This is a genomic window from Nocardioides gilvus, assembly GCF_003194605.1.
GTDB lineage: Bacteria > Actinomycetota > Actinomycetes > Propionibacteriales > Nocardioidaceae > Nocardioides > Nocardioides gilvus.
On record NZ_QHKY01000002.1, the window covers coordinates 458235 to 573577 of the forward strand.

The 115343-nt window shown below is 68.8% G+C and carries 106 protein-coding genes and 3 tRNA genes (1 of these 109 only partly in view); 48 read left to right on the plus strand and 61 right to left on the minus strand.

All coding sequences use genetic code 11. The annotated features are described in order from the left end of the window. Positions 1-3 precede the first annotated feature (3 nt). Positions 4-984 carry a hydroxymethylglutaryl-CoA lyase gene (locus tag DNK52_RS07505; RefSeq protein ID WP_239455442.1) on the minus strand — a complete coding sequence of 327 codons (981 nt, stop codon included), beginning with the start codon at positions 982-984 and terminating at the stop codon, positions 4-6. Between the two features lie 76 nt (positions 985-1060). Between DNK52_RS07505 and DNK52_RS07510 the strand changes: the two genes are divergently transcribed. Continuing rightward, entirely contained in the window at positions 1061-1636 is a 576-nt protein-coding gene (locus DNK52_RS07510; protein ID WP_162598673.1) for a hypothetical protein, read from the plus strand. On the opposite strand, the gene DNK52_RS07515 is transcribed toward DNK52_RS07510, so the two are convergent. Further along, a complete protein-coding gene (locus DNK52_RS07515) occupies positions 1605-3611 on the minus strand; it encodes an acetyl/propionyl/methylcrotonyl-CoA carboxylase subunit alpha (protein WP_239455443.1) in 2007 nt (668 codons plus the stop codon). The two genes, DNK52_RS07510 and DNK52_RS07515, sit on opposite strands and share 32 nt — an antisense overlap. Positions 3612-3615: 4 nt before the next feature. Further along, a complete protein-coding gene (locus DNK52_RS07520; protein WP_110240361.1) occupies positions 3616-5202 on the minus strand; it encodes a carboxyl transferase domain-containing protein in 1587 nt (528 codons plus the stop codon). Between the two features lie 198 nt (positions 5203-5400). Here DNK52_RS07520 and DNK52_RS07525 point away from each other — a divergent pair, with 198 nt between their 5' ends. Next, positions 5401-6000, plus strand: coding sequence for a TetR/AcrR family transcriptional regulator (locus DNK52_RS07525; protein WP_110240362.1), 600 nt, complete (start codon positions 5401-5403; stop codon positions 5998-6000). A 32-nt stretch (positions 6001-6032) separates the two neighbouring features. Here the strand turns inward: DNK52_RS07525 and DNK52_RS07530 are convergent, their stop codons facing one another. The 3 genes from DNK52_RS07530 to DNK52_RS07540 form a co-directional block, all read right to left on the minus strand. Next, positions 6033-7133: a PDR/VanB family oxidoreductase gene (locus DNK52_RS07530; protein WP_162598674.1), complete on the minus strand. Its 1101-nt coding sequence runs from the start codon at positions 7131-7133 to the stop codon at positions 6033-6035. 69 nt (positions 7134-7202) lie between these two features. Beyond that, complete coding sequence (locus tag DNK52_RS07535) at positions 7203-7901, minus strand: SWIM zinc finger family protein (RefSeq protein WP_110240363.1); 699 nt, start codon at positions 7899-7901, stop codon at positions 7203-7205. After that, positions 7898-10678: a DEAD/DEAH box helicase gene (locus tag DNK52_RS07540; protein ID WP_110240631.1), complete on the minus strand. Its 2781-nt coding sequence runs from the start codon at positions 10676-10678 to the stop codon at positions 7898-7900. The genes DNK52_RS07535 and DNK52_RS07540 overlap by 4 nt, the downstream gene beginning before the upstream one ends. 80 nt (positions 10679-10758) lie before the next feature. Here DNK52_RS07540 and DNK52_RS07545 point away from each other — a divergent pair, with 80 nt between their 5' ends. Further along, positions 10759-11247, plus strand: a complete 489-nt coding sequence (locus DNK52_RS07545; protein ID WP_110240364.1) for a glutathione peroxidase — start codon at positions 10759-10761, stop codon at positions 11245-11247. A gap of 107 nt (positions 11248-11354) precedes the next feature. Further along, positions 11355-12935: a DHA2 family efflux MFS transporter permease subunit gene (locus tag DNK52_RS07550; protein WP_338036723.1), complete on the plus strand. Its 1581-nt coding sequence runs from the start codon at positions 11355-11357 to the stop codon at positions 12933-12935. A 200-nt stretch (positions 12936-13135) separates the two neighbouring features. Here the strand turns inward: DNK52_RS07550 and DNK52_RS07555 are convergent, their stop codons facing one another. From DNK52_RS07555 to DNK52_RS07565, 3 genes are all read right to left on the minus strand, one after another. Next, positions 13136-13588, minus strand: coding sequence for an SRPBCC family protein (locus tag DNK52_RS07555; protein ID WP_110240365.1), 453 nt, complete (start codon positions 13586-13588; stop codon positions 13136-13138). A 35-nt stretch (positions 13589-13623) separates the two neighbouring features. Next, positions 13624-15738 (minus strand): RecQ family ATP-dependent DNA helicase, encoded by a 2115-nt coding sequence (locus DNK52_RS07560; RefSeq protein ID WP_110240366.1) that lies wholly within the window; start codon positions 15736-15738, stop codon positions 13624-13626. 146 nt (positions 15739-15884) lie between these two features. Continuing rightward, entirely contained in the window at positions 15885-16193 is a 309-nt protein-coding gene (locus DNK52_RS07565) for a DUF2470 domain-containing protein (protein WP_110240633.1), read from the minus strand. A 307-nt stretch (positions 16194-16500) separates the two neighbouring features. Between DNK52_RS07565 and DNK52_RS07575 the strand changes: the two genes are divergently transcribed. The 4 genes from DNK52_RS07575 (at position 16501) to DNK52_RS07590 (ending at position 20891) form a co-directional block, all read left to right on the plus strand. After that, on the plus strand, positions 16501-17526 hold the full coding sequence (locus DNK52_RS07575) for a serine/threonine-protein kinase (RefSeq protein ID WP_110240368.1): 1026 nt from the start codon (positions 16501-16503) through the stop codon (positions 17524-17526). Between the two features lie 165 nt (positions 17527-17691). Next, complete coding sequence (locus DNK52_RS07580; RefSeq protein ID WP_162598675.1) at positions 17692-19050, plus strand: hypothetical protein; 1359 nt, start codon at positions 17692-17694, stop codon at positions 19048-19050. Positions 19051-19138: 88 nt separating this feature from the next. After that, entirely contained in the window at positions 19139-19786 is a 648-nt protein-coding gene (locus tag DNK52_RS07585) for a hypothetical protein (RefSeq protein WP_110240370.1), read from the plus strand. A 10-nt stretch (positions 19787-19796) separates the two neighbouring features. After that, positions 19797-20891 (plus strand): SGNH/GDSL hydrolase family protein, encoded by a 1095-nt coding sequence (locus DNK52_RS07590; RefSeq protein WP_110240371.1) that lies wholly within the window; start codon positions 19797-19799, stop codon positions 20889-20891. A gap of 2 nt (positions 20892-20893) precedes the next feature. Here the strand turns inward: DNK52_RS07590 and DNK52_RS07595 are convergent, their stop codons facing one another. Beyond that, positions 20894-21292, minus strand: a complete 399-nt coding sequence (locus DNK52_RS07595) for a DUF192 domain-containing protein (RefSeq protein WP_162598676.1) — start codon at positions 21290-21292, stop codon at positions 20894-20896. Positions 21293-21370: 78 nt separating this feature from the next. Between DNK52_RS07595 and DNK52_RS07600 the strand changes: the two genes are divergently transcribed. From DNK52_RS07600 to DNK52_RS07610, 3 genes are all read left to right on the plus strand, one after another. Then, on the plus strand, positions 21371-21781 hold the full coding sequence (locus DNK52_RS07600; protein WP_110240373.1) for a hypothetical protein: 411 nt from the start codon (positions 21371-21373) through the stop codon (positions 21779-21781). Positions 21782-21904: 123 nt separating this feature from the next. Beyond that, positions 21905-23275 carry a hypothetical protein gene (locus DNK52_RS07605; RefSeq protein WP_110240374.1) on the plus strand — a complete coding sequence of 457 codons (1371 nt, stop codon included), beginning with the start codon at positions 21905-21907 and terminating at the stop codon, positions 23273-23275. Then, a complete protein-coding gene (locus DNK52_RS07610) occupies positions 23272-23913 on the plus strand; it encodes a hypothetical protein (RefSeq protein WP_110240375.1) in 642 nt (213 codons plus the stop codon). The genes DNK52_RS07605 and DNK52_RS07610 overlap by 4 nt, the downstream gene beginning before the upstream one ends. Positions 23914-24002: 89 nt before the next feature. Here DNK52_RS07610 and DNK52_RS07615 read toward each other — a convergent pair whose 3' ends face one another. The 11 genes from DNK52_RS07615 to DNK52_RS07665 all read right to left on the minus strand — a co-directional run bounded on the left by DNK52_RS07615 (position 24003) and on the right by DNK52_RS07665 (position 33671). Further along, positions 24003-24668 (minus strand): pilus assembly protein TadG-related protein, encoded by a 666-nt coding sequence (locus DNK52_RS07615; RefSeq protein ID WP_162598677.1) that lies wholly within the window; start codon positions 24666-24668, stop codon positions 24003-24005. Between the two features lie 80 nt (positions 24669-24748). After that, positions 24749-24961, minus strand: coding sequence for a hypothetical protein (locus tag DNK52_RS07620; RefSeq protein ID WP_110240634.1), 213 nt, complete (start codon positions 24959-24961; stop codon positions 24749-24751). Between the two features lie 196 nt (positions 24962-25157). Beyond that, a complete protein-coding gene (locus DNK52_RS07625) occupies positions 25158-25847 on the minus strand; it encodes a response regulator transcription factor (RefSeq protein WP_239455444.1) in 690 nt (229 codons plus the stop codon). Next, complete coding sequence (locus DNK52_RS07630) at positions 25837-27015, minus strand: sensor histidine kinase (RefSeq protein ID WP_110240377.1); 1179 nt, start codon at positions 27013-27015, stop codon at positions 25837-25839. Before DNK52_RS07630 ends, DNK52_RS07625 begins: the two co-directional genes overlap by 11 nt. Continuing rightward, entirely contained in the window at positions 27012-27932 is a 921-nt protein-coding gene (locus tag DNK52_RS07635; protein WP_110240378.1) for a type II secretion system F family protein, read from the minus strand. The genes DNK52_RS07630 and DNK52_RS07635 overlap by 4 nt, the downstream gene beginning before the upstream one ends. Next, complete coding sequence (locus tag DNK52_RS07640; RefSeq protein ID WP_110240379.1) at positions 27929-28849, minus strand: type II secretion system F family protein; 921 nt, start codon at positions 28847-28849, stop codon at positions 27929-27931. The genes DNK52_RS07635 and DNK52_RS07640 overlap by 4 nt, the downstream gene beginning before the upstream one ends. Continuing rightward, a complete protein-coding gene (locus DNK52_RS07645) occupies positions 28840-30216 on the minus strand; it encodes a TadA family conjugal transfer-associated ATPase (RefSeq protein WP_110240380.1) in 1377 nt (458 codons plus the stop codon). The genes DNK52_RS07640 and DNK52_RS07645 overlap by 10 nt, the downstream gene beginning before the upstream one ends. Next, on the minus strand, positions 30213-30551 hold the full coding sequence (locus DNK52_RS07650; protein ID WP_110240381.1) for a TadE/TadG family type IV pilus assembly protein: 339 nt from the start codon (positions 30549-30551) through the stop codon (positions 30213-30215). The genes DNK52_RS07645 and DNK52_RS07650 overlap by 4 nt, the downstream gene beginning before the upstream one ends. Continuing rightward, positions 30548-32101: a CpaE/TadZ family protein gene (locus DNK52_RS07655; RefSeq protein WP_110240382.1), complete on the minus strand. Its 1554-nt coding sequence runs from the start codon at positions 32099-32101 to the stop codon at positions 30548-30550. Before DNK52_RS07655 ends, DNK52_RS07650 begins: the two co-directional genes overlap by 4 nt. Next, the gene (gene cpaB, locus DNK52_RS07660) at positions 32098-32817 is read right to left on the minus strand and encodes a Flp pilus assembly protein CpaB (RefSeq protein WP_110240383.1); all 720 of its coding nucleotides are present in this window, start codon (positions 32815-32817) and stop codon (positions 32098-32100) included. Before cpaB ends, DNK52_RS07655 begins: the two co-directional genes overlap by 4 nt. Beyond that, positions 32814-33671 carry a hypothetical protein gene (locus tag DNK52_RS07665; RefSeq protein ID WP_162598678.1) on the minus strand — a complete coding sequence of 286 codons (858 nt, stop codon included), beginning with the start codon at positions 33669-33671 and terminating at the stop codon, positions 32814-32816. Before DNK52_RS07665 ends, cpaB begins: the two co-directional genes overlap by 4 nt. 355 nt (positions 33672-34026) lie before the next feature. On the opposite strand from DNK52_RS07665, the gene DNK52_RS07670 reads away from it, so the two are divergent. After that, positions 34027-34470: a hypothetical protein gene (locus DNK52_RS07670; protein WP_162598679.1), complete on the plus strand. Its 444-nt coding sequence runs from the start codon at positions 34027-34029 to the stop codon at positions 34468-34470. A gap of 33 nt (positions 34471-34503) precedes the next feature. Here the strand turns inward: DNK52_RS07670 and DNK52_RS07675 are convergent, their stop codons facing one another. Continuing rightward, positions 34504-36405: a vWA domain-containing protein gene (locus DNK52_RS07675; RefSeq protein WP_110240386.1), complete on the minus strand. Its 1902-nt coding sequence runs from the start codon at positions 36403-36405 to the stop codon at positions 34504-34506. Between the two features lie 117 nt (positions 36406-36522). Between DNK52_RS07675 and DNK52_RS07680 the strand changes: the two genes are divergently transcribed. After that, positions 36523-37035: a helix-turn-helix domain-containing protein gene (locus tag DNK52_RS07680; RefSeq protein ID WP_162598680.1), complete on the plus strand. Its 513-nt coding sequence runs from the start codon at positions 36523-36525 to the stop codon at positions 37033-37035. Between the two features lie 16 nt (positions 37036-37051). Here DNK52_RS07680 and DNK52_RS07685 read toward each other — a convergent pair whose 3' ends face one another. After that, positions 37052-38971 carry a M13 family metallopeptidase gene (locus DNK52_RS07685; RefSeq protein WP_204163466.1) on the minus strand — a complete coding sequence of 640 codons (1920 nt, stop codon included), beginning with the start codon at positions 38969-38971 and terminating at the stop codon, positions 37052-37054. 147 nt (positions 38972-39118) lie between these two features. Here DNK52_RS07685 and DNK52_RS07690 point away from each other — a divergent pair, with 147 nt between their 5' ends. After that, positions 39119-39703: a hypothetical protein gene (locus DNK52_RS07690; protein ID WP_110240389.1), complete on the plus strand. Its 585-nt coding sequence runs from the start codon at positions 39119-39121 to the stop codon at positions 39701-39703. Positions 39704-39733: 30 nt separating this feature from the next. Here the strand turns inward: DNK52_RS07690 and DNK52_RS07695 are convergent, their stop codons facing one another. The 3 genes from DNK52_RS07695 to DNK52_RS07705 form a co-directional block, all read right to left on the minus strand. Then, positions 39734-40708, minus strand: coding sequence for an NADPH:quinone oxidoreductase family protein (locus DNK52_RS07695; protein ID WP_110240390.1), 975 nt, complete (start codon positions 40706-40708; stop codon positions 39734-39736). Positions 40709-40827: 119 nt separating this feature from the next. Beyond that, positions 40828-42186, minus strand: a complete 1359-nt coding sequence (locus DNK52_RS07700; RefSeq protein WP_239455445.1) for a cytochrome P450 — start codon at positions 42184-42186, stop codon at positions 40828-40830. A 58-nt stretch (positions 42187-42244) separates the two neighbouring features. Further along, complete coding sequence (locus tag DNK52_RS07705; protein ID WP_110240391.1) at positions 42245-42886, minus strand: TetR/AcrR family transcriptional regulator; 642 nt, start codon at positions 42884-42886, stop codon at positions 42245-42247. Between the two features lie 120 nt (positions 42887-43006). On the opposite strand from DNK52_RS07705, the gene DNK52_RS07710 reads away from it, so the two are divergent. From DNK52_RS07710 to ppgK, 8 genes are all read left to right on the plus strand, one after another. Further along, on the plus strand, positions 43007-44383 hold the full coding sequence (locus DNK52_RS07710; protein WP_110240392.1) for a flavin-containing monooxygenase: 1377 nt from the start codon (positions 43007-43009) through the stop codon (positions 44381-44383). Next, positions 44380-45225: an SDR family NAD(P)-dependent oxidoreductase gene (locus DNK52_RS07715; protein ID WP_110240393.1), complete on the plus strand. Its 846-nt coding sequence runs from the start codon at positions 44380-44382 to the stop codon at positions 45223-45225. The genes DNK52_RS07710 and DNK52_RS07715 overlap by 4 nt, the downstream gene beginning before the upstream one ends. After that, the gene (locus DNK52_RS07720; protein ID WP_110240394.1) at positions 45222-46607 is read left to right on the plus strand and encodes an MFS transporter; all 1386 of its coding nucleotides are present in this window, start codon (positions 45222-45224) and stop codon (positions 46605-46607) included. The genes DNK52_RS07715 and DNK52_RS07720 overlap by 4 nt, the downstream gene beginning before the upstream one ends. Next, positions 46607-47326: a TSUP family transporter gene (locus tag DNK52_RS07725; RefSeq protein WP_110240395.1), complete on the plus strand. Its 720-nt coding sequence runs from the start codon at positions 46607-46609 to the stop codon at positions 47324-47326. Before DNK52_RS07720 ends, DNK52_RS07725 begins: the two co-directional genes overlap by 1 nt. A 74-nt stretch (positions 47327-47400) precedes the next feature. After that, entirely contained in the window at positions 47401-48714 is a 1314-nt protein-coding gene (locus DNK52_RS07730) for an MFS transporter (RefSeq protein WP_110240396.1), read from the plus strand. An 80-nt stretch (positions 48715-48794) separates the two neighbouring features. After that, positions 48795-50420 carry a sodium-dependent transporter gene (locus DNK52_RS07735; RefSeq protein WP_110240397.1) on the plus strand — a complete coding sequence of 542 codons (1626 nt, stop codon included), beginning with the start codon at positions 48795-48797 and terminating at the stop codon, positions 50418-50420. Next, positions 50417-50572, plus strand: coding sequence for a methionine/alanine import family NSS transporter small subunit (locus tag DNK52_RS07740; protein ID WP_110240398.1), 156 nt, complete (start codon positions 50417-50419; stop codon positions 50570-50572). The genes DNK52_RS07735 and DNK52_RS07740 overlap by 4 nt, the downstream gene beginning before the upstream one ends. A gap of 51 nt (positions 50573-50623) precedes the next feature. Continuing rightward, positions 50624-51391, plus strand: a complete 768-nt coding sequence (gene ppgK / locus DNK52_RS07745) for a polyphosphate--glucose phosphotransferase (protein WP_275426140.1) — start codon at positions 50624-50626, stop codon at positions 51389-51391. A gap of 1 nt (position 51392) precedes the next feature. On the opposite strand, the gene DNK52_RS07750 is transcribed toward ppgK, so the two are convergent. Then, entirely contained in the window at positions 51393-51887 is a 495-nt protein-coding gene (locus tag DNK52_RS07750) for a MarR family transcriptional regulator (protein ID WP_204163433.1), read from the minus strand. 131 nt (positions 51888-52018) lie between these two features. On the opposite strand from DNK52_RS07750, the gene DNK52_RS07755 reads away from it, so the two are divergent. Then, positions 52019-54106, plus strand: coding sequence for an MMPL family transporter (locus DNK52_RS07755; protein WP_110240399.1), 2088 nt, complete (start codon positions 52019-52021; stop codon positions 54104-54106). Further along, complete coding sequence (locus DNK52_RS07760) at positions 54103-54435, plus strand: GNAT family N-acetyltransferase (protein ID WP_110240400.1); 333 nt, start codon at positions 54103-54105, stop codon at positions 54433-54435. The genes DNK52_RS07755 and DNK52_RS07760 overlap by 4 nt, the downstream gene beginning before the upstream one ends. Before the next feature lie 26 nt (positions 54436-54461). On the opposite strand, the gene DNK52_RS07765 is transcribed toward DNK52_RS07760, so the two are convergent. Both DNK52_RS07765 and DNK52_RS07770 read right to left on the minus strand, forming a co-directional pair. Beyond that, positions 54462-54944 carry a glutathione peroxidase gene (locus tag DNK52_RS07765; protein ID WP_110240401.1) on the minus strand — a complete coding sequence of 161 codons (483 nt, stop codon included), beginning with the start codon at positions 54942-54944 and terminating at the stop codon, positions 54462-54464. A 153-nt stretch (positions 54945-55097) separates the two neighbouring features. After that, positions 55098-56258, minus strand: a complete 1161-nt coding sequence (locus DNK52_RS07770) for a hypothetical protein (RefSeq protein WP_110240402.1) — start codon at positions 56256-56258, stop codon at positions 55098-55100. A 106-nt stretch (positions 56259-56364) separates the two neighbouring features. On the opposite strand from DNK52_RS07770, the gene DNK52_RS07775 reads away from it, so the two are divergent. From DNK52_RS07775 to DNK52_RS16025, 4 genes are all read left to right on the plus strand, one after another. Further along, positions 56365-57984: an ABC-F family ATP-binding cassette domain-containing protein gene (locus tag DNK52_RS07775; protein ID WP_110240403.1), complete on the plus strand. Its 1620-nt coding sequence runs from the start codon at positions 56365-56367 to the stop codon at positions 57982-57984. A gap of 126 nt (positions 57985-58110) precedes the next feature. After that, positions 58111-59157: a nitroreductase family protein gene (locus DNK52_RS07780; RefSeq protein WP_162598681.1), complete on the plus strand. Its 1047-nt coding sequence runs from the start codon at positions 58111-58113 to the stop codon at positions 59155-59157. A gap of 65 nt (positions 59158-59222) precedes the next feature. Then, on the plus strand, positions 59223-59402 hold the full coding sequence (locus DNK52_RS07785; RefSeq protein ID WP_110240405.1) for a hypothetical protein: 180 nt from the start codon (positions 59223-59225) through the stop codon (positions 59400-59402). Between the two features lie 159 nt (positions 59403-59561). Further along, positions 59562-59861 carry a hypothetical protein gene (locus DNK52_RS16025; RefSeq protein WP_162598682.1) on the plus strand — a complete coding sequence of 100 codons (300 nt, stop codon included), beginning with the start codon at positions 59562-59564 and terminating at the stop codon, positions 59859-59861. Between the two features lie 71 nt (positions 59862-59932). Here the strand turns inward: DNK52_RS16025 and DNK52_RS07790 are convergent. Next, positions 59933-60016: transfer RNA gene (locus DNK52_RS07790), tRNA-Leu, on the minus strand. 200 nt (positions 60017-60216) lie between these two features. On the opposite strand from DNK52_RS07790, the gene DNK52_RS07795 reads away from it, so the two are divergent. Genes DNK52_RS07795 through pknB form a run of 7 tightly spaced genes read left to right on the plus strand, consistent with a single transcriptional unit; the run spans position 60217 to position 69007 of the window. Beyond that, on the plus strand, positions 60217-60930 hold the full coding sequence (locus DNK52_RS07795) for an FhaA domain-containing protein (protein ID WP_110240406.1): 714 nt from the start codon (positions 60217-60219) through the stop codon (positions 60928-60930). Between the two features lie 3 nt (positions 60931-60933). Next, a complete protein-coding gene (locus DNK52_RS07800; RefSeq protein ID WP_110240407.1) occupies positions 60934-61404 on the plus strand; it encodes an FHA domain-containing protein FhaB/FipA in 471 nt (156 codons plus the stop codon). A 7-nt stretch (positions 61405-61411) separates the two neighbouring features. Further along, the gene (locus tag DNK52_RS07805; RefSeq protein ID WP_239455446.1) at positions 61412-62743 is read left to right on the plus strand and encodes a PP2C family protein-serine/threonine phosphatase; all 1332 of its coding nucleotides are present in this window, start codon (positions 61412-61414) and stop codon (positions 62741-62743) included. A 10-nt stretch (positions 62744-62753) separates the two neighbouring features. Then, entirely contained in the window at positions 62754-64157 is a 1404-nt protein-coding gene (locus DNK52_RS07810; protein ID WP_110240408.1) for an FtsW/RodA/SpoVE family cell cycle protein, read from the plus strand. Then, positions 64154-65620: a peptidoglycan D,D-transpeptidase FtsI family protein gene (locus DNK52_RS07815; protein ID WP_110240409.1), complete on the plus strand. Its 1467-nt coding sequence runs from the start codon at positions 64154-64156 to the stop codon at positions 65618-65620. The genes DNK52_RS07810 and DNK52_RS07815 overlap by 4 nt, the downstream gene beginning before the upstream one ends. Beyond that, positions 65617-67194 carry a protein kinase domain-containing protein gene (locus tag DNK52_RS07820; protein WP_110240410.1) on the plus strand — a complete coding sequence of 526 codons (1578 nt, stop codon included), beginning with the start codon at positions 65617-65619 and terminating at the stop codon, positions 67192-67194. Before DNK52_RS07815 ends, DNK52_RS07820 begins: the two co-directional genes overlap by 4 nt. Positions 67195-67210: 16 nt before the next feature. Beyond that, positions 67211-69007 (plus strand): Stk1 family PASTA domain-containing Ser/Thr kinase, encoded by a 1797-nt coding sequence (gene pknB / locus DNK52_RS07825; protein WP_204163434.1) that lies wholly within the window; start codon positions 67211-67213, stop codon positions 69005-69007. A gap of 18 nt (positions 69008-69025) precedes the next feature. On the opposite strand, the gene DNK52_RS07830 is transcribed toward pknB, so the two are convergent. After that, a complete protein-coding gene (locus DNK52_RS07830; protein WP_239455447.1) occupies positions 69026-69781 on the minus strand; it encodes a DUF881 domain-containing protein in 756 nt (251 codons plus the stop codon). Between the two features lie 64 nt (positions 69782-69845). Here DNK52_RS07830 and DNK52_RS07835 point away from each other — a divergent pair, with 64 nt between their 5' ends. After that, positions 69846-70304, plus strand: a complete 459-nt coding sequence (locus DNK52_RS07835; RefSeq protein WP_204163470.1) for a cell division protein CrgA — start codon at positions 69846-69848, stop codon at positions 70302-70304. A gap of 231 nt (positions 70305-70535) precedes the next feature. Here the strand turns inward: DNK52_RS07835 and DNK52_RS07840 are convergent, their stop codons facing one another. Both DNK52_RS07840 and DNK52_RS07845 read right to left on the minus strand, forming a co-directional pair. After that, positions 70536-71366, minus strand: a complete 831-nt coding sequence (locus DNK52_RS07840; protein ID WP_110240642.1) for a rhomboid family intramembrane serine protease — start codon at positions 71364-71366, stop codon at positions 70536-70538. A 184-nt stretch (positions 71367-71550) separates the two neighbouring features. Beyond that, entirely contained in the window at positions 71551-72063 is a 513-nt protein-coding gene (locus DNK52_RS07845; protein WP_110240412.1) for a peptidylprolyl isomerase, read from the minus strand. Positions 72064-72300: 237 nt separating this feature from the next. Between DNK52_RS07845 and DNK52_RS07850 the strand changes: the two genes are divergently transcribed. Then, positions 72301-73008 (plus strand): hypothetical protein, encoded by a 708-nt coding sequence (locus tag DNK52_RS07850; protein ID WP_162598683.1) that lies wholly within the window; start codon positions 72301-72303, stop codon positions 73006-73008. A gap of 67 nt (positions 73009-73075) precedes the next feature. On the opposite strand, the gene DNK52_RS07855 is transcribed toward DNK52_RS07850, so the two are convergent. The 17 genes from DNK52_RS07855 to dnaA form a co-directional block, all read right to left on the minus strand. Further along, complete coding sequence (locus tag DNK52_RS07855) at positions 73076-73918, minus strand: patatin-like phospholipase family protein (RefSeq protein WP_239455448.1); 843 nt, start codon at positions 73916-73918, stop codon at positions 73076-73078. Further along, positions 73918-74328: a DUF3817 domain-containing protein gene (locus tag DNK52_RS07860; protein ID WP_204163435.1), complete on the minus strand. Its 411-nt coding sequence runs from the start codon at positions 74326-74328 to the stop codon at positions 73918-73920. The genes DNK52_RS07855 and DNK52_RS07860 overlap by 1 nt, the downstream gene beginning before the upstream one ends. Before the next feature lie 9 nt (positions 74329-74337). Beyond that, complete coding sequence (locus DNK52_RS07865) at positions 74338-75120, minus strand: SURF1 family protein (protein WP_162598684.1); 783 nt, start codon at positions 75118-75120, stop codon at positions 74338-74340. 33 nt (positions 75121-75153) lie between these two features. After that, positions 75154-75759 (minus strand): hypothetical protein, encoded by a 606-nt coding sequence (locus tag DNK52_RS07870; protein WP_162598685.1) that lies wholly within the window; start codon positions 75757-75759, stop codon positions 75154-75156. Positions 75760-75932: 173 nt separating this feature from the next. Then, positions 75933-77645, minus strand: a complete 1713-nt coding sequence (locus DNK52_RS07875; RefSeq protein ID WP_110240416.1) for a choice-of-anchor I family protein — start codon at positions 77643-77645, stop codon at positions 75933-75935. A gap of 136 nt (positions 77646-77781) precedes the next feature. Beyond that, a complete protein-coding gene (locus DNK52_RS07880) occupies positions 77782-79014 on the minus strand; it encodes an RCC1 domain-containing protein (RefSeq protein WP_162598686.1) in 1233 nt (410 codons plus the stop codon). Between the two features lie 358 nt (positions 79015-79372). Further along, a tRNA-Ala gene (locus DNK52_RS07885) sits at positions 79373-79445 on the minus strand. A 19-nt stretch (positions 79446-79464) separates the two neighbouring features. Then, positions 79465-79590, minus strand: a complete 126-nt coding sequence (locus tag DNK52_RS16280) for a DLW-39 family protein (RefSeq protein WP_239455449.1) — start codon at positions 79588-79590, stop codon at positions 79465-79467. A 38-nt stretch (positions 79591-79628) separates the two neighbouring features. Then, positions 79629-79702 (minus strand) — tRNA-Ile (locus DNK52_RS07890). A gap of 101 nt (positions 79703-79803) precedes the next feature. Beyond that, entirely contained in the window at positions 79804-80322 is a 519-nt protein-coding gene (locus DNK52_RS07895) for a DUF3566 domain-containing protein (RefSeq protein WP_110240418.1), read from the minus strand. Beyond that, positions 80322-82904, minus strand: coding sequence for a DNA gyrase subunit A (gene gyrA, locus DNK52_RS07900; RefSeq protein WP_110240645.1), 2583 nt, complete (start codon positions 82902-82904; stop codon positions 80322-80324). The genes DNK52_RS07895 and gyrA overlap by 1 nt, the downstream gene beginning before the upstream one ends. Positions 82905-83045: 141 nt before the next feature. Continuing rightward, positions 83046-85142 carry a DNA topoisomerase (ATP-hydrolyzing) subunit B gene (gene gyrB / locus DNK52_RS07905; RefSeq protein ID WP_110240646.1) on the minus strand — a complete coding sequence of 699 codons (2097 nt, stop codon included), beginning with the start codon at positions 85140-85142 and terminating at the stop codon, positions 83046-83048. 337 nt (positions 85143-85479) lie between these two features. Next, positions 85480-86067, minus strand: a complete 588-nt coding sequence (locus DNK52_RS16285; RefSeq protein WP_239455450.1) for a DciA family protein — start codon at positions 86065-86067, stop codon at positions 85480-85482. Next, entirely contained in the window at positions 86057-87217 is a 1161-nt protein-coding gene (recF, locus tag DNK52_RS07915) for a DNA replication/repair protein RecF (RefSeq protein ID WP_110240419.1), read from the minus strand. Before recF ends, DNK52_RS16285 begins: the two co-directional genes overlap by 11 nt. A 9-nt stretch (positions 87218-87226) precedes the next feature. Then, positions 87227-88222, minus strand: a complete 996-nt coding sequence (gene gnd / locus DNK52_RS07920) for a phosphogluconate dehydrogenase (NAD(+)-dependent, decarboxylating) (protein ID WP_110240420.1) — start codon at positions 88220-88222, stop codon at positions 87227-87229. 37 nt (positions 88223-88259) lie between these two features. Next, on the minus strand, positions 88260-89384 hold the full coding sequence (gene dnaN / locus DNK52_RS07925) for a DNA polymerase III subunit beta (RefSeq protein WP_110240421.1): 1125 nt from the start codon (positions 89382-89384) through the stop codon (positions 88260-88262). Between the two features lie 396 nt (positions 89385-89780). Next, complete coding sequence (gene dnaA / locus DNK52_RS07930) at positions 89781-91271, minus strand: chromosomal replication initiator protein DnaA (RefSeq protein ID WP_110240422.1); 1491 nt, start codon at positions 91269-91271, stop codon at positions 89781-89783. Positions 91272-91786: 515 nt separating this feature from the next. Here dnaA and rpmH point away from each other — a divergent pair. The 8 genes from rpmH to DNK52_RS07970 all read left to right on the plus strand — a co-directional run bounded on the left by rpmH (position 91787) and on the right by DNK52_RS07970 (position 97578). Continuing rightward, the gene (rpmH, locus tag DNK52_RS07935) at positions 91787-91924 is read left to right on the plus strand and encodes a 50S ribosomal protein L34 (RefSeq protein WP_110240423.1); all 138 of its coding nucleotides are present in this window, start codon (positions 91787-91789) and stop codon (positions 91922-91924) included. A 35-nt stretch (positions 91925-91959) separates the two neighbouring features. Beyond that, positions 91960-92304, plus strand: coding sequence for a ribonuclease P protein component (gene rnpA / locus DNK52_RS07940; protein WP_110240424.1), 345 nt, complete (start codon positions 91960-91962; stop codon positions 92302-92304). A gap of 3 nt (positions 92305-92307) precedes the next feature. Next, the gene (gene yidD / locus DNK52_RS07945) at positions 92308-92556 is read left to right on the plus strand and encodes a membrane protein insertion efficiency factor YidD (protein ID WP_110240425.1); all 249 of its coding nucleotides are present in this window, start codon (positions 92308-92310) and stop codon (positions 92554-92556) included. 36 nt (positions 92557-92592) lie between these two features. Then, positions 92593-93522: a membrane protein insertase YidC gene (gene yidC, locus DNK52_RS07950; RefSeq protein WP_239455468.1), complete on the plus strand. Its 930-nt coding sequence runs from the start codon at positions 92593-92595 to the stop codon at positions 93520-93522. Then, entirely contained in the window at positions 93522-94106 is a 585-nt protein-coding gene (locus tag DNK52_RS07955; protein WP_476703536.1) for a Jag family protein, read from the plus strand. Before yidC ends, DNK52_RS07955 begins: the two co-directional genes overlap by 1 nt. Positions 94107-94143: 37 nt before the next feature. After that, entirely contained in the window at positions 94144-94932 is a 789-nt protein-coding gene (rsmG, locus tag DNK52_RS07960) for a 16S rRNA (guanine(527)-N(7))-methyltransferase RsmG (protein ID WP_110240427.1), read from the plus strand. Between the two features lie 61 nt (positions 94933-94993). Then, a complete protein-coding gene (locus DNK52_RS07965; protein WP_338036724.1) occupies positions 94994-96466 on the plus strand; it encodes a ParA family protein in 1473 nt (490 codons plus the stop codon). A 287-nt stretch (positions 96467-96753) separates the two neighbouring features. After that, the gene (locus DNK52_RS07970; RefSeq protein ID WP_420812345.1) at positions 96754-97578 is read left to right on the plus strand and encodes a ParB/RepB/Spo0J family partition protein; all 825 of its coding nucleotides are present in this window, start codon (positions 96754-96756) and stop codon (positions 97576-97578) included. Positions 97579-98184: 606 nt separating this feature from the next. Here DNK52_RS07970 and DNK52_RS07975 read toward each other — a convergent pair. After that, positions 98185-98973, minus strand: coding sequence for a lysophospholipid acyltransferase family protein (locus DNK52_RS07975; protein ID WP_110240429.1), 789 nt, complete (start codon positions 98971-98973; stop codon positions 98185-98187). Positions 98974-99033: 60 nt separating this feature from the next. Further along, on the minus strand, positions 99034-100248 hold the full coding sequence (locus DNK52_RS07980; RefSeq protein WP_110240430.1) for a pyridoxal phosphate-dependent aminotransferase: 1215 nt from the start codon (positions 100246-100248) through the stop codon (positions 99034-99036). 107 nt (positions 100249-100355) lie between these two features. Here DNK52_RS07980 and DNK52_RS07985 point away from each other — a divergent pair, with 107 nt between their 5' ends. Further along, the gene (locus tag DNK52_RS07985) at positions 100356-101051 is read left to right on the plus strand and encodes a GNAT family N-acetyltransferase (RefSeq protein WP_162598687.1); all 696 of its coding nucleotides are present in this window, start codon (positions 100356-100358) and stop codon (positions 101049-101051) included. Here DNK52_RS07985 and trxA read toward each other — a convergent pair. From trxA to DNK52_RS08020, 7 genes are all read right to left on the minus strand, one after another. Further along, positions 101026-101349 (minus strand): thioredoxin, encoded by a 324-nt coding sequence (gene trxA, locus DNK52_RS07990; RefSeq protein WP_110240432.1) that lies wholly within the window; start codon positions 101347-101349, stop codon positions 101026-101028. The genes DNK52_RS07985 and trxA overlap by 26 nt on opposite strands. A 102-nt stretch (positions 101350-101451) precedes the next feature. Further along, positions 101452-102453 (minus strand): thioredoxin-disulfide reductase, encoded by a 1002-nt coding sequence (gene trxB / locus DNK52_RS07995; protein WP_110240433.1) that lies wholly within the window; start codon positions 102451-102453, stop codon positions 101452-101454. A 141-nt stretch (positions 102454-102594) separates the two neighbouring features. Further along, complete coding sequence (locus tag DNK52_RS08000; protein ID WP_110240434.1) at positions 102595-103458, minus strand: hypothetical protein; 864 nt, start codon at positions 103456-103458, stop codon at positions 102595-102597. Then, positions 103442-104167, minus strand: coding sequence for an RNA polymerase sigma factor SigM (gene sigM / locus DNK52_RS08005; RefSeq protein WP_110240435.1), 726 nt, complete (start codon positions 104165-104167; stop codon positions 103442-103444). The genes DNK52_RS08000 and sigM overlap by 17 nt, the downstream gene beginning before the upstream one ends. After that, on the minus strand, positions 104164-106161 hold the full coding sequence (locus tag DNK52_RS08010; protein ID WP_110240436.1) for a protein kinase family protein: 1998 nt from the start codon (positions 106159-106161) through the stop codon (positions 104164-104166). Before DNK52_RS08010 ends, sigM begins: the two co-directional genes overlap by 4 nt. A gap of 90 nt (positions 106162-106251) precedes the next feature. Next, a complete protein-coding gene (gene murJ, locus DNK52_RS08015; RefSeq protein ID WP_239455451.1) occupies positions 106252-107937 on the minus strand; it encodes a murein biosynthesis integral membrane protein MurJ in 1686 nt (561 codons plus the stop codon). Beyond that, positions 107934-110138 carry a DUF6049 family protein gene (locus DNK52_RS08020; RefSeq protein ID WP_162598688.1) on the minus strand — a complete coding sequence of 735 codons (2205 nt, stop codon included), beginning with the start codon at positions 110136-110138 and terminating at the stop codon, positions 107934-107936. The genes murJ and DNK52_RS08020 overlap by 4 nt, the downstream gene beginning before the upstream one ends. 96 nt (positions 110139-110234) lie before the next feature. Here DNK52_RS08020 and DNK52_RS08025 point away from each other — a divergent pair, with 96 nt between their 5' ends. Continuing rightward, positions 110235-111659, plus strand: a complete 1425-nt coding sequence (locus DNK52_RS08025; RefSeq protein ID WP_110240651.1) for a CCA tRNA nucleotidyltransferase — start codon at positions 110235-110237, stop codon at positions 111657-111659. Here the strand turns inward: DNK52_RS08025 and DNK52_RS08030 are convergent. Beyond that, on the minus strand, positions 111643-114306 hold the full coding sequence (locus DNK52_RS08030) for an immunoglobulin-like domain-containing protein (RefSeq protein ID WP_162598689.1): 2664 nt from the start codon (positions 114304-114306) through the stop codon (positions 111643-111645). The two genes, DNK52_RS08025 and DNK52_RS08030, sit on opposite strands and share 17 nt — an antisense overlap. A gap of 141 nt (positions 114307-114447) precedes the next feature. Between DNK52_RS08030 and DNK52_RS08035 the strand changes: the two genes are divergently transcribed. Then, positions 114448-114927: an SRPBCC family protein gene (locus tag DNK52_RS08035; protein WP_110240439.1), complete on the plus strand. Its 480-nt coding sequence runs from the start codon at positions 114448-114450 to the stop codon at positions 114925-114927. Positions 114928-114963: 36 nt separating this feature from the next. Here DNK52_RS08035 and DNK52_RS08040 read toward each other — a convergent pair whose 3' ends face one another. Next, positions 114964-115343: the 3' portion of a PIG-L deacetylase family protein gene (locus tag DNK52_RS08040; RefSeq protein WP_110240440.1), read on the minus strand. It continues 367 nt past the right edge of the window; only the last 380 of its 747 coding nucleotides appear in the window; its start codon lies off the right edge, out of view; the stop codon is at positions 114964-114966.

Sequence of the window (115343 nt, forward strand, 5' to 3'; positions counted from 1 at the left end):
GTCTCACGCCCCACTCAGGGCGCGGACCACCGCGGACGTGCTCGGGCGACCCAGCTGCCCGGCCATGAAGGTGCTGGTCGCCACCACTGCGTCGAGGTCGACGCCGGTCTCGATGCCGAGTCCTTGCAGCATCCACAGCAGGTCCTCGGTGGCGAGGTTGCCGGTGGCCGACTTCGCGTACGGGCAGCCGCCGAGGCCTCCGGCGCTGGCGTCGAAGGTGGTGATCCCCACCTGCAACGCGGCGTGGGTGTTGGCCAGCGCCTGACCGTACGTGTCGTGGAAGTGCATCGCGATCCGTTCGGGGCCGACGCCGGCCGCGCCGAACGCCGCGACCATCGCCTGCACGTGGCCTGCGGTGGCGACGCCGATCGTGTCGCCGAGGCTGAGCTGGCCCGCCCCCATCTCGAGGAGGCGTACGCCGGCGCGGACCACCGCGTCGATCTCCACGGCGCCCTCCCACGGGTCGCCGAAGCACATCGAGAGATAGCCGCGTACGTCCATCCCGGCGTCACGGGCCCGGCGCACGGTCGGGGAGAACATCGCGAACTGCTCGTCGTAGGAGCGGTTCAGGTTCTTCTGCGCGAAGGTCTCGGTCGAGGAACCGAAGACCGCGACGTGCTCCAGGCCGAGCTCGAGGGCGCGGTCCAGACCCTTCTCGTTGGGCACCAGGACTGGCATCCGGCGGGCCGCGTCGCCGAGTCGGTCGACCAGCAGACCCATCAGCTCGGCGGCATCGGCCAGCTGGGGCACCCACCTGGGGTGGACGAAGCTGGTCGCCTCGATGATCGGGAGCCCGGCGTCGAGGAGCCGGGTGATCATCTCGGCCTTGACCTCGACCGGGACGACCGCCTTCTCGTTCTGCAGGCCGTCGCGGGGACCGACCTCGTAGATCGTGACGGCCTCGGGCATCGGGACCGCGGTGATCGCCTGGGCCGGGACCGTCATCGGCAGGGCGACGCGCTGTTCGGTGTTCGCTGTGCTCACGGGTTGGACGCTACCTCTCCTCGGGTGGACCGGAATTCGGTGGAACCGGACACACCGGTCTGACTACGTTGTGGGGATGCCCCGCCCTGCCCTTCCCGCGCAGTTGACGCGGTTGCGGCGGATGTTCGCGACGCTCGACGCGGGCGACCCGTCCGTGCCTGACGGGATGGAGACGTACGTATGGATCACCAACCCGGACGGCACGCCCGGCGCCCCGGACGACGACCTGGTCGCGCCGCTGGTCGAGGCGCTCCTGGGTGACGACGAGGGGATCGCCCTCTTCGCGCGCTCCCGCGGGGGCGCCTCCTCGGTGCGCGACCCGCGCGTGCCGACCCTGGTCACCGGCGCCGGCCCTGATCGACTCATGTGTGAGGTCGTGGTGGTGGACGCCGACGAGCTCGTCGACGCCGCTGCACGGGAGCGGGGCCCTCGCAGCGCAACCCCCGTCTGGCTCTGGGCGGCCGACCTCTCGTGGGTGCTGCACTGGTGGCCACACGAGTCGTACGGCGCGCTGGCTGGTCCGGGCGAGGTGGTCGCCCGGGTCACGTCTGCCCTGCGCGCGGTGCCCGTACCGGACGGGCACGACGAACCGTTGCTGGAGCCGATGGAAGCACAGCAGATCAGGCGTCCGCCGACTCCTGGATCGGGGTGACGGTGAAGAGCAGGGCCCCCAGCGGGACCAGGTCTCCGACGCTCGCGCCGACCTCGGTGACGGTGCCGGCGAAGGGTGCCTTGAGCGAGAGCTCCATCTTCATGGCCTCCATCATGCCCAGCGTCTCCTCAGCAGCAACCGTGTCACCGACCGCGACCTTGACCGCGAGAACTGTCCCGGGCATCGGTGCGGTCAGCGTCCCGTCGCCGACCGCGGCTGCGGTGTCGGCGAACGGGTCGGCGAAGTTGAAGACGTGACGCTGGCCTCGGTGCACGATCTCCACCTCGTGGCGGCGAGCGAAGCCGATGGCGTGCTCGTCGCGGTGGTGGACCTTTGTCAGGCCCCGGAAACTCTGGCGCGCGGCGAGCTGGGTGGTCACGTCGCGCGGCACCTCGACCCACTCATCGAGGTGGACCCGGACCGGGGCGCGTTCGCCGCCGATCCGCCAGCCGTCACCGTGGAAGGGGCTGTCGCCAGCGTCGCGCAGCGTGAGAGCCGCGGCCAGGGTGCGCGCCGTCGCCCGGTCGGGCTCCGGCACCTGGTTGCGGTCGAGCCAGGCGGTGTCGATGCGGGCGTCGCGGAACTCGTCGGTCGCGGCGAGTGTGCGCAGGAAGCCCGTGTTGGTGGTGAGGCCGAGGATCGCGGTTCCGTCCAACGCGTCGAGGAGGGCGGCGCGCGCCGACTCCCGGTCGGGACCCCAGGTGATCACCTTGCCAAGCATCGGGTCGAAGTAGGTGGAGACCTCCTGGCCCGAGTGCAGGGCGTGGTCAATGCGGACGTGGGCCGCCGACGCGTCGATCCAGTGGCCCCACGCCACGTGGGTCGCGCGCCCGGCCTGCGGAAGGAAGCCACCGAACGAGTCCTCGGCGTAGACACGGGCCTCGATGGCGTGGCCCTCCAGCGTGACGTCGGTCTGGGCGAAGTCGAGCGGCTGGCCCGCCGCGACCGCGAGTTGCAGGGCGACGAGGTCCGTCCGCTCGCCACGAATCCGGACGACCTCCTCGGTGACCGGGTGCTCGACCTGGAGTCGGGTGTTCATCTCGAGGAAGTAGAACTCGCCGGTGGCGTTGTCGAGCAGGAACTCGACCGTGCCGGCGTTCGTGTAGCCGACGTTGGCGGCGAGCGCGACGGCCGAGGCGGTGATCGCCGCACGCTGATCAGCGCTGATGGTCGGCGCGGGGGCCTCCTCCAGCACCTTCTGGTGGCGTCGCTGAGTGGAGCAGTCGCGCTCGAAGAGGTGCCGCACGTTGCCGTGGCTGTCCCCCATTACCTGGACCTCGATGTGGCGACCGGACTCGACGTACTTCTCCACCAGCAAGGTGTCGTCGCCGAACGAGTTGAGCCCTTCTCGCGCCGCAGCCGCACGGCCCTCGGCGAAGCCGTCGGCGCTGCGTACGACCCGCATGCCCTTGCCGCCGCCGCCGGCCGCGGCCTTGACCAGCACCGGGTAGGCGAAGGTCGTCGGGTCGGCGTCGATGTCGTATGCCGGGATCACCGGCACGCCCGCGGCCACGGCGATCTCGCGAGCGGCGTCCTTGCGTCCCATCGCGTCCATCACGTCGGCCGACGGGCCGACCAGCGTGATGCCGGCAGCCTCGAGGGCGCGGGCGAAGACCGAACGCTCCGAGAGGAAGCCGTAGCCGGGGTGGACCGCATCTGCGCCGGCCTCGACGGCTGCGGCCACCACGGCGTCGACGTCCAGGTAGCCGGGCACCTCGACGGCGACGTCGGCCTCCCGTACGTGCGGGGCGTCGGCGTCGATCGCGGTGTGGATGGCGACCGTACGGATGCCGAGCGCCTCAGCGGTACGGAAGACGCGCAGGGCGATCTCGCCGCGGTTGGCGACGAGGAGGGTCTTGATCTCTCTCCCCCGCCCGGACGTCATCACCTCCGGTGGCTGGGGCGCGCGCTCGTGATGACGTCCCGCGGGGGTCGGGGTCACGGGGCCTTCAGGGGTCTGGCTCAGGTCACTCATCAGGTCACATCCGGAAGACGCCGTAGGCCGGCGCCGGGGTCGGGGCGTTGGCGGCGACCGCCAGGCCCATGCCGAGCACGCGACGGGTGTCGAGGGGATCGATGATCCCGTCGTCCCACAGGCGTGCGGTGGAGTAGTAGGGCGAGCCCTGGGTCTCGTACGTCTCGCGGATCGGAGCCTTGAAGGCCTCCTCCTCCTCGGCCGACCATTCCCCGCCGCGGCCCTCGATGCCGTCGCGCTTGACCGTCGACAGCACGGACGCCGCCTGCTCGCCACCCATCACCGAGATGCGCGCGTTGGGCCACATCCACAGGAAGCGGGGGTCGTACGCGCGTCCGGCCATGCCGTAGTTGCCGGCGCCGAAGGAGCCACCGATGACGACGGTGAACTTCGGTACGACGCTGGTCGCCACCGCGGTGACGAGCTTGGCGCCGTCACGGGCGATGCCGCGGTTCTCGTACTCGCGCCCGACCATGAAGCCGGTGATGTTCTGCAGGAAGACGATCGGGATGCCGCGGGAGTTGCAGAGCTCGATGAAGTGGGCGCCCTTGAGCGACGACTCGCTGAAGAGGATGCCGTTGTTGGCGACGATGCCGACCGGGTGGCCCCAGATGTGCGCGAAGCCCGTGACCAAGGTCTGGCCGTAGAGCTTCTTGAACTCGTGGAAGCGGCTGCCGTCGACGATGCGGCGGATCACCTCGCGCACGTCGTAGGGCTGGCGGGTGTCGCTGGGCACGACGTCGTACAGGCCGAGCGGGTCCTCGAGCGGCTCCTCGGGCTCGCGCAGGTCGTAGGAGGGACGGCCGGCGCCTGCCTCGAAGCCGGAGATCGGCGGGAGGGTGTCGACGATGCTGCGCACGATCTGCAAGGCGTGGTCGTCGTCCTCGGCGAGGTGGTCGACGACCCCGGACGTGCGAGCGTGCACGTCGCCGCCGCCGAGGTCCTCGGCCGTGACGACCTCACCCGTCGCGGCCTTCACCAGCGGCGGACCGCCGAGGAAGATCGTGCCCTGGTTGCGCACGATGACGGTCTCGTCGCTCATCGCGGGAACGTACGCCCCACCCGCGGTGCACGAGCCCATCACCGCGGAGATCTGGGCGAGGCCGCGGGCACTCAGGTTGGCCTGGTTGTAGAAGATCCGGCCGAAGTGCTCGCGGTCGGGGAAGACCTCGTCCTGCATCGGCAGGAAGGCGCCGCCGGAGTCGACGAGGTAGACGCACGGCAAGTTGTTCTCCGCGGCGATGGTCTGCGCGCGCAGGTGCTTCTTGACCGTGATCGGGTAGTAGGTGCCGCCCTTCACGGTCGCGTCGTTGGCGACCACCATGACGTCGCGGCCGCTGACCCGCCCGATGCCGGCGACCACGGAGGCGCTCGGCACGGCGTTGTCGTCGCCGTCCTTGCCGTACATCCCCCAGGCGGCCATCGGCGCCACCTCGAGGAAGGGGCTGCCGGGGTCGAGCAGGCGGTCGACGCGGTCGCGGACCAGCAACTTGCCGCGGCCGGTGTGCTTGGCGCGGGCGCTCTCGGAGCCACCCTGACGGACGAGGGCGAGCCGCTCGCGCAGTTCGGCGGTGAGGTCGTGGAGACTCATGCGTTTAGGTTAACGCTCATTAACCTGATCCGTCCAGCGGTCTCCCACACTCGTGGGACGTCATCATCTCCGATCATCGGGGCGACCGCTCGTGATGACGTCCCGGGGGCTCCGCGCCAGGACGTCATCACCTCCGGGCGTCCTGACCACCCCTCGTGATGACGTCCGGCGCAGGTGAACAACCGCTAACGTGGACGGGTGCCCGAGTCCACCGCCGAGTCCACCACCGCCACGCCGCAGGCCAGGCCCGTGACGAGTCGACGCCAACAACTGCTCGACATCGCCGCCGACCTCTTCGCCCGGCGCGGCTTCCACGGCGTCTCCGTCACCGACCTCGGCGCAGCGGCCGGCATCTCCGGTCCGGCGCTCTACAAGCACTTCACCTCCAAGGACGCGATCCTCGCCGAGATGCTGATCTCGATCTCCGAGGAGCTGCTCTCGGTCGGACGGGCACGCGCGGCCTCGGCCACCGACGTACGCGGGTCGCTCGCCGCCCTGGTCGACTGGCACGTCGACTTCGCGCTCTCCCACAAGCCGCTGATCATCGTGCAGGACCGTGACTGGAGCTCGTTGCCGGACGAGGCCCGCGAACGGGTCCGCGGACTCCAACGCGACTACGTCGACCTCTGGGCGACGACACTCCAGGGACTGCACCCCGAGGTCAGCCTCGACACCGCGCGCGCCTGCGTGCACGCCACCTTCGGGCTGATCAACTCCACCCCACGCAGCAGTCGGGTGCCGGTCGAGGAGATGCGAGCGCTGCTCACCGAGATGGCGTTGCGGGCGCTCGACGCCTGAGGCCAGACGCCCGAGGCCCTGGCGCCCGAGTCTCAGACGTCCAGGACCAGCTTGTCCGACTTCGCGCGCGAGACGCAGACGTACATCTCCGTGTTGGTCGCTCGCTCGGCCTCGGTGAGCAGCCCGTCGTCGCGGTGGTCGACCTCGCCCGCGAGGACCTTGGTCCAGCAGGAGCCGCAGTGACCCTCCTCGCAGGAGTAGTCGAAGCCGGGGACGTGCTTGATCACGGCGTCGAGGGTGCGCTCGTCGGCGCCGACCGTCATGGTGACGCCCGTACGCCGCAGCTCCAACTCGAAGGGCTGGTCGCCCTTGGCGGCCTCGGCGCGGGCCGCGGCGTTCTCCTCGGAGGCGGTGAAGCGCTCGAAGTAGAGCTTGGAGTCGGGGGCGTACTTCTCGACGCACTGCTCGACCGCGGCGATCAGTGGCGAAGGGCCACAGCAGTAGACGGCCGTGTCGGCGTCGATCGCCTCGAGCGCGGTCCTGAGGTCGAGCAGGCCGTCGGTGTCCTGCGGGGCGATCTTGATCCGGTCGCCGCCGATCTCGACGAGTTCGTCGACGAAGGCCATCGAGGCGCGGGTGCGGCCGCCGTAGAGCAGGGTCCACTCGGCGCCCTCGGGCACGCCCGCGACCATCGCGCGGATCGGCGTGACGCCGATGCCGCCGGCGATGAAGAGGTACTTCGCGCTGGGGTGCAGCTCGAAGTGGTTGCGCGGTTGGGTGGCCGTGATCAGTTTGCCGACCAGTCGGGCGTCGTCGTGGAGCTCCTTGGAACCGCCGCGGCCGGCCTCTTCGCGGAGCACCGAGACGCGGTACTCCATGCGGTTGGCCGGGTCCCCGCAGAGCGAGTACTGCCGGATCAGCCCGGCGGGCGTGTGGATCTCGAGGTGTGCCCCCGGCGCCCACTCGGGCAGCTCCTCACCGTGGGGGTCGACGAAGGTGATCGCGATGACGCCCTCCGCGACCGGGGTGACGGCCTTGACCTCGAGGTCGAGCTTGGGCTCGACAGGTGCCGCTGCGGTGGCGGCCTTCTCGGCGGCGAACTTGCGAGCGGCGTCAGCCGTGGGGTCGTACGCCTTGGCGGCGGGGACGTCGAGCCAGGAGGACTTCGCGCGCTTCTTGAACGGGAACACCATGAGAAAAGGATATATCCTATCGAGCAGTACCGAGGGAGTCCTGCCACTGTAGCCAGCCGACCAGCGCGCTCAGGCTCTCCCCGGCGGCCCGTCACCGGTGGTGAAATCCCCCAACATCGCCGTCGCCTCCTCCGCGGCCTCGATCCCGGGGACCAGGTCGGCGTCCTCCTCGGCCATCTCCTCCTCGGCCATCTCCTCTGGGTCCCCGCTGACGAGGGGTTGCAGCTGCTCCAGCAACTCAGGTCGCGCCAGACCGCGCACGTGCACCAGCACCAGCGGCTCCGCCTCCATCAACCACGACACCTGGGTCAGCACCGCGATGGCGTGCCGGCACGGTTGGGCCCACGCCTCGCACGCGCAGACCGCGTCGAACTCCCCGCCGTACGGAAGCAGCTCGACGCCCGCCTCCTCGGTCGCCTCGACGAACGCCTCCGGCAACGTCCCCGCCAGCAGCGCGCCGATCCACCCGGCCCCGGAGCCGACCACCTCGACCAGCGTCTGCGACGCGACCGGGTCCAGCAGCGGCAGCTCGACCCGCAACCCGTAGGTCTCCTCGCCGTCGGTCACCGCGGCCACGACCAGGCCGGCCGTGACCGTGAGCTGACCGACCGCCCCGGCGCGCGCCAGGGCCATGCCCCTCTTCAGGTCGCGATCCTCGTACGCCGACTCCTCGACCGCGGAGCGCCAACCGCGGGCCCACTCCGTACGCACCGTCCCCGAGCGCCGGGGCGCGATGCGCGGATACGTGCGAGCGTGGTCGGCGCTCACCGCAGTGCCACGAGGTCACGCAGCTCGTCGTTGTCCAGCTCGGTCAGAGCAGCCTCGCCACCTGCGAGCACCGAGTCGGCGAGATCGCGCTTGCGCTCCAGCATCTCGGCGATCCGTTCCTCGACCGTGCCCTCGGTGATCATCTTGTGCACCTGGACCGGCTTGGTCTGGCCGATCCGGTAGGCCCGGTCGGTGGCCTGGGTCTCGACGGCAGGGTTCCACCACCGGTCGACGTGGATGACATGGTCGGCCCGGGTCAGGTTGAGGCCCGTGCCACCGGCCTTGAGGGAGAGCAGGAAGACCGGGACCTGGTCCTCTCCCTCCGCCAGCTGGAAGCGACGGACCATCGCCTCACGCTCGGCCACGGGCACACCACCGTGCAGGAACTGGTGGCGTACGCCGGCCCGCGTCAGATGGGTCTCGATCAGCCGCGCCATCGCGACGTACTGGGTGAAGACGAGGACCGCGCCGTCCTCGGCCAGCACCGTGCCGATCAACTCGTCGAGCAGGTCGAGCTTCTCCGAGCGTCCGGTCAACTTGGGGTTGGCCTGCTTGAGGAACTGCGCCGGGTGGTTGCAGATCTGCTTCAGACCGGTGAGCATCGCCAGCACCAGGCCGCGGCGCTCCTCGGGTTGTGAGCGTTCGATGCGCTCCATCCGGTCCTTGACGAACGACTCGTAGAGCACGGCCTGCTCGCGGGTCAGCCCGACCAGGTGGTCGGTCTCGGTCTTCGGCGGCAGCTCGGGGACGATGCCGGGGTCGGACTTGCGGCGGCGCAGCAGGAAAGGGCTGATCAGGTCCGCGAAGGCCTTCGTGATCTTGGTGTCGACCCCCGCCTCGATCGGCGCCGCCCAGACCCGTCGGAACGCAAGGCGGCTGCCGAGCAGTCCGGGGATCGCCCAGTCGAGGATCGCCCAGAGCTCGGTCAGGTTGTTCTCGACCGGGGTGCCGGTGAGCGCGACCCGGGCGGTCGAGTTGATGGTCCGCAGCTCGCGGGCGGTGCTGGAGCCGGCGTTCTTCACGTGCTGCGCCTCGTCGGCCACGACCAGGTCCCACGCCACCTCGCCGAGCGTCGCGGCGTCGTTGCGCATCGTCCCGTAGGTGGTCAGCACGAAGCCGTCGGTGACGCCGGTCAACGTACGTCCGCCGCCGTGGAAGCGGCTGACCCGCACGCCGGGAGCGAAGCGGTGGATCTCGGCCTCCCAGTTGCCGAGCAGCGAGGCCGGACAGACCACCAGCGTCGGCCCGGCGAAACCGGCGTCGCGGCGGTGCAGGTGCAGCGCGATGACCGTGATCGTCTTGCCCAGCCCCATGTCGTCGGCCAGACAGGCGCCCAACCCCATCGAGGTGAGCTCGGCCAGCCAGGTGAGGCCGTGGCGTTGGTAGCCGCGCAGCTGGGCCTGCAACCCGGCGGGCACCTCGATCGGCTCCGTCGAGGCAGCGTTGAGCAACCGCTCGCGGACCTTGAGCAGGGTGGCCCCGGCATGGACCTCGACCGGCGCCTTGTCGATCTCGGCGACCCCCGACAGAGCGGCCGCGACCGCCTCGGCCGGCTTGACGTTGCGGATCAGGCGCTTGCGGGCGCGGCGCGCGGTCTCGGGGTCGACGACGACCCAGTTGTCGCGCAGCTTGATCATCGGAGAGGCTGCCTGGGCCAGCTGTGTCATCTCGTCGTCGGTCAGCTCCTCGCCACGCAGCGAGATCTGCCACTTGAACGCGAAGAGGTCGTCAGCGCCGAGCGTGGACGACTGCAACGGCCCCTCGCTGGAGCCGCCCTTCTTCCTGGCATCGAGCACCGTGCGACTGGACAGGTCGCGGCCGATGGAGCGCGGCCAGAGCACGTCGACGCCGGCTGCCGCGAGCGCGTCGAGCCCGCGGTCGAGCAGGTCGACGATCTCGTCGGAGTCGAGCACCAGCTCGTCGGGCACCCGCAGGTCGAGGAGCCGGTCGAGCACGTTCCAGGCGTCGGCGGCCCGCCGCAGCGCGCTGCTGGTGTGCATCCGGGCCCGGTCCCCGAAACCGTGGGAGGCATCAACCCCCGACTCCAACCAGAGCGCGGAGGCGTCGGCGATGTGCAGGGGGTTGGCCTCGGCCGCCACCTGCGGCACGAGCCGGAGCTCGCCGGCGAACAACTGCTCGTCGGCGGCCTCGATCCGCAGCGCGAGGGTGACGGTCTGAGGTCGGTCGTCGGTGCCGTGCGTACGCCGCAGTCGGGTGAGGCGATCCTGCAGGCGCTCGGAGTACTCGGCGGCAGTGGCGGCGCGGGTGGCCGCCTGGCGCTCGGCCCACGTACGGCCGGGGGCGCCTCCGCTCATCGCGGCCCGGGCGGCTGCGGCACCGCGGGTCGGCGCGGCCGTACGTGTGGGCGCCTTGCGCGGGGAGGCATCGATGACGGCGTCGACCATCCGTCGTACGACCCCTTCCGCCGCCGCGGCGTCCATCCCGTCGGCGGCCCGGGCCAGTGCCAGCTGCTCGATCCGGTCGGCGTCCGCGTCGTTGAAGACCGGCACCCACCAGGGCTCCTCGTCGTGCGGACCGAACCGGCCGTCGGCGACGAGACGCAGAGCGAGGTGGGCCGCTCCCGCCAGAAGACGGACGCTGGGGTGCAGGGTCGGCGCCCCCTCCCGCTGGGCACGGGCCAGGACCGGCATCGCCGCCGTGATCGGGAGCGTGACCGCCCGCGCACCGGGCTGGTCACCGGTGAATTCGATCGTCCCCTCGCGTGGCGGCTCGGCGGAGCGCAGCGTCGCCGGGCCGGTGGTGGGAACAAGACTCACGGCGTCGACGGTAGCCGCAGTCACCCACACCTTCGCCGCGAGCGCCTCCAGTGTCGGTGGGGGGTACTAATCTCTGCCCCATGAGCATCCTTGACGCCCCCCTCGCCCGCCTCGACGGCACTGCCGGCACCCTGCGCGACCTCACCGGCGGCCAGCCGGCACTCCTGGTCAACGTCGCCTCCAAGTGTGGCCTGACGCCGCAGTACGCCAAGCTCGAAGAGCTCCAGGCGACGTACGGTCCCCGCGGCTTCACCGTGGTCGGCCTGCCGTGCAACCAGTTCATGGGCCAGGAGCCCGGGAGCGCCGAGGAGATCGCCGAGTTCTGCTCCGCGACGTACGGCGTCTCGTTCCCGCTGAGCGAGAAGATCGAGGTCAACGGCGAGGAGCGCCACGAGGTCTACGCCGCGCTCACCGAGCTCAGTGACGAGGAGGGCAAGAGCGGCGACATCCAGTGGAACTTCGAGAAGTTCCTGATCAACGCCGACGGCACCCCGGTGGCCCGGTTCGCTCCCATGACGGAGCCCGACGCGCCGCACGTGGTCGAGGGCATCGAGGACCTGCTCGCCTGAGCACGCCGACCACCGATGTCGTCGTCGTGCGCGCCCGAGGACGCGTGTGTCCGACGGCACGCTTTATTCGGATGCAGATTGTTGCCCCTGGCAACTAGTCTCTCCCGGTGACCAGTACTGAAACTTCCGCCGGGGAGACTCCCGACCTGAACGACAAACTCGACCGCAAGCTCATGCTCACCGCGGGGGTCGTCGTCCTGGGCGGCATCATGTCGATCCTCGACGTCACCGTCGTCTCGGTGGCGCTGGAGACGTTCGCTCGTGAGTTCAACGCCACGACCGCGGACGTCGCCTGGACCATGACGGCCTACACCCTGGCGTTGGCCATGGTGATCCCGTTGACCGGCTGGGCGGCGGATCGCTTCGGCACCAAGCGCCTCTACCTGATCGCGATCACGCTCTTCACGATCGGTTCGGTGCTCTGCGCCCTGGCACCCGACCTGAGCTGGCTGATCATCTTCCGCGTGGTGCAGGGTCTCGGCGGCGGCATGCTGATGCCGCTCGGCATGACGATCCTGACTCGGGCCGCCGGCCCGACGCGTCTGGGCCGGGTGATGGCCGTGATGGGCATCCCGATGCTGCTGGGCCCGATCTTCGGCCCCATCCTCGGTGGCTGGCTGATCGACATCGCGTCGTGGCACTGGATCTTCCTGATCAACCTGCCGATCGGTATCGGCGCTCTGATCTATGCCGCCAGGACGCTCGAGCCCGACACCGTCGAACCCTCCGAGACCTTTGACTTCGTCGGCATGCTGCTGCTCGCCCCGGGTCTCGCATCGTTCCTCTACGGCGTCTCGACCATCCCGAGCGCCCAGGAGCAGGACGGCACCGCCTGGACGACCGAGGTCGTCGCGACCATGGTCATAGGCGCCCTCTTGATCGCTGCCTTCGTGCCGTGGGCGCTGCGCAAGCAGAACATCCACCCCCTGATGGACCTGCGCCTGCTGAAGAACAAGAACCTCACGGTCGCCCTGATCACGATGTCCTTCTTCGCCATCGCCTTCTTCGGCGCCTCCCTGCTCTTCCCGCTCTACTTCCAGCGGGTCCGCGGCGAGGACGCCCTGCACGCCGGCCTCCTGCTGGCGCCCCAGGGCATCGGCGCCATGCTGACCATGCCGCTCGCCGGTCTGCTGGCCGACAAGATCGGGCCCGGCAAGATCGTGATGGCCAGCCTCGGCGTGATCACCGTCGCGATGGGGCTCTTCACCCAGATCGACGACACGACGCCGTACTGGTACCTGCTGATGGCGCTCTTCATCATGGGTCTGGGCATGGGCGGCTCGATGATGCCGATCATGACCGCCGCCCTCGCGACGCTCACCGATCACACCATCGCGCGTGGCTCGACGCTGTTGAACATCCAGCAGCAGGTGGCGGCGTCGATCGGCACGGCCATCTTCGCCACCGTGCTCACCAGCCAGATTCAGTCGAAGCGGTCGATCGAGGTCGCAGCTGCTGCGAACGAGGCGGGGAACGACCCGGCGGCCCAGGCCGACGTGCTGGCTCGCTTCGGTCTGGACCCGGCCGGGTTCGAGGCTTTGCTCGCCAAGGCCAACCCTGACCAGGCGGCCTCGTTCGCCTTCGTCTTCATCGTGGCGACCGCGCTGGTCGCGCTCTGCCTCGTCCCGGCGTACTTCCTGCCGCGCGAGAAGGTGCACGCTCCCAAGGACGTGATGATCGGTCACTGAGCCGACCCTCCTGGGCCGACCCTTCTGGGCCGACCCTGCTGGACCGTCACCACCGACGTACGACGAAGGGCTCCCGCCGGATTCACTCCCGGCGAGAGCCCTTCGTCGATTTCGAATGCTGCACAACCAGTCACAAACCCCGCAACGTCATCATGATCGGGTCCCCAAGCGACCAGTTGTGATGACGTCCCAGAGGCTGGTCAGGCGCGCAGGGTGGCGTCGGACTCGGCGACCGCCTTCAGCGTGCGCAGCGTCTCCTCGATGGAACGCTGGGTGCCCTTGAGCCCCATGAGCTTGAAGAAGAGTCGCGGGGCGCCGGAGTAGCGGCTGCCGTCCCAGGTCTCGGTGACGCGCGTCTTCCCGGCCTCCGGCGTGAGCTCGTAGCGCCAGCGGTGCAGTCCGCGGTGACGCCAGGCGATGAGGGCGTCCTCCTCGAACTCGACGACGGTGTTGGTGACCTTGTAGCCGAGGCCGCGCTTCATCTCCATCCCGAACTGCGCCCCCTCCGAGAGACGGTCGGGGCCAGTGGTGACGGCCTGGACCGTGCCCGAACCGTCGATCCGGTGGTGCTGGCGGGGGTCGGCCAGGATGTCGAAGATGACGGAGGCCGGGGCCTCGATGAGGATGCTGGCGGAGGCAGTCAGGTCGTCCATGTCTCGAACGTTAGTAGGAGGCCCCTGAGCCCAGATCAGGCCTGGACAGCCAGGACGAGGGGCAGCACCGCTTCGGCGCCCGCGTCGCGCAACTGCTGGGCCGCGAGCGTCAGCGTCCACCCGGTGTTGACGACGTCGTCCACCAGGAGCACGCGGCGTCCCTCAAGAGAGTCGTCGTCGAGGAGGAGTCTGGAGCGACGGCGTACGGCGGAGACCCGCTGGGCCGAGTTGGTCGACCCGGCCCCCGGGGGGACGTCGACATCGACCAGAGCGAAGCTGCCCACGATCGGGACCTTCAGGTAGCGCGAGAGGCCGTCGGCCAGGTCCTGGGTCAGCGCTCCACGGCGCATCGACTCGACCAGCACGATCGCGTCGACCGAGGGCCGCCAGTCGCCGAGCACCTGGACCACCGCCTGCACCAGCGGGACCGGCACCGGACCATCGGGGGTGCCGTCGCGCAGCAACTCGCGCAACTGCTGTCCGTGGCCGAGGTCGGTGAGACGGGCGACTGCGCGACCGGTCTCGGCCTGCCCGGAGATCTTGCCCTTCAGCTCGATACCCATGTTGGCCAACGCGGTGGGCCACATCTTGCGGGGCTCGACCGGGACGCCCGGACGACTCAACTGCTCGTGGGCGGCGTCGATCGCGTCCTGGGAGACCTCGCTCTTGACCGTGTGGCCGCCACAGTTGTCGCAGCGACCGCAGTCGACGGCCTCGGTGTCGTCGAGTTGTTCGCGCAGGAACCGCATCCGGCAGATGTCGGTGTCGAGGTAGGCCAACATCGCGTCCTGCTCGTCCTGTCTGGCCTTGGCGACGCGGGCATAGCGCTCGGCCTCGTACGCCCACGGCTGACCGGTCGACTCCCAGCCGCCGCGCACCCGCTTGACCGCACCGTCGACGTCGAGCACCTTGAGCATCGTCTCGAGCCGGTTGCGGGAGAGGTCGACGTACGTCTCCAGCCCTGCCGTCGACATGGTGCCGTGCTCGGCGAGCGTCTCCAGCGTGCGTCGCACCTGGCTCTCGTGCGGAAAGGCGAGGGAGGCGAAGTAGGCCCAGATGTCGCGGTCCTCCTGCTGCGGGAGCAGGGTGACGCTGGCCTCGGCCGTGCCACGACCCGCACGACCGACCTGTTGGTAGTAGGCGACCGGCGAGCTCGGGGCGCCGAGGTTGACCACGAACCCGAGGGTGGCGTCGAAGCCCATCCCGAGCGCACTGGTGGCGATCAGGGCCTTCACTCGTCCGCCGACGAGGTCGCCCTCGAGTCGTTGGCGCTCCTCCGCCTCGGTCTGGCCGGAGTAGGGAGCGACGTCGAGCCCGCGTTGACGCAGGTAGGTCGCGACCTCCTGGGTCGCGGCGACGGTGAGGCAGTAGACGATGCCGGAGCCCGGAGTGGAGGCCAGGTGGTCGGCCAGCCAGGCGAGCCGTTGCTCGGCGGTCTTGAGTCGCAGCACTCCCAGTTTCAGGGACTCCCGGTCCAAGGTGCCACGCAACACGAGCACCCCCTCGCCGAGCTGTTCGGCCACGTCGCCGGTGACCCGCGCGTTGGCGGTGGCGGTGGTCGCGAGCACCGGGATGCCGGTGGGGAGGTCGTCCAGGAGCGTCCGGATCCGGCGGTAGTCGGGCCGGAAGTCGTGGCCCCAGTCGGAGATGCAGTGCGCCTCGTCGACCACGAGCAGTCCACAGGTGGCTGCCAGCCGGGGCAGCACCTCGTCGCGAAAGCCGGGATTGTTGAGCCGCTCGGGGCTGACCAGCAGGACGTCGACCTCACCGGCGTTGATGGCAGCGTTGATCGGCTCCCACTGCTCGTTGTTGGTGGAGTTGATGGTGACCGCGCGAATGCCGGCGCGCTCGGCGGCGGCGATCTGGTTGCGCATCAGGGCGAGCAGCGGCGAGACGATCACGGTCGGGCCGGCTCCGGCCTCCCGCAGCAGCAGGGTGGCGACGAAGTAGACGGCCGACTTGCCCCACCCGGTGCGCTGCACCACGAGGGCCCGGCGGCGATCGACGGCCAGCGCCTCGATCGCGCTCCACTGGTCCTCACGCAGCACGGCGTCGTCGCGGCCGACGAGGGCACGCAGGTGGCGCTCGGCTGAGTCGCGAGCGGCCGCTCGCTCGGCCGTACGATCGGGGGCGGCGGCCTCAGTGGTCATGGGGCCATGTCTACCAACCCGGACCGACAACCCTCGGATCAACGCAGAACGGGGTGACTTTCAGTCACCTGGTGACTGGAAGTCACCCCGTTGACTGCCGCGTCGGGCAGTGGCAGCGTCGGGCAGTGGCAGTGGCAGTGGCAGCGTCAGTGCGGGGCGACCGGCTCGAGCCCCAACTTCTCCCGCGCCGCGGTGTGCAGCTCGACGACCGCGACCCGCAGCTGCGGACGTTCGCTCAGCGGGGCACCCGGCCACGGCACCCGCACCTCCCGGTCCTTGCCGTCCACGAGTGCGGTCCAGACGCCCACCTCGGTGTCGAGGTCGATCATCTGCACCTCGGTCGCGTCGGGCTGGCCGTACGCCCGCACGATGTCGAGGGAGTCGTCGAGGTGGTCGCCGTTCATGTGGGCAAGGACCCCGGTGACGACGGCGGCGTCGAAACGTTCTGCACTCATGGCCAGATCCTCACACGCCCGGCCACCGTCGCCCACCTCACGTCATCGCGCGACGTCGCCGGAGCACCAGAGCCGTCAACAGCAGCGCAACAGGAATCGCTGCACCACACCGGACCTGCCCAGTGCCGAATGTCGGCATGCATCCCCCTCAGGATCGAAAACCGGCCCCATCCTGCCGTGGCCTGGGTCCTCGAGTGAGGCCCGAGATGCTGTCCCACCTGATGGCGGCACCCCGCCGGAGAACACCCCCCGAGCCAGTAGCATCCCCGCCATGGCCTCCTCGATCCACCCGTGCCGGTGACCTCTCGTGGGTGAGGTCTTCGCGCGTCGGTACGAGTTGCTCGACCCGATCGCCGAGGGTGGCATGGGGTCGGTGTGGCTGGTCCACGACCGCGAGACCGACACCGTGCTGGCCGCGAAGTTGCTGCGCCACAGTGACGCCGGCACTCTGCTGCGCTTCATGCGCGAGCAGTCCACCCGGATCCACCACCGCCACGTGGTCACGCCCCTGTCCTGGGCCGGCGAGGACGACACGGTGTTGTTCACGATGCCGCTGGTGCGCGGGGGATCGGTCGACACCCTGATCGGCGACTGGGGGCCGCTGCCGCTCGCCTGGGTGGCCAAGATCTTGGACCAGACCCTCGACGCCCTCGAGGCAGTTCATGCCGCCGGTGTCGTGCACCGTGACGTGAAGCCGGCCAACCTCCTCCTGGAGCCCACGCGCCAGGAGGTGCCGCACGTACGTCTGACCGACTTCGGCATCGCCGCACCGCTCGACCAACCGCGACTCACGGCAACCGCGACGGCCGTGGGCACGCCGGGCTACATGGCCCCCGAGCAACAGACGGGCGAGGGCCCGGACCCACGCCAGGACCTGTACGCCGTCGCCACGGTCGGCCTGGAGATGCTGGTCGGTCACGCCCCACCGTTCACCGCCGACGAGGTGCCCGACTCGCCCTTGACCCAGGTCCTGGTCCGCGCTCGGAGCCAGGACGTGGGCGACCGACCCGAGTCGGCGAGTCGGATGCGCAGCGAACTCGCAGCGGTCGCTCCCGTGGGGTGGGAGCCCGGTGAGATCGAGGTCATGGACCACTTCACCGACCATCACCCCCACAACTCCCACGCGAAGCCGACCACCATGCTCGAGCGCGAAGCCGTTCCCGCGGCTCCGAGGGGCACCGGCCAGCCCGACAACACGGCCGAGCCGACCCCACGCTCGCTACTGGCCGAGTCCCCGGTCACACCAGCCACTCCCTCCGCTCTGACCGTCCTGGGGCTCACGGCCCTCGGTGTCGCTCTGCTCGTCCTTGCGATCTGGCTGCTCCTGGGCTGAGGGGCCACCCAGGTCGGTTCGAAGAACAGGCCCGACGATTGGGCCCTCAGAGGGGTCCCCGGACCCAAGCTGCTGGGCCAGCGCGGCGCTTGACTCGACCCAGAAAGTTCCCGTGGCGCACCCGCGCGGCAGGACAGGTCCAGGAGGTCGGCGATGGCAATCGCGATGAGACGTCGATCAGAGCGTGGCGCGGCCACCGTGGAGACCACCGGCGTCGTCATCATCGCAGCACTCCTGGTGGGGTCGCTGCTCCTCGCGGTCACCCCGCAGGCACGCATCATGGGCGAGACGGTGTCGTACTGGATCTGCCAGGTGGTGACGGTCGGGCAGGGTGGCTGCACCCCTCCCTCGAGCTCACCGGACGCCCACAAACCGACCGAACCCTGCGTGATCAGCCAGAACGGGACCGAGCGCAACCAGAAGGTCTCCGTCCTCGTGGTCACGACCCAGGACGGTCGGCGCATCGAGGTCGCCAAGATGAGCAACGGCGAGTACCGGTTGACGGTCACCGACACGGAGGGCGCCGGCCTCTCGGTCGGTGCCGGTGGTGGGCTGACGGTCACCGTCAACGACAAGAAGTTCGGCGGGGAGGCCTCGGCCGGCCTCGGCGCCTCGCTCAACCTGAAGTCAGGGGACGTCTACTACACCGACGAAGCCGGTCTCCCCGGCCTCATGAGTGCCCTGACGCAGGACCAGATCAAAGACATGGTGGCAGGGGATGACGGGCTGATCCGGTGGGTCGTCGACAAGGGCACAGACCTGGTCGGGGTCAGCAAGGACATGCCGGAGCCCGACGCTTCGTTCGCCGAGGGCGGCATCTCGCTCAACGCGGGCGCGGCCGCCACCGGCGGGTTCGACCGCGCGGCCGTCGGCATCGACGCCTCCAAGATGCTCGGCACCAGCAAGAACCGTGACGGCACCCAGACCGTCTACCTCAAGTCGACCGTCAAGGGAGAGCTCGGCCTGCAGTCGCTCGGCTTCGACACGGAGGGCGATCCGCAATTCCAGGGCCTGGACCTGTCGGGCAAGGTGGACGTCGTCAACGCGGTCACCTTCGACTCCGAGGGCAACATGCTCAACGTGCAGGCTTCGGTCGCGATGTCCGGCAGCGCCTCCGGTGTGGCTGCGGCACTCTTCAAGGACGGCCTCGACCCCGGCCTCGACAACAAGGCCAGCGGCGCCACCGTCTACCAGGCGACCTTGCCGATCGAATCGCAGGCTGACCGGGACGTCGCCAACAACTACCTTCTGTCCGTCGGCGTCGCGAACCTCGGTCCGTACGCGAACCCTGCGGTGGTGCTCAATGGCCAGCTCAACTTCTTCGAGGCCGCTGCTTCCCGAGGTCAGATGACCAAGCTCGACTACGACACGGACTCCAACACGGCGTTCGCCGTCGACGCCAGCGGGAAGTTGGTGCTCCAGTTGGGGATCGCCGCCAGCGTCACGTCTGACTCCATGGAGCTCAACGACGCCCAGTACTTCGACGGCGCCGAATGGGTCGTCTGGGAGGAGTGCGCCGCGTGAGGCTCCTCGCCCCGCCCGGCAACCTTGGGTCGCGAGCTGGGACCGGAGACCTACGGGCGGGGCGTTGCACCGTCCTACGTTGACGCACATGCGCATCTCATCGAGCTCGAACCGCCCTCGTCGGCACCCGTCCCGGACGCTTCTGCTCACTCTGTCCTTCGGCCTCGCCGCGACCCTGTCGGCCTGTGGCGACGAGACGAAGGACGACGCCGGGCAGGACCCGGAGGTGCAGGTCGCCGATCTCCTCCTGAGCGCGCGCGACCTCCCCGAGGGGTGGGGCGACAGCAACTCCCAAGGAGTCGACTACCGGGTCACGGTGTGCGGCGTCGACCTCGAACCCAGCGCTCCGGCCAAGGCGGTCAGCGCGCGCTTCTCCCAAGGCCCGCTCGGCCCCTTCCTGGAGCAGCACGTCCGCGTCTACGAGGACGACGTCGCCCGCGAGGTCGTCGCGGAGCTTCAGCAGGCACTCCCCGACTGCACGGGGTACGAGGCCAAGGGCAGCGCACCCCACAGCCCCACAGCCCGGTTCGACGTCGAGCCGTTGACCGTGGAGGGGGCACCGGCCGACAGCGTCGCCTGGCGCCAGACCAGCCGGGGGGACCTGCCGATCACCAGTGACCTGCTGCTCGTCCCCCACGGGAACACCGCCGTGATGTTGATGTCGTACGCCCTGCGGGACAACCCTGACCCCGGCGTGCTGGAACAGGCCGTGGCCTCCCTCCCCGCAGCGCCCTGAGCAGGCTCTGATGTCAGAGACGTCGCTCCATCCGAAGACGCCCGACGCAGGCCGTCGCGGGGAGCGCGGTGCAGGCACCCTCGAGTACGTCGGCGTGACCATCATCGCCGCTCTGCTGGTGACCGGCCTCCTGCTCTCCCCGGCCAAGGACGACATCGCCGACGCCTTCCAGCGCGCAGTCTGCTCGGTGGTCCAGCAGGACAACTGCGGGATCGGCACCGCCGACCCCGGCCTGACGCCGTACGAGCAGGCGGTCAGCGGGCGCTACGCCGGGCTGGGCGACAGCTACTCCTCGGGGGAGGGCGCCTGGGACTACGACGAGGGCACCGACTTCGACGACCGAGATGACTTCTGGCCGTTCAACGACCATGAGGAGGCCCACAACCGCTGCCATCGCTCCGGGAACGCCTACGCCCGGATCCTCGAGCGGGACAACGACTTCGCCAAGGGCACCTCATTCGTTGCCTGCTCCGGGGCCGTCACCGCCGACCTCGGGAAGCCCAACGGCCAGAACGACGACGAGGACCCCCAGTTGGACGCGCTCGACGACGACGTCTCCCTGGTCACGCTGTCCATGAGCGGCAACGACCTCGGCTTCGGCGACGTCGTCAAGGACTGCATCGTCAACGGCGCCCGCGGCTCCGGCCTCATGGCCACCTGCCAGGAGAAGCACGACCAGCGGATCGAGGACCTGCTGCCGGAGCTGCAGGAGAAGTTGGTCGAGCACTACGAGAAGATCAAGGAGAAGGCGCCCAACGCCAGGGTGATCATCGTCGGCTACCCACAACTGTTCGTCGACAACCCGAAGGACAGCTACGGCGACCTCCTCTTCGCCGAGGACCAGGTCTGGATGAACGAGAAGGGCGCCGACCTCAACGCAATGCTGCGAGCAGCAGCCCGCGAGGCGGGCGTCGAGTTCGTCGATCCCACGGAGGCCTTCCGCGACCACGGCATCGGCAGCAAGGACCCGTGGATCAACGACCTCGACCTGGGTGGCCCCGGGATGATGATCGCCGACCCGAGCAGCTTCCATCCCAACGCGGCAGGTCACGCCGCCCTCGCCCACCTCGTCCAGGACCAGATGAAGAACCCGGTGCGGCCCTGATCTCAGACCGGTTGGGTCCCGGCGGTCCCGATCGTCAGCACGGATCCGGGGCGTACGTCCCAAGCGGTCATCGCACCTTCAGGCGCCTCGATGGTGGCGCTCGCCCGGAACCGGAAGCGGGTCATCCCCCACCAGGGACGCAGCGTGGCGGTCAGGAGCACGGTGCCCGCCCGGTCGACCACTGCCACGTCGATCGGATAGCGCATCCCCATCATGTGCACCGACGGGCACCGGGTGATCCACAGCGCGCCGACCAGGCCGGTGGTGCCGAGCAGACCGCGACGCCGGCTCGCCGTGGTGTCGGCCACGGCCAGAGGCGCGACGACCTGGCCGTTGCGGAGGAGAGTGCGGTCCCCCGGTCCGAACGTGGAGGGGCGCAGGCGTCGGCGGAGGAGTCTCATGGATCTCTTTCGGGCGATCGGCAGGTCAGGGCTCGTGGCACCATCCTTGCGGATCGTGTTCACCACGAGGGGGAACGTATGGACATCGGCCTGTTGGTCAAGTTGAGCCTGGGACTGGTCGTCACCGCGCTGGGGGCGTGGCTGATCGCTGTGCTCCTCGGTCTGTCCGCGAACAGCGTCGAGGCAGTCATCGTGCTGCGCACGCTGCTGACCCTGCCGGTCGTGCTGCTGATGACGCGGGTGCTCGTACGCCGTGCGTACGACAGCCCTCGACTTCTGCGGACCATCGTGGCTGCGGCGCTGGTCTCGTACGCCCTGTGGTTGCCGGCGTGGGGCGGTCACGGCCTCATCGGGCAGTTGCTCGTGGATCACTCGGGGGCGGCGTACGTGGTCGACCTGATCATCTGGGTGGGTGCTGTGCTGGTGGCGGCGCGGAGCGTCGAGGCCCGTCCGAGCCGACGACACCTGCAGCCGTACCAAGCCGCGTGACCGGTTGATGGGCCCGAGAGGAGGCCCTGGGGCCTACGTCTCGACCGTCCCTGTGAGGTGTGCTGACTCGACACAACTCTCCGTGGCGCACCCGCGCGGCAGGACAGGTCCAGGAGGTCGGCGATGGCAATCGCGATGAGGCGTCGATCAGAGCGTGGCGCGGCCACCGTGGAGACCACCGGCGTCGTCATCATCGCGGCACTCCTGGTGGGGTCCCTGCTCCTCGCGGTCACCCCGCAGGCACGCATCATGGGCGAGACGGTGTCGTACTGGATCTGCCAGGTGGTGACGGTCGGGCAGGGTGGCTGCACCCCTCCCTCGAAGGCACCTGACACTCACAAACCGACCGAACCCTGCGTGACCGGCCAGAGGGCCGTTGAACGCAATGAGAAGGTCTCCGTGATCGTCGTCACCATGGAGGACGGTCAGCGCATCGAGTTGTCCCGGATGAGCAACGGCGAATACCGCGTGACCGTCACGGACACCGAAGGGGTCGGGCTCGAGACCGGGGCCGGCGCTGGCGTCACGGTGACCGTGGCCGACAAGAAGATCGGCGCAGAGGCCACGATGGGCGCGGGAGCCTCCCTCAACCTGGAGGCGGGCGACGTCTACTACACCGACTCGGCCGGGCTCTCCGACCTGATGAGTGCCCTGACCCACGACCAGGTCAAGGACATGGTCGTCGGCGAGAGTGGACCGATCCGGTGGGTCGTGGACGAAGCCAGCAAACGGACCGGGATCGGCAAGCAGATGCCGGAGCCCGACGAGACCTACGGCAAGGGTGGGATCTCCCTCAACGCGGGAGCAGTGGCCTCCGCAGGGCCGGTCAACGCCTCGGCCGGCATCGACGGCGCCGTCTCACTCGGCAGCAGCAAGAACCGTGACGGCAGCCGGACCGCCTACGTCCAGTCGACCGTCAAGGGGGAGGCCGGACTGCAGTCGCTCGGCTTCGACACCGAGGGTGATCCAGAGTTCCAGGGCCTTGATCTCTCCGGTGAGGTGGACGTCGTCAACGCCGTCACCTTCGACTCGTCGGGAAACATGGTCAACATGGAGGCCTCCGTCGCGATGTCCGGGACCGCTTCCGGGGTCGCCGCAGCGCTCTTCAAGGAAGGTCTCGACCCCAGCCTGGGCAACAGCGCCAGCGGCGCCACCGTCTACAAGGCCAACTTGGCGATCAACTCGCAGGCAGACAAGGACGTGGTCAACAACTATCTGCTGTCCATGGGGCTCGCGACCGTGGATTCATACGTGAACCCTGAGCGGACGGTCAATGCCCAGCTCAACTTCTTCAATGCCGTCAGTGACCGTGGACAGATGACCAAGGTGCACTACGACATCGAGTCGAGCACGCCGCTCGCCGTCGATGCCAGCTTGGAACTGGGGATCGAATTGGGGGTCTCCAGTAGCGTCACCACCGATTCGATGAGCGTCGACGACGCCCAGTACTGGGACGGCGCCGAATGGGTCGTCTGGGAGGAGTGCGCCGCATGAAACGCAACTTCAAACTGAATGTCGCCGCCGCCGTGATGGCGCTTGCCGTGCCGTTGTCCGGCTGCAGCGGTGACGCAGGCCCGAACGCTGATTCGAAGGACGACATGAGTGATTCGTTCCAGCCCACGGGCGAACCCACGCTCCAGGTGAAGATGATGGACCCGCCCGCGGACTACAACGAGGTCAGGGGCGAAGGTTTCACCATCAGCGCCCCGGGTGAGTTCCAGCAGAAGCGCGAGACCAACGCAGGCGAGCCCATGCTGATCCTGGAGAAGCCTTCAGGAGTCGAGGCATACCCCCAACGAGTCGTCGTCATCCGGGACGTGGAGCCGGTCTCCCCCGCAGCGGAGCAGTCCTTCGCCCTGGAGACTGCCAAGGCGGCGCCGGGCGGTGACGACGCCGAGGTCGAGCGCATCACGATGCCGGTCCCCGAGGGCCAGTCCGCCTACCTCGTCACGTGGACCGAGAAGCGGGCCGGCGACTCCGGCAGCACGGTCTCGCTCACCTTCTGGCAGTTGATGCACCAGGTCAGTGACGACCTGATCCTCAACGTGGTGGCGCTCACCCCCACCGATGAGTTCGAGACCGCCGAGGTCAGCAAGATTCTGCGGACATTCACGCCCGACGCCTCCGAGTGACCGGGACGAGACGCACCAGCCGAAATGACTACTCCCGGACCTACCGATCGTAGGTCCGGGAGCTCACGTCACAGGCAGGCCCGAGGCACTCAGCCCACCAGGGTGGGCTCGAGCGCGGTCACGTCAAAGGACTCCAACGCAAGGTCCCCGGTCTCTCCATCCACGGTGAAGACGGCCTTGAGCCCCCCACATGTCAGGGTGGTCGTCCAGTTCGGCGGCGGAGGCGGAGGCGGGGGTGTCTCGCCCTCGGCGGGCGGGGCCGGCTCAGGCTCATCGGTCTCCTCGGGCTCCTCGTCGACCCAGGAGCAGGAGGAACGCGCGAATCCGTTCTCGGCCTTCGCGTCCGCCTCGGCCGGCCCGTTGTCAGCGCTCACCGGATCGTTCATCCGAACGGCGACCTCGGCCCGACCCGTCGAGGCGTTGAAGCAGTACGACGTCACGACGGCGTCGTTCTGACTCGCGTAGCTCTGGGCCTGGGCAAGTCCCAGGTTGCAGCCGAGGACGAGCGTGCCGAGGTCGTCCTTGGAATCGACACCGTCGAAGAGGACGGTCAGAAGAGCTGGAACCGCATCGACCCCGGCGAGGGCTGCTGCGTCTGCCGCGGTCTGGGCCCGGGTGCGTTCGTCGGCGCCACGACTGATCGCCACGACGCCGAAGAGCGCCACTGCGACCAGGGCGACGACCGTGATCATCACCAGGGTCATGGCCACCTGGCCGTGCTCACCGCGATGAGCGCGGCTTCGTCCTCTTCCCACGTTCACTCCCCTGTCCTCACTCAACGGGTGAAGCGGGCCCCGGCCGAAGCCGAGACCCGCTCACCAATGCTCCGGATGGATCAGCCGCCGGCGCCACGCTCGGTGACGGAGTCGACGTTGTTCTGGAAGATCGAGCCCAGGTCGATGGTCTCGCTCACGTCGAGCACCGCGATGACGATGAGCGCCGCGACGATGATCATGCCGATGTACTCCAGGGTGCCCTGTCCACGCTCGTTGCGCGCCGCGAGCACACGAACCTGGAAAGCGACCAGAGTTTCGAAAACCTTCTCCATGACGATCATCCTCTTCCTGTGGGTTGTCGGCGCCTCCCCGTCGGAGACGGAGCCGAGAGCCTGTTCCTTCAGCTGTGGTGCCGCCCGTTGGCGACAACCCAGAACTTACGCAGGAACGGCTTCCCTGCCCCGGGCCCAGAGGCCCAACTGGAGACCCAGCCCAGGCCCACCTTCGGGCCCAGTCGGGCCCACCCCGTCAGGCACGGTCCCGGGTCCCGAGCCAGAGGGCGATCGCCTCGCCCCGGTTGGTCACGACCAGCTTTCCGAAGATGGCGTTGATGTGGTTCTTGACGGTCTTCTCCGCGAGGAAGAGCTTGGCGGCGATCTCCGCGTTGCTCTTGCCCTGCGCGATCAGGTCCATCAGCTCACCCTGCCGCTCGCTCAGCCCGAACTCCTGGAGCCGGCGAGCGCGTTCGGCCAGGGGGTCCCGCTGCGTGGGCACGATCCGCAGCGCAGCCAGCGCCTGCTGGGAGAAGGCGCCCGCACCCAGCACGGCCCCCCGTACGGTGTGGGCCAGCGTCGTCGCATCGAAGGACCCGTGCACCAGGTAGCCGCTGGCACCGGCCGCGATGGCAGCTCGAATGTGCTCCGGCTCATCGGTGAAGGTCAACATGATGACGATGGTCTGGTCGGCGATGATCCTGGCGGTCCGTACGCCGTCCCGCCGCGGCATCCGTACGTCGAGCAGCACGACGTCCGGCTTCAACTGGCGCACCATCGTCTCGGCCAGGATGCCGTCGCTGGCCTCACCGATCACCTGGACGTCGGGTGACGTCTCCAGCAGGCTCCGCAGTCCGGTGCGCACCACCGGGTTGTCGTCCACGATCAGTACCGTGGTCGGAGTGGCCGACACCTCCGGCACCACGATTGTCAGGTCATCCAGCACGTTCTTCCTCCCGTAGTCCCATCTGGGGCGCCACCAGGTGGACCTGGGTACCCCGTCCCTGCGCGGTGACCAGATCGGCCCGCCCGCCGATCAGCGCCAGGCGCTCCTGATAGCCGCGGACACCGAAGTGGCCCTCGAGCTCCCGTGCAGGAAGCACGTCGAGGGAGAACCCACAGCCGTCGTCGCGCACCTCGATCCTGACCTCGTCATGGACGACACGCATGCTGACGCGGATCCGGCTCGCCCCCGAGTGGACGGCGGCGTTCGTCATCGCCTCCCGAACCGCTGCGAGCAGCTCGTAGCGCACACCGGGCGCCGAGACCGGCACCGGCTCGAGTTCGAGAACCACCCGGATCCCGTGCGTTCTCTCGACGGCACTGGCCAGCGTCTCCAACGACTCGTGGAAGGGTTGGTCGTGGTCGTCCTGACGCATCGCGGCGAGCAGGCGTCGCAGCCGGGTGATCGCGTCCTTGGCCGTCGTCGAGATTTCGTCCGCCTGCGCACACGCGCGGGACGGGTCGTGCTCGATCCAGTGCGGCAGGGATTGCGCAGAGAGCGCGAGCCCCTGCAGCGTCTTGGCAGTGGAGTCGTGCAGTTCACGGGCCAGACGTGATCTCTCGGCTGCGGCGGCGGCGCCGGTGATGAGGTCTGCGTAGGCGAGCTCAGACCTCCGTTTCCGCTCCGTCAGGAGGCGGAACAAGTGCCCCAGGACCACCACGGAGACGAAGGTGGCGGGGAACCCGAAGGTGTTGAGGAAGTCAACCTCTTCACGACCGTCGGTCAAGGTCGCCACCAGGTATCCGCCGACGAGAACAACGGCGGCAAGTGCCGCCGGCCACACGGGCAACAGCACTCCGAGGACCATGCAACTGCTCAGGGTGACCAGCACCAGGGGGTTGTCCGTCCCCAGGACCACCATCAGTCCGGTCATCACCAGACCGTCCACGACCGCCAGGATCGGATGCCGCTGGAGCAGCTCCGGCGCACTCCGGAGTGCGAGACCCCCCATGCTCGTCAGAGCCAGGAAGATGACCGCCGCTGCCGTGGTCGGGGTGAGAGCCTGGTTGATGAAGCCGAGCATGCTCGCCAGCAGGAGCAGCAGTCGCAGCAGGAACGCGACCCTGACCAGGGTCAGGGCCTCGGATCGGTCCGCGCGTCCGGCTGTCATCCGGCGAGCCCTCCGAAGAGGCTCCCGAAGTCGACCCCGGAGCCGAGGACGAGACCGGTGAGGAGGACGATCAGGGTGCCGGGGACGAGCACGATGGAGGTCACCAGGGTGACCCTCGGGGCCACTTGGGCAGCCTTGCGCCGCATCCTCTGGGCGCTCTCGCGCCGCATGTCGAGGGCGATCTGGTTGAGCGCGTCGACCAAGGGGGCGCCCAGCTCGTCGGACTGCAGAAAGGCCGTCACGAACTGCGCAAGGGCCTCGGAGTCGCTGCGGTCACGCAACTGCTCGAAAGCGCCGCGCAGCGAGGCGCCGTGCTGGACCTGGTGCAGGGCCAACTGCATCTCTTCGGCGATGGGCCCACCGAATCGCGCAGAGACCCGCAGCAGGGCTGGCCGGAAACCCACGCCGGCGGTGACGGTGACCGCGAGGATGTCCAGGAAGTCCGGAAGGTCGCGGTCCAGGGCCTCACGTCGCTGACGCTTGAGCCGCGCCAACCTGGCCAACGGGAGGATGGGCGGTGCGACCAGACTGAGCACCAGCCCCTTCAGGTTGCCGGAGATGCCGAAGAGCAGCATGGCCGGGGACAGCAGCAGGGTCCAGAAGAGGATCCCTCGGAGCAGTCCGTCGACACTCATCCCGTCCGGTCGCCCCGCCAGGTCCACCTGGGACTGCATCCAGTCGACGGCCCGAGCGGGCAGGCGCCGTCGTACGCGAGGGGCGAGCGCGGTGGCCGCGCGTCCGATCGGCCCCTCACCCTTGGCCTGTCGTCGCTGTTCGGGGCGGAGCACCACGAGCTCTTCGAGGCCGAGGCCCTCGGCCGCGTCGGCCCGCAGCAGCCGGTAGCCGTGGACGGCGAGCAGGACCGCGACGGCGACGGCCAGACCGGGCAGGACCACGGTCAGAGTGGAGAGAGTCATATGTCGAACCGCGCCATCTTGCGGATCATCAGGTAGCCACTCAGGAAGAGGGTGCCGGAGACCACCAGGGCGATCTGGCCGACGATGTGCTCGGTCATCTTCTCGACCGAGCCAGGCTGGACGGCGTTGAGCAGGAAGAGCATCGCGAAGCCGAGGCTGATGATCATGTAGCCGGTGGCCAGTGACTGGGCCAGCGTCGTACGGATCTCCCGCCGCGTCTCCTTGCGACCTTCCAAGGTGTCGGCGATGTCGCGCAGCGAGCTGACCAACGAGCCACCACTCTTGGCACACACCACCAGCGTCGAGAGCAGGACGGCAACCTCGCGGGACGGCAACCGGTTCCCCATGTCGTCGAGGGCCGTCTCCAGGTCTGTTCCGAACCGGAGCGCGTCAGAGACCTGCTGCAGCTCCGTGCCAGCCGGGTGGACGAGCTCCTCCGAGGCGATGGCGATCGCGGTGCCGATCGAGAGTCCGGCGTTCGTGGCGTTCGCCAGCACCCGGGCAAGCTCGGGCATCTGGAGGATGAAGGCCTCGAGTCGACGCTCCTTGGCTCGCCGCAGGTAGAACCGGACACCCAGGACGCCGGTCCCCAGCCCGAGCAGTCCGAAGATGGGGGCGAGCGCGGTCCAGAGCACGAAGGCAACCCCCAGCCCGACCACGGTGGCCACGGCCACGACCGTCAGCGGGCGGTGCCCGATGCCGGCCAGGCGCAGCTCACGCTCGACGTACGAGCCGGGTCGGGTCCGCCGGAACCAACGCTGCAGCCGTTCGATGAGCGGCAGGTCCCCCTCCCGGGTGTAGCCCACCGCCGCCGCGACCACCCTGCGGCGCTCTGCAGCGAGGCCCGAGAGGTTCGCGAAGCCGACCAGGGTCAGCAGCGCCACCGCGACCGAACCGGCCAGGATGGTCAGGACCACGGGACTCCACCTCCGGCGTCCTCGCGCCGCTCGTCGTCAGCGACCACGAATCCCTCGGGCAGGCTCTCCCCGGCGTCCTTGAGGCGCTGGGCGAGGCGGCGATCGACCGGGTGGCGAACGAAGGCGCCCCGACTTCCACCTGCCCCGATGGCGTGGACGTCCCAGTGGCTGATCCGGCTGAGGGCGAAGTCGGCTCGCCCGCGTGAGGAGAGATAGCCGATGTCGACGACTCGACGCGTGCCGTCGGGGCTGCGGACCAGTTGGATCACCATGTCGATGCCGGAGTTGACTTGCTCGCGCAGCGCGTGGAACGGGATCTCCACCTCCGACATCGATGCCATCGTCTCCATCCGGGAGAGCGCGTCGTCGGTCGTGTTGGCGTGCACCGTGGTCAGCGAACCCTCGTGACCGGTGTTCATCGCCTGCAGCATGTCCAGCGCCTCGCCGCCGCGGCACTCACCCACGATGATGCGGTCGGGTCGCATGCGCAGTGAGTTGCGGACCAGGTCGCGGATGGTGACGGCGCCACGCCCCTCGACGTTGGGCGGCCGGGTCTCCAACTGGACGACGTGGTCCTGGACCAGCGCGAGTTCGGCCGCGTCCTCGATGGTGACGATGCGTTCGTGTCCAGGGATGAACGCCGACAACGCGTTCAGCATGGTGGTCTTTCCGGAGGCGGTTCCCCCCGAGACCACGATGTTGAGCCGGGCGCGCACGGCGGCAGCGAGAAGCCGAGCCGTCGACTCGTCCACCGCCCCACGTGCCTGGAGCTCCTCCATCCCGTACGCCTTGGGGAAGAGCCGGATCGTCATCGTCGGGCCCCGCAGCGCCAGAGGTGGGAGCACCACGTTGACCCGGGCACCCCGCGGCAGACGCGCGTCCGGTGGGAGGCGGGCGTCGACCATGGGACTGGACTCGTCGACGCGACGGTTGACCGTGGAGACGATGCGGTCGATGGTCTGCAACAACTGCTCGTTGTTGGTGAAGCCGGAGGGGATGCGCTCGAGGCGCCCTGCCCTCTCGACGTAGATGGTGTCGTGGCCGTTGATCATGATCTCGCTGACCGTCGGATCCGCGAGGATGGGCTCGAGCACACCGAGGCCCACTGCCTCGTCGACGACTCGCCGCACGAGGCTGTTGCGCTCACGGGTGCTGAGGATGATCCCCTCACGGGACACCAGGTGGTTGAGCACCCGCTCCAGGCGGACACGACGCTGCGCCTCGTCCAGCCGTCCGAGTTCCTGGAGGTCGACGTCCTCCAGCAGCAGACGCTTGAGCCTGCGCACCAGAAGTTCGTCGGAGCTCTCCGTCTCGGTGTTCTCCGGGCCGAGCGACTCGACACCGATGAACCCGCGGTAGCCGCTCATGAGGTCCTCGGCATGACGGCTCGCCGCACCACGGTGAACTGCGGAAGCGGAGAGACCCGCGGGACATCGACCCGCAGAGTCACTGCGCCACCCCCGCCGGAGATGTGGTCCACCCGTAGGGCACCCGGCAGCGCGCGTTCGGCGGCGGTGTGCGCGTTGAGGCCCATCCCTTGAGCTCGGGCAGCCTGACGTGCTGCCTCCTGGGTCTGTGAGGCGGTCCACCCGGCGACGCCCAGTTGCAGGGTGAACAGAGCGACCAGGACCATGATCGGAACGAGCATCACGACCTCGAGGGCGACGCTCCCGCTCTGGGACTTCCATCGTGGGGTGGTCATGGCTCCTTCACCACCTCGGCCACCTGGGTGATCCGTCTCGGCAGGCTCGCGCAGCCGGGGCACAGCACCGGGACACTGCTGCTGACCCGGACCGAGGAACTGTCGATGACGGTCACCTGCACCGAGGAGCGCATGGATTCCGGCATGGCGTCCTTGGCCGCATCGCGTGGATTCTCGCCGATGGAGTGCGCACGCGCCGCTGCGTTGGCGGCGTGGCCGTTCCACGTGAAGGCCAGCGCCGTGAGTCCCACCTGCCAGACGAGGAGGCAGAAACCGACCACCACAGGCACCAGCGCCACGGTCTCGAGCGCGATCTGACCCGCCTCGCTGACCTTCCGCTTCTGCTTCCGACGCTTTGAGGGTGCGGCGGCGAGTTGGGGGGTCTGGGGCGCAGAGTGCACCCCCACCTCAGCCCCGATGTGCTGCAACGCCGACCACCAGACCGTTTCCCGCACTTCGTCGGGGTTGCGGGCATTGACGGCGCGTTCGAGGTGCCGGTGCATCGAAGGCAACCCCGTCGCCAGGATTCGCCCCGAGGTGAGGCGGCCCAGGGCCACGGCGTTGAGCACGTCGTCGCGCGACACCCGGTTGACCAGGATGTGCAACTCCTGCTCCGATCGCACCCCCAGGCCTTCCCACGCCTGGACGCTGCGCCGGAAGGAACGCATGGCGAGCACGTCCGGCGTCACCACGCAGACCACCTCGTCCGCGACCTCGACCGCGGCGGCCTGGGCCGGAGTCACGTGCGCGCCCCCGTCGACCAGCACCACGTCGAACTCCTGACGAAGGAGTCCAAGGATCGCGCGTACGGCGTTGGGGGTGACGAAGTCGGTCTCGTGCACCTGGAGGGGAGTCAACAACAACGAGACCCCCGACTCGTGACGCACCAAGGCGTCGGTGATGGTGGTGGTGGACAGGTCCTGGGAGACCTTGGCGACGTCCGCCACCGAGACCCGCTGCCGGGCCTCGAGGATCCCGGAGACGTCTCCGGCCTGCAGGTCCAGATCGACCAGGCAGACCTTGATGCCGGGCACCTGCCGCTGGAGATCGATCGCCATGTGGGTGGCCACCGTCGTGGTTCCCACACCACCCTTCGCACCCGTGAACGTGGTCACGCGGCCGTTGCGCCCCAGCTCGCGGGCCACGTCCGCCGTCGCGCCGGCCAGAAGGCCGCCCATCCGCTCGGCCCAACCGCGGGCGACTTCCATCCGTGAAATCACGTCATCGAGATCCAGCGGTGTCGACAACACGCCCTTGGCGCCTGCCTCGAGCACTGCCATCGCAGTGTCGGTGCTTCCCGAGCTGTTCACCACCAGGACCGCGGTCGCCGGTGTGCGGAAGGAGATCTCCCGGACAACCTCGGCCGGACTCCCAGGGCCGAGCAGGTCGTGCACGATGGCCACGTCCGGTTTGAGACGGGCGACGAGCGCGACCAGCTCGTGGGTCGACTCGCTGAAGCCGACGATCTCAGCGTCATCGAGTTTCGAGACGTGGACGCGCAGCTCCGACATGAGGACCTGTTCGGCGACGCCGACGACGATCTTGGTCACTCTTCCTCCTCAGGAATGGCCTTGCCGCCGAGGTCGCCGGCGTCGAAGTCCTTGACCTCGTCGGCGCGGTTGGTGCCGACGTCACCCGGGAGGGCGACCAGGCGCACCTCGTAGGCGAATGCAGCCGCGTAGGTGACCGCAAGACTCTGCTTGGGCTCGAGTGCCAAGGTCACCGGAATGACCGATTCGGTGAGTCCGGCGTCATCGGGGACGATCTGCTGCCCGCCTACGGAGACGATGCGTACGTCGCGGGTCAGCACCCTGGCCTGCTTGGACAGACCGGGGACGTCGGCGAAGACGGCGACGATGTCGACACGGTCACCCGGTCGCACTCGACCCGCGACGCCGGTCACGGCGTTGACGTTGATCGCGATCTCGCGCTCGGTCGGGCTCAGGTCCGTCGAGGGGATCAGCATGTCCGAGGTGACGATCGTGCCGGCGGCCAGCTGGAACCCGACCCTGCGGCCCTGGAGCTCACGCAGCGTGGTCACCGCCGTCGGGGCGGCCCAGCGACGAGGCACCTCGACCGCCTCCAGGTTGGAGGGACCCAGCGGACTGTAGGCGTTGACCGGCTCGGCGACCTGGTAGACGGTGGTCTTCGGTCCGACCTGGCTCTCCACCTGGGAGACGTAGCTGCTCACTGCAGTGAACACGGCGATGGCCAGCGCTCCTGCTGCGACCAGGAACAGGATGCCTCGTCGCTGACGGGGGTTCACTTCATGACTCCTTGAGCTCGCGCCATGTGCGGCGCAGACTGGACGGTTGCTCTGCAGAAGGGACAGGCGTGGCCCCAGACAGGTTGGTTGCACACGCCGCAGATACCAGTGGGAACTCCGGGTGACGGCGCGGTTGCCGGCGTGATGACGAACTCGACAGCGCGTTCGTGGCCCCACTGGGTCAGGGCGTCGCCCACTGGTGCCCGTCGCGTGGGGCGTGTACCCAGACCCATGGCGAAGAGGGCGGCGATCGCGTCCTCCGGCAACTCGCCGAAGGAGACACACTCATGGACGAGCGACGCTCCGCCCGCCGAGACGTCCTGCATCCGCGGCAGGACCTGGCCGGGCCCCAGGTGGCGGACGGGAAGTCTTGCCACCCAGCCGGGCGCTCCGTGCACCGCGATGAACCCGTGACCGCCCGAAAACCACGACTGGACGTGCTGGTACATCGAGGGGGTGGGACGCGCGAGCTTGGTCACCGAAGGTAGGGCCGCACCCCACGTGGTGGCGGCCAACGTCGCGGAAAAGCTGGCGTGCAGCGCGTTGGACGTGGCGGGGCCAGTGGTGACCCGTTCCATGGCACGCACCAGCACACCCAAGGAGACCCGGTGTGCCTCGACCCGGACGCTCACGTCCGGCCTGACGGCCGCGATCGTCGCGCCGGCGATTCGTGCGGCAGAGAGGTCTGACTGACGGGCCAGGACCAGGACTTCGCGCACGTCCGGGGACGCAAGGGCCCCGTCACTGGCGAGCTCGGCGGCGTCGTCGACGCCGCGCACACCCCAGGACCCCCAGGTGGCGTGCTGGTCAGGCTCGTCGGCGTTGCCACCCATGACTGCAACGTGCAGTGTCATCGCTTCCCCCCGAAGCTTCACTGTTCTGTGCACTCCCCACAAGCGCACGGCGACAATGTAGCGTTGGGATTTCGGGGGGAATCTGTCTCATCCCACGTGCTGGCCCGGGTGGATCCCGATCTGTCCCATGCACTGAGCAGGTAGAAAAATGGCGAGGGGAATACGGTTGGATGCGCAGCCGCGCGGAGGGTCACGACCGCAGATGAGCCTGTTCGGGGCGAGCAGACGTCCCCGACGCCTCCGTGATTCACAGAGAATTCGTCAACGTCGCAGTGTGGCAGGTCTCACCCTCGCGGTCCTCGGAACAGTCCTCCTCATCACCGGGGCCATGACCGCCCGAGCCGATGCTCCTCCCATGGTTGAGGTGGCCGCGCAGGGTGTCACCGAGGTGCCGCGGACCTATTTCTTCCAACACCCGTGGGTGCTCATGGCGGACGTCGACGACCCTCGGCGAGTCCCGCCGCTGACCGCCGTCGGATGCCGGCCGCTCGGTTCGCTCTCGCTCCCCGCCCAGCCGGAGGACCTGACGGCCTACGGTTCGCGCGTCGTGGGCGACGACGAACCGATCCACGCACTCGCTCTGCTGAGCAGGTCCGGAAAGGACGCCGCCATCGAGTGTGACGGGGCGCAGCCCCATGCCCCTCTGTGGCTGATGCCCGCTTCTGACGCCCCGACGCTCACCCCGACCGCGATCACGATCCTGGCCTTCGCTCTCCTGATCGCAGGTGCGCTGGCACACCCGAGGACAGCCGAGCTGCGTTTCCGCAGGTGGTCCCCCACTCGTCCCGGCCAGCCCTGACCCGAGCCAGTCGGGTCAAGGGCCGAGCACGGGTCAGGCGGCGTTGCGGCGACGGCGCAGCAGGAGAGCCGACAGGCCCAGGGCCCCGATCCCGAGCACGGCGGCCGCCCCACCCAACCCCTTGCGGAGGTTGCTGGAGTCGTCCTCCCCGGCGGCTGTCTTCCTGGTGTCGTCCGACTCGTCGGGCGCGGGGGCGGTCAATTCTTCGCCGGCGCTCTCCCCGAGACCGTCGGTGATCGACCAGCTCACCCCGTCGGCGTACGTCGGCCCCTCGGCCGGCTCGCCCTCGATCCGGAGGTCGATCTGGAAGGGGATCTCAAGCGTCTCGTCGTTCCGCTCCAAGGCGATCATCAGGTAGTAGTCACCCGCAGCGGTGTAGTCACCTCCACCGTCGAACTTGCCGCCGCCCTGACCGGTCACCTTGCTGACCTGCGGAGTCGCGGTGCTGAAGGTCGCGGCTTCCCTTCCGGCCACCCTCCCGGAGTAGACGGCGTCCCGGGGGAATCCCACGTTGGCCAACAATGGGTTGCGCAGGGTGAATCGGGCCAATGGAGCATTCGTGCCGAAGGCCTCATCCTGGGCAGCGGTCGCCACCGGGAAACGGAGTCCCACGGTCGCGGACTGGCCGTACTCCAACCGGAACCGGTAGACGAGGGCTTCGCCCGGCACGACGTCACTGGACCACAGGCCGGTGGTGAGCTCGGGCGCGGCCTCGAAGGAAGCAGACCCGGCCACCGGCTTCGCCGTGCCCTCGAAGGAGAGCTCGCGGACCGTGATCTCGTCGGCGTCGACGTCGGCGCCCACGAAGCCCGGATCGCTGCTCGGCGGCTCCTCGGTGACCTGCAGTCCGACCGGGGCGGGCTCGGTGTCGCGCACACCGCGCGACACCTTGAAGGTGTACCTGCCGGGACGGTCGCACTCCTCGGCCTCCCCAGCGGTGGCCTGGGCCCCGCTGAGCGACCGGGTGTTGAGGATCCGGCTGATGTATCCCAGATCGCAACGACGACCCTCGGGGTCGAGGATCTCGACCGAAATCGGGTCGTTGCTCCGGTTGGCGCCCTGGGTGACTGCCGAGACCCGCAGCGTGCTGCCGGCCTCCTTCCGCTCGAAGGCGTAGTACTCGTCCACCCCCGCACTGATCGTGTCGACCCAGCTACCCACCGTGATCGGGGTCGGGGCGCTCTCCGTGCCACCAGTGATCGGCTCCCCACCCAGGGTGAACGGCTGCGCGGCCCGCTTCGCGACCCGAGTCAACGTCGCCTCGATGTCACCCGCGTCATCAGCGTCGAAGTAGTCCCCGTTGCCCGACTCCGCGATGCACTTCAACTGGTCCCTGGCCTTGCCGGAGACCGAGAGACCGACCACGTCGATACGCAGGTCGATCCCGTCCTCGGCCAGGTCCTCAGCGACCTTGCACGGGTCGGGGTCACACGTCGACTCACCGTCAGAAACCAACACGATCGACCGGACACCCTCGCTACCGAGATCCTTCGCGGCCTCACGCAGGGCGTGCGGGATCGGGGTCTCGCCGTACGGCTTGTACTTGTCGATCTGACCCAACAGGTCGTCCCGGTTGTCGGCACCCGGCTCGACGACGACCTGGCTGTCCTCACAACTACCGGCATCGGTGCGAGAGAAGACCTTCGCCCCGAAGACCCGCAGACCCACCTCGGCGTCGGCCGGCAACCCCTTGACGACCGTACGCAGCGCAGACTTGGCCGCTTCGATCTTCGTCTTGCCGCCGCCCGCACCTTCTGCCATCGACCCCGACGAGTCCAGCAGCAACATCGTCCGACCCTGCCCCCCAGCAGCAGCCCCCTCTGCAGGCTCCGCGAAGGCCGACCCGTACAGGCCCGTGCCCGTCAGTGCGGTCAAGAGCAGGACGAGGAACGCCGCCGCGGAGCCGCGGAGCCTTCCGGTGCCGAACGTCTTCATGTGTCTCCCCTTGGATCGAAGTCGCCCTACCGTAGAAGTTTGCAATAGTGAATGTCAACGTCGCTCAGGTGAACTATGCTCGAGTTTCGACCTGTACATGGCGGAAGGGAACGGGACGTGGCCACTGATCCCATCAAGATCGAAGAGCAACGGGGACTCTACGGAGAACCGGTCGGTGACCTGGTCCGCCGCGTGATGGAGCAGGTAGGGCTCACCCAGTCTGCCGTCGCCTCGGTCCTCGGGTTGAGCCCCGCGATGCTGTCCCAACTGATGAGCGGGCACCGGGTCAAGATCGGCAACCCCCAGGCCCTGGCGCGGCTCCAGTCGCTGCTCGCCCTGGCTGACGAGGCCTCGTCCCTGACCCGGGACGAAACCACCCGACGGCTCGACGAGATCAGACAGAGTCGAGCGCAACTGACCACGACCCAGATGAGCACGACGCCAACCGCTGACCCCGCCGCGGTGCTGCGCACCGTGCTGCGCGCGGTCGCCTCAGGACGCGACCTCGAGCGCGCAGCCGACGCCCTCGACGAGGTCGTACCGGAGTTGGCCGACCTGATCCGTGCCTACGGCACCGGGTCAGCCCAAGACGGCGATCGGCACATGGCGTCGATCGCCCACCTGCTCTGACCCGGGCGGCACTGATTCACCAGATCCGGACGCGGTCCTCCTGCTCGAGCCACAGACCGTCGCCGGGCTGCGTGCCGAAGACCTCGTGGAACTCGTCCAGGTTGCGCACGATGTTGGCCCGAAACTCCGGCGGCGAGTGCGGGTCGACAGTCAGGTACTGCAGGTCGAGCTCCTTGCGGCGCTTCGTACGCCAGCAGTAGGCCCAGTTCATGAAGACCTTGCGCTTCTGCTCCTCGGTCGCGGTGTCACCCGCGGCGATCAGGAACGCTTTGTAGCCGATGGTCAGGCCGCCCAGGTCGCCGATGTTCTCGCCGACGGTGAGCTGGCCGTTGACCTTCTCACCGGGCAGCGCCCGCGGCTCGAAGGCGTCGTACTGCTCGACCAGGGCCTTCGACTTCTTCTCGAACGCGGTCTTGTCCTCAGCCGTCCACCAGTCGTTGAGGTTGCCCTCGCCGTCGTACTGGGCGCCCTGGTCGTCGAAGCCGTGGCCGATCTCGTGGCCGATCACCGCGCCGATGCCGCCGTAGTTCTCGGCCGGGTCGGCGTCGGGGTCGAAGAACGGCTTCTGCAGGATGCCGGCGGGGAAGCAGATCTCGTTGGTGCCGGGGTTGTAGTAGGCGTTGACCGTCTGCGGGAGCATGAACCACTCGTCGCGGTCGACGGGGCTGCCGATCTTGCCGAGCTCACGGTCGGTCTCGAAGGCCGCCACCGCGCGTACGCAGGCCACCAGGTCACCCTCGACGACCTCGAGCTTGGAGTAGTCGCGGAACTTGGTTGGGTAGCCGATCTTCGGGCGGAAGGTCGCGAGCTTCTCGTAGGCCCGCTCCTTGGTCTCCTCGCTCATCCAACTCAGCACCTCGATGGAGTCACGGTAGGCCTTGAGCAGGTTGTCGACGAGGGCGTCCATCAGCTCCTTGGAGCGCGGCGGGAAGTGGCGGGCGACGTATTCGCGACCCACGGCCTCGCCGACGGCACCCTCGACGAAGGCGACGCCGCGCTTCCACCGCTCGCGCAGCTCGGGCGTGCCGGAGAGGGTGCGGCCGTAGAAGTCGAAGTTGGTCTCGACGAAGTCGTCGGTCAGGTAGGCCGCGAGGTTGCGCAGCACCTTGGCGCGCAGGTACGGCTTCCACGTCTCGACCGGCTCGTCGGCCAGGAGCGCCGAGAGGTGCTCGAAGTAGGAGGGCTGGCGCACGCAGACCTCGGCGATCGTCGCGTCGCTGCCGCCGAGGGCGGTGACGTAGCCGGTCCAGTCGATCTCCCGGGCAAGAGCCTCCAGCTCGACACGCGGCATCAAGTTGTACGTGCGCTGCACGTCGCGGGTCTCCGCGCGCTCCCAGTGGCCCTCGGCCAGACGGGTCTCCAGGTCGAGAACGGCCTGGGCCTGTGCGGCACCGTCGGTCAGTCCGGCGAGGTCGAAGAGCGTGGTCAGGTAGGCGACGTACGCCTCGCGGATCTCCGCGAACTTCTCGTCCTTGTAGTAGGACTCGTCCGGCAGCCCGAGCCCGCCCTGGGTCAGGTTGACGATGTAACGGTCCGACTGCTTGGCGTCGGTGTCGACGTAGGAGCCGAAGAAGCCACCGCCGCCCGTACGTTCGTACCCCCCGAGGAAGGCCCAGAGCTGCTCGCGGGTGGCGAGCGCATCGACGTCGGCCAGCAACCCACGGATCGGGGCAGCGCCGGCGGCGTTGATGGCGTCGGTGTCCATGAAGGTGGAGAAGAGCACGGCGATCTTGCGGGCGTCTTCAGCGTTGGCGACGTCTGACGCCTCACCCGACGAGAGCTCGGTGATGATCTCGCGTACGTGCGCCTCGGCGGCGTCGGCCAGGGTCACGAACGGACCCCAGCTGCTGCGGTCGGACGGGATCTCAGCGGTGTCGAGCCACGTGCCGTTGACGTGACCGAAGAGGTCGTCCTGCGGGCGGATGTCGAGGTTCATGCCCTCGCGGGCGTCATCAAGGATCGTCACGCCGCAACCCTAGCCGCCACCCCAGAAGCCACGTGCGAGTTCGCCTCGTGGTCCTGCTCAGCGCACGAGGTGACACTCACCTACCGTCATCCTCGCGGCGAGAGAGGAACGCAAGTCATGTGGAAGCTCAGCGATTTCCAGCGCAAGATCCTGCGGGCGGGGTCTCTGTTCATCCTGTTGGGGGTGCCGATCCTTGGGGTCGCAGCCCTGTCGACGCTGCCCGCCCTGCTCTCGGACGAGAAGGTCATCCGGGTGGCTGAGGGGCAGTCGGAGTTCGAGTTGCCTGACCGCGGACTGTTCGGGGGCTCCACCACGGTCTACGGATCCGTCACCACACCCGAACGACCCAGCCCTGCAGAGCTCGGCTGTCGCCTCCTGAGCGAGGACGGGGACGAGTACAACAGTGCCAAGCTCCAGGGACTCTGGACGCTCACGATGCCCGAGATCACGGTCGACGGCACCGAGTTGAGCCCACTCTTCGAGGTGGCGTACGAGAGCGGTGACCGCGTGCAGTGCGACCACCTCGACCAGGTGGCACCAGTCGGCTTCACGGCGCCGAACGCCTTCGGGTCCAGCTCGGGGATCGTCTTCATGATGGCGGTCTCGGGCGCCCTCACCTGCCTCGTCGTGGGCGGCGTCGGGTTCTTCGTCCTCTCGCCACGAGGAGAAGCCGCGAACCCAGGGGGAGGGTGGCGGTTCTGACGTCCGCGACGTCAGAACCGCAAACGCACGTCAGGCCAGGCGTACGACCAACTTGCCCAACGCTGAGCGCGACTCGAGGCCGCGGAGTGCGTCGGGGAGTTCGTCGAGGGAGTACGTCGCGCCGATCGGCGGCTTGAGCGTGCCGGTCTCGAGCATCGGGAGCAGCGCCTGCCACTGCTGGTGCATGTAGCCGGGGCGCGACATCGCGAAGCCGCCCCAGCCGACCCCCCGGACGTCGATGTTGTTGAGCAGCAGCCGGTTGACCTTGACCTCAGGGATGCCCTGGCCGGAGGCGAAGCCGATCACCAACAGCCGCCCGAGCGGTGCCAGCGAGCGCAAGGAGTCGGTGAAGAGGTCGCCACCGACCACGTCGACCAGCACGTCGACGCCACGCCCACCGGTCAGCTCGCCCACGGCGGCCCGGAAGCCTTCGGCCAGGACGGCGTGGTCGGCCCCGGCCTCCAGCGCGACCTTTGCCTTCTCCTCGGTGGAGACCACACCGATCACCTGCGCGCCCATCCCCTTGGCGACCTGGATCGTGGCGGTGCCGACACCGCCGGCGGCGCCGTGCACGAGAACGGTCTCGCCCGCCTGCAGGCCAGCGCGCTGGCTGAGCGCGAACTGCGCGGTGAGGTAGTTCATCGGGAGCGCTGCGCCCTCGTCGAACGAGACGTTGTCGGGCAGCGGGAAGACGGCGTCGACGGGGGCGGCGAGCAGCTCCGCGGCGCCGCCGTACGGCATCGCGGCGGCGACACGCTGACCGACGCGGAAGCCGGTCACTCCCTCACCGAGGGCCTCGACCGTGCCGGCGGCGTCGATGCCGATGGTGAAGGGCACCTCGGGCTTCAGCTGGTACTCGCCCTTGGAGAGGAGCAGGTCAGGAAACGCGATGCCGACGCTGTGCACGCGTACGAGCACCTCGCCCGGGCCGGCGACGACGTCGGGCACCTCACGGATCTCGACGCCGGAGGGACCTTCGAGGCTGACGACCTGGGCTGCACGCATGGGCGCCACCCTAACGAAACGAGCGCTTGCTCACCACGATGCGACCGTGTCCCGCCCGCCAGACTTCGATGGGCGGAGAGCACAAGGCCGCAAACCTCCGGTCCGACCGCTCGGCTGCCTCAGCCGAGGGTGACCGGGAGTTCCTTCCAGCCCTGCAGGATCCGGGTGCGGCGCCGCGAGGCCCCCGGGGCCAGCTGCAGGTCGGGGTAGCGGTCGAAGAGGGCACGCAGGCCGACCTCCCCCTCCATCCGGGCCAGGGTCGCGCCCAGGCAGTGGTGGCGGCCTGCGGAGAACGCGATGTGCTCGCGCGCGTTAACGCGGGTGATGTCGAAGGTGTGCGGATCGGCGAAGACCTCCGGGTCGCGGTTCGCGCCCCACAGGACCGTCGCCACGAGCGCCCCCTCCCCGATCCGCTGGCCGGCGACCTCCGTGGGCCTGGTCGCCACCCGAGCGGTGAGCAGCACGGGCGGGTCGAAGCGGAGCACCTCCTCGACCGCGTTGGTCCACGTCGCCCCCGGCTCGCCGTTGCGCAGTGCGGCCAACTGGTCGGGGTGGTCGGCGAGCAGGGCGATGCCGTTGCTGAGCAGGTTGACGGTGGTCTCGAACCCGGCAGCGAGCACCAGTCCTGCGGTCGACTTCAGCTCGAGGTCGGTGAGACCGACGCCCTCGTCGCGGGCGGCGACCAGCTGGCTCAGCAGGTCGTCACCGGGGTTGCGGCGCAGTGACTCCAGGTGGTCTCCCAACCAGGCGTCGAAGGAGCCCAGGGCCGCCTGGACGTCGCGATAGCTGCGCCAGTCCAACCCCAGGTCGAGGCTCGGGGCGGCCGCCTCGCCGAAGGCCAGCACCCGGCCGCGCTCGGAGGCGGGCACGCCGAGGATCTCGGCGATCACGGTCACCGGCAGCTGGGCGCAGTAGGCCTCGACGATGTCGACGCGGGTGCCTCCCTGGGCCGCGATCCGGTCGAGCAGCTCTGTCGCGATCTCCTCCGTACGCGCCCGCAGCCGCTCCACGGCGCGCTTGGTGAAGACGCCGGTCACCAGCTTGCGGTAGCGGGTGTGCTCGGGCGGATTGGTCGCCAGCAGCGAGGGCTTCTCGACCGGATGGATCGTCTGGGGCGCGGTGGCACTGGCCAGCTTCCCCAGCAGACCCTGCTGACCGGGGAGCCCGGTGATGAACCCGTCGTCGCTGAGCACCTCGCGTACAGCAGCGTGACTGGTCGCCACGTAGCCGAACTTCGCCCGGTGCACGGGCCCGGCGGCCCGCAGGTCCTCGATGGGGCCGCGTACGTCCCCACCGTGCGCGAGGGTGACGATCATCCGGGCCTGGAGGTCGCCACCGCGGGCTGTCCTGCGCAGCGCCGCACCGGGGATCCCGTGCATGGCGGCCCAGTGCAGGCGCGACCGGATCCCGGCGCGCGCCCGCTCGAGGGGCCCTTCCGTACGACCATCGGTGATGGGTGCAACAACCTGCGTGACCATGGGTCCTCCCGAACTTCCTCGGGTCACCTTGGCCCTCCCACCGCCAGCCGTCAAGGCCTCATGCCCGAAGGCTGATCGCCCCGTCGACCAAGCCGTGCAGATGGCGGCGGAATCGGTCCATCATCTGCGGGCTCGACGGATCCTGCCGGGTCCCGGAGGCGTCGACCAGACCGGCCTGGCTGAAGGAGTGCGAGGTCCACACGATCGAGTAGACGAGCATCTCGACGTCCAGGTCACGGGTGATCCGGGCCCGTTCCAGCACCCGTCGCACCTCTTCGCTCACCCGGGCCACGAGCGGGCCGGCGAACTCCTCCTCGACGGCACTGACGTCCTCACCCTCGTCCAACCAACGGCGCATCCACAGGGCCGGGACCTCGGGGTGACGCAGGCAGAAGTCGAGGTAGGCGTCGACGAAGGCGTGCAGCCCTCGACGCGTCGCCTCGACCGTCGGCTCGCACTCGGCCAACCGCACCAGCGCCTCGGTGACGGCGTCACGCTGCGTGGCGTGAGCGGCCCGCATGACCTCCAGGTAGAGCGCGGACTTGTTGCCCACGTGGTAGGCGACGGTCGCGATGTTGAGGCCGACGGCATCGGCTATCGAGCGAGTGCTGGTCGCCTCGTACCCGCGCTGGGCGAAGAGGTCGGTGGCCGTGGCGAGGATGCGTCCACGGCTGCTGGTCTCGTCGTCGCGGGTGGGCACGCAGACATCCTACGACACGCGCCCCATCAAACGATGGAGACGTCTGTGCAGGTCACACCAGGTGTTGTACTCTCCATCAGTCGATTGAATGACGACTTCCCCACATTCCTCGGAGGACCCATGGAGCACACCGCGAAGGTGGCCGTCATCGGCGCCGGCGCCGCCGGCCTGAGCGCCGCGAAGGCGCTGCTCGACGAAGGCTGCGACGTCACCGTCCTGGAGAAGGGCGACCAGCCGGGAGGCCTGTGGGTGCAGGGGAACTCCAGCGGGCTCTCCCCGGCCTACGACTCCTTGCACCTCAACACCAGCAAGGGCCGCACCGAGTTCGCCGACTTCCCGATGCCGGCCGAGTGGCCCGACTACCCCTCGGCCCAGATGATCGCCGGCTACCTGCGCGACTACTCCGACCACTTCGGGGTCACCGAACGCACTGCCTTCCACACCGAGGCCACCCGGGTCGAGCGCACCGACGCCGGCTGGCGCGTCGAGGCGACCGGGCCCGACGGTCCGTACGTCCTCGAGGTCGACGCCGTCGTCGTCGGCAACGGTCACAACTGGGACCCGCGCTGGCCCGACCCGGCCTATCCGGGCGAGTTCACCGGCGAGCAGATGCACGCCCATGACCACCGCAGCGCGGAGCGGTTCGTCGGTCGACGGGTGCTGGTGGTCGGGATGGGCAACTCGGCGATGGACATCGCCGTCGACGCGTCGTACGTCGCTGCCTCCCCGGTCCTGCTCTCCGCGCGGCACGGCGTCCACATCGTCCCCAAGTACCTCTTCGGCAAGCCCTCGGACGCCACCGGCGCCAAGCTCGCCCAGCTGCCGTGGCGAGCGCGCCAGAAGGTGGCCGAGACGATGCTGAAGCTCGCCGTCGGGACCCCGCAGTCGTACGGCCTGCCCGCTCCGGCCGGTGGCCTCTTCCAGAACCACCCGACGATCAGCGACACGATCCTGCACCGGATCACCCACGGCGAGGTCGTGCCGCGTCCCGGCGTCGAGCGCTTCGACGGTCGTCGCGTGCACTTCACCGACGGCCGGGTCGACGAGGTCGACGTGATCGTCTGGGCCACCGGCTACCGGGTCACGATCCCCTTCCTGTCGAGCCGGTGGCTCGGCGCCGACCCCGAGGAAATGCCGCTCTACGAGCGGGTCTTCCACCTCGACGACCCCACCCTCTCCTTCGTCGGCCTGATGCAGTCCACGGGTGCGGCCCTGCCCGTCGTCGAGGCGCAGGGCAAGTTGGTCGCAGCCCACCTGTCCGGTCGCTACGCACTGCCGACCCCCGCGGAAATGACCGCAGCCGTCCACCGGGCCCGCACCGCCGCGGTCGCCCGGTGGGGGGCGCGCAAACGACCGATGATGCGGATCGACTTCGACGCCTACGTCGCTGCCGTGCCCGCCGAGGTCGCGGCCGGGATCGAACGTGCCTGCGCCGGAGCACCCGTCTTCTCACCCCGCACCCTCCCCGCTTCCACCCGTCAGGAGATCCAGACATGATCGGCCAGCCCTCCCTCCGCAGCCCGCAGGGCCTGCGAGTCGTCATCACCGGCGCCTCCGGCACCATCGGCCTGGCCCTCGGCCAGCAGCTCACCGCAGCAGGTGCGTCCGTCGTCGGCCTGGACCTGGCCCCCCGCGGCGACGAATCCTTCCCGGTCCTGGCCTGCGACATCACCGATGACGCGTCCGTGGACTCCGCGGTCGCCGAGGCCATCACCCGGCTCGGCGGCATCGACGTGCTCGTCAACAACGCCGGCACCGGAGGCCCGGCTCCGGCCGAGTTGGCTCCCGGGGCCGAAGTGCGCCGTCAGCTGGAGATCAACCTGCTCGGCACCTGGCGGGTGAGCGCCGCCTGCGTCGACGCCCTGGTCGCCTCCCGAGGGCGCGTCGTCATGGTCACCTCCCGGATGGCCGTGATGCAGCTGCCGCTCGCGGCGGCGTACGGCGCCTCGAAGCGGGCGATGGTCGCGTACGCCGACGCGCTGCGCCTCGAGCTCGGCACCCACGTCTCGGTCACGTGCGTCTACCCGTCCGCGGTCCGCAGCCCCATCCACGACTCCACCCGCGACGCCGGACTCTCCCTGGAGGGGATGAGCAGCTACGAGCCGCTGGAAGGTGTGGTCGACGCGATCGCGGGTGCCTGCCTGCGCAGCCGGCCACGGCGCGACGTCTCCACCACCACGCGGGGTGCGGTCGAGTTCTGGCTGGCGCGCCACCTGCCCTCGGTGACCGACCGGATCGTGCTCCGCACCCTGGCCCGCCGCACCCGCGCCGGCTCCTTCGACAGCGCCCACCTCGCAGCCGGGGTCGTCGAGCGGCACGCCGCGGAGGTGGCCCGATGAGCGCCGTCGACGACACCCTCGGCTCGCCCGACACCGGGTCGTCGACCGAGACGGTCGAGAGCGGTCCGCGCGCACCCATCGGCCCGCTGTCGGCCTACGCCTCGGGCTCCTTCGGCATGGGCGTGTGGGTGACCGTGCCGGGCCTGCTCCTCCTCTTCTTCCTCACCGACGTCGTCGGGGTCGCGGCCTGGCTCGCGGGTCTGACCCTCCTGCTCCCCAAGATCGTGGACGTGGTGGTCCACCCGCTGATCGGCTCCCGTTCGGACCGACAGGCCCGCAGCCTGGGTCACCGGCGCCGGATGATGCTCGGGGGCGTGGCCCTGGGTGCCGCGATGCTGGCGATGTTCACCGTGCCTCCCTCCTTGGAGGGATGGCCGGCCGCCGCATGGGTCGGCGCCTGGTACGTCGTCGGCAACCTGCTCTTCGCCATGTTCCAGGTGCCCTACCTGACCACCCCCTCCGACCTGGTGATCGGCTACCACGAACGCACCCGGGTCTTCATGTTCCGGATGCTCTTCCTGACCGTGGGCCTCCTCGGCGCGGGAGTCGCCGCCCCGGCGCTGGTCGCCAGTGAGGAGCGTTCCGACTACACCGTGATGGCAGCGATCCTGGCCTGCGTCATGGTCGTCTCCGCGCTGGTCGCGATCAGGGGCGTACGCCGACTCACCGACGCGTGCGGCTTCCGCGCGCCCGCCGAGACCGCCGGCCACTCGACGATCGCCGACGTGAAGGTCGCGTGGGCGGACCGCAACTTCCGGATGTTGGTGCTGTCCTACCTGTTCACCGGGACCACCACCCACCTCTTCATGGCGGCGCTCCCCTACTTCACCCGGTACGTCTTCGACGACTCCGCGCTCACCGCCGTCTTCATGGGGAGTTTCCTGGTGCCCGCGGTGGTCGCCGGGCCGCTCTGGATGGTGGGATCTCGCCGCTTCGGCAAGCAGCGTGGGCTCCTGGCCTCCCAGTTGATCTTCGTGGTCGGCTCGGCCGGGCTCCTCTTCGCCGCCCAGGTCGGGGTCGTGGTGTCGGTCGCGATCGTCGTCGCGATGGGTGTCGCCTTCGCGGGGCTCCAGCTCTTCGCCTTCTCCATGGTTCCCGACGCGGTGGCCGCGGCCGGGACCGATGACTCCGAGGCCTCCGCCGGGTCGTACACAGGAGTGTGGACGGCCACCGAGGCGCTCGGCACCGCCGTTGGCCCCTACCTCTACGCCGCAGCCCTGGCCGTGGGCGGCTTCATCTCGAGCACGGCCGGGGAGCAGGTCACCCAGCCGGACTCGGCGATCACTGCCCTGCTGCTCGGCTTCACCGTGCTGCCGGCGGCGCTGATGCTGGTGGCGGTGGGCTTCCAGCGTCTCTACCGTCTCGATCCGGTGATCACCTGATGGGAGACCTGCTCCACGAGCCCGCCCTGGGGGTGGTCGTCCTCGTGGCCATCGCCCTGGGCGCCTTCGCGCAGGGCGCGACCGGCATGGGCTTCTCCCTGGTCGCTGCCCCGGTGCTGATCGCTGCCGAGGGCCACACGGTCGGGGTGGCGACGGTGCTGATCCTGGCTGCCTGCTCGTCGGTGGTCCCGCTGGCCCGCGAGTGGCGTCACACCCAGCCGGGCGCGGTCGTACGCCTGCTCGTCCCGACCCTGCTGGCCACCCCGCTCATCGCCTGGCTGGTGCACGATCTCGACCACCGCGTGCTCTCGGTGGCCGGAGGCGTCGGTGTGGTCATCGGTGTCGCCCTGCTCGCCTCGGGGTTGCGGTCCCACTGGTTCCGCAGGCCTGAGGGTGCCATCGTCACCGGTGTCTCCAGCGCCACCCTCAACGTGGTCGGCGGGGTCGGTGGACCGCCGATCGGTCTCTACGTCGCCAACACCGACTGGACCCCAGCCCAGACCCGCGCCACGCTGCACGGCTTCCTCATCGTCCAGAACGTGGTGACCGCCGTGGTGATCGGCCTCGTCTGGCCCGACTGGCGTCACCTGGCCGCTCTCGTGGTCGGATCGGTGATCGGGATCGTGGTGGCGCCACGCCTCTCCGTGGTCACTGCGCGCTCCGGGATCCTGGCGCTCTCGGCGATCGGCGGCGTCGCTCTGGTGGCCGGCTCGATCTGACGGGTCCGGCAACCCGGTCGTCGGGACGCGAAAACGATGCGGCCGATCGGGGCACCGGCGTGCATCATTGAGCGGTGACTGACCCGCTCATCGACAACGTCCTCGACACCGTCGGTGACCAGGAGGTCGGCAGGAGACTTCCCCGGGCCCTCACCCCGTTCCGGATCCCGGCCTACCGCAAGCTCGCCGTCTCGGTCGCCTTCGGCGCCTTCGCCAGTGGGGTGTGGATCATCGCGCTGGTCTGGGAGGTCTTCCGTCTGGACGGCTCGGCGCGCGATCTCTCCCTCGTCTCTGCCGCCAGCGCGGTCGGGGTGATGGTCCCGGCGCTGCTGGCCGGCGTCGTCGCCGACCGGGTGGTGCAGAAGTACGTCCTGATCACCGTCGCCTCCGTCGAGCTGACCGGTTTCGCGCTGGTCGGGCTGCTGGCGTGGGCCGACCTGACCACGGTCCCGATCCTGGCGGTCATCGCGTTCTTCATGGGCATGGCGGTGGCCTTCTACTACCCCGCCTACTCCGCGATGCTGCCCTCGATCGTGCCGGCCGAGGACCTGATGGCGGTCAACGGTTTTGAAGGCATGGTGCGGCCGACGATCGGACAGGCGCTCGGGCCCGCGGTCGCCGGTGCGGTGGTGGCCGCGGCGGCACCCTCGGCTGCGTTCGCCATCGCCTCCGGCGCGATGTTCGTCGCCATGCTCGCCCTCGTCACGGTGCCGCGCACGCCCCTGCGCCGTACGTTGGACGCCTCGCACGCCGCCCACCCGATCCGCTCGGCGTTCACCGACATGCGTGAGGGTTTCGCCTACATGGTGCGGACGCCCTGGCTGCTCGCCACGCTGCTCTTCGCCTGCCTGATGCTGCTGGTGATGATGGGGCCGCTGGAAGTGCTGATCCCGTTCATGATCAAGTCAGAGTTGGGCGGCGACGCGAGTGACCACTCCAAGATCCTGGCCGCCTTCGGGATCGGCGGAGCGCTGGGTTCGTTCGCGATGTCGTCGGTCCGGATGCCACGGCGGTACCTGACGCTGCTGCTCGCCGGTTGGGGGCTCTCGGGGCTGCCCTTCATCGTGATCGCCAACGCCGAGTCGATCTGGACGATGGTCCTCGCCGCTGGCCTGATGGGGGCCCTCTTCTCGGCGCCGATGGTCATCTGGGGCACCTTGCTGCAGCGCCGGGTGCCGGCAGACCTGCTGGGGCGGGTCTCCTCCCTCGACTTCTTCGTCTCGATCGCCCTGTTGCCGGTCTCGATGGCGCTCGCGGCGCCCCTCGCCGACCTCATCGGCATGGACAACACGTTCTACATCGCGGCCCTGGCGCCGGTGGTCTTTGCCGTCGTCGCACTCCTCTGGGCGAAGCTGCCTGCCGACGAGCTCGCTCACCCGCTCGACTGAGCCGGCTGAAAACTGACCCTCGCGGCAGCGTCCCGGTCGTGGCATAGTCGAACCACCTCGAACGCGGACAGGAGGGCCCGATGGCCGATCAGGACGTGGTGGCAACCGAGAAGGCCAGGCGCGGCGCCTTCTCCTCACGCAAGGTGTTCATCTTCGCTGCGATCGGCTCGGCCGTCGGCCTGGGCAACATCTGGCGCTTCCCGTACGTCGCGTACGAGAACGGCGGCGGGGCGTTCCTGATCCCCTATCTGGTCGCCCTGCTCTGCGCGGGCATCCCCTTCCTCTACCTCGACTACGCGCTGGGGCACCGGATGCGCGGCTCGGCGCCACTCTCCTTCGCCCGCCTGAGTCGACCGGCCGAGGCACTGGGCTGGTGGCAGGTCGGCATCTGCTTCATGATCGCCGTCTACTACGCCGCCGTCGTCGCCTGGGCGTTGAGCTACACGTACTTCTCGTTCGACAAGTCGTGGGGCTCCGCGCCGGGCGACTTCTTCGCGGGCGAGTACCTCAAGGCCGGCGAGGTGGGCGTGGACCTCACGGTCGTCATGGGCGTCCTGGTGCCGATGGTCATCGTCTGGCTCGCCGTCATCGTGATCATGGTGGCCGGTGTCGAGAAGGGGATCGGGCTGGTCTCGGTCATCGGCATCCCGGTGCTGGTCATCGCGTTCCTCGCGCTGGTGATCCGTTCCCTCTTCCTGCCCGGCGCGATCGACGGGCTCGAAGCCTTCTTCGCCCCCGACTGGAGCACGCTGACCCACGCCGGCGTCTGGGCTGCTGCCTTCGGACAGATCTTCTTCTCACTCTCCATCGGCTTCGGCATCATGATCACCTACTCCTCCTACGTCGACCGCGAGACCGACATGACCGGCTCCGGCGCTGTGGTGGGCCTGGCCAACTCGAGCTTCGAGCTGCTCGCGGGCATCGGGGTCTTCGCCGCGCTGGGCTTCATGGCCCAGGCCCAGAACGTGGCGGTCGACGAGGTGGTGGAGAGCGGTGTGGGGCTGGCTTTCGTCAGCTTCCCGGCGATCATCAACGAGGCGCCGTGGGGCGCCTTCATCGGTGTCCTCTTCTTCGCCACCCTGGTGATCGCCGGTCTCACCTCACTGGTCTCCGTGCTGGAGGTCGTCGTCTCGGCGGTGCGCGACAAGTTCGATCTCTCCCGCAAGGTCGCGGCAGCCGCGGTCAGCGTGCCGTGTGCCCTGATCAGCCTGGTCTTCTTCTCGACCGCGAGCGGGCTCTACGTGCTCGACATCCTCGACTACTTCATCAACCAGTTCGGCATCCTGCTCGTCGCCGTGGTCTCGATGGTCGTGGTCGCCTGGTCGCTGCGGGCCCTGCCCCTGCTGGCCGACCACATGAACCGCCGCGGCTCCATCAAGCTGCTGCTCTGGTGGCGGCTGCTGCTCGGCCTGGTGGTGCCGATCGCCCTGGCGTACATGGTCTTCAACTCGTTCAGGGATGCCGTGGAGACTCCCTACGGGGGCTACCCGGGCTGGATGATCGCCCTCTTCGGCTGGGGCGCAGCGGCTCTCGTCATGGTGCTGGGTTATGTGCTCGCCCCGATGCCGTGGCGCAAGGACACCTCACTGGAGGACCCGGGGCTGGCTCCACCGCCCGGCGCTCTCCCCGACTCCCCGCCCCCGGCAACGGCCCGCCACGCCGTGGGTGCGGACCAGCACACGACGACGGAAGGAGCGCGGCGATGAGTGCAGCGGCGATCGTGATGATGGTGGTGTCGATGCTGGTCGTGTGGGGTGGACTCGCCCTGGCGATCGTCCTGCTGATCCGCAATGACGGCCGCCAGGACCATGGGCCCGGCATCGGTACGGACAGGGAACACCTGACCCGCGACCTGTGAGGCCGGGCGGCGACGACGAAGGAGTTGTCCGTACGTGCTGGGATGGGCGTCATGGACGATGAGCGCATGAGCGACGTACGTTTCGGCATCGACTTCGGCGGCACCGGCATCAAGGGCGCCCCCGTCGACCTCTCCACCGGGGAGTTCGTCGCGAAGCGCACCAGGATCCCCACGCCGAAGGAGTCGACGCCGCAGGTCGTGGCGGAGATCTTCGCCAGAATGCTCGACGAGCATCCGCAGGTGGAGGGGCCGGTCGGGGTGACGATCCCCGGCATCATCCGCCGTGGCGTGGTGGGGCTCGCGCCCAACATCCACCCCTCCTGGCAGGGAGTCGACGCCGGCACCCTGCTCACCGAGGCGCTCGGCCGCGAGGTGCACGTGGTCAACGACGCGGACGCCGCCGGTCTGGCCGAAGTCACCCTGGGCGCCGCGAGGGGACGTACGGGGCTGGTCCTGGTGACCACGCTCGGCACCGGCATCGGCTCTGCGGCCCTCTTCGACGGGCGGCTGGTGCCCAACTTCGAGCTCGGCCACCTGGAGATCGGCAACCGGGTCGCCGAGCGCTGGGCCGCCACCAGTGTCCGGGAGCGCGAGGAGCTGTCGTGGGAGGAGTGGGCGGCGCGCCTCACCACCTACTACCGCCACCTCGAACGGCTCTTCTCCCCCGACCTCTTCGTGGTCGGTGGCGGAGTCAGCAAGTCGAGCGAGGAGTTCCTGCCGTTGATCGACATCGCCACCGAGATCGTGCCCGCGCACCTGAAGAACAAGGCTGGCATCGTGGGCGCTGCGTTGCTGAGCGCGAAGACGGCCCGCGGCTGAATCACTGCCCGGGTGGCTGCGGCTCGCTGACCGAGTTCTCGCTCTCCGTGACGATCCGCATCGCGGCGATGGCGCCGTGGAGGTAGCGCTCCACCACCGCGCGCTCCTCGTCGGTGAAGGCCGCGTCGTTGGCCAGCAGTGCCCCGAACATCGGGATCAGGTGGAGCATCGAGTCACGGCGTCCGCTGTCGGTGATGTGGACGCCCACGCGGCGACGATCCCCCGGGATCGGTTGGCGGGCGACGTGGCCGCGGGCAACCAGGCGGTCGACGATCCCCGTGGCCGCTGCGGTGGAAACGTCGAGGTGTCGGGCCAACTCGGCCGGCCCCATGGGACCGTGGGACAGCAGGTCCAGAGCGCTCAGGTCGGCGTTGCTCAGGCCCGTACGACGGGAGAGGACGTGGTGCATTCGTGTGCTGAGACGCGTCAGCTCACGGAACGCCGTGAGGGTCGGGCTCGACAGACCCTGGCCGCGATCGTCAGGTCCTTCGGCCATCTTTCACCTCGCCTCAATATTTTTCGCCCGATCGGGAATGAACCACCCGGACTGCGGCTTCTTCACCCATGTTGCTAACTTGCTTAGCAGTTAACTGACTTCAACAATACAGACCGACCAGGAGTCCTCCCATGGCCGCCAACGCTGCTCCAGGCACCAACCGTGTCACCCGGTTCATCACCGGCAAGCGCACTGCGTGGATCGTCGCCCTGCTCCCGCTGCTGCTGGGGGGCTTCCTGATCAGCATGGGTGAGGCAGAGCGTCCGATCTCGGCGGCCAACGCCCTGCCCGACGGGTTCGGTGTCACCGAGGCGACCGTGCTGCAGGAGCAGTTGACCGAGGGAGACGCCAGCACCGCGATCCTGCTCTGGACCGCCGACGAGGGCTCGCTGAGCGAGTCGCAGCTCGCCGAGTTGCGCGAGTGGACCGGCGAGGGGCCCTTCGTCGTCGCCGAGGACCAGTCGGCTGCCTACACGGTGCGCCCGGTCGAGGAGTCCGTCGACTCCACCGTGCGTGAACAGGTCGCGGACCTGCGCGACCAGCTCGACGCCGAGTCCCCGGCCGGTGTCAGCGGCGAGGTGACGGGGCCTGCAGGGATCAGCGCCGACTTCAGCGAGGTCTTCGCGGGCGCCGACGTACGTCTCCTGGTCATCACCGCAAGCATCGTCGCGGTCCTGTTGATCGTGACCTACCGCAGCCCATTCCTGTGGTTGATCCCACTCACCGTGGTCGCGGTCGCCGACCGGCTCGCCGCCATCGGCTCCACCCAGATCATGCAGCACGTCGACTTCGTCAGTTGGGACCAGTCGACCGTCGGCATCCTCTCCGTGCTGGTCTTCGGCGCGGGCACCAACTACGCCCTGCTCCTGATCTCCCGCTACCGCGACGAGCTCAAGAGCGAGGAGTCGCGCCGTACGGCCATGGCCCGCGCCCTGGGGCGCACCACCGAGTCCGTCGGCTTCAGCGCCGCGACCGTGGTCCTGGGAGTCCTGACACTGCTGCTCTCGGCCTTCCCGAACACCCGCGGTCTGGGCCTGGCCTGTGCCATCGGCATCGTGATCGCTGCCTCCTTCGCCCTCGTCGTCCTGCCGGCGGCCCTGGTGACCTTCGGCCGCTGGATCTTCTGGCCCCGCGCGCCCAAGGTCGGGGACAGCCAGCTCGTGGACAGCAAGGGCGTCTGGCACAAGGTCGGCACGAAGGTCGACCGCCGCCCGCGTACGTTCGTGGTCGTCACCCTGCTCGGCCTGGCGATGCTGATGGTCGGCATCACGCAGGTGGAGTCGGGCCTCGAGCAGAGCGACCAGTTCCTCGAGACCCCGCCTGCCCTGGTCGCGGCCGAACGCCTGGGTGAGTCCTTCCCCGCCGGCACCACCGACCCCGCCCGGGTGCTGACCCAGGACGACCCCCGCGCGGTGCTCGCTGCCGTGGAGGAGGTCGACGGCATCGCCTCGGCGGTCCCGTCCAACGAGAAGGACGGCATCGCCTCGATCGATGCGGTGATGGAGGCCAGCCCGGGCAGCGACGAGGCCGAGCAGACCGTCCGTGACCTGCGGGCCGCGTTGGCCGACTTCGACCGGACGTACGTCGGTGGCGGTGACGCCGAGATCCTCGACGTCGCGGAAGCCACGATGGACGACCGCCTGATGATCCTGCCTGCGATCGTCCTCCTGGTGCTGGGCGCGCTGCTGATCCTGCTGCGTTCGGTGGTGGCGCCGCTGCTGCTGGTCGCCACCGTCGTCACGACGTACGTCTCCGCGATGGGTCTGTCGTGGTGGCTCTTCAAGTTCGTCTTCGACTTCCCCGCGCTCGACCAGTCGGTGCCACTCTTCGCGTTCCTCTTCCTGGTGGCGCTGGGGGTCGACTACAACATCTTCCTCGTCACCCGGGCCCGCGAAGAGGCCGCGACCCACGGCTACCGCGTCGGGATGCTGCGGGCGTTGCGGGCGACAGGCGGTGTCATCACCAGTGCCGGCATCCTGCTGGCGGCAGTCTTCGCGGTGCTCGGTGTGCTCCCGCTGGTGCTGCTCGCACAGCTGGGCATCATCATCTTCGTGGGTGTCCTGCTCGACACCCTGGTGGTGCGCACCGTGCTGGTCCCGGCTCTGGCGATCACCCTCGGGGACAAGTTCTGGTGGCCTCGCAAGCCGGGTGCCAGCGCGTCCTCCGCGCCGGGCGCCGGCTCGACTCCTGGGGCCGAGCGTCCTACGGTCAACGTATGAGTACCGAAGCGAACGAAGCGACCACCGTCTCCGACAACCCCCAGGAGAGCCGTTACGAGCTCTTCGTGGCCGGCGAGTTGGCCGGCTTCGCGGAGTACACCCTGGACGGGTCGACGATCGACTTCACGCACACCGAGGTGTTCGAGAAGTTCGGCGGCCGCGGACTGGCCAAGGTGATCGCCACGGAGTCGCTCGACGAGGCGCGTGAGCGGGACCTGGCCGTGCTGCCGCACTGTGCGCTCTACCAGCGCTTCATCGCCAAGAACGAGGAGTACGTCGACCTCGTGCCGCAGGACCAGCGCCACAAGTTCGACCTCGGCGGCGCCTGAGTCGAGGCCCCCGCAGCGGCAGGCCCTCAGTTGCCGAGGGCGGCTTCGATGTCGCCGGCGATCTGCTCGGGCTTGGTGGTCGGGGCGTAGCGCTTGATCACCTGACCGTCGCGCCCGATCAGGAACTTCGTGAAGTTCCACTTGATCTTGTTGCCGAGCACGCCGCCCTTCTGCTCCCGCAACCAGGAGTAGACGGGGTGCGCGCCGGGGCCGTTGACCTCGATCTTGGAGAACATCGGGAAGGTGACGCCAAAGGCGCCGGTGCAGAAGTCGGCGATGGTGGCGTCGTCTCCCGGCTCCTGGTGACGGAACTGGTCACAGGGGAAGCCGAGCACGGTGAAGCCGCGATCCCCGTAGTTCTCCTGGAGTTGCTGCAGACCCGTGAACTGCGGGGTGAAACCGCAGTGCGACGCGGTGTTGACCACGAGCAGGACCTGACCGTCGTACGTGGACAGCTCGGTGGGCTGGCCATTGATGGCCGTGGCGGAGAATTCGAAGATCGACGTCATGACTCGATTCAACCAGTTGCGTGGATGGGATCCGACGAATTCAACGCGCCCGCACGACCAGGCGGCGCCCACCCCCCGGGTCGGGAGTGGGCGCCGCGTGAGTGCGTACGTCGGGCGCACGGCGGTGCGTACCTCTGGGTCGACGTCAGGTGGTCACTCCGTGAAGGTGACGGTGCCCTTCCTGGTGACGGTCCAGCGACCGCTCCGGTCGTGGGCGGTGACCTCGATGTCGAACGTGCCCTGAAGCGTGCCGCAGGGGATCGTGGTCGTGCCGCGCCACGTGCCCTTCTTCTTGGTCAGGTAGGTCTCGTAGTCCGAGTACGGGGCATGATCCATGTTCAGCGGCAACTCCACGCTCACCGAGTCCACGCCCGACTGCGAGTCGGCGACCTTCACGGCGAACTCCACCTCCCGTTGACGCTCACCCACCTTGACGGTGCTCGGGGTGCTCCAGGCACTCTTCACGACCGGATCCGCGGTGTCGGTCTTCGACCTGACCTTCAGCCTGGGCTTGAGTGGGCGCGTGAGCTCCTTGGTGTTGACGTACTTGCCGTAGGAGGTGTAGTTCCCCGCCTTGTCCCTGACGCTCGCGTGGCGCACGGTGGCCGTCTTCCTGCCCGCCCACGTCGGGATGATGGCGGTGCCGGTGAGCACGCCCTTCTTCTTCCTGGTCAGGTCCACGTAAGTGGAAAGGTGCTTGCTCCCGATCAGGACGCGCGCCCCTTCCAGCCCAGAACCGCCCCGGTCGAACCCCTTCGCGGTGACGGTGACCTTCGCGGTCTTCCTGGTCGTGTTGACACTCTTCTCGCTCAACCTGATGCGCGTGAGCTTCGGAGCCTTGAGGTCCGGCTCGGACACCGCGTAGAAACGGTGCGGGAGCCCGCGCTCAATGAGCTGCTTCCTGCCGAAGTAGTCGCTGCGGTCGTCCTTGGAGGTCAGCGTGACACCGAGGTTGTGCCTTCCGTTCGATGCGCCCTTCGGCACGGAGATCGTGACCTTGAACTTGTTGCCCTTGGTCTTCGCGGTCTCGCCGTAGCGGTCGTGTCCCTCGCGGACCGGGTTGGCGGTGACGGAGACCAACCCCAGGGCCGGGCCCGAGGTGGTGCCGGAGACGACAACGGTGCGCTCACCGGACTTGACGTTGACCCGGGTGGGGCTGACCTTCAGCGTCTTCAGGACTGGCCTGGGGGGATCGCAGGACGGGTCGAAGCCCTGGGCAGGTGCGGCGTTGAGGCCGACGAGCCCGCTGAGCGCGAGGGCGCCGACTGCTGCGGCTGCCGCACTGCGCCGGGCGTGCCTGGAGACGGGTGACATTGTTCCCCCCTGGGAATGTCTGAGTCTGACCGCGCAGTCAGACGAGGATCCTGATCGTCGCACACGCTCCGACGTACGGCACGGTTACGCGTGACAGGCTTCTCGCATGGGTCACGTCGACGTCGCACACCTCGAGTACGTCCTGCCCGACGGGCGACTCCTGCTCGGAGACGTCTCCTTCCGGGTCGGCGAGGGCTCGGTCGTCGCCCTGGTCGGTCCCAACGGCGCCGGCAAGTCGACGCTGCTCCGCCTCATCGACGGCACGCTGACCCCCGACTCCGGCACCGTCTCCGTCTCCGGAGGCCTGGCGGTGATGCCCCAGTTCGTCGGCACTGTGCGGGACGGCTCCAGCGTGCGGGACCTGCTGGTGTCGGTGGCCCCACCAAGGATCCAGCAGACGGCCCGGGCCGTCGACGCCGCCGAGCTGGCGCTGATGGAGAACGACGACGAGCCCACCCAGATGCAGTACGCGCAAGCGCTCTCCGACTGGGCCGAAGCCGACGGGTACGACTACGAGAACACCTGGGACATGTGCACGACCGCGGCGCTGGGCATGGCGTTCCACACTGCCCAGCACCGTGACGCCGTCACCCTGTCGGGCGGTGAGCAGAAGCGGGTCGTCCTTGAGGCGCTCTTCCGCGGCCCGGCCGAGGTGCTGCTGCTCGACGAGCCGGACAACTACCTCGACGTGCCCGGCAAGCGGTGGCTCGAGGAGCAGCTGCGCCAGACCCGCAAGACGGTCCTCCTGGTCTCCCACGACCGGGAGCTGCTGTCGGAGGCGGCAGACAAGATCCTCTCCGTGGAGCCCTCGCCCGCCGGAGCGGACGTGTGGGTCCACGGTGGCGGCTTCGCCACCTTCCACGAAGCGCGCAAGCAGCGGTTCGTGCGGTTCGACGAGCTGCGGCGCCGCTGGGACGAGCAGCACGCCCGGCTCAAGAAGTTGGTCGTGAGCCTGCAGCAGGCGGCGTCGGTGAGCCACGCGATGGCATCGCGCTACGCCGCCGCCCAGACCCGGCTGAAGAAGTTCGAGGAGGTCGGTCCGCCCCCGGAGCCGCCGCGTGAGCAGGACATCACGATGCGGCTCAAGGGCGGACGCACCGGCCTGCGCGCGATCACCGTGACCCAGCTCGAGCTCACCGGCCTGATGAAGCCCTTCGACCTGGAGGTCTTCATGGGTGAGCGGGTCGCCGTGCTTGGCTCCAACGGGTCCGGCAAGTCGCACTTCCTGCGGCTGCTCGCCGGCGGCGACGTCGCCCACGAAGGCGCGTGGAAGCTCGGCGCCCGCGTCGTGCCGGGCCACTTCGCCCAGACCCACGCCTACCCCGAGCTCGACGGCCGCACCCTGCTCGACATCCTCTGGTCGGAGCACTCACTGCAGCGCGGCCCGGCGATGTCGTCGCTGCGCCGCTACGAGATGGAGCAACAGGCCGAGATCACGTACGAGCGCCTCTCCGGCGGGCAGAAGGCGCGACTGCAGATCCTCCGGCTCGAGCTCGGAGGTGCCACCTCGCTGCTGCTCGACGAGCCCACCGACAACCTCGACCTCGAGTCGGCCGAGGCCTTGCAGGCGGCACTGGAGGCGTACGAGGGCACGGTCCTGGCGGTGACCCACGACCGGTGGTTCGCGAAGACGTTCGACAGGTTCCTCGTCTTCGGCGCCGACGGGGTCGTACGCGAGACCCCCGAGCCGGTGTGGGACGAGGGGCGCGTCGACCGTACGCGCTGACGTACGTGGGTCAGGCGCACGATCCGCCCCTCGCTGCGTCCGGCTCCCACACCCGCAGAAGATTGAAAGGTCGAGCAACGCCTCGCCGAGGTCGAAGAACCGCTCTTCGGTCGCTACTATCCGAGGGTGCTAGAACGAGTCGCGCGTAAGCTCCGCAAGGCCGCGCCTTCCAAGACCGCCAGGACCGGCAAGACCGCACCCCAAGACCCACCGAAGCGCACCCCGCGCGAGGCCAGGGAGGCGCGACTCCGGGCCGCGCTGCAGCAGGAGATGGCGATCGACGTCGAGCGCATCGTCCAGCACTCGATGCCCACGGGCGGCCACGGGAAGCTGGCCCGACTGCGCGGCATGAAGCTGGACGCGGCCGCCACCCGGCTCTACCACCGCGTGGAGAAGGGCTTCTCCCTGCCTGAGCCGCGACGCCCGTTCGGCGCCCAGGCCCTCAAGGGGTTGGACGTGGTGCTGGCCAACGACAAGCACGACCCCGACGCGTTGTACGCCCACGAGTCACGCGCGGTCCTCTCGGCGTTAGAGGCCTGGAACGAGCGTGGAGAGCGCGACGAGGCAGTCGCCCCGCGCGGGGACTCGCTGCCGACCAACCCGCTGGACGCCGAGACCATGGCGCACTTCATCACCTCGCGGCGCAGCATCCGCGACTTCGCGCCGACCCCCGTCGCCAGGGAGATGATCGAGGAAGCAGTCCGGGTCGCCATGTCGGCGCCCTCGGTCTGCAACCGGCAAGGATGGCGCGCCTACTGGTTCGACTCTGCCGAGGACCTCGCCCGGGTCCTGCCGCTGCACAGTGGCTCGGGCGGCTTCGCCGACCGGATCCCCGGCGTCTTCGTCCTCACCTACGACATCCGTGCCTTCGAAGGGCCCCACGAGCGCAACCAGGGGTACATCGACGGCGGGCTCTTCTCCCAGAACCTGCTCCTGGCCCTCCACGGCCTGGGCCTGGGCGCGGTGCCGTTGAACTGGTCGCGCTCCCAGCAGGCATCGGCGAAGATGCGTGCCGCCGCTGGCATCCCCGACCACGAGAACATCCTGATGCTGGTCGCCGCCGGCCACCCCGCCGAGGGTTACCGGGTGGCGCGTTCAGCGCGTCGCCCGCTCGCCGAGGTCTTGCGTTTCGGCATGCCCGAGAAGCCCGACGCCAGCGGCATGGCCACCTGATCCGCTGAGGGTCTGCCCCTGGTCCTGGACCGGGTGTACGGTCGTCCCAAGGGGAGGTGGCAGCCATGGCTGACCGTGCGAGTGCTGCCGGTGGCGGCGCGATCTATGGCCTCGGAGTCTTCGGGGCGTGGTTCTACTTCGGGCAACAGGCCGACCGATTCCCGGAGTACGCGTACGCGGCCTTCCAGGGCATCTTCTGGCCCGCCTACATGGTCTTCGAGGGCTTCGCGGCACTGAACGCTTGATCCTCGACGTCACTTTCCACAACCTCGATTGTGATCCTTGTCGTGCGAACGTGTGTTCGATAAGGTTTCTGGTCAACTCCTTGAGGCGTTCGATCCGTCGCGGCTCCCGATCCATGGCGGTGACGCCACCAACGTGACCGTGACGATCTCTTCGCGGACTTGAAGAGGGATCTTGGTGTCGCGACCATCGACAACGGCACCCCGGGCGACGGGTTCGACACCCTCACCGCCGCCCAGGCCCGACTGGCCTGCACGGCCCGGATCATCCCCGCCGTGTTGGGTGGCGACTCCGAGATCCTGGACCTCGGTCGCGGACAACGGCTCTTCACCAAGGCCCAACGCCGCGCCCTGTCACCACCGAGCCCACGACCCCGGCTACGACATGACCACGTTGACCAACGGAAACCTCAGGTTCCACCGGCGACGGTAGGAGCTGAACTGAAGCGAGCCCCACGATGACCGTACGCCGTTGTCGATTGACGTGCGCCTTGAAAACACAGAACCCCAAGTCCGAAGACCTGGGGTTGTTGTGCGCGAGGGGGGACTTGAACCCCCACATCCTTTCGGACACACGGACCTGAACCGTGCGCGTCTGCCAATTCCGCCACTCGCGCTTGAAGCAGGTCGAAACATATCCCACGCCTGACCGACTTCCCAAACCCGGGAGGGGTGCCAACTACGATCCACTGGCGGCGTGCGCGGACCGACAGAGCCCACGACGCCGCGGGAACGGGCCATCGTCACCGGCCCCGGATACCATCGCAGAACCCTGGCGGTCTGTCCGTCGAGGCACGACACAGGAGAAGGAGGTCGCGTGGGCGCCCTGCAACGCTTTGAGCAGCGCCTGGAGAGTCTCGTCTCCGGTGCCTTTGCGCGCGCCTTCCGCAGCGCCGTACAGCCCGTCGAGGTCTCGGCCGCTCTGCAGCGCGAGATCGACAACAACGCCCAGATCCTCAGCCGTGACCGGCGCCTGGTGCCCAACGAGTTCCACGTCGAGCTCTCCGAGGCCGACCTCGAGCGCCTCACCTCCGGCGGCAGTGCCATGGTCCGCGACCTCACCGAGCAGCTCGAGGACCACGCCGACGCCCAGGGCTATGTCTTCCCCGGCGACGTCGAGATCCACTTCGAGGGTGCCGGCGACCTGCCCACCGGCCAGATGCGCGTCCGCAGCCGGTCGCGGGCGAGCGTGACCGGCGACGGCCACCGCGCCCGGGCCCGCGCGCCCCAGGTCTTCCTCGACATCAACGGCACCAAGCACCCCCTGATGGCGCCCGGCCTCGTGATCGGCCGCGGCACCGAGTCCGACATCCGGATCAACGACCCCGGTGTCAGCCGCCGCCACGTCGAGTTCGAGTGCCACGAGACCTCAGGCGGCCCGCGGGTCGCCGTGCGCGACCTCGGCTCCACCAACGGCATGCTCGTCGACGGTCAGCAGATCGACCACGCCACGCTCCGCAACGGTTCGGTCGTCAAGATCGGCAGCACCGAGATCAGGCTCCGCCTCGAACCCGCCGCCGGAAGGGACTGATCAGTGTCCGAGCTGACCCTCTTCCTCATCCGCTTCGCCTACCTGGCGGTGCTGTGGATCTTCGTCCTCGCTGCGCTCTCGGTGATCCGCACCGACATGTTCGGCGCCCGTCTTCCCGACTCCCGGGCTCCCCGCGGGGCCCGCAAGCAGAACAAGGTCGCCAAGGCGCCCAGGCGCCGCGGGGCGCCCACCCACGTCATCGTCGTCGAGGGCGCCAACAGCGGTGACCGCGCCGAGCTCGGCGACATCCCGGTCCTCATCGGACGTGGTCCCGACGCGGCCATCCGCCTCGACGACGACTACGTCTCCACCCGTCACGCCCGCATCGCGGCCTCCGGTGACGAGTGGTACGTCGAGGACCTCGGCTCGACCAACGGCACCTACGTGGGCGCCAACCGCCTGACCGAGCCGCTCTCGGTGACCGTCGGCAGCCAGGTGCGCATCGGCAAGACCGTCCTCGAGCTCCGGAAGTAGGACGCAGATGAGCGAGCTCGGACCCGACACGGTCATCCGCCCTGTGGTGCCCCGCCCCATCACTGACGCACCCACGGGCGCCCCCACCGACGCGCTCAAGCTGCACTGGTCCGCGCTCTCCGACGTGGGCCGGGTGCGCAAGGACAACCAGGACTCCGGCTACGCGGGCCCGTGGCTCCTGACCGTCTGCGACGGCGTGGGCGGCGCCGCCCGCGGCGACATCGCCTCCAGCACCGCGGTCCAGGTCCTGCGTCGCCTCGACGAGGCCTCCACGGAGGACCCCGAGGCCCGGATCGCCGGGGCTCTGCACCGCGCCCACGACCGGATCGCCGAGCTCGCCGACGAGGACGACACCCTCAACGGCACGAGCACCACCGCCGTCGTCGGCCTCTTCAACGGCACCCAGTTGGCCATCGGCCACGTCGGCGACAGCCGCGCCTACCTGCTGCGCGACGGCGAGCTCACCCAGCTCACCCACGACCACACGCTCGTGCAGGGTCTGGTCGACGAGGGACGAATCACCGACGCCGAGGCCCGCGTCCACCCCCATCGCAACCTGATCCTCAAGGCCCTCGACGGCGTACGCGACCCCGAGGCCGACCTCTTCTCCATCCCCCTCGCAGCGGGTGACCGACTGCTCTTCTGCAGCGACGGCGCCTCGGGCGTGCTCGACGACGAGCGGTTGGCCGCGATCCTGGGCGACGGCACCCCCGACTACGTGGTCGTCGAGATGGTCCGGGAGAGCCTCGAGGCCGGCAGCACCGACAACGTCACCTGCGTCGTCGCCGACGTCGTGGCCATCGACGCCGAGCTGCCCGAAGGTCTCGTCCCGATGCTCGTCGGCGCCGCCGCCGACCTCCCCCGGGTCGCGGGTGCCGGGGCCGGTGCCACCGACACGACGATCCGGCCCCGCGCCACGGAGTCGTCCTCCGGCACCACTTCCTCAGGCACCACGACCCCCGGGCCCAAGCCTCCGGTGGACCCCGAGGCCGCCCGTTACGCCCCCCAGCCGCCGTTGCGCTTCGCGTGGCTGCGCCACTTCCTGATCCTGCTGACCCTCGCCGGCCTGGCCTGGCTGGCCGCGGCCGCGGCATGGTCGTGGAGTCAGCAGCAGTTCTACGTGAGCGACCACCAGGGCGCCGTCACCATCTTCCGCGGGGTCAATGCGACGCTGCCCGGCGGTTTCGAGCTCTCCCACCCGTACGAGGTCAGCGACGTCTCGCTCGACCACCTCTCCGAGTACGACGCCACCCAGGTCCGCGACGGCATCGAGGCCGCCTCCCTGAACGAAGCGCGCGCCGCACTCGACAACCTGGCTGCCCAGCAGTTCGGCGGGTGAGCTGACGACCATGCCTTCCACCAACCAGCCCGGTGCACTGATGGATTTCGTGCACCGCAGCCGGCGCGGAGCTGAGCTCTTCCTGCTGGTGATCGCCCTCGCCGTGGGAGTCGGGGCGTACGCTGCCGTCGGCCTCGGCGTGCAGGGCGAGGTGCCCGTCAACATCGTCGGCTACGGCGGTTGGCTGGCGCTCCTCGTGCTCGCTGCGCACGTGGCGCTGCGCATGCTCGCCCCGTACGCCGACCCCGTCCTGCTGCCCTTGGTGGCAGCGCTCAACGGGCTCGGACTCGCCGTCATCCACCGCATCGACCTCGCCAAGGGCAACGACACCGGCGGCTCCGCCCAGCAGCAGCTGATCTGGATGACGTTGGGCGTGATCCTCTTCATCGGCACGCTCTTCCTCGTGCGCGACCACCGCCTGCTGCAACGCTTCACCTACACCTCGGCCCTCGCTGCCGTCGTCCTCCTGCTGCTGCCCATGGTCCCCGGACTCGGCTTCCGGTCCTCCGGCGCCCAGATCTGGATCAAGATCGGCGGGATGACCTTCCAGCCCGGCGAGGTCGCCAAGGTCCTGCTCGTCGTGGCGTTCGCCGGCTACCTGGTCCGCCACCGCGACGCGCTGGCGCTGGCTGGCCGCCGGGTGCTCTTCCTCGACCTGCCGCGCGGTCGGGACCTGGGCCCGATCATGTTGATCTGGTTGCTCAGCCTCGGCATCCTGGCCGCGCAACGTGACCTCGGCTCGGCGCTGCTCTTCTTCGGCCTCTTCCTGGTCCTGCTCTACGTCGCGACCGAGCGACCCGGCTGGCTGGTCGTCGGTGGCGCACTCTTCGCCGCGGGGGCGACGCTGGCCTACTTCTCCTTCAACCACGTCCAGGTGCGGGTCAAGATCTGGCGCGACCCGATGGCCTACATCGACGGCACACCCGACAGCCGACAGTTGGTCGAGGGCCTCTTCGGGATGGCCTGGGGTGGCCTGATCGGTCGCGGCTTCGGTGAGGGCAGTCCCTGGCGGATCCCGGTCGTGGAGTCCGACTTCATCATGGCCGCGATCGGCGAGGAACTCGGTCTGACAGCGGTGATGGCCGTCCTCGTCTGCTACGGCCTCATCGTCGAGCGCGCCCTGCGCACGGCCCTGATCTGTCGCGACGGCTTCGGCAAGCTGCTCGCCGTCGGCCTCGGCTCGGTCATCGCCCTGCAGACCTTCGTGGTGATCGGCGGAGTCACCGCCCTCATCCCGCTGACCGGCCTGACCACACCCTTCATCTCCTACGGGGGCTCGTCGTTGATCGCCAACTGGGTGATCATCGCCCTGATCGCGCGGGTCTCCGACCACGCCCGCAAGCCCCTGCCCGAGTGGACCCCGGACGACGCCGAGGGCGAGAACGAGACCACCCAGGTGGTGCGACTGCGATGAACAAACCGATCCGCATGATCGCGCTCTTCTGCCTGGCGCTCTTCCTGATGCTGCTGGTCAACGTGACCTGGCTGCAGGTCTTCAAAGCCGGCGAGCTCGCCGACAGCCCCCACAACCAGCGAGTCATCGCTGACACGTTCTCCCGCGAACGCGGCGCGATCATGGTCGGGCGACGTCCGGTGGCCGAGTCGGTGCCTGCCGACGACCAGTACAAGTTCCAGCGCGAGTACCCCTTCCCGCGGCTGTACGCCCACCTGACCGGCCGCTTCAACTACTTCGGTCAGACCCAGTTGGAGAAGACGCAGAACGATCTCCTCGCCGGTCAGGACTCGCGCCTCTTCGTGAACAGGGTCATCGACCTGCTCAGCAACAAGTCGCCCAAGGGCGGCGCTGTGCAGCTCACCGTCAACCACGCGGCCCAGAAGGCGGCGTTCGACGGGCTCAGTGCCCTCCCCGGTGACGTCAAGGGTGCCGTGGTGGCCATCGAGCCGGCCTCCGGCAAGATCCTGGCCTCGGTCTCACTGCCGACGTACGACGTGAACCAGCTGGCCAGCCACCGCTTCGGTGAGGTCATCGCCGCCCAGGAGAAGCTCGAGGCCGACAAGTCCCAGCCCCTGATCAACCGGGCGATGGGCATGCGACTGCCCCCCGGCTCGGTCTTCAAGCTGGTCACGGCGGCGGCTGCGATGGAGTCCGAGGGCTACAACGCCGACTCCCGCGTCCCCGGCGGCAACTCGTACCGGCTCCCCGGCACCTCGGGCCCCGGTGGTCTGATCACCAACGAGGGTCGCGACTGCGGCGGCAATCGGGTCTCCTTCCGCCAGGCCATGGAGAACTCCTGCAACACCACGTTCTCCGCGCTGGCGGTCGAGGTGGGGGCGGAGGAGATGCTCGAACGCGCTGAGCGCTTCGGCTTCAACCAGACCTACCTCGAGGACATCCCGCAGGCGACGTCGGTCTTCCCCGAGGGGATGGGGTCCGCCCAGACCGGCCAGTCCGGCATCGGCCAGTTCGAGGTCGCCTCGACGCCGCTGCAGATGGCGATGGTCGCCGCCGGTATCGCCAACGGTGGTCAGGTGATGAAGCCGTACCTCGTCGACGAGCTGCGTACGCCGTCGCTCGCCGTCCTCGACAAGACCGACCCCGAGCAGTTCAGCCAGGCCGTCTCGGCGAGCACCGCCCGTGAGCTCACCGACCTGCTGGTCTCCACGGTCGACAACGGAACCGCCCGGCCTGCCGCGATCCCCGGCGTCAAGGTCGCCGGCAAGACCGGCACCGCCCAGAGCGGGGTCGACGACGTGCCACCGTACGCATGGTTCGTCTCCTTCGCCCCGGCCGACAACCCTGAGGTCGCCGTGGCAGTCATGATCCAGAGTGCCGACATCCCACGTGGTGAAGTCGCCGGTGGCCGACTCGGCGGGCCCATAGCCAAAGCAGTGATGGAAGCGGTGATCTCGCGATGAGCAGCGACAGCACGACCGAGCACGGCAGTGTGGGCCCCGACGGCAGGTACGTCCTGGTCTCCCGCATCGCGACCGGGGGCATGGGCGAGGTCTGGCGAGCAGAAGACACCGCGCTGGGCCGTACGGTCGCCGTCAAGCTGCTCAAGACCGAGTACTCGGGCGACGCACAGTTCCGCAGCCGGTTCGAGTCCGAGGCCCGGCACGCCGCCGCCCTCACCCACCCCGGCATCGCCGCGGTCTACGACGTGGGCGAGTCAGCCGTGAGCGACGGCGGTCCGCTGCGACCGTTCCTGGTGATGGAGCTGGTGGACGGACAGCCGCTGTCCAACCTGATCCGCCCCAGTGCGCCGATGGACCCGGGCGCCGTGCGCGACCTGCTGGCCCAGGTCGGTGACGCGCTGGGCGTGGCCCACCGTGCCGGCATCGTGCACCGCGACATCAAGCCCGCCAACCTCCTGGTCACCCCGGAGCGCCAGATCAAGGTGACCGACTTCGGGATCGCGCGCGCCGCCGAGGCCGTGGCCCTGACCCAGACCGGTCAGGTCATGGGCACCCCGCAGTACCTCTCCCCCGAGCAGGCCGAGGGCGGTCGCGCCACCGCAGCCTCCGACGTCTACTCGCTGGCCGTCGTGGCCTTCGAGTGCCTGACCGGCCGCCGGCCCTTCGAGGCGGAGTCTCCGGTCGCGACGGCGCTGGCCCACCTGCGCAGCCCGATCCCGGACCTCCCGACCTCGGTGCCCGCCGACCTCGCGGCCGTCGTACGACGGGGCCTGGCCAAGGACCCGGAGGAGCGGTTCGTCGACGGTTCGGCCTTTGCGGCCGCGCTGCGCGACCCTGCCACCCACGCCATCGGACTCCCGGCCGCAGGGCTCGCGCCCACCGAGGCCACCGCCGTCATCCCACCCACCGCTCCCGAGCCGGTCACCCAGGTCGTCCCCGTCACTGCCGGGGTGCCGATCCCCGTCGATCCCGCCGACCCCACGGGCACGAACCGGCGAGTGGAGGAGGAGCACCGCGGCGACAAGGTCAGCAACACCGCTCTCCTCATCACCATCGTGGTCCTGCTCGCGCTGCTTGCCGGGGTCTTCCTGTGGTGGCAGGCCAACCGCGATGACCCGGTCGCTCCCCCCGAGACGACCAACAGTGCCTCCCCCACTCCGGAGGAGTCCGAGGAGCCGGAGTCGATCGACGTCGACCCGGACGACTACATCGGCGAGGACTTCGGCACCGTACGAAGCGCGCTGCGTGAGCTGGGCCTGCGCGTCGCACGCGACGAGCAGACCAACCCGGGCGACGAGACCCCGGGCGAGGTGACCGGGGTCAACCCGTCCGGCAGCCTCGAGCCCGGCGAGCGGGTCACGGTCTCCTTCTGGGGCGAGCCGCCCGCCGAGGAGCCGGAGCCGGAACCGACCCCGACGCCCACCCCGGAGCCCGAACCCGAGCCGGAGCCGGAGCCGACCCCGACGCCGACCCCCACCGCCGAGCCGGCGCCAACCCCCACCCCCACCGAGACCACGGACCCGACGCCGCCGCCCGCGGCTGCCGAGGCTCCCTCCCTGCGGTCACCGCTGTGAAAGGCCTGAGATGAGCATGTCCGAGCCGACGACGGTCGGCGGTCGCTACGAACTCGGCGAGATGCTGGGGCGTGGCGGCATGGCCGAGGTACGCAAGGGGGTCGACACCCGCCTGGGCCGCACGGTGGCAGTCAAGCGACTCCGTACGGACCTCGCCACCGATGCAACCTTCCAGGCTCGGTTCCGGCGCGAGGCCCAGTCGTCGGCCTCCCTCAACCACCCCTCCATCGTGTCGGTCTACGACACGGGCGAGGAGTGGAACGACAGCGAGGGCGGCGTCGCCCAGCCCTACATCGTCATGGAGTACGTCGCCGGCCGCACCCTGCGTGACGTGCTGCGCGAAGGGCGCAAGATCCTGCCCGAGCGCGCCCTGGAGATCACCAGTGGCGTGCTGGCGGCCCTGGACTACAGCCACCGCAGCGGGATCATCCACCGCGACATCAAGCCGGCCAACGTCATGCTCACCCCTTCGGGTGACGTGAAGGTCATGGACTTCGGCATCGCCCGAGCCGTCTCCGACGCCTCCAGCACGATGACCCAGACGGCAGCCGTCGTCGGCACCGCCCAGTACCTCTCCCCCGAGCAGGCCCGCGGCGAGACCGTGGACTCACGCTCCGACGTCTACTCCACCGGCTGCCTGCTCTACGAGCTGCTCACCGGCCGTCCGCCGTTCGTCGGCGACAGCCCGGTCTCGGTGGCCTACCAGCACGTGCGCGAACCGGTCGTCCCCCCGTCGGAGCACGACGAGGACCTGCCGCCGGAGATCGACGCGATCGTCCTCAAGGCCCTGGCCAAGCGGGTCGAGGACCGCTACCAGAGCGCCGCCGCGATGCGCCAGGACATCGAGCGCCACCTCGCGGGACAAGCCGTCTTCGCCGCCCCCACCCCCCAGCCGCCGGCCACCTCGCAGACCGCGGTCGCCCCGGCCGTCGCCAGTCCCATCGTCTCCTCCGGGCCAGCGACCAACCCCCGCCCGGCGGCCCGGGACGACCACCGGAACCGCAACGGCCTGCTCTTCGTCGTCCTCGGTCTCGTCCTGGTGCTCGTGACCGCTGCGGTCTTCCTCCTCCCCCGCATGTTCGAGGCGGCCGACGACACGGTGCGGGTGCCCAGCCTGATCGGACTGACCGAGAGCGAGGCCCGCAGCGAGATCGGTGCCGCCGAGCTCAAGGTGGGTCGGGTCGACTACGAAGCCTCCAACGACTCGGCGGCCGACACGGTGATCCGGTACGAACCCAACGACGTCTACGTCGATCCGGGCACGACGATCAACCTGGTGGTCTCCACGGGGGCGCCGTTGGTCGAGGTGCCCTTCCTGGTCGGCCTCGACCTGGAGACCGCCCGTGATCTGCTCGAGGACCGCAACCTCAGGTTCCGCAAGAGAGTCGCGGAGTCCGACGAGCCCAAGGACCAGGTGATCAAGACCGATCCGGTGACCAGCAAGGAGGTCCCCGAGAACACGGTCGTCACCCTCGTCGTCTCCGACGGTCCGGAGAGCATCCCCGATGTCGTCGGGATGATGGAGGACAAGGCCATCGAGGCACTCAACAAGGCCGGCTTCGAGGTCGACGTGGTGCCGTCGAGTGACACCACCGAGCCCAAGGGCACGGTGATCCGCCAGAGCCCGCAGGCCGGCCGCGACGCCCCCTCGGAGAGCACGGTCACCATCCAGGTGTCGAGCTACGAGGCGCCAGCGGCGAGCGAGTCTCCCGCGCCGGGCACTCCCACGACTCCGGGTACTCCGGGCACACCGGGCACACCGGGCACGTCCGGGCGCGGGCCCTCGGGCGACGGTCCGCCGGGCCAGGACTAGAGGTCCGACGGACGACGCTCAGGACGGAAGCGGCACCGCGTACGACAGGTTGGGGACGCCGTCGTACGCGGGAGCGGTGACGAACTCCTCGAGCCCCAACTGCCAGCCGACGGCCACCGAGGGGTCGGCCGCGGCGGTGCGGTAGACGTTGAGGTAGTCGTCGCGCTGGATCTCGTCGAAGATCGCGAGCTGGTCGCCGACGGCGGTGATGACGTACGGAGGCGAGTAGGGCTGGCCCTGCAGCTGCACGGTGTTGCCGCTGCACTTGATGCCGGTGGTGGAGATGACCCGCTGGCCCTGGATGGTGACGGCGTCGGCGCCGCCGCGCCACATCGCGTTGACCACGGCCTGGATGTCCTGCTGGTGCACGACCATCTGGTTGAGCTCCTCCGAGGTCGTGGCCTCGTTGAGCAGCTCCTCGGAGGCATCGGTGAGCGTGACGGTGACGCCGGCGCCGGAGACGGGCGTCATGCCGGCCGGGTCCTCGAGGCGGGCGATCCGTCGGTTGTAGCGGTTGACCTGACGGTCACCGATGTCGGCGGAGAGAGCGGCGACCTCGGCATCGAGAGCGGCGGCGCGGGCGTTGAGCACGTTCAGCTCCTCCGACTCCGCCTCCACGATCGAGGCGATGTCGGTGTAGCGGGAGGGACGCAGGTCGGTGCCCTCACTGTTCTGTGCGCTGACCATGAAGAGGGCGCCGCTGAGCAGGAACACCACGGGCGTCCCGATGCGCCAGACACGGCGCCGGGGGGATGCGTGGGAAGACTGCGTCACGACGACTACGCTAGCCGAGCGCACCAATGCGCGACGTCTCACACACTCCACGAGGAGGACCCACGTGTCCAAGGCCAAGAACGGATCGCTGGTCGAAGACCGTGCCCGTATCTTCTCGATCCGGTTCATCATCGCCTTGCTCCTGGTGGTGCTCGGCATCGCTTGGATCGCCTACTACTACGCGGGCGTGCGTCCCGACCCGTCGGCCTTCCCGGTCGAGGAGGCGTCAGGACCCAAGTTCATCGCGGACCTGGCCAAGTGGAATTACCTCATCGGCTTCGGGCTGCTGATGGTCGGCCTCAGCATCGCCGCACACCCCTCGACGCCTCTGGGCCGCGGTCGGGGCGTGGTGGTCGGGATGCTCGGTTGCTTCCTCATCGGCCTGCTCTGGATCTGTGTCTTCTACGTCTTCGCCAACGACCTGGAGTCGCTCTGGGTCTTCAACGACCTCGGCAACTACAACCTCGTGGTCGGCATCGGCTTCATGGCCGTCGGTTTCTCCTTCGCCACCCGCTGGGAGTGAGCAGCAGCCTCACCTGCCACTGAGACGTACGACGAAGGCCGCCTTCCCCTCGGGGAGGCGGCCTTCGTCATGTGCGGTGCCGCGAGTTGTCCACAGGCATGGCTCTGCACCGCGTGCCGTCTCCACAGCTGGGGAGAAGGCTGGGGATGAATTACAAGGCTGTAGTTATCCACAGGTTATCCCCCGTCTGTGGATGACGACGAGTGGAGAGCGGTCAGGTTTCGGAGGGCCTCAGCCGACCAGGATCAGCGTGCGTACCGCGAGGGCCACGGCGATCAGGACGCCGAGACCGACGAAGCCCACCACCTGCCAGCGCGAGCGGTGCGGCCCCTTGGGCGCGTAGATCACCACGGCGACGGCGAGGAGTCCCCCGGCCAGCCCGCCGAAGTGCCCCTGCCAGGAGATCCCGGGGAAGGTGAAGGTGAAGACTGCGTTCACGGCCAGCAGGATCAGCAACTGGCGTACGTTGCCCCCCACCCGCCACGCGAGCAGCAGCATCGCGCCGATCAGACCCCACAGCGCCCCCGACGCCCCCAGGGTCGAGCTCTGCGGGTCGGCCAGCCAGAGCACGGAGGCGCTTCCGGCGAAGAGCGAGAGGAAGTAGACCCCCAGGAAGCGGATCCGCCCGATGGCCTGTTCGATCACTGGGCCGACGAACCACAGCCCGATCATGTTGAGGGCGATGTGGATGATCTCGAGGTGGGTGAAGCCGCTGGTCAGCACCTGCCACCAGGCGCCGTCGGCGACGCTGCTCGCCCACACGGCGTCGGGCACGGTCGCACAGAGGGCAGCCGTGTCGACCCCGGGGAACCAGCCCGCACCGTCGTCGGCGACGCAGCGCCCCGCGGGGCTGAGCATCAACTTCTCGGCCAACGCCGACGACCGCCCGCCGGTGAGGGTGATCGCCAACCAGACCAGGGCGTTGAGCCCGATCAGGACGAAGGTGGTCAGCCGCGGGTCGGCGGAGCGCTTGCCCCCGTACGCGTTCTGACCGCTGCGGGTCTCCTTGGCGCCCCGCGCGACGCAGTCGGGGCACTGGAAGCCCACGGAGGCGTCGCGCATGCAGTCAGGGCAGATCGGCCGCTCGCACCGCTGACACTTGATGTATGTCTCGCGTCCGGAGTGCCGGTAGCACTGCGGCACTCCGGACGGCGAGTCAGGCTTGTCCGAGGGCTGCGACCGACCGGAACGGTCGTCGGAGGTGGGATCGTTCAACGCAAGGTCTCCTCGAAGCCCTCGGGGTGGATCAGCGGGTGATCTCGACGGACTCGATGACGACCGGCTCGAGCGGCTTGTCACGGCCGTCAGTCTTGACCTTGTCGATCGCGTCGACGACGTCGCGCGAGGCCTGGTCGGCGACCTCACCGAAGATGGTGTGCTTGAAGTTCAGCCACGTGGTCGGGGCCGTCGTGACGAAGAACTGCGAGCCGTTGGTGCCGGGGCCGGCGTTGGCCATGGCGAGCAGGTACGGCTTGTCGAAGACGAGCTCGGGGTGCGGCTCGTCCTTGAAGGTGTAGCCGGGGCCGCCGGTGCCGGTGCCCAGCGGGCAGCCGCCCTGGAGCATGAAGCCGGCGATGACGCGGTGGAAGCCGAGGCCGTCGTAGTACTTCACGCCGGAGCGACCGGCGTCGTCCTTGTACTCCTTGGTGCCCTCGGCGAGACCGACGAAGTTGTCGACCGTCTCGGGAGCGTGGTTCGGGAACAGGTTGATGACGATGTCGCCCTTGTTGGTCTTCAGGGTTGCCTGCAGGTCGCCCATGGAGGTCGCCTCTCGATCGGTTGGACACGGATGCCCCGATCCTCCCACGCACCCGGGCGCGCCCTGCGCAGTCACCCTGTCTGGTCACCCTCTCTGGTCACCCTCTCTGGGCCCACCATGCATGAACCGGGCCCGTAGTGGGCATGGTGAGTGCACCGCCGGGGGGCGGGCCGACTCTGGCAGTCGGTTTGCCCTGCATGGTGAGATGGAGGACCAAACCTCACGAAGGGAATGACCATGGGTGTGCGCAAGCAGAAGAATCTGATCGAGAAGGCAACGGAGGTCGCCGACCAGGTGCTCCCGCAGGTCGAAGCCGCGTTCGACCACGCCGTCGAGCGCGCCCAGGAGGGGGTCCACCAGGCCGCCCCGCTGATCGCCCAGGGCAAGGTCGCCGCCGGTGAGAAGATCACCAAGGGCAAGGTCGCCGCCGCTCCGCTGGTGGCCCAGGGCAGGGTTGCCGCAACCGGTGCGCTCGCGCACGCGCTCGACGTCGCCGCCCACGCGGCCGAGAGCACCCAGCACTTCGCCGAGGAGCACGCTGCCGCGCTCAAGGAGCAGCCCGCCAAGAAGAAGGGCGGCAAGTTGCGCAAGATCCTGCTCTTCTCCGGCCTGCTCGCCGTCGTCGGCGTGGTCGCGAAGAAGTTCAGCGACAGCCGCGAGGCCGCCAAGTGGCAGAGCGCCACCTCGCCCACGCCGCCGGCACCGCGCCCCGCGTCGGCGCGCCCCGCTGACGACGCAGCAGGCGCTGACCCCGCTGAGGCCCTGTCGGATGCCACCGACACCCCGCACGCAGTGACCACGCCCGACGACCCGGCCGACGTGGTCGACGTCCCCGCGGGCCCCCAGGAGGTGGCTCCGCGCTCTGCCGAGGCCGTCGAGGACCTCGAGGACATCACCGCTCAGGACGAGGCGGACGGCGGCCGGGGCAACAACGGCCGCATCTGACCAACAGTTCGGCAAGGACGGCACCGGTCACTGACGCCCTCATCAGCTCGTTTGAGCTGGTGAGGCGTCAGGGTCGGGTGCCGATCCCCAACCGGTCCAGGTGGATGAGCGAGGCCAGGTAGGTCGCCTCGATCTTGTCCTCCACGCCCGCGAAGTCGCGGTGGGCCATGAGCGAGTCGTCACGTGACGACGTACCGGCCGTGGGCAGTACGTGCGCCTCGACGTCGTCGGGCAGCTCAGCCATCTCGCGTACGAAACGGTGGCGCCGTGCGATCTCGAAGGAGACCCGCGCCACCTCCCACGGCTTGCTCGGCACCGTGAGCGGACGATCGATCCGGCCCACCTGCAGCACGAAGATCCGCGTCGCGCCGAGCGCCGCCGCCCGGCCGACCGGGATCGAGTTGACGATGCCGCCGTCGAGGAAGTGTTCGTCGCCCACCTTCGCCGGGGGCAGCAGGCCCGGGACCGCCGCGCTCGCCACCACGGCCTCGACCACGGGGCCCTCGGAGAACCAGTGCTCGGCGGAGCGCTCGATGCTGGCGGCGCAGACCTGGAACGGCACCTTCAGGTCGCTGAAGTGGGCGTCGCCCAGCTCGTCGCGCATCAGTTGCTTGATGGGGGCGGAGTCGTAGACGTGGGTGCCGGAGCTGACGGCTCGGCGCACGGTGCGCAGCGGTGAGGTCCCGTAGATCTCGCGGGCCAGCGTCGAGGCCCGCCACAGCGACGTCATCCGCTCGACGACCTCGAGGGTGGGGTCGTGGGCGAGCATGGCGCCGTTGATCGCGCCGATGCTGGTGCCGAGCACCAGGTCGGGGGTGATGCCACGCTCGAGGAGCGCCCGCAGCATGCCCACCTCGACGGCGCCGAGCAGGCCACCGCCGCCGAGCACGAACGCTGTCTTCGCCGGCACTATGACACTCGGACCGTTTCGGGGGTCCTGAACTCGGCCGGGTGGTCGGCCTTGAGGCGCTGGGTCGCTCGATGCTCGGCCCAGAAGGAGACGACCGGGATGGTGCCCGCAGCGAGGATGCCGAGCGTGAACGCCATCGACCACTTCGCCTTCCGGGCCAGCAAGAACGCGAGGACCAGGAAGATCGCGTAGAGCCAGCCGTGCAGCACGCCGAGGATTCCGGTGATGAACTCCCCGATGTCGTCGGCACGGCTTCCCTCGTCGAACCAGTTCGGCGTCGGGATCCGGTCACCGATCCACATCGGGCTCCCGTCGAAGTTGGAGAGCGGGACGCCGATGAGGCAGAGCACGATGAGGAGCACACCCACCGCGTAAGCCATCACGCGGTAGCGGATCAAGGCCTTCTTCACACCCTGAGGCTACCCGGCGTCCTCAACCTCCACCGCACGCTGGGCCAGCACCTCGTCGAGGCACCAACGGATCCAGATGAAGAGCGCGAAACCCGCGAAGATCAGCCACTCGGCGCCGTAGAGCAGGTTGCGCCAACCCGTGGTCGCGGCGACCTCGGGGACCTGGTCGAGGTCGACGGGTTCGAGGCCGCTGTTGCCGGGGTTGGTCTGGTCAGCGTCGGCCTTGACCACGGCGTACGCACCGTAGAGGTCCTGGTCGACGCGCTGGATGGCGTCGGCCATCCGGATCTGAGGGATGACGTCGTCGCTGCGGTCCGGGTCGACGAGGCCCGCCGCGCCCTCCGGCGGCTGCAACCAGGCGGTGAGGCTGGCCTTCCCGGTGGGGGCCTCGGGGCGCGGGTCGAGCCTGGCCACCCAACCGCGTACGACCAGCAGGGCAGGGACGTCGTCCGACCGGTCTGCGGGACCGGCGATGGCCAGGGGGGTGACCACCCAGTAGCCGGTCTCCCCCCGACGGTCCCGGTCGTCGACGTAGAAGGTCGAGGTGGTGAGCCAGGTGCCGTCGAGGGTGACCGTGCGCCCGACCTGCGACTTGGGGAACGGTTGGTCGGGGCCGAGTGCCTCGGCCAGGGCCACCGGCGTACGTTCGACGTGCTTGGCAGCCGCGGCGTCGCGCTGGTCCTGCCACGAACCGAACTGCCAGAAGCCCAGTGCGCACGCCAGTCCTACGCAGAACACCGCGAAGAGGTGGGCCGCCACAGCCACGGGACGCAGCAGGACGGGGAGCTTCACGCCACGAGTGTAGGTGGGTGGTCTCAGGGGACCTCAGGGTGCCGCAGGTGTGGGGCACTCTTCGGCGAGGCCGACGACGGCGGCGTCGAAGTAGGTCATGTCGAAGGTTGCGTCGGCGACGGCCCAGTCGTCTCCGGCCTCCCAGAGCTCCGCGATCAACGCGTGCACCTCGCTGGCCAGGTCGGTGAGGTGGTCACCGAGCGGCCCCTCCGTGCCCGCACCCAGCTCGTGGAAGTCGTCGGCCACCGCCTCCGCCGCGACCACGTGGTCCATGTCGGGCGGCTGCGCCTCCATGAAGGAGAGGACCGTGGCCAGGTCCTGTGCGCCGTCGTGGGTGATGGCGGCACAGGCCTGGGCGGTGGTCCAGAGACCACTGTGGGCTGCGAGCCGGAGCGGGGTGGCCGTGGCGGTGGGTTCAGGCCCGGATGCCTTCTTCTTCGTCGTCTCCTCGGCGCAACCGGCGGTGAGGGCGAGGAGAGCGATCGCCACGACCGCGCTGGCCCGCCGCTTCGCCCGACGGGTCTTCCGGCGACCTGCCCGGGCGCAGACCGGAGCAGCAGAGGTGTACTTCGGGCGCAACAGACGCAGTCCTTCAGGATGGGTGTGGCGGGCCCGAGCCCGAGGATGCTGCGGGGCCATCCGCCTCCGAGGGAGGAGAGGAGCCGAGCAGGGAGAGAATATAGGCGTCGTGTTGCGTCGGATGACCAGCGCGGATTACGTGGGCATGACGCCCGGGAGCCCCTCCCCCGGGACGTCATCACGGCTGAGGGTCCCAGCGACCGCGCATGATGACGTCCCGGAGGGTCGGGCGATCAGCGGAGCCGCCCCACCCCGTACACCGTCGTCGTGCCGGAGACCTCGTTGCCGACGATCACCAGCGGACGCTTGATCGGGCTCTCCCTGCGGGAGACGAAGGTGATGGCCTCAGGGCCGAGGTCACCGGCCCGAGCGAGACCTTCGGCACCCGAGTGGGCGACGTCGCGGTTGTTGACGTACCGGACGTACTTCGGCCTGGTCGGCTTGCTGACGTCGTAGATCATCACGCCGCCGACCCGCTCGTTGGCGATGAAGGCGTACGTACGCTTCCCGATCCGGCCGACGGTGACGCCTTCCGGCTCCGGGCCCTTGTCGTCGCTGCGGCCGTCGAACGCCGTCTCCGCGTGGTCGGAGTTGAACGCCTCGGGCAGGGCTCGGGCGATGGTGGCCTCGAAGCCACCCTTGCTGCTGGAGACGAGCTTGCCGCCGGGGGTCCAGATGGAGAAGCCGCGACCGCCGAAGCCGCGCAGCTTCCGGTAGCACTTGCCGTCGGCGCGCAGCCCCTGGGCCAGCGAGATCTTGTAGCGGCCGAGGTTCTCGTCGGCCTGCAACTCCTCGACGCTCATCCCGGCCTGCCGGGCCACCGACTGGCACACCGGGGGCAGGCCGTCCTCACCGAGGTCCTTGACCCGGGCCTCCTCGGAGTAGCCGTCCCAGTCGCGGGAGTCGCCCTCGTCGGCGGTGATCAGGTACGTACGCTTCCCGACCTCGAAGGTGGAGATCGCGTCGGGCAGTCGGAAGGCGTCGATCGGCCAGGTGCGCCGGTTGATGCGCCCGTCGCGGTCGGAGGCGTCGAGCTTGACCTTGCGGTGGTTGACCGTGCCGAGCGGGAAGATTCGCTCCACCTTGGCGCGCTCGAGGTCGACGACCGCGATGGCGTTGGCCTCCTGGAGCGTCACGTACGCCTTCGTCGAGGCAGCGTCGACGGCGACGTACTCGGGCTCGAGGTTCTCGCTGACCGTCCGCTTCGGCGTGCCGGTGCCAGCGTCCTCACGCCCACCGAAGACGCGGACACCCTTGGGCAGCTTCTTGCCCTCGTACGCGCCGAAGCCTGCTGTGCGAGCGGCCCGTTGGCGCGGCGCCCGGACCTTCTTCGGGAGCTTGACGACGGAGACGGAGCCGCGCGGGTCGACGCTGTAGTCAGGGGCCGGCTCGCCCTCGTTGGCGACCACGGCCCGTCTGCCGTCGGGGGTGATCGTGACCATGTCGGGTTGGGCGCCGATCCGGATCGCGCCCAGCGCCTTGCCACGCTCAGCGCCCCTGCTCCTGGCGTCGAAGAAGACCAGCCAACCCCGGTCGGTCTTGGGGGTGGCCTCCACCGCGACAGCGCCCAGTCCGTCGGCGCGCACGGCCACGGAATTCGCGACGGCGGTGGCCGGGACGACCGAGCCGTCGGCGGCCCGAACCCCGGTGGTCTGCAGGTCGAACAGCTTGCGTGGCTTCTTCGGGTCGGAGCCGTCGAGCACCTCGACCTTCGCGTCGGCGGCGTTGACCACGAGGATGCGCTTCGAGCGCGCGTGCCAGGCGACGACCTCGGCTGCCGACTCCTCGAAGACACCGGTCTCGTAGCTGCCGAGCGGCTTCAGGGTCAGCGGTCCCGGACCGTCGGTGACCGGCTGGGGAACGATCCCGGCCGTGGCCGCGCCGGCGAACAGAGATGCAACTACGGACAGGCCGGCGATGCCGGCACCAACAGCGGTGCGACGCACGAGTGCTCCTCGAGGAGGTGGAAGGTCGGGCTGGCGCCCGCCCAGCAGTGTGGGCGGCGTACGCAGCCTCTGCTCCAACTCACGGTGAACGGTCCACGACGACGTGGCGACTTCTCGCTGCGGTGCTGCGAGGCCCTCAGGGGAGGGGAGTGAGGGTGACTTGAACGGGAGACGAGACGGAGCCGTTGAGCGTGCCGTTGCCGAGTTGGCCCGTCAGTCGAGAGCCCCACGCGTAGGCGAGACCTTGGCTCGTGAGCGCATAGGAGTTTGTCAGGGTGGCAGTGATGGCCGTGATCGTGACGGTGACTGGGATGACTCCGCGTGATGCCGCGGCCGGGACGCGAGTGGTCCCAGTGCCGAGTTGTCCGGCGAGGTTGTTTCCCCAGGCATAGACGTTGCCGTCGTCGCCGAGGGCCAGGCTGTGGGTTTCGCCGGCTGCGATGGCGTTGATCGTGACGGTGGAGGGGATGGCCCCTCGTAAGGTCGCGACTGGCGTGAGCCTTTTCGCGGTGGTGTCGTCACCGAGCCGACCGTGGGTGTTGTCTCCCCAGGCATAGACGTTGCCGTCGTCGCCGAGCGCGAGGCTGTGGTTGGCGCCGGCGGCGATGGCGGTGATCTTCACGGCGGGGGGAGTGGCCCCGAGCACGGTCGCGACCGGGGTGAGGCTGCTCGTGGCGGTGGAGTCGTTGCCGAGCTGACCGCTGACGTTGCTACCCCAGGCGTAGACCCGGCCGTCGTCGCCGAGGGCCAGGCTGTGGGTACCACCGGTCGCAACGGCGGTGATCTTCACGGTGGAGGGGATGGCACCGGGGACGGTCGCGACCGGAGCGGCCTTGGTGGTGATGGTGCCGTCGCCGAGCTTTCCGCTGCTGTTCTGACCCCAGGAGTAGACCTTGCCGTCGGCGACTGCGAGCGCGTGACGGGCCATGCAACCGGTGGCCAGCGCGGTGAATGGGCGATAGCTGAGGGTCCAGGTGACAGTGAGGTCTCCGTGAGTCGCGGTGAGGACCGTCATCGCCCCGGGGGCTGGGAGAACACCAGAGACGGCCGTCAGTGTGGCCACCGCCAGACCGGTGCCGTCGGTGGTCACGTTGAGTGGGACCGACGTCAGCCAGGTTGAGTCCGACAGGGTGAACGTCACCTCTGCGCCAGCGACAGGGGCACCATCCTCGAACACAGCCGTACCGAAGACGCGGGTGCTGGCTGCCATGCCCCAGAAGACGTCGCCGGACACCGGTGCCGTGGCCGTCAGTGACTTGGTCGAGGACACGGCGAATGCCGGTGCGGAGGTGGCGACCACGATCACTGGCCCGGACCATGCCGCGCCAGCCATCACGGTGCGCCGTGAGAGACCGGTCCCGCCGAGCATTCCTGTCGCCGTGGCTTCCGAGGTGTTCAGCTCACGGTCAGTGGGGACTGGGTGAAGCGTCGACACAAGGGTCTCCAGACGGGTGGCGGATCGGCCCAGATCTGGCCTCATGACTAGCCGCGCACCCGAGACATCCCTGGCACGAGCGGACAGAGCGTAAACCGCTACCGAGGCATGCGTACCCGAAATGACAGCAATGGCAGCGACAGCCGATCGAGGTTCGGCACACGGCGCAGGTTGCCAACCCAAGTCGCTTCCCCACCAGTCCCCCACAGCCCGACCAGAGTTGGCAGGGGGGTTAGACCCGAAAGGGCCCGAAATGAAGAAAGACCCGGGGTGGAGCCCCCAGGTCTTTCAGTGGAGCCTGGGGGACTCGAACCCCCAACCCCCTGCTTGCAAAGCAGGTGCGCTACCAATTGCGCCAAGGCCCCGCGATCACGCGGTCGTACGTCAGACCTTGCCCACCCTGTCGGTGGCCTCCGTCCAGAGCGCCTGTTCGGCCTTGCCCTGGTCGAACTTCTTCTTGGCGAAGAGCGCGGAGACGGCGGCGAGGACCAGCAGAAGGATCTTCTTCACGGGTTCCCCTGTCAACAGCAGTGATGGAGCACGATCTGTGGGCCTAACAGGACTTGAACCTGTGACCTCTTCCTTATCAGGGAAGCGCTCTAACCGTCTGAGCTATAGGCCCTCCCTCGGCGGACCGAGCGAGGGTGTCACCGGGGTGACGACCGAGGCGAAACGTTACCCGACGACCATGCCGGGCGACAAAACGGGTGAGGGTCGGTGCTGTCAATCGTCGGCGAGCGTGACCTCGATGCCACCGAGCAGCGCCGCCGCCATGTTGTAGAGGAACGCCACCAGCGTCGCGATCGCGGTCAGCAGGATCACGTCGATGACCGCCACCACCAGGGTGAAGCCCAGGACGCGCCCCATGCCGACGTAGTCGCGGATGTCGAACGTACTGGCCTGGTCGCCGCTGGTGACCACCGTCGCGACCGTGGTGTTGACCGCATCCCACAGGCCTGCGGCCCCCAGGATCGTCCACACGATGAGCACGGCGATGACGGTCACCACACCGAACGCCACGGACAGCAGGAACGACGTCTTCATCACCGAGACCGGGTCGATCCGGGTCAGGCGCAGCCGAGCCCGGCGAGGCTGCTTCGAGCCCGCCTTGGACGACGAGAGCGCGACCGTGTCGCTGTGCTCCTGGGCGGCCCTGACGAGCGTCTCCTTCACGCGGGCGGCGAAGGCGGGGCGTACGGCGGTGCCATCTGCGGTGTCCGTGCGTCCAGTGCTCTTGGCCATCAGGATACGTCCTCAGGGGTCTCGGCAGCCTCGTCCTCGTTCGCGCCATCATCGCTGGCCTCGACCGAGCGGGCAACCACGGCGACCGAGTCACCCTTCTTGGGCGAGACGAACTTCACGCCCATCGTGGAGCGGCCGGTCGGACGGAAGTCCTCGTTGATGGGGGAGCGTACGACCTGGCCGTTGGCGGTGATCGAGAGGATCTCGTCACCCTCCTCGACGATGAAGGCACCGACCAGCACGCCACGTGCCTCGTCAGCGAGCTTCATCGCCTTGATGCCGATGCCGCCGCGCGACTGCACGCGGTACTCGGGGATCGGCGTCCGCTTGGCGAAGCCACCGTCGGTGATCGTGAAGACGAACTGCTGCTTGAGCTCCTCGACCTCCTCCGCGGCGTCCTCGTGCTCGACGCTCTCGGTCTCCTTGAGCGCCTCCATCGCCTCGGGCGAAACGACGACTTCACCCTCGACGACCTCGGCCGCGACCTGCGCCGCGCGGATCACCGACATCGACAGCAGCGAATCACCGTCGCGGAACTTCATGCCGGTCACGCCGCCGGTGGCCCGGCCCATAGGACGCAGCTGGTCGTCGCTGGCCGGGAAGCGTACGGACTGTCCCTTGCGGGAGACCAGCAGGATGTGGTCCTCGGACGCGACCAACTCGGCGCCGATCAGCTCGTCGTCCTCGTGGCGGAAGTTGATCGCGATCACGCCAGCCTGGCGCGGGCTGTTGTAGTCGCCCAGACGCGTCTTCTTGACCAGGCCGTGACGAGTGGCGAGCACCAGGTAGGGCGCCTGCTCGTAGTCACGGATGGCCAGCACCTGGGCGATCTTCTCGTCCGGCTGGAAGGAGAGCAGCCCGGCGACGTGGCCGCCCTTGGCGTCACGACCTGCTTCGGGCAGGTTGTAGGCCTTGGTGCGGTAGACCCGTCCGGCACTGGTGAAGAAGAGCAACCAGTGGTGGTTGGTGGTGGAGATGAAGTGGTCGACGATGTCGTCGCCGCGCAGCGTGGCACCGCGCACGCCCTTGCCGCCGCGCTTCTGCGTGCGGTACTGGTCGGCGCGGGTGCGCTTGGCGTAACCGCCGCGGGTGATCGAGACGACCAGGTCCTCGTCGGGGATCAGGTCCTCCATCGAGAGGTCACCGTCGGCGGCGATGATCTGCGTACGCCGGTCCTCACCGAACTTGTCGACGATCTCACCGAGCTCCTCGATCACGATCCGGCGCTGACGCGCCTCGTCGGCGAGGATGTCGAGCAGGTCGGCGATCTCGATCTCGATCTTGGCCAACTCGTCGATGATCTTCTGACGCTCGAGAGCAGCCAGACGACGCAGCTGCATGTCGAGGATCGCGTTGGCCTGGACCTCGTCGATGTCGAGCAGCGCGATCAGGCCCTGGCGGGCATCGTCGACCTCGGGGGAGCGACGGATGAGCGCAATGACCTCGTCGAGCTGGTCGAGCGCCTTGGCCAGACCGCGGTAGATGTGGGCGCGCTTCTCGGCGTCGGCCAGCAGGTACTTGGTCCTGCGGACGATCACCTCGATCTGGTGGGTCACCCAGTTGGAGATGAACTGGTCGATCGTCAGGGTGCGCGGCACCCCGTCGACCAGGGCCAGCATGTTGGCCGAGAAGTTGCTCTGCAGCTCGGTGTGCTTGAAGAGGTTGTTGAGCACCACGCGCGCGACCGCGTCACGCTTCAGCACGACGACCAGGCGCTGGCCCGTACGCGAGGAGGTGTCGTCACGCACGTCGGAGATGCCCTGCACCCGGCCGGAGTCGGCGAGCTCGGCGATCTTCAGCGCCAGGTTGTCCGGGTTGACCATGTAGGGCAGCTCGGTGATGACCAGACACGTACGCCCCTTGGCGTCCTCGTCGATCTCGACGACGGCACGCTGCTGGATGGAACCGCGACCCGTGCGGTAGGCCTGCTCGATGCCGGTGCGGCCCACGATCATGGCGGCGTTGGGGAAGTCGGGCCCCTTGATCCGCTCGAGCAGCGCGTCCTGGAGCTCCTCGCGGGTGGCGTCGGGGTGCTCGAGGGCCCAGGTGGCACCCGCGGCGACCTCGCGCAGGTTGTGCGGCGGGATCGAGGTGGCCATGCCGACCGCGATACCGGCCGAGCCGTTGACCAACAGGTTGGGGAACCGGGCCGGCAGGATCGTCGGCTCCGAGGAGCGACCGTCGTAGTTGGGCTGGAAGTTGACGGTGTCCTTGTCGATGTCCCGGACCATCTCGAGGGCCAGCGGGGCCATCCGGCACTCGGTGTATCGCATGGCGGCCGCGGGGTCGTTGCCCGGCGAACCGAAGTTGCCCTGACCGTGGATCAGCGGCGCGCGCATCACCCACGGCTGGGCGAGACGCACCAAGGTGTCGTAGATCGCGGTGTCACCGTGCGGGTGGTACTGACCCATCACGTCACCGACGACGCGGGAGCACTTGGAGAAGCCACGGTCGGGGCGGTAGCCGCCGTCGTACATCGCGTAGAGCACGCGACGGTGCACGGGCTTGAGGCCGTCCCGTACGTCGGGGAGCGCACGACCGACGATGACCGCCATCGCGTAGTCGATGTAGGAGGCCTTCATGGACTCCTGCAGGTCGATCTCGCGGATGCGCTCGTCGCCGAAGCCGAGGCCTCCGTCGCCACCCAGGTCGGTGCCGTTGTTCTCAGTCACGATTACTCTTTCTTAAGTCGTCTATCGATGTCTAAGGTCTGGTTTAGAGACTTAGATATCGAGGAAGCGAACGTCCTTGGCATTGCGCTGGATGAAGCTCCTGCGCTGCTCGACGTCCTCACCCATGAGGATGGAGAAGATCTCGTCGGCGCGAGCCGCGTCCTCCAGGGTGACGCGCAGCATGAGGCGCTGGTCCGGGTTCATCGTGGTCTCCCACAACTCGTCGGCGTTCATCTCACCGAGACCCTTGTAGCGCTGGACCGGGTTGTCCTTGGGGAGCTTCCACCCCTTCGCCTCACCCTCGCGCTGCATGGCGTCCCGCTCGAGGTCGGAGTAGACGAACTGGTGCTCGTGCGGCTTGTTCCAGCGCAGGCGGAAGAGCGGGGGCTGGGCCATGTAGACGTAGCCCTGCTCGATCAGCGGCTTCATGAAGCGGAAGAGCAGCGTCAGCAACAGGGTGTTGATGTGGTGGCCGTCGACGTCGGCATCGGCCATCAGCACGACCTTGTGGTAGCGCAGCTTGTCGATGTCGAACTCTTCGTGGATGCCGGTGCCGAGCGCAGAGATGATCGCCTGGACCTCCTGGTTGCCCAGGACCCGGTCGATGCGCGCCTTCTCGACGTTGAGGATCTTGCCGCGGATCGGGAGGATGGCCTGGATGCGCGGGTCCCGGCCGGACTTGGCCGAGCCACCGGCGGAGTCACCCTCGACGATGAAGACCTCGCACTCGGCCGCGTTGGTCGACTGGCAGTCGGCCAACTTGCCCGGGAGACCGCCGCCGCCGAGCAGGCCCTTGCGACCGCGGGCCAGGTCGCGAGCCTTGCGGGCCGCGATCCGGGCCGACGCCGCCGCCTGACCCTTGCGGACGATGTCCTTGCCCTCGGCCGGGTTCTGCTCGAGCCAGGCACCGAGCTGGTCGTTGACCACGCGCTGGGTGAAGCCCTTGGCCTCGGTGTTGCCGAGCTTGGTCTTGGTCTGACCCTCGAACTGCGGGTCGCCCATCTTGATCGAGACGATGGCGGTCAGGCCCTCACGGATGTCGTCCCCGGAGACCCGGTCCTCCTTCTTCTTGATCAGGCCCCACTCCTCACCCCAGTGATTGACCAAGGAGGTCAGCGCGGAGCGGAAGCCCTCTTCGTGCGTGCCGCCCTCGGCCGTGTTGATCGTGTTGGCGAAGGTGTGCACCGACTCGGTGAAGGTGGTGTTCCACTGCATCGCCACCTCGAGGCTCATGTGCCGGTCGTCGCCCTTGGCGCCGAACTCGGCCGAGTCGGCCTCGAAGGAGATGACCGAAGGGTTGGCCTTGTCCTTGCGGCGGTTGAGGTGCTCGACGTAGTCGACGAGGCCGCGGTCGTACTTGAAGATCTGCTCGACGCCCCGGTCGGCGCGGTGGATCGCGTCCTTGCCGCTGGTGTCAACGGCGTCGACACCGTCCTCGATGATCTCGGCCAACTCCTCGGCGCTCTCGCGCTCGTCGGTGACGACGATCTCGAGACCCTTGTTGAGGAAGGCCATCTCGCGGATCCGGTTGGTGATCGTCTCGAGGTTGTAGTCAGTGGTCTCGAAGATCTCCTCCGAGGCCCACCAGGTGACGGCGGTGCCGTTGCGCTCACCCTCCTCGAGGGGGCGCACCTGCTCCAGCTCACCGTCGGGGACGCCGATGGTGAAGGACTGGCGCCACAGGTGGCCGCGGTTCTTGACCTCGACGATCAGGTGGCTCGACAACGCGTTGACGACCGAGACACCGACGCCGTGCAGACCACCGGAGACCTTGTAGCCGCCACCGCCGAACTTGCCGCCGGCGTGCAGGACGGTGAGCGCCAGCGTCACGGCCGGGATGTCCTGGCCGGGGGCGGTGCCGGTGGGGATGCCTCGGCCGTTGTCGGTGACCCTGACCGAGCCGTCGGCCTGGAGCGTCACCGTGATCCGGTCGCAGTGGCCGGCAAGTGCTTCGTCGACCGCGTTGTCCACGATCTCCCAGATCAGGTGGTGCAGTCCACGCTCGCCGGTCGAGCCGATGTACATGCCGGGACGCTTGCGGACGGCTTCGAGGCCTTCGAGGACCTGGATGGCGGAGGCGTCGTACTCACCGTTGCTGGCGGTGTTGCTGACCTTCGCCGCTGGGGCGGGGGCCTGGGGAGTCGACACTTCCTCGGTCTCGGTGACTTCTACGGCCGGGGTCTCAGCGCTCAACGCAGGTCCTTTTCCACTCGTCCGGTGCACCGCTGTGGCACACGTTCAAGGCCGCCGCATGAAGAGCCGGCGACCCGTCCACCAGTTTAGCGCCTCGAACAGCACTTTCCCCAGATCTGCGCTCAGCTGTGGAGGGACCATTTGCTTTGAAGGGCCTCAAGCGCTCCGGAACGGCTCCTCTGCAGGCCGATCAGGGGGTGGAATGACTCCCCACATGGCCCTACGGCTCCCAGATCGCCAGAGCGCGATTCCGGCGACCGGGCCGGGGTCGATCCGAAGAGCACCCTGTCGCTCAGCCGTACGTGTCGCGCGGTCCCCGCCCACCTGAGGAGCGCAGGCCCTTCTTCCACGACGGTCCGTGCGGCCCCAACACCTCGATGTGGACCACGGTCCCGTGTCCCAGCTCCTCGTTGAGACGCCGCACGATCGCCGGCGCGAGCAGCCGCAGTTGGGTGGCCCAGGCGGTGGAGTCGGTGCGCACGACCAGCTTGGCGTCCTCGAGCCCCTCAGGCGTGCAGTGGTCGGCCACCTCGGCACCCACCAGCTCGGCCCAGCGCCCGAAGACCCCCTGCACCCGCAGGTCCATCTCCCAGCCGCGGTTGACGACCAGGCGCTCCAGCATCGGCCCCAACTCCTGGGGGTCACGGTCGTCAGGGTGCGCGCCGGAGTACCGCGCGCGGCCGCGGGCCCGCGACTTGAAGGAGCCACCACCACCCGCGTACGACTTCTTGGCGGAGCCGCCGGGCCCTCGACCAGCCGCCCGGGCAGCGGCGCGCGCCAGGTCGAGACCGTCCGAAGCAGGCTCGATAGGGGAGTCTTCTGCTGCCGCGGCGGTCGGCTCATCGGTGGTCGCGCTCGCGTCGTCTGGTTCAGTCGACACGGGTCACCTCTCCCTCGGCCACGGTGAAACGGGTGCCTGCCAACGCCTCGGGCACGTCCTCACCCACCGCGGCGGTGATCAGCACCTGTTCGGCGCCGGCCACCAGAGCGGCCAACTGCTGGCGCCGCTCGGTGTCGAGCTCGGCGAAGACATCGTCCAGGATCAGGATCGGGTCATCCCCCTCCGAACGCAACAGGTCGTAGGAGGCGATCTTCAGAGCCAGCGCGAAGGACCACGATTCGCCGTGCGAGGCGTACCCCTTCACCGGCAGGCGCAACTCGCCGTTGCCCAGGGTCAGGGTGAGGTCGTCGCGGTGGGGCCCGACCAGGGTGACGCCACGGTCGAGCTCGTCGCGGCGCCGGGCCTCCAGCTCGAGCAGCAGCACCTGCCTCAACTGCTCGCGACTCGGCCGCTCCCCGGGGCCACCGGGCAACTCGATCGAGCCGCGGTAGTCGATCTCCGCGTCGTCGCGCGACGCGCCTCTCGCCACGGCGGCGTACGCCTTCCCGACGTACGGAGCCAGTGCGTCGACCAGGTCCAGTCGCTGCTCGAGGATCTCGGCGCCCAGGTCGACCAGGTGCGTGTCCCAGACCGACAACGTCGCGACCGCTCCCTCGCGGCTCGTGCTGCTGCCGCGCCGGCCACCCGCACTCTTGAGCAGGGAGTTGCGCTGCTTGAGGACGCGCTCGTAGTCGGCTCGTACGCCGGCCAGGCGCGGCGTACGCAGCACCAACAGGTCGTCGAGGAAGCGGCGCCGGTCGCTGGGGTCGCCCTTGACCAGCGTGAGGTCCTCGGGGGAGAACAGGACCGTACGCACCAGGCCCAGGAGCTCACGCGGTCGCGGCAGGGCGGAGCGGTTGATCCGAGCCCGATTGGCCCGGCCCTGGTTGAGCTCGACCTCGAGGGTGGCGGGGCGCTGGTCCTTGACGACGACGGCACGCACGATCGCCTGCTCGGCACCGGCTCGGATCAACGGCGCGTCGGTCGCGACCCGGTGCGAACCAAGTCGCGAGAGGTAGTCGATCGCCTCGACGAGGTTGGTCTTGCCCTGACCGTTGCGGCCGATGAAGGCCGTGACCCCGGGCTCGAGTTTGACGTCGACGTCGGCGTAGGAGCGGAAGTTGTGGAGCAGGAGATGCTGGACGTGCACTCGTGCTGCCTAGCTCTCCCCGGTCTCGGTGCCGGTGCCTGCGCCAGCCTCACGGGCCGCGGGAGCCTGCGCAGGGGCCTGCTCGGAACCCTGCTTGCCCTCGACGTCGCCGCCGGCAGGGGCCTCGGTCTGCACGGCGTGACCCCCGAACTGGTTGCGCATCGCAGCGATCGCCTTCATCGCGGGGGAGTCGTCCTGACGAGAGACGAAGCGGGCGAAGAGTGCGGCCGTGATGGCGGGGACCGCCACGGCGTTGTCGATCGCTGCCTCCACGGTCCAGCGACCTTCACCCGAGTCCTCGGCGTAGCCGCGGATCGAGGCCAGGCCCGGGTCGTCGTCGAGGGCGTTGACCATCAGGTCGAGCAGCCAGGATCGGATCACGGTGCCCTCACGCCAGGAGCGGAAGACCTCGGTCACGTTGTCGACCATGTCGACCTTCTCGAGCAGCTCCCAGCCCTCGGCGTACGACTGCATGATCGCGTACTCGATGCCGTTGTGGACCATCTTGGAGAAGTGACCGGCGCCCACCTTGCCGGCGTGCACGGCTCCGAACTCACCCTCGGGCCGCAGCGCGTCGAAGATCGGCTGCACCTTCTCCACGTCGTCGGCCTCGCCGCCGTACATGAGTGCGTAGCCGTTCTCCAGGCCCCAGACGCCGCCGGAGACTCCGCAGTCGACGTAGCCGATGTTCTTCTCGGCCAGCAGCGCGGCGTGGACCTGGTCGTCGGTCCAGCGCGAGTTGCCTCCGTCCACGACGACGTCGCCGGGGGAGAGCAACTCGGCCAGCTGGTTGATCGTGTCGTGGGTGGGACCGCCTGCGGGCACCATCACCCAGACGACCTTGGGGGAGTCGTCGCCACCCAACGCAGCGACCATCGACTCGATGGAGTCGACGTCACTGACGTCCGGATTGCGGTCGAATCCCACCACGGTGTGTCCAGCGCGACGGATCCGTTCGCGCATGTTCCCACCCATCTTGCCGAGGCCGACGAGTCCGAGATCCATCAGTTCATCCTCCGTGGGGTGGTGGTTGAGTCGACGTTCAGGAGAGCAGGCGCCTGGGCATCAGCAGGTAGCGGAAGGCGTTGGAGTCGCTGGCGTCGGTCGAGGAGATCACGACCGGCTTGTTGGCCTGGGTGAAGGAGAGGTCGATCTTCTCCCCCGCCAGGGCGCTGAGGCCGTCGAGCAGGTACGCCGGGTTGAAGCCCGTCACGATCTCGTCGCCGGTGATCTCGGCCGAGACAGCTTCGGTGGCCTGGGCCTCGTCGCCGGACTGGGAGTCCAGGATGATCTCGCCGTCGCCGAACTTCATCTGGACCGCCGTGTTGCGCTCGGCGACGAGGGCCACGCGCTTGACGGTGTCGATCAGCTCGGACTTGTTCACCGTCGCCACCGTGAGGTGCTCGGAGGGGAACAGGCTGCGCACCTTGGGGAAGTCACCGTCGAGGAGGCGTGTGGTGGTGCGTCGCAGACCGTCGGGGCTGGAGCCCTCGAAACCGATGATCCCGTCGCCGCCGGCAGGAGAGATCGAGATGGTGACGTCGCCGTTCAGGTTCTTCGCGGTGTCGCTGAGGACCTTGGCGGGCACGAGCGCGGCCAGCGAACTGTCGGTGTTGGCGGGACGCCAGGTCAGCTCGCGGTGGGAGAGCCGGAAGCGGTCGGTCGCGAGCAACGACATGCGTTCGCCCTCGATCTCGATGCGTACGCCGGTCAGGACCGGGAGCATGTCGTCGCGGCCGGCAGCGGTGACGGCCTGGGCGACGGCGTTCGCGAACTCGTCGCCACTGACGACGCCACTGGCGGGCGGCACCGACGGCAGCGTCGGGTAGTCCTCGACGGGCATCGTCTGGAGGCTGAAACGACCAGAACCGCACTTGAGCTCCAGCTTGGGGCCGGTCAGTTCGAAGTCGATGGGCTTCTGCGGAAGGCTGCGGCAGATGTCGGCCAGGAGTCGGCCACTGACCAGGACCCGACCGTCGCTGTCGACGTCGGCGCGCAACTCGGCGCGGGCGGAGGTCTCGTAGTCGAAGGCGGAGAGGACCAGGCCCTCGGCGCTCGCCTCGATCAGGAGGCCAGCGAGGACGGGAGCACTGGGACGCACGGGCAGGCTGCGAGCAGCCCACGCAACGGCGTCAGCGAAGACGTCGCGTTCGACGCGGAACTTCAACTTCGTTCCTCCGGATCTTGTTGTTCGCAGGCAGTGGTGGTGAATCCTGCCATGCGGCGGGTCAGGTTGTCGCTCCGACGTGAATGACAACCATGTACTTACCAACGCGCTGGAGAGGTTCTCCCCAGATCGTGGGCCGAGTGGTTTTCAACTGGGATTCGTCATGGATGGATGAGTGGTTGTCATAGGGCCTGTTGAAACTGTGGATAACCCGCATCCTTGCAGGTCAACTGGCTAGGAGCCGGTGCATGACGTGTGCACGCCACCTGTGCACGACCAAGGGCCCCTGTGCAGCGACCGAAGTTGTCCGAGTCCGCACTGATCCAACTGCACAAGGCTGTGCACGACGCGCCGAGGTTGAGCACAACCATTTCACAGGCTGCGAGGGGTTGGGATTCACCCCTGGCGTGCCTGCATCTTGATACGGCTGGTGACTTCGCTGACCTGGTTGAAGACCGCGCGGCGTTCGGCGAGGAGCTGGGTGATCTTGCGGTCGGCGTACATGACGGTCGTGTGGTCGCGCCCGAACTCCTTGCCGATCTGCGGCAGGGACATGGACGTGAGACCGCGGCAGAGGTACATCGCGATCTGGCGGGCCATCACCAGGTGGCGACCGCGACTGGGCCCGCAGAGGTCCTCGATGCTGACGCCGAAGTACGCCGCCGTCTGGGCGATGATCAACGGTGAGGTGATCTCCGGCTCGCCACCTTCGGGGATCAGGTCCTTGAGCACGATCTCGGCCAGGGTCATGTCGACCTCCTGGCGGTTGAGGTTCGCAAACGCCGTCACCCGGATCAGCGCACCCTCGAGCTCACGGATGTTGGTCTGGATCTTCGATGCGATGAACTCCAGCACGTCCGGCGGCGCGGTGAGCCGGTCCATCGCGGCCTTCTTGCGCAGGATCGCGATGCGGGTCTCGAGGTCGGGGGCCTGGACGTCGGTGATCAGGCCCCACTCGAACCGGTTGCGCAGCCTGTCCTCGAGCGCCTCGAGGAGCTTGGGGGGACGGTCGGAGGTCAGCACGATCTGCTTGTTGGCGTTGTGCAGCGTGTTGAAGGTGTGGAAGAACTCCTCCTGCGTCTGCGTCTTGCCCTCCAGGAACTGGATGTCGTCGATCAGCAGCACGTCGACGTCGCGGTACCGCCGCTTGAACCGGTCCTGGCGGTCGTCACGGATCGCGTTGATGAACTCGTTCGTGAACTCCTCCGAGGAGACGTACCGCACCTTGGCGCCGGAGTAGAGGGAACGCACGTAGTGGCCGATCGCGTGCAGCAGGTGGGTCTTGCCCAGTCCTGACTCGCCGTAGATCAGCAGTGGGTTGTACGCCTTGCCCGGCGCCTCGGCCACGGCCACTGCGGCGGCGTGGGGGAACCGGTTCGAGGAGCCGATGACGAAGGTGTCGAACGTGTACTTGGGGTTGAGCCTGGTCTCGAGCGAGGACGGCGGATGCATCTGGTTCGCCTGGTTCGCCGACGAGGCAGAGGTCGAGAAGGGACCGCGGTCGTCATAGGCGTCGTACGCCGGGGGCGGCGTCATCTCGATGACGTTGTCGCGGTTCCAGTCCTGCTCCGGGCTGGCGAAGCTGGTGGACTCCTCGATGGTGGGCATCGGGGTCGGATCCTGCTCCAGGGCCGGGTTGACCGTCACCGCGATCCTGATCTCGCGCCCGAAGCGGTCGGTCAGCGTCTCTTCCAGCTGGGCCCGGAGTCGACCTTCGAGTTGGCCGCGGGTGAAGTCGTTGGGGACCGCGATGATCGCGGTGTTCTCGTGGAGGGTGACGGGTTCACTGGCCCGCAACCAAGCTCTCTGATTGGGCTGCAGGTGGTCCACCACACTGCGCCACACCGTATTGAGATCCACTTGGTCGTGCTCCACTTCTTCCCCCATGTTTCTGTAGGTGCCGAAGTGTTGTGACCCCGGTTGAACGCATTGCATCCACAACCTTATTCACAGGTTGTGCATGTTGAACCAATCACGGGGCCGAGCTCCTCCGTGGGGACCGGAAAAGGCCATCGCTGGATGCTGAAGTCGCAGGTCAGAGCCGATTTTAGTCATATTGTGAGGCGCGTCACATAGGTGTGCACAACGGGGTTTTCAACCCCGGCCAGTCACGGCCCCGGACCACGAAAGTAACAACCTTGAGCGGGTCGCGGCAAGCAGTTGTCCACAGGGCAGCCTGCTGCGTGTCGCGTCCCACTGGACCGCGGGTTTGACCCTGCAAAGGGGCTCCGCGTACCGTTGCAAGGTCACCCGAGGTCCGCTCGTGGTCGACCGACGCCGCACGTTCACGGAAATTCACCCAGCGAGTGGGTGTGCCGTGGAAGGGCGGTGCCAGCCGAAAGCTGTGGCGCATCCCTTCGCCGGAGTGGACACCCGCACAAATAAGACACTGGAGAACTTTCGTGAGCAAGCGTACGTACCAGCCGAACAACCGTCGCCGTCACAAGGTGCACGGTTTCCGCCTGCGCATGCGCACCCGCGCCGGCCGCGCCATCCTCTCGGCGCGCCGCCGCAAGGGTCGCAGCGAAATCTCGGTCTGACAGCCGGCCACGGCCCAGCACCCGAGCAGGACAGCGTGCTTCCCCGGTCAGCTCGACTGACCGAAAGTGAGCGGTTCCGGCTCGCCGTACGACGCGGCACCCGAGCAGGGTCCCGTGCGTTGGTGCTCCACTGGCTGCCCAGCGACGACGTCGACGCTTCCCAGGTCGGCTTCGTGGTGAGCAAGGCAGTGGGAAATGCCGTGGTGCGCAACCGTGTGAAGCGACAACTTCGACACCTGACCCGGGAGCACCTCACGGAGCTCCCGGGTCGTGGTGTCCTCGTGGTTCGTGCCAACCCCTCTGCCGCCCGGGTTTCCCGCGTGGACCTGGAGAGGGACTTGGTCCTCGGACTCGGTCGCCTGCGATCGAGGGGCGAGTAAGTTGTGAAGTGGTTGTTGATCGGTCTCCTGAAGGTCTACCGGACCTTCATCAGTCCCCTCTACGGCCAGGTCTGCCGCTATCACCCGACGTGTTCGGCGTACGCGCTGGACGCCGTGACCGAGTACGGAAGCCTCAAGGGCTCCTGGCTCGCCGTACGACGACTGGCTCGCTGCCACCCTTGGGCGGCGGGCGGGTACGACCCCGTTCCACCCCGCAACACTGCGGACTCCACCCCTACTCGAGGAGCCTGAGTGATCGACTTCTTCGTCGGCATCGGCAGCGCCATCATGACGCCGCTCTACTACGTCATCTCCGTGGTGCTGGTTGGCTTCCACTCCCTGCTCGGCAAGGTGCTCGATCCGGCGGGTGGGGCCGCTTGGCTGCTCTCCATCGTGGGTCTGACCCTGCTCATCCGGGTGGCTCTGATCCCGCTCTTCGTGAAGCAGATCAAGTCGAGTCGCAACATGCAGTTGATCCAGCCCAAGGTCAAGGAGCTGCAGAAGAAGTACGGCCACGACCGTGAGCGGCTCGCCCAGGAGACCATGGCGCTGTACAAGGAGACCGGGACCAACCCGTTCGCCTCGTGCCTGCCGATCCTGCTGCAGATGCCGATCTTCCTGGCGCTCTTCCGTCTCCTCGACCAGGCAGCGGACCGCAAGGCCCACGGTGTCCTGACCCAGGAGTTGGCCACCCAGTTCGGTCAGGCAGAGCTCTTCGGCAAGATCCCGATCTCCTCGACGCTCATCAAGAGCGACGGCAACATGGGCGTCATCGTCATGGCTCTCATCCTGGTCCTGGCCATGACGGCCACGACCTTCCTGACCCAGCGTCAGTTGATGGCGAAGAACATGCCGGCCGACGCTCTCTCGGGCCCGTACGCGCAGCAGCAGAAGATGCTTCTCTACGTGCTCCCCGTGGTCTTCGCGGTCGGCGGTGTGGCCTTCCCGATCGGTGTCCTCATCTACTGGACCACCTCCAACGTGTGGACCATGGGCCAGCAGTTCTACGTGATCCGCAACAACCCCGCCCCGGGCACGCCGGCCGCACACGCCAAGCAGGAGCGCGAGGAGGCCAAGGCAGCCCGCAAGCGGGCACGCAAGGGTCTCCCCGAGGTTGCTCCCACGGAAGAAGAGCAGGCAGTCGCGGAGGAGCAGCACCGCACCGCACCGCGCCAGCAACCCAAGCGTCAGACGCGCTCCCAGCGCAAGAAGCGCTGATCCCAGTTGTCAGTGACGCCTCGGCGTCACACCTTCCCAACTCAGCAGGAGCAGTTGTGAGCGAGAACGAGAACGAGAACGACGTCGAGGCGACCAGCGACATCGACGCCCCCGCACGCCCGAGCAAGGTGGAGCGTCTCGAGGCAGAGGGCGACATCGCCGCTGACTATCTTGAGGAACTCCTCGACATCGCTGATCTGGATGGCGACCTGGACATGGATGTCGAGGGTGACCGGGCCTCGGTCTCGATCGTCGGCGCCGATCTCTCCATGTTGGTCGGGTCCGACGGTGAGGTCCTGGAGGCACTCCAGGAGCTGACGCGGTTGGCCGTCTACCGCGAGACCGGTGAACGTTCCAGGTTGATGCTCGACATCTCCGGACACCGGGCAGCCAAGCGGGAGCAGTTGGTGGAGTTGGCCGGTCGTCTGATCGCCCAGGTCCGCGAGACCGGCGAGCGCGTCGATCTCGAGCCGATGAGCTCGTTCGAGCGCAAGGTCGTGCACGATGAGGTCACGGCGGCGGGACTCGTCTCAGAGTCCGAGGGCGCCGAGCCTCGTCGTTACGTGGTGATCCTCCCCGCCTGATCACCAGTGGCGGAGTTTCACGTGAAACACTGCATCCATGAACGCTGACACACCCCCCTTGCCCTCCACTCCGGAGTCGGTGCGGGGGGTGTGCTCGTCTGAGCGTCTTCCCCTCATGGAGCAGTACGCCCAACTCCTGGCGACTGAGGCGGTGGTGCGTGGGCTGATCGGCCCGCGAGAGGTTCCTCGACTCTGGGACCGGCACATCGCCAACTCCGCGATCCTCACGACCGTCCTGCCCGCCGACAGTACGATCTGTGACATCGGGTCGGGTGCCGGTCTACCGGGTCTGGTCGTTGCCATCGCCCGCCCGGACCTCAGGGTGACTCTGGTCGAGCCGTTGCTGCGTCGGACCACCTTCCTGGACGAGGTGGTCGACACGTTGGGGCTCACCAACGTTGAAGTGGTGCGGGGGCGCGCGGATGCGTTGCACGGCACGCGCGCCTTCGACGTGGTGACGTCGCGTGCCGTCGCCCCGTTGCAGCGACTGCTCGGGTGGTCCATGCCGCTGGTTTCGGCGCATGGCGCCTTGATCGCCCTCAAGGGCTCCTCCATCGCAGAGGAGATCGAGACAGCCCGTCCGGTGCTGAAGACCTTCGGATGTGCCGAGCCAGAGGTTCTGGAGTTGGGTGCTGACGTGCTGGAGTCCATCACCCACGCCGTGAGGGTTTCGTGGGCTGATCCTTCCGCGCTACCGTTGCAACTGATCACGGGGGCCGCGGGCAAGAAGTCGTCGCGCGCCAGGAGCAAGAAGTCTTCGCAGCGTCGCGCACGTGTGTCCACCACGCGTGGTGCTGGGGACAACCGCAAGAGTTCTCGGGGTTGACGTGGGACCATGGTTCGTCCCTCGTGGGAGGGAGCCAGGGAGGGCCGGAAGGGGTCAACGGGTGGAGATCCACGACGAAGCCGACCCTGCGGTCGCTGAGTTATCCACCGATGAATCGACTCCCGCTGAGCGTGACTCTCCACAGGATGACCGGAGTTATGCACAGGGCGAGCTGCCGGAGGCGTCCGGCGTGTGGCGCTCCGCTGGTGCTACGACCCCACTGAATGGCGGTGCCGTTTCACGTGAAACGACGACCCACTTGGTGGATGCGCTGCTAGCCGTGCCGGCGGTGGAACCCCCTCCGGAGTCTGGCCGCCTGGCGCCTGTCGTGGATCCCTATGACGCCCTCTTCGGTTCGGCCTGGTCGGACACTCGTGGTGGTGCGGTAGGGCGTCCAACGGCAGATCTGGACGGCTCCTCGTCCTCGTTCGAAGAACTGAGCATCCAGACTGATGCGATTCATTCCCCCAGAGAGCGCGCCTCCGAGGCAGCGCCTGCAGTAGAAGTATCAGCGTCAGGAGAAGATCTGTTGTCCAGCAACGATGACCACATGGGCTCCGCTGCCGTGGCGCCTGTTTCACGTGGAACCAAAGTCCGCACGGCCGCTGACTTCGCGGAGAGTGGCAGCACCCCGTACGACGACAGCACTCCGTTGGCCAGGGCGGCCGAGCACGTCGTACGGGCTCGTCACGGGCAACTGGGCTTGAATGGGCCCGCGCGGCCCGACAAGACCCGCGTGATGGTCGTCGCGAATCAGAAGGGCGGTGTCGGCAAGACCACCAGCACGGTGAACCTCGCTGCGGCGCTCGCTCAACTGGGCCAGCGTGTGCTGGTCATCGACCTTGATCCTCAGGGCAACGCCTCCACAGCCCTCAACATCGAGCACCGACGAGGCGTTCCGTCCACCTATGACTTGTTGGTGGACGGTGCCAAGCTGGAGGAGGTCTCCACCGCTTGTCCAGATCTCCCGAATCTCCAGGTGGTCCCCGCGACCATTGACCTGGCGGGTGCCGAGATCGAACTCGTCAGCGTCGTTGCCCGTGAGTCGCGGTTGGACAGGGCCATCAAGGCCCATCCGCTCGTGGGCAGTGCGGAGGACGTCGGCGATGATCGACTGGACTTCGTCCTTGTTGACTGCCCGCCCTCGCTCGGGCTGCTCACGCTGAATGCCCTGGTCGCCGCCGAGGAAATGGTCATCCCGATCCAGGCTGAGTACTACGCCTTGGAGGGCTTGGGGCAATTGCTCGAGACCGTGGAAATGGTGCGCTCTCATCTGAACCAGCGTCTCAATGTCTCGACGATCCTGATGACCATGTATGACGCACGGACTCGCCTCGCCGCCAATGTCGCTTCCGAGGTCAGGGAGCACTTCGGAGACACGGTGTTGAAGACGATGGTCCCCCGCTCTGTGCGTGTCTCGGAGGCACCCTCCTACAGCCAGACCGTGATGACCTACGACCCGGCGTCTCCGGGTGCACTGTCGTACTTGGAAGCCGCACGCGAGATCGCCATCAAGGGGGCACCGAGTTCATGAGCGTCGATGGAAAGAACGCTGGCAGGCCTGGCACTCGTCGTGGGCTCGGGCGTGGCTTGGGTGCGCTGATCCCGACGTCACCCACGCGGGAGACTGATGTTTCCCGTGAAACAGGGCCACAGGTCGATGGTGACCTCGCGCCGGCGGCGCCCTCGAGCGCGGGGTTGGGTCCCAATTCGGGGCTCCGTGAGAGCGATTCTGATGGTTTTGGTCCCGGACTGACCGGCGACAACTCGGCTCAAAATGGCTCTGACAGAACTCCGTCCGAGGCGCCCACCCCCACGAATGTGGCTGGCGCGTACTTTCGGGAGTTGCCCATCGGGGCTGTCAGACCGAACCAGTGGCAACCGCGGCAGGTCTTCGAGGAGGAGGCTCTCGCCGAGTTGGTGCACTCGATCACCGAGGTGGGTCTGCTCCAGCCAGTGGTGGTGCGACCAGCAGGTGACGACACCTTCGAACTCATCATGGGTGAGCGCCGGTGGCGAGCCTCGCAAGAGGCGGGACTCGAGTTCATCCCGGCGATCGTGCGGGAAACCGATGACTCCGACATGTTGCGCGATGCGCTCCTGGAGAACCTCCACCGCTCACAGCTGAACCCCCTGGAGGAGGCTGCTGCGTATGGGCAGTTGTTGGAGGACTTCGGTTGCACACACGAGGAGCTTGCTCAGCGTATTGGTCGCTCTCGTCCACAGATCAGCAACACTCTCAGGCTGCTGAAGCTCAGTCCGGCGGTGCAGCGGCGGGTCGCAGCAGGCGTGATTTCGGCGGGTCACGCGCGAGCTCTGTTAGGTGTGGAAGACAGTGTCGTACAGGATCGTTTGGCCCAGCGGGTGGTGGCTGAGGGCATCAGCGTGCGGGCTCTTGAAGAGATCGTGGCAGTGGGAGATGTTGGGGATGGCGTTGATTCCCCGCGTGCTCCTAAGCGCCGTGCGCCCACTGCGCCAGGGTTGGTGGAGATTGCGGACCGTTTGTCGGACCGGTTCGAGACCCGGGTCAAGGTTGATCTCGGACGTTCGAAGGGCAAGATCACCGTGGAGTTCGCCTCCCTCGACGATCTTCAACGCATCATGACGTTGATGGCACCCACGGCCCAGGATGACCGTCTGCTCTGAGGACTGACTTCTTCGCTGCCCCAAGACAAGGACCGGGCATCTTCGCGGCCCAAGGACCGGTCACCTTCATGGTGTCCGGTCTTTGCGTTTCACGTGGAACCTATGGGAATGGCCGGCACGTTTGCGGAGCATGGCACGGGAATCGCGCGTGAATGGACTTCTGTGAGAGCCAATCTGAGCGAAGTGGCTCGAGCCCGCTCAGAGGCACATGGGCTCATTCCCAGCCCAGGGAACCGCCTCTTGACGTGTGAATGACGCCTGGACGTCAGGAGCCCACCCTCAACTGCTCGGTCAGCCAAAGATTCGGGTTCGTGCGGGTGGGCCTATGATGAGGACGGCGCAATATGTCGACAAAGCGGTAAACAGACATATCGGTATCGCGACAAAGCGGTTTGCCGCATGTTTCACGTGCAACATGCCACCGTGAGGCCGGCCCGGTCATGCAGCCATGGGACCCGACAGGCACCTTGGCGCCCTTCGCCTCGCACACTTGCCAGCCAGTCTGCGCAGACAGCCCGCAGCCCGCAGCCAGCCAGCGCAGACAGCCAGTCAGCGCAACCGACCGGCTGGCGAGGGAACTGGTCCGAGCACGACTGAACTCGGCCGCTACTTCTGCTTCTTGGCCCGCTTCTCCGCAGCCTTGGCGGCCTTGCGGCGCGCGCGCTCTCGCTTCTCCTCTTCGTCGAGGCGAGCCGCTTCTTCCAGAGTCGGGGCGCCTCCGCCGAACCGGGCGGGCAGCCACCATGAGCCCGGGGGCTGCTCCTCGGCGGGGTAGCCCGCGATCACTTCATCGAGCATCTCTGTCATGGCTGCGTGCAATTGTGCGGTCTCCCCGGCGGGGTCCTCGCCGGTGAACTGCATGGGTGCGCCTACGCGGATGTGGATCGTCTTGCCGCGCTTGAAGTCATTGGGGTGGTCCTTGGTCATCATGCGCTGGGTGCCCCAGACCACGACGGGGATGACCGGCACACCGGCAGTGGCGGCGATACGTACGGCGCCGTTCTTGAACTCCTTGAGCTCCATCGCGCGCGAGATGGTCGCCTCCGGGAAGATGCCCACCAGCTCGCCCTGCTTCAGCAGGTCAACAGCGTGATGGAACGACTCGATGCCGGAGCCGCGATCGACGGGGACGTGGTGCAGCGAGCGCATGATCGGACCGCCCACTGGATGGTCGAAGACTTCCTTCTTGGCCATGAAGCGCACCAGCCGCTTGCCAGCGGGCTGGGCGGCGAGTCCGCCGTACACGAAGTCGATGTACCCGATGTGGTTGTACGCCATCAACGCACCACCCTCACGGGGGATGTTCTCGTGCCCGGTGATGGTGATCTTCTGCCCGAGAATCCTGAAGAGCGCCTTGCAGGTCAGGATGACCGGGGGGTAGGTGATGTCGCGCATGGCTGCTGAAGCTCCTGGCTGGTGCGGAGAGGTGATCTTGCGAAGCCTAGAGCAGGGGCTTCATCGCAACGTCGCGAGGAAGTCCGCGATGCGGCCGATCGCCTCCTCGAGCACCTCCGCATCGGGCAGCGTGACCAGACGGAAATGGTCCGGCGCCGGCCAGTTGAAGCCGGTGCCATGGGTGACCAGGATCTTCTTGGCCCGCAGCAGGTCGAGCACGAACTCCTGGTCGTCCTTGATGTCGTAGACCTCGGGGTCGAGCCGTGGGAAACAGTAGAGCGCGCCGCGCGGCTTGACGTTGCTGACGCCAGGGATCTCGTTCAGGAGCCGGTGCGCGAGCATCGATTGCTCGTAGAAGCGTCCGCCCGGGCCGATGAACTCCTCGACCGACTGGTAGCCGCCCAGAGCTGTCTGGATCGCGTGCTGCGCGGGCACGTTGGCGCACATCCGCATGTTGGCGATGAGTGTCAGGCCCTCGAGGAAGTCGGTGGCGAGCTCCTTAGGCCCCGAGATCATCACCCACCCGGCGCGGTATCCACAGACCCGGTACGCCTTCGAGAGCCCCGAGAAGGTGAGGACGAGTACGTCGTTGTCGGCATACGTCGCGACGTGGTGGTGCTCGGCGTCCTCGAAGAGGATCTTCTCGTAGATCTCGTCGGCGAAGATCACCAGCTGGTGACGCCGGGCGATGTCGACGAGTCCCTTGACGGTCTCCTCGCTGTAGACCGCACCCGTGGGGTTGTTCGGGTTGATCACGACCAGCGCGTGCGTGTTCTCGGTGATCTTGGACTCGATGTCGGCGAGGTCAGGATTCCACCCGTCCTCCTCGTCGCAGACGTAGTGCACCGGGGTGCCACCGGACAGCGTCACTGCCCCGGTCCACAAGGGGTAGTCGGGAGCCGGGACGAGGACCTCGTTGCCGTCGTCGACGAACGCCTGGAGGACCATCGAGATCAACTCGGAGACGCCGTTGCCGATGAAGATGTCGTTGACGTGCACGTCGCGCAGACCGTGGGACTGGTAGTAGTTCATCACCGCCGTGCGGGCGGAGTAGATGCCGCGTGAGTCGCTGTAACCCTGGGACGCGGGGAGGTGACGGATCATGTCGGCGACGATCGCCTCTGGCGCCTCGAAGCCGAAGGGAGCCGTGTTGCCGATGTTGAGCTTGAGGATCCGGTGACCTTCGGCCTCCAGTCGCTGAGCCTCCACCAGGATCGGACCGCGGACGTCGTAACGGACGTTCTGAAGCTTCTTGCTCTGCTTGATCCGGCGCATGGACCCATTCTCTCAGGTTGCCAGCGGGCCTACCATCGAATAGCACGTGGCGTTGCTCGCGCCCGTACCGATCGGGAGGTCAGCCAGTGGCACGCCAGGTGATCAGCATGGACGCGTCCGACCTGCGCGCCTTCGCCGAGGCCGTTGAGCCTTGCCTGCGCTGGAAGTACGACCCGGTGACCGCCGCCCGGCTGCCCGACGCGGAACGACTCGACGCGCTCGAGGAGTGGGTGGCCCGAGTGCAGGAGGAGTGGGGAGCCTGCGGGCGAATGGTCGTCGTCGACGAGGTGCCGCTGGGCTACGTCCTCTACGCCCCCCCGGCGCACCTGCCCGGCCTGGGCGACGTGGCCACCGGACCTCCGTCGGCCGATGCGGTCGTGCTCGCTGAGATGTACGTGCTCCCCGAGGCGCGGAGGGCCGGTGTCGGGAAGTTGCTGGTGCACGCGGCGGCCAAGGACCTGGTGCTCCGCGAGGTGGCGGCCCTGGAGACCTTCGGCACGTACGCCGATGTGGCAGCGGCCGCAGAGACCGCAGAGACCGCCCCTCCCGGACGCACCGACCACCTGCTGCCGGTCGGCTTCCTGGAGTCCGTGGGCTTCGCCACGCACAGGACGCACAGCACCACCCCGCGGATGCGGATGGACCTCCGGGCCGCTCGATCCTGGATGGACGAGGTCGAGTTGGCTCTGGAGCGTCTGGTGGGTGCTGTGCGTCCGGTGATCAGGCCGAGGTTCAAACCACGGTTCAAGCCGGTGGCCAAGCCTCAGACCCGGAGCCTCAGATCAGGCCCTCGAGCTCCTTGAGGATGGCTGCCTTGGGGCGAGCGCCGACGATCGTCCGGACGACCTCGCCGCCCTGGTAGACATTGATCGTCGGGATGCCGGTCACGCGGTAGCTGGCCGGGGTGACCGGGTTCTCGTCGATGTTGAGCTTGACGAAGCTCATCTTGTCGCCGTGCTGGCCGGCGATCTCCTCGAGGACCGGGGCGACCTGACGGCACGGACCGCACCACTCGGCCCAGAAGTCCACGAGCACGGGCTTGTCGGACTTGAGGACGTCTGCCTCGAAGCTGGCATCGGTGACGGCTGAAAGATTGGACATCGGGTGATCCTTCCGAAAGATCGACGGTGAGACGCTGGTGGGCGGTCTCGAATGAGTCAACACCACGGCGGGGACATGTGTTCCCGACACGGCGATGGGAGATCAGGCCTGCTGGACCTCGGCGGCGACCGCCAGGGTCTCCTCGACCGGTCCGGCCGTGGAGGCCTCGTGGTCCAGGGCCGCGATGTAGCGCTCGGCGTCGAGCGCAGCGGCGCAACCGGTGCCGGCAGCGGTGATGGCCTGCTGGTAGTGGTGGTCGACCAGGTCACCGGCGGCGAAGACGCCGGGCAGGTTGGTGGCGGTCGAGGGGTGGTTGACCAGGACGTAACCGTCGTCGTCGACGTCGACCTGACCGGTGAGGAGCTCCGAGCGCGGGTCGTGACCGATCGCGATGAAGAGCCCGGTCACGGGAAGGTCGCGTGTCTCGCCGGTGACGGTGTCGCGCAGCACGACGCCCTCCAGCTTCTCCTCACCCTTGATCTCGGCGATCTCGGAGTTCCAGACGACCTCGAGCTTGGGGTCGGCGAGCGCGCGCTCCTGCATGATCTTGGAGGCGCGCAACTCGTCGCGACGGTGGATCAGGTGCACCTTGGAGGCGAAGCGGGTCAGGAACGTGGCCTCCTCGAGCGCGGAGTCACCGCCACCCACGACCGCGATCTCCTGCTCCCGGAAGAAGAAGCCGTCGCAGGTCGCGCACCACGAGACGCCGCGACCGGAGAGCGCGTCCTCGCGGGGCAGGCCGAGCTTGCGGTAGGCCGAGCCGGTGGCCAGGATCACGGCGCGGGCGGTGAAGGTGCCGTCGTAGGTCTTCACGACCTTGACGGGGCCGGTCAGGTCGACCTCGGTCACGTCGTCGGTGACCAGCTCGGCGCCGAACCGCTCGGCCTGGGCGCGCATCTCGTCCATCAGGGCGGGGCCCATGATTCCGTCGCGGAAGCCGGGGAAGTTCTCCACCTCGGTGGTGTTCATCAGGGCACCACCCGCGGTCACCGAACCCTCGAAGACCAGCGGGTTGAGCCCGGCGCGGGCGGCGTACACGGCGGCCGTGTAACCGGACGGCCCGGAGCCGATGATGATGACGTTGCGGGGCGAGGTCTCGCTCATGGTCCGTGGAACTCCCTGGTCGCTCGGGTGAGGTGCGGGTCGGCGGCATCAGGCTCACGCGTGTGAGCGACGCCGACTGCACAACAGATCGTAGGCGCTGGGTGTTCCCCGAAACACCCTCCGTCGACGCGGGGAGACGACTCAGGGCTGGGGCACCACGAACTGGACCACCTCGCGACTCGTCCTGTTCATCTCGACGTCACCATCATCTTGACCGTCACCCTCACTCCCGCAGGTCACGACCCGAGCCAGGACCGAGTCGTCCTCGAGTCCGGTGAGCACCAGCACGGCGGGTCGGCCGTCGTACGTCGCGGGGTGCACCTCGCCGTCACCGGGCTCCTCGCAGGTCAGTGGCGCTGCCGCGTTGTTGGAGAATGGCTCCCGGGTGCGGGCCATCGAGCCCTCCGGTTCGCTCGAGTCCTCGGCGTCGGCGCGTTGGCCCCTGAGTGGGACCACGGCCGGGGTCTCGACCGGCTCGTCGAGACCGGCGACATAGGCCGCGACGGCCTCTTCGGCCGACGCCGCACGCAGGGTCAGAGGACCTTGCTGCTCCAGGTCGCTCACGCGCTGGTCCGTGGATGCCACCGACCCGCGGTCCGCGGCGTCGGGACCGAGCAGTGTCGGCAGCGCGACGCCGGCCGCGACCACCAACGCCGCCGCGGCCCCCAGGCCCACCAGCAGACGACGTCGACGGCGACTGCGTACGGCGGCCAGGTCGGCGACCACTGCGGGCTCCACGCGCTCCACGGGTCCCAGGTGCTCCACGTGCTCGGTGGGTGAGGATGCAGCGCGCTCGGCGATCAGCCCGGCCAAGGTCTGGTCCAGCCGGGCGACCACGTGGTCGGGCGTCGGCGTTTCGGCGCGCGTGTCGGCCAGGAGTCGGCGGACGAAGTCGTCGGTCTCCGGATCCAGCTCGGCGTCCACCACTGGCTCGGCTGGCTCGACGAGGGGCTCCGACTCGTGACCCCGGGTCGGGTCGTCGTGGTCGTCACGGGCGTCGTTCACTGACTCCTCCTTCCTGCTCCGGTGATGGGACGTACGCCGCGGCGGCGGGGTTCCCCACGAGTGGCTCCGGCTCGGGGGGTCGAGGCGGCGGCTGTGCCGGCAGCGACGACGGCGGCGGACGCAGCACAGCAGCCAACTTGGCCCGACCGCGCGAACAACGCGACTTCACCGTGCCGACCGGACACCCGAGGACCTCGGCGGCCTCGGCGACCGTGAAGCCCTCCATGTCGACCAGCACCAGCGCGGCGCGGTGCTCGGGAGGCAGCGCCGCCAGAGCCCGCAGGAGCGTACGGCGTTGCTCGCCGACGACCACCAGCTCGGCGGGGTCTGCCGGCGCGGAGCGGTCCCGCCCGCCCCCCGTGGGGCCCGAGCCAGCCGCCCGGTCGAGGTCGTCGGGAAGGGGATCGGCGGCCCGCACCTTGAGGTGGCGCAGCCGGTCGAGGCAGGCGTTCACGACGATGCGGTGCAGCCAGGTCGTCACCGATGACTGACCCCGGAAGCCGTCCGCGCGCCGGAAGGCGGAGATCATGGCGTCCTGCAACGCGTCCGCCGCGTCCTCAGGGTTGCCCGCGGTGCGCAGGGCCACCGCCCAGAGTCGGTCCCGGTGCCGGGCGAAGAGCAGTCCGAAGGCCTCGGGGTCACCGGCCACGTGGGCAGCCAGCAGCGCGGCGTCGGCCTGTGCAGCCGCGCCCGCCTCGGGCGTGCTCACCCGAAGACCTCGACCTCGGCGATCCCACCGCGGAAGCCGCCCTCGCCGCGCGGCACCTTCGTCAGCCACACGGTCACGTAGCGGCCCGTCACGGTGTCGTCCAGAGTCACGGTGAGGATGTCCTCACCAGCGGAGGCGCCCACCGGATCCAGGCCTTCGACGGAGTCCGGCGCGTCGTCGGTCACGAAGACCTGGGCCGCGGTCTCACCGCCGACAGCGGTGATCTGGAGTTGGCGTACGGCCCGGGCCTCCCCAAGGTCCAGCACCAACCCGACGCCCTCCTTCAGCCCGCCGGGGCCGAACTGCTGGTCGTACGTCTGGGTCGACCAGACCGTCTCGGGGTCACCGTCGACGGCCTTCGGTGCGTCCTCGGGGTACTCCTCGGGCGGATCACCCTGGGGGTCGAAGTCCGTCGCCTCGATCTCGAACGCCTCACCGGAGGGTGACTGGTCCGCTGACGGTGGAGTCGACGCGTCGTCCGCGGGCGGGTTGGTCCCGTTGCCGGCGCCGAGTTGGAAGAGCGCGACGATGGTCAGCAGCAGCAGGGCCGCGACCCCGATGATCCAGGCGAGCCGCAACCAGGAGCGTCCCGGTACGGGGTCGGTCACCGCCGGCAGGCCACCGGATCCGGTGCCGGACCCGTTGCTGGTGTCGCTGTCGCGCCCGGTGCTGGTGTCCCAGGGCCAGTAGTCGTCGCCGTGGCCGGGGTCGTGGACCGTACGGCCCGGACGGGCACGGCGTACGGGCACTCCCTCACCGGGGGTGGGAGCGAACAGGGGCCGCTCCTGGGGCTTCTCGAACTCTGGCGGTGGCGGCGGCTTGTGGGCACGGGCGCGCAGCCACTCGACGTCCTCGTCACCCTCGTGGAAGACGGGCATCCCCGCCTCGGTGGGCAGGTCGGGGACAGCGGTCGAGGCGACAGTTGTTGAGTCCACTGCGGGCGACTCCACCGCGGGCGAGGCCACAGCGGTGGTCTCCTCGTCGCCCCGGTCGCCCTGGTCGCCCTGGTCGCCCTGGTCGCCCTGGTCGCCCTCGTCGCCCTGGTCGCCCTGGTCGTCCTCGGGCAGGATCTCGGCCCGCGACCACTGGAGTTCCGGTGACAAACCGGCGGCCACCCGCTGCTCGGGTGAGAGCGCATACGGCGGGGTCACCAGCGGCGCGCCGGTCATGACCGAGTGCCCGTTGCCGTCGTTGGGGTCACCCAGGAACTCCTCGAGCGCCTCACGCACCCCCGCAGCGGTGCTCAGGTCGTGCTCGGTGCGCTGGCCGAGCATCACGCCCAGCCCCAGCGAGCGCGAGTGGTGAGGGGCGCCGAGCAGCATCTCCTCGCAGATCTGGTCCAGCGCGCGAGGGATCCCCGCGCGGACCTGACGGGGACGCAGCAACTTGCCGTTCTCACGGGGAGGGGGCAGGACGACCGACTCACCGGGGCCGGGCCACTTGGCGGTGAGGCAGGCGTACAGCAGGGAGCCCAGGTGGGTGACGTCCTCCTCCTGCCGGTGGGCGGGCACGCCGTGCAGTGCCGCGTCGACCGCGAGGCCGATGATCCGGACCTGACCGTTCTCGTCGAGGAGGACGTGCTCGGGGAGCAACTGGTCGTGGGTGACGCCTGCGGCGTGGGCGGTCGCGATGGTGTCGGCGACCTCGGCCACCACCCAGGCGGAGCGGGCGGGAGTGAGCGGGCCGTCCGTGGTGAGGGCCAGGTCCAGGGACTTGCCCTGCCCCCACTCGTTGACGACGTAACAGACCTTGTCGGTGAGGTCGGCGTCCAGCACGCGCAGGTTGCGACGGTCGTCTAGGCGGGCAGAGCGCCGTGCCGCGTCCATGAGGTCGACGGCACGGGGGTCGTCGGAGGCGATCAGGTGGATCGCGACGGTGCGTTCGAGGATCTCGTCGTGAGCCCGCCAGAACCAGCCACCCTCGGCCTCGGCGAGCAGGTCGACCATCCGGTAGCGGTCAGCCAGGACCTCCCCGGCTCGGATCGAGGCAGCCACGACGCATCCGCCTCCCGTTCCTTGCCCCTTCCGGGCGCTGCCGGGCCCCGGTGTGGGGCTGTGCAAACCAAGGCCCATCCTAGGCCCGGGTCAGGTCCGCTTGAGACGCCGACGCACGGAGTTCCCGATCGGGTCGAGGATCTCTGCCACCTCGACGATCCGGAAGAGGCGCGCGAGCACGAAGAAGACGAGCAGGTGGACGCAGCCGACGAGTCCACCGCGCAGCAGCGAGAAGCCCGGCGTCGGGTCGGTCTCGCCCATCAGCCAGTGCAGCCCGGCGGAGACGGCGGTCGTGAGGGCGACGATGGCCGCCATCCGGAGGCCGAAGCGGATCGTACGCCCTTCGTCGAGGCCACCGACGCGCCCGCGCAGCACCCACCAACTGACCAGGGATCCGCAGAGGTAGGCCAACGAGTACGCGGCGGCCAGGGCCGGGACCGTGAGCTGGGCCGAGGTCAGCTGGACGAAGGTGATCGCGGCCGCGACGTTGACGCCGCCGACGACGAGCTGGACGAGGAAGACCGTGCGGGTCTGCTCGAGGGAGTAGAAGCCGCGCAGCATGAAGTAGTGGATGGTGAAGAAGACCAGCCCGACGGCGAAGACGGCGAGGCCTGGCGCGTACGTGGCGTAGGCGCCCTCACCTGCCCCTGTCCCGAACATCACGTTGGCCATGTCGCCACCGACCACCGCGAGGAGGGCGGCGTACGGCAGCACCACCACCATCGCCGTACGCAGCGTCGAGGCCAGCATGACCCCGACCCGGTCCGTACGGCCCTCGGCTGCGTACGCGGAGAGTCGCGGCAGGAGGGCGGTCACCAGGGAGACGGTGATGATGCCGTGCGGCAGCATCGTGACCAGGAAGGTGTTGGCGTAGACGGTCACGCCCGTGCCGCCGTCCGCGGCGCCGCCACTGGCCTGGTTGATGACGACCACGTAGGCCGCCTGGTTGACGACGATGAAGAGCACGGTCCACACCGCGAGGCGCATGGTGTGGCCCAGCCCGGTGCCGCGGAAGTCGAAGCGAGGGCGGTAGCGGTAGCCGACCCGGCGCAGCACCGGGACCAGGATCAGGAACTGCACGGCGATCCCGAGCGTGGAGCCGATGCCCAGGAGCATCTCCCGATCGGCGCTCATCGCGGCGTCCGGGTCGGCCGCGGGGCCGAAGGCGAAGAGGTAGGTGGCGAGCACGCCGACGGCGATCACGTTGTTGGCGATCGGGGCCCACATCATCGGCCCGAAGCTGCCGCGGGCGTTGAGGATCTGCCCGACGAGGACGAACATGCCGTAGAAGAAGACCTGTGGCAGGCAGTAGCGCGCCAGCATGATTGCTGACTCGCGCTGTTCCGCCAGCGCGGCCTGGTCGTACTTTTCGTGGAGCACCACTCCCATCACCAGCGGGGCGGCCACCACCAGGAGGACCGAGACGGCGCCTAGGAAGAGCGCGGCCAAGGTGACGATCCGGTTGGTGTACGCCTCGCCGCCGTCGGGGTCGTTCTTCAGCGCCCGCACCAGCTGCGGCACCAGCACGGCGTTGAAGACGCCACCCGCCAACAAGATGTAGAGCATGTTGGGCACCGTGTTGGCCACGTTGAAGGTGTCACCCTGGATCCGGCTGCCCAGCGCAGTGACGAGCAGCGAGGCCCGGATGAAGCCCGAGAACCGGGAGAACGTCGTGCCGAGCGCCATCACCGCGCTGTTGGCCAGGATCGACTTCTTCGGGGCCTCGTTGGCCGTTGCGGGCTCGCTGGCGCCCGCCTCGGGGGAAGGTGTGGTCACAGTTCTTCCTGCTGCTCTTCCCGCTTGCTCCGTGAGGCGAGCCCGCGGCGGTACAGCCGCAGGCCGATGGTACCGAAGAGGATCAGTGCCCCGCCGCCCATGATGAACCACAGCAGGCGGCCGATCTCCGAGGACCGCACCGGGAAGCTCGTCTCGCTGCCCAGCGACTTCCCGTCGGCGTCACTGACCCGCAGGGTCAGCACCTGGATGCCTTCTCGGGTCGCGGTCGTCTCCAGCAGCAGCCGGCGCCGCGAGTCGGGGGCCAGGCGGACCGGATTCGGCACCTCGACTTCGAGCGCGTCGGGGGACTGGGTCAGCACCGAGACGGTGACGGCGACGGGCAGGTCGTTCGCCACGGTCGTGCCGATCCGGCCGGTGGCACCCGAGAGGGTCGCCGAGGCCGGTCCGCTGATGGTCACCTGACCGAGCAGGTCGTCGATGTGGGCGCGGGCTCGACGCGTCCGGGCCACGGAGGCCCTGGGTCGCCCGCGGGAGCTGTAGCCCAGGGAGGTCCAGGCGGCGTCGCGCACCTGGACGTCGAGTCGGGCCGGCCGGGTCAGGATCGACTCGAGGGTGCCCGCAGCGGAGACGAGCTCCTGGGCGGCGGTGAGGTGGGCCCGTGGGACCTGTGCGTCGACGTGCTCCTGGGTCAGCACCAGGGAGTCGCCGGGAAGGGTCTCCTGCGACGCGTCGACCAGTCGGGCGAGACCTCGGAGCCGGAAGCGTTCGGTGTCGAGCAGCGCGAGCAGCGGCTCGGCGCCGGCGCTGGCGTCCCAGTCGGCGGGAGGCGAGACCACCAGGGGTGAGTCGTCCCCACTGAGGCTGCGCAGGACGGCCTCGCTGGCGGTGCGCTGGCGCACGGCGATCGCGCCGCCGGAGGGCTCCGGTCCGGGGCCGCCGGCGGTCACGCCGGTCGACGTCGCGGCGAAACGACGGTCCAGGATGCGTCCGGTGGTGGGGGTCTGGGCGCCGTCCAGGGTAAGCGTACGTTCGGTGAGCAGCACCAGCGCGGAGTCCGGGGAGGTCTCCACGGCGGTCTGGGAGAGCGCACCGTCGGGGGAGCTGATGGCTGGGGACGAGGTGATCTGGAAGGCCTCCAGCACCTGCGCCGAGCGGGCGTGGGCCTCGTCGAGGCTGAGGCGGTCGGTCTCGCTGAGACGGTCGGCCTCGCTGAGGGCGGAGACGTCGAGGTCGCCGTACGGGAGCGCCAGCACCTCACGGCCACCCATCACCTCGCGGAAGTCGGTCAGCCAGGCCTGCGCGAGGCCGACGACCTCGGCCGTTGCCGCGTCACCGTCCTGGTCCTCCAGCGACGCAGGGGCCGGCAGCACCGGGAGGGTGGGGTCGGCCACCTCCTCGTCCTCCTCCTCGTCGCCGGGCGGACTCGCGCCGGGGGGCTCCGGCACCGGGTCGAGGCTCCAGGGCGGGTTGCCGGCCGCCAGTCGACTGACCGCGTGCGGCACGGCCGGGTCCACCAGCCACGTCAGCGGTGCGTCACCTGCCAGCCGGCCGGCCCTGAGCAGTCCGTGCAACCGCCCACCTTCGCGCAACGACGTGACCCAGTCGTCCTCGTCGGCGATGGAGCCGTCGCTCTCGTGACGCACGGGGGCGCGCAGCGAGAGCACCAGCGACGTACGCAGGGGCGCGGGGTCGGCGCTCGCGACCGGGAGGAACGTACGGGCCCGGCCGTCGGCGAAGTCGTCGCGGGGGACCGTCTCCGTCTGGCCGAGGGCGTGGACCCCGACCCAGTAGACGCCCGGCGTCGAACCCAGCCGGGAGCGCGGGATGGTGGTCCGGAAGGTCGCGGTCTCACCGGGCGCCAGGGAATCGACCTTGTGCAGCGACGCGACGTCGACCAGCCGGTCACCGACGTACTCCTTGACCGGGAGCTCCGCAGCCGCAGCCAGCGTCGTGGAGTCGGTGATCGGGAACGAACTCCGGAACGGCGCGATGTTGATGGACGTCCAGGTCTCGTCGCTCGGGTTGGTGATGGTGCCCGACAGGGTGATGTCGCGGTCGTTGGTGAGGATGGTGGGCGTGACCCGATCGATGTGCAGCGAGAGCGGGTCGGCCCCGTCGTCGGCCACGGCCTGCGTCTCGGCGGCCCGGGCGGAGTCGGCGGGGGTCAGCACCACGATCCCCAGCAGGGCCAGCAACGCCACGAACACCCACGCAGGCGTCAGTGAGGTCGGTCGGGGCACACGCACGACTGTAGTTGTTCCGCCATGGGGCCCGGCGCAGGATGTGGCCTAGACTGGCTCCTCGTGTCCGACGCTGCTGTGCCCACCCCTCTCACCATGGTCGAGATCCAGCGAGCCGTCGGCCTCGAGTTGGACCGGATCAGCGTGGTCATCGACTCCCTGGGTGAGCGTTTCGCCGCTGCCGGACACGAGCTCTTCCTGGTCGGCGGACCGGTGCGCGACGCCATGCTCGGGCGGCTGCAGAACGACCTCGACTTCACCACCTCGGCGCTGCCCGACGAGACCGAACGCCTGCTCAAGGGCTGGGCGGACGCGATCTGGGACATGGGTCGCGCCTTCGGCACCATCGGCTGCCGCAAGGGTGAGTGGCAGGTCGAGATCACCACCTTCCGCGCCGACACATACGACCCCGACTCCCGCAAGCCCGAGGTGGACTTCGGCGACAACCTCGCCGGCGACCTGGGTCGACGCGACTTCACCGTCAACGCGATGGCCGTCTCCGTGCCGGGGCGTACGTTCGAGGACCCGTACGGCGGTGTCGTCGACCTCGCCCACCGGGTGATGCGCACTCCCGGCCGCCCACAGGACTCGTTCTCCGACGACCCGCTCCGGATGATGCGGGCCGCCCGCTTCGCGGCCCAGCTCGGCTTCGAGGTGGCGCCCGAGGTCGTCGAGGCGATGACCGAGATGGCCGGGCGCATCGAGATCATCTCGGCCGAACGGGTCCGCGACGAGCTGGTCAAGTTGATCTGTGCGCCGTTCCCCCGCCGCGGCCTCACGCTGCTGGTCGAGACCGGGTTGGCCGAGCTGGTCCTGCCCGAGCTGCCCGCGCTGGCGCTGGAGCGCGACGAGCACCACCGTCACAAGGATGTCTACGAGCACACCCTGACGGTGCTGGAGCAGACGATCGAGCAGGAGGACCGTCTCGGCGGCCCTGACTTCGTGGCCCGTTTCGCTGCGCTGATGCACGACGTCGGCAAGCCGCGGACCCGCAAGTTCGTCGACGACGGCACCGTCACCTTCCACCACCACGACGTGGTCGGCGCCAAGATCACCCGCAAGCGGATGAAGGCCCTGCGCTTCTCCAACGACGAGATCGACGCGGTCTCCAAGCTCGTCGAGCTGCACCTGCGCTTCCACGGCTACGGCAGCGGTGAGTGGACCGACTCCGCCGTACGCCGCTACGTGCGCGACGCGGGCGACGAGCTCGAGCGGCTGCACATCCTGACCCGTGCCGACTGCACCACCCGCAACGCGCGCAAGGCGGCGCGGCTGCGGCGTACGTACGACGAGCTCGAGGCGCGGATCGCCAAGCTCTCCGAGGAGGAGGAGCTCGCCTCCATCCGCCCGGACCTCGACGGCACGCAGATCATGGAGATCCTGGGCATCGGGCCGGGCCGTGAGGTTGGTGCGGCCTACAAGTTCCTGCTCGAGCTGCGCATGGACGAGGGGCCCCAGAGCCACGAGGCCGCAGAGGCCGCACTCCGTACGTGGTGGGCCGACCTCAACGCCGCACCCTGATCCTCAGGGTCCCCTTCTTCTCGTTCCACCGGTTGCTGGCCGGCAGCGTCACCCGCAGCGTGTGCCGGCCCCTGGCCAGTCTGGGCAGGCGGAACTTCGCGACCCCCCTGCGAAGGGTGACGGTGCCCAGGGTGCGGGCGCCGATCTTGAGTCGTGCCTGGCCGGTCGGCACGGCGTGGACCCCTCGGAAGGTCGCGGTGACGGTGGCCCGGGCGCGGGGCCGGATCCGGGCGGGCGCCTTCAGCTTCACCCGTGGATTCATCTTGGCGATCGGGAGCACGTTCGACAGCACGCTCACCTCCCGGCGGCCGTTGACCCGGACCTCGACCCGAGCGCGGACCCGACCACCGGCATCCGTCCTGCGGACCCGGTAGTCGCTGCCGGTGGCGCCGGGGATGGCCTTCCCACCGCGTCGCCACTGCACCGTGGTCTCGGCGGAGGTGGCGTGGTCCCATCCCCCGACGTCCACCGTGAGCACGGCACCGACCTTCGTGCGCCCCTTGATCCTCGGCAGCCTGGTGTTGACCGGTGCCGGAGCACGGGCGACGACGACGTCACGACTGGCGACGGCCTGGTTGCCCGCCCGGTCCGTGACGGTGTGGACGAGGGTGGTGCGGCCCGGTCGGCTGGTGTCGACGCTGCCGCTGACTTCGACCCGCGACGTCAGCACGGTGCCGTCCTGGTCGCGGGCCGCCACGCCCGCCATCGGGTCGAAGTCGCTGCCGTGGCGGATCGTCCGGTTGCCGGGCACCGAGAGCACCGGCGGGGTGGTGTCGTCCCCGTCGCTGGCCGTGAAGACCGAGGTCGGCGCCTCGGAGAGGATCGCCCCGGTCGCGGCGTCGGTGCTCAGCGCCTGCCAGGCGTACGGACGTCCGCTCTCGAGACCCTCCCAGACGACCGTGCTGGGTCGGCCGGAGGCAGCGGTGCTGGTGCCGATCACCTCGTCGGACGGCTTCATCGTGACGAGACCGTCGGTGGCGAAACTCGTGGTGCGCGTCTGCAACTGGATCGGGACCCGGAAGTCGTCCTCGGTGCCGTCGTACCGGTTGCGGGTGTCGTACTCGCCCGTGCCGAATTCGTCGAGGAGCGGGGAGTAGGTGTCGACGCTCATCTCGGAGCGTGCGACGTCGAACTGCAGCAGACGCAGGAAGGAGGCACCCAGGCGGAGCCCCGTGTTCTTCGGGTAGGCGGCGGTGCCGGTGAGGCCGACCAGGTCGGAGTCGACCCGGTAGCCCTGGTAGTCGGCGAGGAGCTCGACGACGTGGTTGTCCTCACGGCCGGCGTCCTTGCGTACGTCGATGCTGACGCCGTGCTCGTGACCCGACAGGACCAGGAAGACGTTGGGGTTCTTGTCCACGACCTCCGCGCGGATCAGGCGCCCGTCGGGGCCCACCGCGTTGCCGCGACCGTCGGGGGAGATGCTCGGGCTGCCGTTGGCGTGGGTGAGCACGATCGCGTTGCGGTCGGGGTGGCGCTTGAGCACGGAGTCGGCCCAGGCGGCCTCCTCCTCGGTGACCCGGAAGCCGAGGCTGACGGCGACGAAGTCCAGTCCACCGGCGGAGAAGAGCACCGTGTGGTTGGAGTTGTCGTCGGGGCGCCAGGACTCGTACGAGGCACCCTGGGCCGCCCAGTTGGGGTGCTGCGAGACGGCGGCGTAGCGCTCGGGTCCGAACCAGTCGTTGTAGAGGGAGGCCGGACCGACGTCGCGACCGCTGAGGTTGTCGTGGTTGCCGGCAAGGGCGGTGTTGACCACGCCCGCGTCCTCGAGGATCGCCTGGGCCCGGGAGGCCACCGCGAACTCCTTGTTCGCGGCGGCGACGGTGTCCTCGTCGTTCAACCAGTTCTCGACGAGGTCGCCGGTGTGGGCGGCGAAGGCGATCTTGCGCTGCTTCGCGTTGTCCGCGATCCACTGGGTGCTGGCCGTGTACGCGCGCTTCCAGACCGCGCGTTCCTTCGCCGTCTCGGCGGCGAGCGCACCGCGGGTGAGGAACTGGGTGTCGGAGAGGTGCGCCAGCGAGAAGTCGTAGCTGTCCGGATCTTCGAAGGAGTCCTTGACCTCGTGGTCGAGGTCGTCGGCGAACGGGTCCTCGGCGGTGATCATCACCGGCACGACCGCGCCGTGACGGTGCCGTGGGTCCACGGCCGCGTCCAGGCTCACGAGACCGCGCTGGAGGCCGCGGGCCTGGGCCAGCACTTCCCACTCACTGCCGGTCCAGGCGCGCAACTGGACGAGCCGGGTGGGGTCGAGGCGACCGGTCCACGAGAGCCGCTGTCCGGCCCCCTGCACGGGCACGTCGAAGCGTTGGAACGCGATGCCCCTGGTCGAGGGCGTGCGGACGAGATCGTCGTCGTTGGGGAGCAGGTCGTCGGCGAGCTCCTGGGGGTCGTCGTGGGCGAAGACCAAGGTCGTCGGGAGACTGGCGACCGAGCCCTGGAACCCGTTGCCCGCCACCTGGACGGCAGCTGCCCGGAAGGTCGTGCGGACCTGGCCGCCGGTGGGGTTCTGGGCGCTCGCGGAGAGGACGTGGGAGGTCGGGACACCGGCCCGGGCGGCACTGGTGGATGACACCAGCGCCAGCGAGGCGACCGCCGTCGCCGTCGCGAGACCCATGGCGCCGAGACGCCGAGTTGTGGTGCGGGCAGTCACGTGGCGGTCCTCCGAGAGTGATGTGGCCAGTGACCGGGACCCCAGGCGTCCCGTGCACCTTCGCCGCAGGCATCGTAACGGCGCAGTGGCGTGTCTGGCGCCCCCTTGCCGTCATGACCCACCGATCGCGACACTGTGCCCATGGGCAAACCAACGAGACACCTCGTCCTCAAGCACATCGAGCAGACCGTCGACATCGCGGCGCCACCGGAGAAGGTGTGGGAGCTCGTCAGTGACCTGCCGCGGCTCTCGGAGTGGAGCCCCCAGGTGCTGAAGTCGTTCCTGCGTGGGGGGCGTCCGGTCAGGCAGGGCAGCCGGCTCCTCAACGTCAACCACAAGGGTCTGCTCGTCTGGCCGACGCGTTCGGAGGTGGTGCGCTTCGAGGAGGGCCGCGAGATCGCCTGGCGGATCGAGGAGAACGGTTCGACGTGGTCCTTCGCCCTCGAGCCGACCGCGACCGGCACCCACCTGGTCCAGCGGCGTGAAGCGCCCAAGGGGCTCTCGCAGATCTCGATCTCACTCACCGACCGCTTCATGGGTGGGCAGGGCGTCTTCCAGGCCGAGCTCCAGCAGGGGATGCGGCAGACGTTGGCGCAGGTGAAGCGTCTCGCTGAGGGGTGAGTGCGCGTCTGCTCTTCCGCGGTGACGGCGCGGCATTCAGGCCAGGCGGTGCACCCGAAACGTGACGGCGTGCTCGACCCCGGCGGCGGCGCCCTGCTCACGCAGGAAACCGGGGATCATCTCGCCGGGGTCAGGGTGACCGGTCACGTGGCGCAGGTACGCCTCGTGGCAACGCAGTGACGCGACGGCGGCGTCGACCGCGGCCACATCCACGGCCAGGGCATGGGTCGGTGCGGCCGTCCCCGCGACGAGCAGCGCCGAGGCCTGCCACGGGTCGAGCCCGTCGCTCTCGGTGAGCTCGCGGAAGACCCAACGGTTGGCGGCGTCGCGGACCCCGTCGATCACTGCCAGCCCGGCGGCGCGATGGTCGGCCTGGTTGAGCCCCCACGGCGCTTCGACCGAGAAGTCGCCCGTGA

Excerpts from the sequence above, each read along its gene's own strand:
- DNK52_RS07510 (WP_162598673.1), top strand. The coding sequence starts at position 1,061 with ATGCCCCGCCCTGCCCTTCCCGCGCAGTTGACGCGGTTGCGGCGGATG.
- DNK52_RS07515 (WP_239455443.1), bottom strand. The coding sequence starts at position 3,611 with ATGAGTGACCTGAGCCAGACCCCTGAAGGCCCCGTGACCCCGACCCCC.
- DNK52_RS07520 (WP_110240361.1), bottom strand. The coding sequence starts at position 5,202 with ATGAGTCTCCACGACCTCACCGCCGAACTGCGCGAGCGGCTCGCCCTC.
- DNK52_RS07530 (WP_162598674.1), bottom strand. The coding sequence starts at position 7,133 with ATGGTGTTCCCGTTCAAGAAGCGCGCGAAGTCCTCCTGGCTCGACGTC.
- DNK52_RS07545 (WP_110240364.1), top strand. The coding sequence starts at position 10,759 with ATGAGCATCCTTGACGCCCCCCTCGCCCGCCTCGACGGCACTGCCGGC.
- DNK52_RS07555 (WP_110240365.1), bottom strand. The coding sequence starts at position 13,588 with ATGGACGACCTGACTGCCTCCGCCAGCATCCTCATCGAGGCCCCGGCC.
- DNK52_RS07560 (WP_110240366.1), bottom strand. The coding sequence starts at position 15,738 with ATGACCACTGAGGCCGCCGCCCCCGATCGTACGGCCGAGCGAGCGGCC.
- DNK52_RS07565 (WP_110240633.1), bottom strand. The coding sequence starts at position 16,193 with ATGAGTGCAGAACGTTTCGACGCCGCCGTCGTCACCGGGGTCCTTGCC.
- DNK52_RS07580 (WP_162598675.1), top strand. The coding sequence starts at position 17,692 with ATGAGACGTCGATCAGAGCGTGGCGCGGCCACCGTGGAGACCACCGGC.
- DNK52_RS07585 (WP_110240370.1), top strand. The coding sequence starts at position 19,139 with ATGCGCATCTCATCGAGCTCGAACCGCCCTCGTCGGCACCCGTCCCGG.
- DNK52_RS07590 (WP_110240371.1), top strand. The coding sequence starts at position 19,797 with ATGTCAGAGACGTCGCTCCATCCGAAGACGCCCGACGCAGGCCGTCGC.
- DNK52_RS07595 (WP_162598676.1), bottom strand. The coding sequence starts at position 21,292 with ATGAGACTCCTCCGCCGACGCCTGCGCCCCTCCACGTTCGGACCGGGG.
- DNK52_RS07600 (WP_110240373.1), top strand. The coding sequence starts at position 21,371 with ATGGACATCGGCCTGTTGGTCAAGTTGAGCCTGGGACTGGTCGTCACC.
- DNK52_RS07605 (WP_110240374.1), top strand. The coding sequence starts at position 21,905 with ATGGCAATCGCGATGAGGCGTCGATCAGAGCGTGGCGCGGCCACCGTG.
- DNK52_RS07610 (WP_110240375.1), top strand. The coding sequence starts at position 23,272 with ATGAAACGCAACTTCAAACTGAATGTCGCCGCCGCCGTGATGGCGCTT.
- DNK52_RS07620 (WP_110240634.1), bottom strand. The coding sequence starts at position 24,961 with ATGGAGAAGGTTTTCGAAACTCTGGTCGCTTTCCAGGTTCGTGTGCTC.
- DNK52_RS07630 (WP_110240377.1), bottom strand. The coding sequence starts at position 27,015 with ATGACAGCCGGACGCGCGGACCGATCCGAGGCCCTGACCCTGGTCAGG.
- DNK52_RS07635 (WP_110240378.1), bottom strand. The coding sequence starts at position 27,932 with ATGACTCTCTCCACTCTGACCGTGGTCCTGCCCGGTCTGGCCGTCGCC.
- DNK52_RS07645 (WP_110240380.1), bottom strand. The coding sequence starts at position 30,216 with ATGAGCGGCTACCGCGGGTTCATCGGTGTCGAGTCGCTCGGCCCGGAG.
- DNK52_RS07650 (WP_110240381.1), bottom strand. The coding sequence starts at position 30,551 with ATGACCACCCCACGATGGAAGTCCCAGAGCGGGAGCGTCGCCCTCGAG.
- DNK52_RS07665 (WP_162598678.1), bottom strand. The coding sequence starts at position 33,671 with ATGACACTGCACGTTGCAGTCATGGGTGGCAACGCCGACGAGCCTGAC.
- DNK52_RS07670 (WP_162598679.1), top strand. The coding sequence starts at position 34,027 with ATGGTTGAGGTGGCCGCGCAGGGTGTCACCGAGGTGCCGCGGACCTAT.
- DNK52_RS07675 (WP_110240386.1), bottom strand. The coding sequence starts at position 36,405 with ATGAAGACGTTCGGCACCGGAAGGCTCCGCGGCTCCGCGGCGGCGTTC.
- DNK52_RS07685 (WP_204163466.1), bottom strand. The coding sequence starts at position 38,971 with ATGAACCTCGACATCCGCCCGCAGGACGACCTCTTCGGTCACGTCAAC.
- DNK52_RS07690 (WP_110240389.1), top strand. The coding sequence starts at position 39,119 with ATGTGGAAGCTCAGCGATTTCCAGCGCAAGATCCTGCGGGCGGGGTCT.
- DNK52_RS07695 (WP_110240390.1), bottom strand. The coding sequence starts at position 40,708 with ATGCGTGCAGCCCAGGTCGTCAGCCTCGAAGGTCCCTCCGGCGTCGAG.
- DNK52_RS07700 (WP_239455445.1), bottom strand. The coding sequence starts at position 42,186 with ATGGTCACGCAGGTTGTTGCACCCATCACCGATGGTCGTACGGAAGGG.
- DNK52_RS07710 (WP_110240392.1), top strand. The coding sequence starts at position 43,007 with ATGGAGCACACCGCGAAGGTGGCCGTCATCGGCGCCGGCGCCGCCGGC.
- DNK52_RS07715 (WP_110240393.1), top strand. The coding sequence starts at position 44,380 with ATGATCGGCCAGCCCTCCCTCCGCAGCCCGCAGGGCCTGCGAGTCGTC.
- DNK52_RS07720 (WP_110240394.1), top strand. The coding sequence starts at position 45,222 with ATGAGCGCCGTCGACGACACCCTCGGCTCGCCCGACACCGGGTCGTCG.
- DNK52_RS07725 (WP_110240395.1), top strand. The coding sequence starts at position 46,607 with ATGGGAGACCTGCTCCACGAGCCCGCCCTGGGGGTGGTCGTCCTCGTG.
- DNK52_RS07735 (WP_110240397.1), top strand. The coding sequence starts at position 48,795 with ATGGCCGATCAGGACGTGGTGGCAACCGAGAAGGCCAGGCGCGGCGCC.
- DNK52_RS07740 (WP_110240398.1), top strand. The coding sequence starts at position 50,417 with ATGAGTGCAGCGGCGATCGTGATGATGGTGGTGTCGATGCTGGTCGTG.
- ppgK (WP_275426140.1), top strand. The coding sequence starts at position 50,624 with ATGGACGATGAGCGCATGAGCGACGTACGTTTCGGCATCGACTTCGGC.
- DNK52_RS07750 (WP_204163433.1), bottom strand. The coding sequence starts at position 51,887 with ATGGCCGAAGGACCTGACGATCGCGGCCAGGGTCTGTCGAGCCCGACC.
- DNK52_RS07755 (WP_110240399.1), top strand. The coding sequence starts at position 52,019 with ATGGCCGCCAACGCTGCTCCAGGCACCAACCGTGTCACCCGGTTCATC.
- DNK52_RS07760 (WP_110240400.1), top strand. The coding sequence starts at position 54,103 with ATGAGTACCGAAGCGAACGAAGCGACCACCGTCTCCGACAACCCCCAG.
- DNK52_RS07765 (WP_110240401.1), bottom strand. The coding sequence starts at position 54,944 with ATGACGTCGATCTTCGAATTCTCCGCCACGGCCATCAATGGCCAGCCC.
- DNK52_RS07770 (WP_110240402.1), bottom strand. The coding sequence starts at position 56,258 with ATGTCACCCGTCTCCAGGCACGCCCGGCGCAGTGCGGCAGCCGCAGCA.
- DNK52_RS07775 (WP_110240403.1), top strand. The coding sequence starts at position 56,365 with ATGGGTCACGTCGACGTCGCACACCTCGAGTACGTCCTGCCCGACGGG.
- DNK52_RS07785 (WP_110240405.1), top strand. The coding sequence starts at position 59,223 with ATGGCTGACCGTGCGAGTGCTGCCGGTGGCGGCGCGATCTATGGCCTC.
- DNK52_RS07805 (WP_239455446.1), top strand. The coding sequence starts at position 61,412 with ATGAGCGAGCTCGGACCCGACACGGTCATCCGCCCTGTGGTGCCCCGC.
- DNK52_RS07810 (WP_110240408.1), top strand. The coding sequence starts at position 62,754 with ATGCCTTCCACCAACCAGCCCGGTGCACTGATGGATTTCGTGCACCGC.
- DNK52_RS07815 (WP_110240409.1), top strand. The coding sequence starts at position 64,154 with ATGAACAAACCGATCCGCATGATCGCGCTCTTCTGCCTGGCGCTCTTC.
- DNK52_RS07820 (WP_110240410.1), top strand. The coding sequence starts at position 65,617 with ATGAGCAGCGACAGCACGACCGAGCACGGCAGTGTGGGCCCCGACGGC.
- pknB (WP_204163434.1), top strand. The coding sequence starts at position 67,211 with ATGTCCGAGCCGACGACGGTCGGCGGTCGCTACGAACTCGGCGAGATG.
- DNK52_RS07840 (WP_110240642.1), bottom strand. The coding sequence starts at position 71,366 with ATGCGCGACGCCTCCGTGGGCTTCCAGTGCCCCGACTGCGTCGCGCGG.
- DNK52_RS07845 (WP_110240412.1), bottom strand. The coding sequence starts at position 72,063 with ATGGGCGACCTGCAGGCAACCCTGAAGACCAACAAGGGCGACATCGTC.
- DNK52_RS07850 (WP_162598683.1), top strand. The coding sequence starts at position 72,301 with ATGGGTGTGCGCAAGCAGAAGAATCTGATCGAGAAGGCAACGGAGGTC.
- DNK52_RS07870 (WP_162598685.1), bottom strand. The coding sequence starts at position 75,759 with ATGGCCCCGCAGCATCCTCGGGCTCGGGCCCGCCACACCCATCCTGAA.
- DNK52_RS07880 (WP_162598686.1), bottom strand. The coding sequence starts at position 79,014 with ATGCTCGGCGGGACCGGTCTCTCACGGCGCACCGTGATGGCTGGCGCG.
- DNK52_RS07895 (WP_110240418.1), bottom strand. The coding sequence starts at position 80,322 with ATGGCCAAGAGCACTGGACGCACGGACACCGCAGATGGCACCGCCGTA.
- gyrA (WP_110240645.1), bottom strand. The coding sequence starts at position 82,904 with ATGAAGGCCTCCTACATCGACTACGCGATGGCGGTCATCGTCGGTCGT.
- gnd (WP_110240420.1), bottom strand. The coding sequence starts at position 88,222 with ATGGATCTCGGACTCGTCGGCCTCGGCAAGATGGGTGGGAACATGCGC.
- dnaA (WP_110240422.1), bottom strand. The coding sequence starts at position 91,271 with ATGGGGGAAGAAGTGGAGCACGACCAAGTGGATCTCAATACGGTGTGG.
- yidC (WP_239455468.1), top strand. The coding sequence starts at position 92,593 with ATGACGCCGCTCTACTACGTCATCTCCGTGGTGCTGGTTGGCTTCCAC.
- rsmG (WP_110240427.1), top strand. The coding sequence starts at position 94,144 with ATGAACGCTGACACACCCCCCTTGCCCTCCACTCCGGAGTCGGTGCGG.
- DNK52_RS07975 (WP_110240429.1), bottom strand. The coding sequence starts at position 98,973 with ATGCGCGACATCACCTACCCCCCGGTCATCCTGACCTGCAAGGCGCTC.
- DNK52_RS07980 (WP_110240430.1), bottom strand. The coding sequence starts at position 100,248 with ATGCGCCGGATCAAGCAGAGCAAGAAGCTTCAGAACGTCCGTTACGAC.
- DNK52_RS07985 (WP_162598687.1), top strand. The coding sequence starts at position 100,356 with ATGGACGCGTCCGACCTGCGCGCCTTCGCCGAGGCCGTTGAGCCTTGC.
- trxA (WP_110240432.1), bottom strand. The coding sequence starts at position 101,349 with ATGTCCAATCTTTCAGCCGTCACCGATGCCAGCTTCGAGGCAGACGTC.
- trxB (WP_110240433.1), bottom strand. The coding sequence starts at position 102,453 with ATGAGCGAGACCTCGCCCCGCAACGTCATCATCATCGGCTCCGGGCCG.
- DNK52_RS08025 (WP_110240651.1), top strand. The coding sequence starts at position 110,235 with ATGGTCGAGATCCAGCGAGCCGTCGGCCTCGAGTTGGACCGGATCAGC.
- DNK52_RS08035 (WP_110240439.1), top strand. The coding sequence starts at position 114,448 with ATGGGCAAACCAACGAGACACCTCGTCCTCAAGCACATCGAGCAGACC.